Annotated in this window: 72 protein-coding genes; 40 read left to right on the forward strand and 32 right to left on the reverse strand. The window is 65.4% G+C overall.

Annotation, left to right across the window (positions count from 1 at the left end; all coding sequences use genetic code 11):
- Window positions 1-73: 73 nt before the first annotated feature.
- Entirely contained in the window at window positions 74-967 is an 894-nt protein-coding gene (locus WC815_21505; GenBank protein MFA5911361.1) for a hypothetical protein, read from the reverse strand.
- Between WC815_21505 and WC815_21510 the strand changes: the two genes are divergently transcribed.
- From WC815_21510 to WC815_21550, 9 genes are all read left to right on the forward strand, one after another.
- A complete protein-coding gene (locus tag WC815_21510; protein ID MFA5911362.1) occupies window positions 938-1675 on the forward strand; it encodes a hypothetical protein in 738 nt (245 codons plus the stop codon). The two genes, WC815_21505 and WC815_21510, sit on opposite strands and share 30 nt — an antisense overlap.
- Before the next feature lie 94 nt (window positions 1676-1769).
- Window positions 1770-2489, forward strand: coding sequence for a hypothetical protein (locus WC815_21515; protein ID MFA5911363.1), 720 nt, complete (start codon window positions 1770-1772; stop codon window positions 2487-2489).
- 1350 nt (window positions 2490-3839) lie between these two features.
- Window positions 3840-4040 carry a hypothetical protein gene (locus tag WC815_21520; protein ID MFA5911364.1) on the forward strand — a complete coding sequence of 67 codons (201 nt, stop codon included), beginning with the start codon at window positions 3840-3842 and terminating at the stop codon, window positions 4038-4040.
- A 382-nt stretch (window positions 4041-4422) separates the two neighbouring features.
- Window positions 4423-5925, forward strand: coding sequence for a hypothetical protein (locus tag WC815_21525; GenBank protein ID MFA5911365.1), 1503 nt, complete (start codon window positions 4423-4425; stop codon window positions 5923-5925).
- A gap of 131 nt (window positions 5926-6056) precedes the next feature.
- On the forward strand, window positions 6057-6845 hold the full coding sequence (locus WC815_21530; protein MFA5911366.1) for a PHB depolymerase family esterase: 789 nt from the start codon (window positions 6057-6059) through the stop codon (window positions 6843-6845).
- Window positions 6846-7008: 163 nt separating this feature from the next.
- The gene (locus tag WC815_21535) at window positions 7009-7503 is read left to right on the forward strand and encodes a hypothetical protein (protein ID MFA5911367.1); all 495 of its coding nucleotides are present in this window, start codon (window positions 7009-7011) and stop codon (window positions 7501-7503) included.
- Between the two features lie 128 nt (window positions 7504-7631).
- Window positions 7632-8105, forward strand: a complete 474-nt coding sequence (locus WC815_21540; protein MFA5911368.1) for a hypothetical protein — start codon at window positions 7632-7634, stop codon at window positions 8103-8105.
- Window positions 8106-8316: 211 nt separating this feature from the next.
- On the forward strand, window positions 8317-8943 hold the full coding sequence (locus WC815_21545) for a hypothetical protein (protein ID MFA5911369.1): 627 nt from the start codon (window positions 8317-8319) through the stop codon (window positions 8941-8943).
- Between the two features lie 109 nt (window positions 8944-9052).
- Entirely contained in the window at window positions 9053-10096 is a 1044-nt protein-coding gene (locus WC815_21550; GenBank protein ID MFA5911370.1) for a restriction endonuclease, read from the forward strand.
- A gap of 347 nt (window positions 10097-10443) precedes the next feature.
- Here WC815_21550 and WC815_21555 read toward each other — a convergent pair whose 3' ends face one another.
- Window positions 10444-10662: a hypothetical protein gene (locus WC815_21555; protein MFA5911371.1), complete on the reverse strand. Its 219-nt coding sequence runs from the start codon at window positions 10660-10662 to the stop codon at window positions 10444-10446.
- Between the two features lie 540 nt (window positions 10663-11202).
- Between WC815_21555 and WC815_21560 the strand changes: the two genes are divergently transcribed.
- The 5 genes from WC815_21560 (at window position 11203) to WC815_21580 (ending at window position 15034) form a co-directional block, all read left to right on the forward strand.
- Window positions 11203-12066 (forward strand): alpha/beta hydrolase, encoded by an 864-nt coding sequence (locus WC815_21560; GenBank protein MFA5911372.1) that lies wholly within the window; start codon window positions 11203-11205, stop codon window positions 12064-12066.
- 70 nt (window positions 12067-12136) lie between these two features.
- Complete coding sequence (locus WC815_21565; protein ID MFA5911373.1) at window positions 12137-12454, forward strand: type II toxin-antitoxin system RelE/ParE family toxin; 318 nt, start codon at window positions 12137-12139, stop codon at window positions 12452-12454.
- Window positions 12451-12756 (forward strand): NadS family protein, encoded by a 306-nt coding sequence (gene nadS, locus WC815_21570; GenBank protein MFA5911374.1) that lies wholly within the window; start codon window positions 12451-12453, stop codon window positions 12754-12756. The genes WC815_21565 and nadS overlap by 4 nt, the downstream gene beginning before the upstream one ends.
- Before the next feature lie 802 nt (window positions 12757-13558).
- Window positions 13559-14146 carry a transglutaminase family protein gene (locus WC815_21575; GenBank protein ID MFA5911375.1) on the forward strand — a complete coding sequence of 196 codons (588 nt, stop codon included), beginning with the start codon at window positions 13559-13561 and terminating at the stop codon, window positions 14144-14146.
- Window positions 14147-14296: 150 nt separating this feature from the next.
- Window positions 14297-15034 carry an SDR family oxidoreductase gene (locus tag WC815_21580; GenBank protein ID MFA5911376.1) on the forward strand — a complete coding sequence of 246 codons (738 nt, stop codon included), beginning with the start codon at window positions 14297-14299 and terminating at the stop codon, window positions 15032-15034.
- A 97-nt stretch (window positions 15035-15131) separates the two neighbouring features.
- Here the strand turns inward: WC815_21580 and WC815_21585 are convergent, their stop codons facing one another.
- The 5 genes from WC815_21585 to WC815_21605 are packed head-to-tail and all read right to left on the reverse strand — an operon-like array spanning window position 15132 to window position 19647.
- Window positions 15132-15527 carry a Gmad2 immunoglobulin-like domain-containing protein gene (locus WC815_21585; protein ID MFA5911377.1) on the reverse strand — a complete coding sequence of 132 codons (396 nt, stop codon included), beginning with the start codon at window positions 15525-15527 and terminating at the stop codon, window positions 15132-15134.
- 3 nt (window positions 15528-15530) lie between these two features.
- On the reverse strand, window positions 15531-16364 hold the full coding sequence (locus WC815_21590) for a hypothetical protein (GenBank protein ID MFA5911378.1): 834 nt from the start codon (window positions 16362-16364) through the stop codon (window positions 15531-15533).
- A 24-nt stretch (window positions 16365-16388) separates the two neighbouring features.
- Complete coding sequence (locus WC815_21595) at window positions 16389-17102, reverse strand: HAD family hydrolase (protein MFA5911379.1); 714 nt, start codon at window positions 17100-17102, stop codon at window positions 16389-16391.
- Window positions 17075-18343 (reverse strand): pitrilysin family protein, encoded by a 1269-nt coding sequence (locus WC815_21600; GenBank protein ID MFA5911380.1) that lies wholly within the window; start codon window positions 18341-18343, stop codon window positions 17075-17077. Before WC815_21600 ends, WC815_21595 begins: the two co-directional genes overlap by 28 nt.
- A 17-nt stretch (window positions 18344-18360) precedes the next feature.
- Entirely contained in the window at window positions 18361-19647 is a 1287-nt protein-coding gene (locus WC815_21605; protein MFA5911381.1) for a pitrilysin family protein, read from the reverse strand.
- A gap of 31 nt (window positions 19648-19678) precedes the next feature.
- Here WC815_21605 and ileS point away from each other — a divergent pair, with 31 nt between their 5' ends.
- The 5 genes from ileS to WC815_21630 all read left to right on the forward strand — a co-directional run bounded on the left by ileS (window position 19679) and on the right by WC815_21630 (window position 26763).
- Complete coding sequence (gene ileS / locus WC815_21610; GenBank protein MFA5911382.1) at window positions 19679-22450, forward strand: isoleucine--tRNA ligase; 2772 nt, start codon at window positions 19679-19681, stop codon at window positions 22448-22450.
- Between the two features lie 73 nt (window positions 22451-22523).
- Window positions 22524-23018, forward strand: coding sequence for a signal peptidase II (gene lspA / locus WC815_21615; GenBank protein ID MFA5911383.1), 495 nt, complete (start codon window positions 22524-22526; stop codon window positions 23016-23018).
- Window positions 22999-23829, forward strand: coding sequence for a prolipoprotein diacylglyceryl transferase (gene lgt, locus WC815_21620; protein MFA5911384.1), 831 nt, complete (start codon window positions 22999-23001; stop codon window positions 23827-23829). The genes lspA and lgt overlap by 20 nt, the downstream gene beginning before the upstream one ends.
- A complete protein-coding gene (locus WC815_21625; protein ID MFA5911385.1) occupies window positions 23826-24947 on the forward strand; it encodes an RluA family pseudouridine synthase in 1122 nt (373 codons plus the stop codon). The genes lgt and WC815_21625 overlap by 4 nt, the downstream gene beginning before the upstream one ends.
- A 34-nt stretch (window positions 24948-24981) precedes the next feature.
- Window positions 24982-26763, forward strand: coding sequence for an OmpA family protein (locus WC815_21630; GenBank protein MFA5911386.1), 1782 nt, complete (start codon window positions 24982-24984; stop codon window positions 26761-26763).
- 3 nt (window positions 26764-26766) lie between these two features.
- Here WC815_21630 and WC815_21635 read toward each other — a convergent pair whose 3' ends face one another.
- Both WC815_21635 and WC815_21640 read right to left on the reverse strand, forming a co-directional pair.
- On the reverse strand, window positions 26767-27771 hold the full coding sequence (locus tag WC815_21635) for a hypothetical protein (protein ID MFA5911387.1): 1005 nt from the start codon (window positions 27769-27771) through the stop codon (window positions 26767-26769).
- Window positions 27771-28427 (reverse strand): hypothetical protein, encoded by a 657-nt coding sequence (locus tag WC815_21640; protein MFA5911388.1) that lies wholly within the window; start codon window positions 28425-28427, stop codon window positions 27771-27773. Before WC815_21640 ends, WC815_21635 begins: the two co-directional genes overlap by 1 nt.
- Window positions 28428-28494: 67 nt before the next feature.
- Here WC815_21640 and WC815_21645 point away from each other — a divergent pair, with 67 nt between their 5' ends.
- The 5 genes from WC815_21645 (at window position 28495) to WC815_21665 (ending at window position 33957) form a co-directional block, all read left to right on the forward strand.
- A complete protein-coding gene (locus WC815_21645) occupies window positions 28495-29217 on the forward strand; it encodes a hypothetical protein (GenBank protein ID MFA5911389.1) in 723 nt (240 codons plus the stop codon).
- 8 nt (window positions 29218-29225) lie between these two features.
- The gene (locus tag WC815_21650) at window positions 29226-29759 is read left to right on the forward strand and encodes an NUDIX hydrolase (GenBank protein ID MFA5911390.1); all 534 of its coding nucleotides are present in this window, start codon (window positions 29226-29228) and stop codon (window positions 29757-29759) included.
- Window positions 29760-30052: 293 nt separating this feature from the next.
- Window positions 30053-30505, forward strand: a complete 453-nt coding sequence (locus WC815_21655) for a hypothetical protein (GenBank protein MFA5911391.1) — start codon at window positions 30053-30055, stop codon at window positions 30503-30505.
- 305 nt (window positions 30506-30810) lie between these two features.
- Window positions 30811-31935 (forward strand): hypothetical protein, encoded by a 1125-nt coding sequence (locus WC815_21660; protein MFA5911392.1) that lies wholly within the window; start codon window positions 30811-30813, stop codon window positions 31933-31935.
- A 9-nt stretch (window positions 31936-31944) separates the two neighbouring features.
- A complete protein-coding gene (locus tag WC815_21665) occupies window positions 31945-33957 on the forward strand; it encodes a PQQ-dependent dehydrogenase, methanol/ethanol family (protein ID MFA5911393.1) in 2013 nt (670 codons plus the stop codon).
- A 64-nt stretch (window positions 33958-34021) separates the two neighbouring features.
- Here WC815_21665 and WC815_21670 read toward each other — a convergent pair whose 3' ends face one another.
- The 7 genes from WC815_21670 to WC815_21700 form a co-directional block, all read right to left on the reverse strand.
- Window positions 34022-35440 carry an ATP-binding protein gene (locus WC815_21670; protein MFA5911394.1) on the reverse strand — a complete coding sequence of 473 codons (1419 nt, stop codon included), beginning with the start codon at window positions 35438-35440 and terminating at the stop codon, window positions 34022-34024.
- Window positions 35437-36132, reverse strand: a complete 696-nt coding sequence (locus WC815_21675) for a response regulator transcription factor (protein ID MFA5911395.1) — start codon at window positions 36130-36132, stop codon at window positions 35437-35439. Before WC815_21675 ends, WC815_21670 begins: the two co-directional genes overlap by 4 nt.
- A 15-nt stretch (window positions 36133-36147) precedes the next feature.
- On the reverse strand, window positions 36148-39252 hold the full coding sequence (locus WC815_21680) for a CusA/CzcA family heavy metal efflux RND transporter (protein MFA5911396.1): 3105 nt from the start codon (window positions 39250-39252) through the stop codon (window positions 36148-36150).
- A gap of 1 nt (window position 39253) precedes the next feature.
- Entirely contained in the window at window positions 39254-40489 is a 1236-nt protein-coding gene (locus WC815_21685) for an efflux RND transporter periplasmic adaptor subunit (GenBank protein MFA5911397.1), read from the reverse strand.
- Complete coding sequence (locus WC815_21690; GenBank protein ID MFA5911398.1) at window positions 40486-41706, reverse strand: TolC family protein; 1221 nt, start codon at window positions 41704-41706, stop codon at window positions 40486-40488. Before WC815_21690 ends, WC815_21685 begins: the two co-directional genes overlap by 4 nt.
- 65 nt (window positions 41707-41771) lie before the next feature.
- A complete protein-coding gene (lon, locus tag WC815_21695) occupies window positions 41772-44234 on the reverse strand; it encodes an endopeptidase La (protein MFA5911399.1) in 2463 nt (820 codons plus the stop codon).
- Between the two features lie 97 nt (window positions 44235-44331).
- A complete protein-coding gene (locus WC815_21700; GenBank protein ID MFA5911400.1) occupies window positions 44332-44796 on the reverse strand; it encodes a TraR/DksA family transcriptional regulator in 465 nt (154 codons plus the stop codon).
- A 680-nt stretch (window positions 44797-45476) separates the two neighbouring features.
- Between WC815_21700 and WC815_21705 the strand changes: the two genes are divergently transcribed.
- From WC815_21705 to WC815_21715, 3 genes are all read left to right on the forward strand, one after another.
- Window positions 45477-45950, forward strand: a complete 474-nt coding sequence (locus tag WC815_21705) for a hypothetical protein (protein ID MFA5911401.1) — start codon at window positions 45477-45479, stop codon at window positions 45948-45950.
- Window positions 45951-46052: 102 nt separating this feature from the next.
- Entirely contained in the window at window positions 46053-46268 is a 216-nt protein-coding gene (rpmB, locus tag WC815_21710) for a 50S ribosomal protein L28 (GenBank protein MFA5911402.1), read from the forward strand.
- A 12-nt stretch (window positions 46269-46280) separates the two neighbouring features.
- Complete coding sequence (locus WC815_21715; GenBank protein ID MFA5911403.1) at window positions 46281-46649, forward strand: Rid family detoxifying hydrolase; 369 nt, start codon at window positions 46281-46283, stop codon at window positions 46647-46649.
- On the opposite strand, the gene WC815_21720 is transcribed toward WC815_21715, so the two are convergent.
- Window positions 46630-48804 (reverse strand): bifunctional (p)ppGpp synthetase/guanosine-3',5'-bis(diphosphate) 3'-pyrophosphohydrolase, encoded by a 2175-nt coding sequence (locus WC815_21720; GenBank protein MFA5911404.1) that lies wholly within the window; start codon window positions 48802-48804, stop codon window positions 46630-46632. The genes WC815_21715 and WC815_21720 overlap by 20 nt on opposite strands.
- Window positions 48805-49072: 268 nt before the next feature.
- Here WC815_21720 and WC815_21725 point away from each other — a divergent pair, with 268 nt between their 5' ends.
- The 3 genes from WC815_21725 to WC815_21735 all read left to right on the forward strand — a co-directional run bounded on the left by WC815_21725 (window position 49073) and on the right by WC815_21735 (window position 55238).
- Complete coding sequence (locus tag WC815_21725; GenBank protein MFA5911405.1) at window positions 49073-50017, forward strand: tetratricopeptide repeat protein; 945 nt, start codon at window positions 49073-49075, stop codon at window positions 50015-50017.
- A 124-nt stretch (window positions 50018-50141) separates the two neighbouring features.
- Window positions 50142-53408, forward strand: a complete 3267-nt coding sequence (locus WC815_21730) for a carboxypeptidase regulatory-like domain-containing protein (protein ID MFA5911406.1) — start codon at window positions 50142-50144, stop codon at window positions 53406-53408.
- Between the two features lie 171 nt (window positions 53409-53579).
- Complete coding sequence (locus WC815_21735; protein ID MFA5911407.1) at window positions 53580-55238, forward strand: hypothetical protein; 1659 nt, start codon at window positions 53580-53582, stop codon at window positions 55236-55238.
- A gap of 84 nt (window positions 55239-55322) precedes the next feature.
- On the opposite strand, the gene WC815_21740 is transcribed toward WC815_21735, so the two are convergent.
- The 11 genes from WC815_21740 to tgt all read right to left on the reverse strand — a co-directional run bounded on the left by WC815_21740 (window position 55323) and on the right by tgt (window position 66208).
- The gene (locus WC815_21740) at window positions 55323-55799 is read right to left on the reverse strand and encodes a biopolymer transporter ExbD (GenBank protein ID MFA5911408.1); all 477 of its coding nucleotides are present in this window, start codon (window positions 55797-55799) and stop codon (window positions 55323-55325) included.
- 1 nt (window position 55800) lies between these two features.
- On the reverse strand, window positions 55801-56241 hold the full coding sequence (locus WC815_21745) for a biopolymer transporter ExbD (GenBank protein MFA5911409.1): 441 nt from the start codon (window positions 56239-56241) through the stop codon (window positions 55801-55803).
- 142 nt (window positions 56242-56383) lie between these two features.
- Window positions 56384-57097 carry a MotA/TolQ/ExbB proton channel family protein gene (locus tag WC815_21750; protein MFA5911410.1) on the reverse strand — a complete coding sequence of 238 codons (714 nt, stop codon included), beginning with the start codon at window positions 57095-57097 and terminating at the stop codon, window positions 56384-56386.
- Window positions 57098-57230: 133 nt separating this feature from the next.
- On the reverse strand, window positions 57231-57944 hold the full coding sequence (locus WC815_21755) for an energy transducer TonB (GenBank protein ID MFA5911411.1): 714 nt from the start codon (window positions 57942-57944) through the stop codon (window positions 57231-57233).
- A gap of 334 nt (window positions 57945-58278) precedes the next feature.
- Window positions 58279-60762 carry a sodium-translocating pyrophosphatase gene (locus tag WC815_21760; protein ID MFA5911412.1) on the reverse strand — a complete coding sequence of 828 codons (2484 nt, stop codon included), beginning with the start codon at window positions 60760-60762 and terminating at the stop codon, window positions 58279-58281.
- Complete coding sequence (locus WC815_21765; protein MFA5911413.1) at window positions 60746-61366, reverse strand: DUF502 domain-containing protein; 621 nt, start codon at window positions 61364-61366, stop codon at window positions 60746-60748. The genes WC815_21760 and WC815_21765 overlap by 17 nt, the downstream gene beginning before the upstream one ends.
- Window positions 61367-61369: 3 nt before the next feature.
- A complete protein-coding gene (locus WC815_21770) occupies window positions 61370-62185 on the reverse strand; it encodes an undecaprenyl-diphosphate phosphatase (protein MFA5911414.1) in 816 nt (271 codons plus the stop codon).
- Window positions 62186-62194: 9 nt separating this feature from the next.
- Window positions 62195-63130, reverse strand: coding sequence for a protein translocase subunit SecF (secF, locus tag WC815_21775; protein ID MFA5911415.1), 936 nt, complete (start codon window positions 63128-63130; stop codon window positions 62195-62197).
- 4 nt (window positions 63131-63134) lie between these two features.
- Window positions 63135-64691 (reverse strand): protein translocase subunit SecD, encoded by a 1557-nt coding sequence (gene secD, locus WC815_21780; GenBank protein MFA5911416.1) that lies wholly within the window; start codon window positions 64689-64691, stop codon window positions 63135-63137.
- Between the two features lie 3 nt (window positions 64692-64694).
- Window positions 64695-64982 (reverse strand): preprotein translocase subunit YajC, encoded by a 288-nt coding sequence (yajC, locus tag WC815_21785; GenBank protein ID MFA5911417.1) that lies wholly within the window; start codon window positions 64980-64982, stop codon window positions 64695-64697.
- Window positions 64983-65041: 59 nt separating this feature from the next.
- On the reverse strand, window positions 65042-66208 hold the full coding sequence (tgt, locus tag WC815_21790; protein ID MFA5911418.1) for a tRNA guanosine(34) transglycosylase Tgt: 1167 nt from the start codon (window positions 66206-66208) through the stop codon (window positions 65042-65044).
- A gap of 70 nt (window positions 66209-66278) precedes the next feature.
- On the opposite strand from tgt, the gene WC815_21795 reads away from it, so the two are divergent.
- Window positions 66279-67448 carry a D-alanine--D-alanine ligase family protein gene (locus WC815_21795; GenBank protein MFA5911419.1) on the forward strand — a complete coding sequence of 390 codons (1170 nt, stop codon included), beginning with the start codon at window positions 66279-66281 and terminating at the stop codon, window positions 67446-67448.
- Between the two features lie 62 nt (window positions 67449-67510).
- Window positions 67511-68518: a hypothetical protein gene (locus WC815_21800; protein MFA5911420.1), complete on the forward strand. Its 1008-nt coding sequence runs from the start codon at window positions 67511-67513 to the stop codon at window positions 68516-68518.
- A 577-nt stretch (window positions 68519-69095) separates the two neighbouring features.
- Here WC815_21800 and WC815_21805 read toward each other — a convergent pair.
- Both WC815_21805 and menC read right to left on the reverse strand, forming a co-directional pair.
- The gene (locus WC815_21805; protein MFA5911421.1) at window positions 69096-71180 is read right to left on the reverse strand and encodes a HEAT repeat domain-containing protein; all 2085 of its coding nucleotides are present in this window, start codon (window positions 71178-71180) and stop codon (window positions 69096-69098) included.
- Complete coding sequence (gene menC / locus WC815_21810) at window positions 71177-72280, reverse strand: o-succinylbenzoate synthase (GenBank protein ID MFA5911422.1); 1104 nt, start codon at window positions 72278-72280, stop codon at window positions 71177-71179. The genes WC815_21805 and menC overlap by 4 nt, the downstream gene beginning before the upstream one ends.
- Before the next feature lie 26 nt (window positions 72281-72306).
- Between menC and WC815_21815 the strand changes: the two genes are divergently transcribed.
- From WC815_21815 to WC815_21845, 7 genes are read left to right on the forward strand one after another with little or no spacing between them, the layout of a single operon-like run.
- Window positions 72307-72945 (forward strand): deoxynucleoside kinase, encoded by a 639-nt coding sequence (locus tag WC815_21815; protein ID MFA5911423.1) that lies wholly within the window; start codon window positions 72307-72309, stop codon window positions 72943-72945.
- A 45-nt stretch (window positions 72946-72990) separates the two neighbouring features.
- Window positions 72991-73872: an acetyl-CoA carboxylase, carboxyltransferase subunit beta gene (gene accD, locus WC815_21820; protein MFA5911424.1), complete on the forward strand. Its 882-nt coding sequence runs from the start codon at window positions 72991-72993 to the stop codon at window positions 73870-73872.
- Window positions 73869-75131 (forward strand): cyanophycin synthetase, encoded by a 1263-nt coding sequence (locus WC815_21825; protein MFA5911425.1) that lies wholly within the window; start codon window positions 73869-73871, stop codon window positions 75129-75131. Before accD ends, WC815_21825 begins: the two co-directional genes overlap by 4 nt.
- A 45-nt stretch (window positions 75132-75176) precedes the next feature.
- Window positions 75177-77462 (forward strand): putative LPS assembly protein LptD, encoded by a 2286-nt coding sequence (locus tag WC815_21830; GenBank protein ID MFA5911426.1) that lies wholly within the window; start codon window positions 75177-75179, stop codon window positions 77460-77462.
- A 14-nt stretch (window positions 77463-77476) separates the two neighbouring features.
- Complete coding sequence (gene rfbB, locus WC815_21835; GenBank protein MFA5911427.1) at window positions 77477-78490, forward strand: dTDP-glucose 4,6-dehydratase; 1014 nt, start codon at window positions 77477-77479, stop codon at window positions 78488-78490.
- Complete coding sequence (locus WC815_21840) at window positions 78490-79437, forward strand: GDP-mannose 4,6-dehydratase (protein ID MFA5911428.1); 948 nt, start codon at window positions 78490-78492, stop codon at window positions 79435-79437. The genes rfbB and WC815_21840 overlap by 1 nt, the downstream gene beginning before the upstream one ends.
- Before the next feature lie 20 nt (window positions 79438-79457).
- Entirely contained in the window at window positions 79458-80441 is a 984-nt protein-coding gene (locus WC815_21845) for a radical SAM protein (GenBank protein ID MFA5911429.1), read from the forward strand.
- A 29-nt stretch (window positions 80442-80470) separates the two neighbouring features.
- Here WC815_21845 and WC815_21850 read toward each other — a convergent pair whose 3' ends face one another.
- Complete coding sequence (locus WC815_21850; GenBank protein MFA5911430.1) at window positions 80471-81607, reverse strand: M20 family metallopeptidase; 1137 nt, start codon at window positions 81605-81607, stop codon at window positions 80471-80473.
- A gap of 30 nt (window positions 81608-81637) precedes the next feature.
- On the opposite strand from WC815_21850, the gene WC815_21855 reads away from it, so the two are divergent.
- The gene (locus WC815_21855; protein ID MFA5911431.1) at window positions 81638-82204 is read left to right on the forward strand and encodes a hypothetical protein; all 567 of its coding nucleotides are present in this window, start codon (window positions 81638-81640) and stop codon (window positions 82202-82204) included.
- A 15-nt stretch (window positions 82205-82219) separates the two neighbouring features.
- Here the strand turns inward: WC815_21855 and thiC are convergent.
- The coding region (gene thiC, locus WC815_21860) for a phosphomethylpyrimidine synthase ThiC (GenBank protein MFA5911432.1) at window positions 82220-83858 on the reverse strand (1639 nt) is incomplete at its 5' end.

Here is an 83858-nt window from a genome sequence, read left to right on the forward strand (position 1 = left end):
AGCCGACGAGCGGCCGATGGCTTAGACTCCTTCGCATGACCGCGACCGCCGCTCGCGGCTGAGCGGCAGGTCGTTAGACGGCCGACATCATTCGATGACAAGACCCCACCGCATTGAAGAACTGGCGAAGGCGATCGCCAGCATTCGCCTGGCTCACCCGACCAGAGTCGGAATCGATGGTGTGGACGGCGTGGGTAAAACCACTCTGGCTGGAGAGCTTGCTGAGCAACTCGAGAATGCTGGGCGGCAGATTATTCTTGCATCCGTCGACGGCTTTCACCGACCACGGGCGCTCCGGCACGCGCGCGGCCAGGATTCGGCAGAGGGGTATTTTCTCGATTCCTTCGACTATCCAGTATTGCGAACTAGGCTTCTTGATCCGCTTGGTCCAGGAGGGACGCGGCAATTCTGCCAAGCGGTGTTCGACTATCGGACTGACCGGCCCGTAAATGCAGCTGACCAAACTGCGACGGGCGATGCCATTCTCCTTTTTGACGGTGTGTTCCTTCAGCGGTCCGAGCTTGCCGGCGTGTGGGACGTTTGTCTTTGGGTTGAGGCTCCGTTCGGTGTGACCGTTGCCAGAGCGGTAGACCGCGACGCTGCCGGGACAGATAAGGGGGCGACGATTCAGGCGAAATACGAGCGGCGGTATGTGCCTGGTCAGCGAAGGTACTTGGATCTGTGTCGCCCCAGAGAGCGGGCACACATCATCGTGAACAATGCAGACCTCAATAATCCACAATTGCTTTATCGACAGCCCGGCCAGGCCGTCTAACAGCCGCTGCAGCCGACGAGCGGCGGATGGTTTAGACTCCTTCGAATGAACGCGACCGCCGCTCGCGGCTGAGCGGCAGTCGTTAGGCATCTTGGGAAGCACATGTCGACAAACCTCGATCGTTACAAAAAGGATCTTGATCGCCTTTCTGCGCTCGGTCGAATGATGCAGATTGGCCTCGAGGCGCGGCATCGGATCGCCTCGGGCCGACTCGCCTCTGAGGAGAAGACGAAGCTAGCGGAGGTGCAGGATGTCTTCGAGCGTGACTACCAATCGTGGTACACAGAATCCTGTGCCCTCATTCGGCAGCTGATCCCGGAACGTTTGGCGGAGTTCCAGGAGCTTTACAAGGGGGACGGAAAGAGGAAGGGGATCACTTCTCAGACCTACCACATTCAGGATTGGCTGAACGGGATCAGGTCCGGCACCGACTATGCGGGCGCAAAGCACTATGACGACTTTGCAATCGTCACCATGCGGTTCCAGACTCAGACGTCTATTGTCGGAGCGGTCCGATCACGATTTGAAAGCAGTCTCCACGACATTCGCCAGCTTGTCCAGGCGGACCTGTTTGACTCGGAACTCGAGGCGGCGCGCGAGTTACTCAAGAATGGATTCGCCAGGGCAGCCGGGGCGGTCGCCGGCGTTGTGCTTGAGAAGCACCTCGGCCAAGTCGCCGCCAACCACGGTGTGTCGACGAAGAAGCAGCATCCCACCGTCGGCGATTTTAACGACCTCCTAAAGTCCGCCGACGTACTCGATATTCCCCGGTGGCGGAATGTGCAGCGCCTCGGGGATCTTCGAAACCTGTGCGACCACAACAAGCACCGGGAGCCGACGCGCGATGATGTCCTCGAGCTCATTGACGGGGTCGACAGATTGGCGAAGACGCTGTTCTAGTTGTAGAGATGCCTAACAGGCGGTTGCAGCCGACGGCGCGCGGTGGCATGCTGAGCGCGCCGCGGCTGAACCGCGGACGTTAGGCCGAAGATGAATGGACACATCCGAACGAACCGTCGAGCAGTACCTCACTAGCCTTGCAATCGGCAAAGTCGAATACGAGCCAGACGGTAACGTCCCTCCCGACTTCCTGGTCGACGGCCGAATTGCTGTTGAGGTTCGACGACTGAACCAGAACGAAGAGCTTGAAGGCGGTTATCGCGGCCTCGAGGTCACTGCGAAGCCACTTGATGCAATCGTGACGAAGATCCTCGCAGAATCAGGCCCGCCTCCTGGTCCGAATAGTTGGTTTGTCCTCTACACGGCATGGCGTCCGCTGCCGCCTTGGAAGGCAATCGAAGCAATGCTTCGGAATGCCGTGCATGAATTCCGCGAGCAACTAGACAATCCACCGGTTGAAATGCGGCTTGCTCGAGGACTCCGCCTGCGGTTCTTTCGCGCGAGTAAACGACATGAGACCTTGCTTGTCCTCGGCGGGTCGACTGACCATGACTCGGGGGGATTTGTCGTAGCTGAATTGATTCGAAACCTCCGGCTCTGCATTCCCGAAAAGAACGAGAAGATCGCCAAGTATCGGCACAAGTATCCTGAATGGTGGCTCGCGTTTGAGGACCGAATCGGCTATGGAGCCTTGGACGAAGGCGATGTCTCAGTGTTGCGCGACGAACTTGCCGTCGTCCACCAGTTTGACAGGGTCCTTCTGGTGAACCCATTGGCCGCGAACCGTGCCATTGAGGTCCACGGCTCGGCCTAACCGGCCGCTGCAGCCGACGAGCGGCAGATGGTTTAGACTCCTTCGCAAGAACGTGACCGCCGCTCGCGGCTGAGCGGCAGGTCGTTAGCCCGGCCCAGGACACGAGACACACCATCCTGCCATTGCGAGATTGAGTCGATGATGGACAGACACTCTGCGGCGCTCTCGTGGCAGGCGGGTCTTGCGCTCTACATGCAGATGGTGTCGTGGGTCCCGCTGGGGGGTTGGAACTATCAACCGTGTTGCCCGACTGGGCTGGACCAATTTCGTCGCGGCACGCTGGACGCTAGCGAGACCCTCGGGTTGGTCGCTGTTCTCGTTCCAGGCCTCGTGTTTTGGTGGGGCGCCCGTCGGAGTCGTCGCTGGGCGATGTGGCTCGCTCTCGTTTCCTATGTCGTGTGGCTGGGACTACAGTTGTGGACTTGGTGGCCGCCGTACATCGTCGGTGCGTCGGAACACTGGTCACAGGTCTACGAGCGAGCGTTCGCCCGGTCGACGATGATCCTGCCCCGGTGGGGCAATCACCTACCTCCAGACGCGATGCACCTGGTATTACAGATGTTGTTGCTGGGCGTGGTGGCGAGCGGCGGCTTGACGCTACTCCGGAAGACCGAGGCAAAGGCGGTCTAACCCGCGCGTGGAGCCGACGGCGTTGAAGTTCTGTGGCAGAATTCGCGCATCCGGCCGCCGCGGCTCACGCGCCGGTCGTTAGACAGGCGACAACGGAAGAACATCTTTCTCTCATTCTCGTTGCTGCGCGCGAACATCGCTTCGGAATCGTGGCCCCTGGCCTCAGTGAAGAGCGCGAGCGGACAGAATCCCAGGCCATCGTGCCGGTGACCATCATCTCGCCGGCGTCAACGGCACGGCGCGCGACTTGGGGGTTGGTCTCGCGTGCGCGACGTTCGCGGCGCGCGACGGCGACCACGCCATCGTCGGCCTCGTGGCGCGCGCGCCGCGCACCGCCTACCGCGCTGCACCAGACGATCCGCGCCTTCGGGGCAGCCTTCCACGAACGGGCCTGGCGCCAGTTCCATCGACCGCGGCGTCAACACTTGTGGCAGAATCTCGCTCGAGCATCGGTGGGCGCGGCTCGCTGGTGAGCGCGAAACGTTAGCCGGACTGCGTAAGGTCGAACACTGTTCTCAACATCACGATCTGGGAATTCAGCATGGGAAGCCGACTCGACTCCATCGACGCGCCGATTCTTGTGCTCATCATGGTTGTGGCACTCATCGTGAGCTATGGAGGCTGGGGACGAGGCTGGAAGCCGCCGCGCGGCCCCTTTCTCTGATGGACCGGCCGACCCTCGCCGTTGCCAACGTCCCTTCACCGGAGTAGCCTGTTGTCATGACCACCGTGGCCGAAATCACCGGAGCCGTGAAGCGCCTCCCGAAGAAGGACCTGGCGCGTTTTCGGAAGTGGTTCGCCGAGTACGACGCGGCGGTCTGGGACCGTCAGTTCAGGGCCGACGCCACGGCTGGCAGACTTGACGCATTGGTCCGCGAGGCACAGCGCGACCACCGGGCCGGCCGCACGCAAGCACTGTGAAGCACCACGCCAACCCCCGGTTTTGGCGCAGCTACCAGGGGTTGCCGAAAGCGGTTCGCGATCTCGCGGATCGCAACTACGCCCTCCTCAAGTCCGATCCGGCCCACGGTTCGCTCCACTTCAAGAAGGTCGGATCACTTTGGTCCGTCCGGGTCGGTCTACACTATCGAGCGTTGGCCACTGAGGTCGGGGACGATCTCGTATGGTTCTGGATCGGCTCACACGCGGAATACGACACGCTCGTGGGTCGAAAGCCGGCTAACAAGGCGCTGCAGCCGACGAGCCGCGCTCGAACGAAGGCCAAGTCGAAGCGGCGCTCCCGCGCGTCTCGCGGCTGAGCGCCATCGCGTTAGCCCGCTGAACTGGCACCGAGGTCGAAAGCATGGCAACGTTTCATTACAATCGCTTCTCTGGCGAAAGCGCAAACTCGCAATGGAGTCGATACCTCCAGACACAGTCCTACATCAGCGAGATCGGCGAAATCGTTTCTCAAAACAGGAAGGATCTTCAGGCAACGCTCAATGCGGCCTCAGCCGAACAAAAGCAGGCATTCCAGCAAGTTTGCGGAACGCTGAACGACGGTTTCCGGGAAGTCAGCCAACACCTCCAGGACATCAATTGCAATATCTCCGAACTTCGCGGCGAAATAAGCGACATGGCCGCTATGCTCGACTGGAAGCTGTCTCTGATGATTGAGGAGCAGCGGTTGACGAACCAGTTGCTCGGGCATGTGGTGCGACTACTCCGCATTCCTGACAGTCAGAAGCAGCGCGCATACCACATCGAGCAGGGTCTCAAATACCTGAAGAATGCGATACGCGAGGGCATCAACAGCACATTCTACGCAGATGCCTTGGAGGGGTTCAGGGAGGCCGAGCGAATCGAGCGCAAGGACTACATCACGCTCAACAGAATCGGCCAGATTCATCTCTATTCGCGGCAGCACATGGATATTCCCCTCGCGGAGGAATACTTTTTGAAATCCGCCAGGGAAGCGTTCGCGGAAGAGAATGCAGGCGGCACGCCGACTGCGACTCACCTCGTCCCGAAGGGGGATCAGCCGCTGATCTATTCCGATAGCCCGTTCAAAGCCGCAACCGCCGAGGCGTATGTCTATGCCGCCAGAGCCTGTTACTTGCAGCAAAAGCTGCCGCAGGCGGCCACACATGCTGGTAACGCATACCGCCTGGTGCCTGAGTTCCTGGAGGCCGGTTTTGAACAGGCCAAGTATTTGGCCGCGAATGGCCAGGACGACGAGGCCGTAGCCGTTCTGCGGGCCGTGATCGGCAAGGACCGGTATTTTGCCGTCAAGACATTGACCGACGCCGATCTCGCAGGCAGGAAGCCCGTGCTTGAGCTTCTCGGCGATTTCCACGCAAAGGCCATTTCGCAGGCCACACGGGAATTCCGCGGCTGCGCGGACATCATCACCAATGGTAGCGAAGGACGCCCGGTGTTCATGGAGGCGGAGCACCATCTCTCGCAAAACAGCTTTCTATCCGCGATGAAGGCTCTGGACGTGTTGACGACTCGGCGTCAGCTTCCTTACAAGCAGTACCGGTTGGATTCCGGGGTCATATACGGCAAGACGCTCACGCCGTCTCAGACCCTTATGGAATTCATCAGGGCGGAAAACCAAGGCGCCAACCAATTGGAAGAGCTGATACCGAAGGCCAAGAGCGAAATCCTCAGGAATAGCCTCATGGGCTTTCCTTTCGGCGGTGCAGCGATTGGCTTTGTTATCGGCTTCTTCAGGGGCTGCAGCCCAAGTCAGTTCTCAGTAGACGGAGGCACGTGGTTGGCGACGATCCTGTTTTGCGCCGTGCTCGGGGCCGCAATCGGAGGTTTTGTCGGCTACGTCACTGAACCGTCAGTCCAGGGTTGAAGTGACTGCGACTGCGGGCCTTCATGCGGAATCGCAGACGCAGGCTAACCAACAAATGGAGCCGGCGCGGAACCGCGACGGCGCGCGGCTCATTTGCAACGTTGGGCCGACGAAACTCTTGGGGGCGCTCTGTGAGATTTGCTCAGTTCCTTTTATTGGTGGCATTGACTGTGCGTCCTGCCCTGGCCGACACCGGCTTCCTCGATCGGTCCCTAGCAGTTCGTGGAGGGACCTTTCGATATCAAGTGTATGTCCCTGCGGAATTCACTTCACGAAAGAGCTGGCCGATCATCGTCTGGTTGCACGCAAACGGCTCCCAAGGGGACGACGCACTCCTCCCGACTGTCGGCGCGCTTGCCGACCAAATCCGGCGCCATCGTTCAAGCTTTCCGGCCATCGTCCTGTTCCCGCAAGCGAAAACTGGGACTCGTTGGGCCTATCCAGAGATGGAAGACCTTGTCATGAGCGCGCTCGATCGTACCGTGAAGGAATTCCGCGGCGATCCGGCGAAAGTGTATCTCGCAGGCCACTCGATGGGTGGAAATGGTGCCTATCGAATCGCGTTCAGATGGCCGGAGCGCTTTGCGGCACTGTTGGTCGTGTCCGGAAGCGTGACCGGTGCGGGATCTTGGACGTCCGAGGATGTCGCAGTCGATCGCCAGACGCACGCCTTCATGACGGCGCCGGATCCGTTTGCGGCGCTTGTCGCGAGAATCGGGCGTCTGCCTATCTGGATGTTCCACGGCGACGCCGACGAGACCGTGCCTGTTGATCAGTCGCGCCGCATGGTGGCTGCTCTGCGACTCGCTGGAAGTAACGTGCGGTACACCGAGTTCCCGGGCGGAGACCACAATGGAGCGCCCGGGCAGGCCTTCGACGGTCTTGAAACACTCCCTTGGCTCCTGTCGCAACGGCGCTAACGCCAGCATGCGGCCCAACATCAGCTTGCAGCCGACGGCGGCGGTGAGATGCTGAGCCGCCGCGGCTGAAGCTGCGCGTTAGACAGCCGAACGGAAGATCACCTTGAGTGCAGATCTATTTTGGTCGTCGTTTTGGCCCAACCTCGCTTCTACGATCATCGGTGTGGTCGTCGGCCTGCCGGTTGCCCTTTGGCTGAACAGGTTGTCGCAAAGGTCCGCTGACGCATCCCGTCACGACCAAGAACAGGAACAGCTGCGCCACGGTCTCATCTCAGTAATGGACGCATTGGCTCACAATCAGAAGCAGCTTGAAAGACTGGTGTCGACGCTTGAGAGCAACCAGGCCATGTTCGACGTTGGTCTCGACGTTGCGGCGTGGGAGGCCGCGAGAGATCAAATCGTACCAGTTCTAAGAAACCCTGAGCTGCAGCGGCGCATCGCGTTCCATTTCAGCCGGCTTGGTACGCTCACTCGGCTATGTTCTATGTATCTCGACTTGGTTGCAGGTATCGGGGCCACGGTCAGCGGTGTCGAGAAGACCCGGGAGGCCCTCAAGAATCATCTGGTGGCAATCTCGAATAAGCTGCTTTCCGAGGCTGAGACGATGCATGGCGAAGTCAAGAATCTTGCACCTGGTAATGCGAGACCGGCTGTCTAACCCCGCGCTGGAGCGAACGGATGAGAGTGAGTTCGCGCTGCGGCTCAGCGCGAAACGTTAGCTGGATCCACTTCGGCAATCACCATCGGTTTTACCGCGGCACACCCTGGTGTCCGCAAGGAGTCAGCATGATCAGGATCAGGATTGCGGTAGTCGTTTTTCTTAGTGCCGTGTTCTTCACCCACGAAGCGGCAGCTCAGCCGGCCCAGGCGAAGGGCGTCTGGGCACGGTTCGGCGCCCCGTGTGAGAGCGCTCCCAACGAGATTGCGGTCTACGGCAGGGAGGGGGCCGCCGGGAACGTCGTCCATGTTGTAGGCCTAGCTGTTCGCACGAACTGCACGCAGCCGTTCCAGATTATTTTTGAGCTGGTGAGGCCAATCGGCTCGTCAATCGGCGGGAATCAGCCGGCGCCTGAGAGATCTTTCTTCGGGATTCTCGTGCAGCCAGGAGCTCTGGACGTGTTTTTCGACAGAAATGATCTTGCCGATGTCGGACTTGCAGGTTTCGCTGTTAGCGTAGGCATCACCACCGACACAGGCACCTTGTACCCGTACTCGGCAGTACTTGACCCACTGACTGGCAAGTTGACTCCCATATCTTAGGAATGGTGATGATTGTATGACTCACGATCACTCGAAACCAGTAGGCCGTCTAACAAGCCGCTGCAGCCGACGAGCGGCAGATGCATTAGACTCCTTCGCGAAATCGTGACCGCCGCTCGCGGCTGAGCGGCAAGTCGTTAGGCCCACCCGATGTGACTCAATGCCGAAGAAGAGGACAGGCGAGTGCGCTTACTGCGGAACAGTCGGCCAGTTGACGGTCGACCACATTCCACCAGACTGCCTGTTCAGTCAGCGGCCCGTCGACATTGTTGAGGTTCCAAGCTGTTGGCGATGCAACAACGATGCCTCGCGTGATGACGAGTATTTCAAGACGATGATGGTTCTTAAAGACAAGGCTGGTAGCCATCCTGAGGCGGCGGCCATCAGGGACTCAGTCTTTCGCGGACTGAATAACCCTCGCAAGATCGGCTTCGCCCGGGCGGTAGTTCGTAGTATTCGCAAGGTGCCCGTTCGGACGGCCACTGGACTTCACGCCGGTACTGCCGCAGCATTCGACGTTGATCTCGCTAGGCTCGATAGGGTCGTCGAGCGCGTCACCAAGGGGCTATTCTGGCGTCATCGTGGTTATCGTCTTCCCGCGAATTTCGTAGTGAGGTCGTATTCAGAAGAGGGTCTACGCGGGGTCGATTCGGAGACAATGGACTCGATTCGAACCGTCGTTGAGCCCGTGCTTCGGCAGCCAATTAACTCTGTTGGCGACGGCGTCTTGAATTACTGGTTCGCGTACGCGACCGACGAACCGGACGCGTCCGCATGGGTCTTTGAGTTCTATAAAGACGTCCGATTTGCGGCACTCACCGTTCGCGTGGGGGCCTAACACGGCTTGCAGCCGACTGCGGCCGGTGAGATGCTGGACCGCCGCGGCTGAAGCCGGGCGTTAGGCACTCGAAACGTGGCACCCCAATGACGAACGAAACGAGGCACGCATGGCGGTCTGGCTGAATCGCGCGGGCTCGCACGGCGAGTACGAACTGAAGTTCATTCAGGAGAACCGGATCTATGTGACCTGGGACAACCTGAATGTGGACCTCACTACACTTACCGAGCGCGCCGAGTTGACGGACGCGATGACGCAGCGATACCCCAACGCGAAGGTCAAGACCATCGCGAACTGGGTCAGCCAAGTGTGGCCGTTCGCGCAAGAGATCAAGAAAGGCGACTTGGTGGTATTGCCACTGAAGGGTCAGCGCGCCATCCAGATCGGTGAAGTAGTCGGCGACTACCACTTCGAGTCCGACGGGCCGACCCCGTTCTTCCACTGGCGACCGGTGAAGTGGATTGGCGAGGCAATCCCACGCGCGCATTTTGGAAAGGATCTACTCAACACCTTCGGCGCCTTCATGACCATATGTCGCGTGCAGCGCAACAACGCTGAGGCCCGCATCGGGGCCATGCGGGCCAACGGCTGGAAGCCGGAGACGATCGCGTCCGTCACGAAGAGCGCGACACCTGCCGTCGATGAAGCTGCAGAGCCGAGCGAAGACACTGACCTTGAAGAAGCCGCCCGCGACCAGATCGCCCAGCTGATCGCCGCTCGCTTCAAGGGTCACGGATTAACCAGATTAGTCGAGGCCATCCTGAAGGCCCAGGGCTACACCACCTACCGCAGCCCAGAAGGCGCAGATGGCGGTGCCGACATCCTCGCCGGTGCCGGGCCCCTGGGCTTCGGCGTGCCGCGTCTCTGTGTCGAGGTGAAATCGGAAAACACGCCCATTGACCGCCCGACCGTGGACAAGCTGCTCGGTGCTGTCTCCAAGTTCGGCGCGCAAGAGGGCCTCTTCGTGTCTTGGAGCGGATTCAAGACCAACGTCCAGAAGGAACTTGCGGCAAGCTTCTTCCGCGTGCGGTTGTGGACGCAGAAGGAACTGCTGGAAGCCCTGTTCGCCCACTACGACCACCTTGACGACGATCTGAAAGCCGAGTTACCACTCAAGCGTATCTGGACCGTGGCGGCGCAGGACGAAGAGTGACGTCATCATCAACGCAGCGCACGGCGAGGTCGGTGCCTAACACGCGTTGCACCAGACGGCCGCCGGTGCGATCATGAGCGGCCGCTGGTGAACGCTGACGTTATGCAGCAAGGAGAATCGTGAGACTTATCCTCAGTCGAAAGGGCTTCGATTCATCGGCTGCTTCCGGTGGGTGCGCGAGTCCGATTCTTCCGGACGGTCAGCTGATCTCGCTTCCGATACCCCATCCCGAAGCTCGGGTGGCATACAGCGGCCTCCGGCCCCGCGGAATTGACGTCGCCCACCTTGTCGCGGACCTCACCCGAGGACGCGTCCGTCAAGACGCGCCTGTACATCTCGATCCTGATCTAGAAGACACCTCGCGCGAACGACAACCCGGTTGGTCGCCAGCGTTTGGTCAGGACAGCATCGCTCAGCGCCACCTCCATAAGACGGGAGTTGGCGCTGATGATCTCTTCCTCTTCTTTGGCTGGTTCCGCGAGGTCGAGCTCGTCTGCGGCAACTACCGCTTCTGTGCCAACGCACCGCACTTGCATATCCTTTTCGGTTGGCTTCGCGTTGGCCAAGTACTGCGACTCGGCCCCGATCCAATTCCCGGCTGGCTTCGCGACCATCCTCATGCCGTTCGTGACTGCTGGCCCCACAACACCGTTTACGTTGCGAGTGGCTCACAGGACGGCGGCGGCGTTTTCAGCAAGTTCGACACAAGGTTGGTACTAACCGAACCAGGGAAGTCCCGTTCAGTGTGGCGCCTGCCGTCGGATTTCATGCCTCGCTCCCGGCCCGCGCTGACCTACCATCGATCTCCCTCCCGCTGGACCGAGACCGAAGGCGCATGCAGGCTTCAAACCGTCGCCAAGGGTCAAGAATTCGTGCTCGATCTCAACGAATACCCCGGCGTACGTCGTTGGGCCAATGCCACAGTGTTGCTTGCTGCATAACAATCAAATGGAGCCGACGCGCCCGCGGTCTCATACGATCATGTTGGTGCGGCGCGCGGCTCATTTGGAACGTTAGGCCGTCAATCAAACTGGAAATCGGAATTAAACGAGTAGCTGTTCTAACTGCGGGTGCCGGGGGGGCAAATTCGACTCACAAAGGCGGAAATGAAGCGTACTGGCCTCATCGTGACCGCATTGCTTATTCTGTGCGCCTCCCCGCGCCTGCCGGCCCAGTCGGGCGCCGAGCCACGCGAGGATCGTTCACGCCACCGCGAGGGCTTTGTGACTTCGGAGAGGGTACGACTGCACTACCTCGACTGGGGTGGGGTTGGGCCAAACCTCGTGTTCTTGACGGGATTCGGGAGCACAGCTCATGACTTCGACAAACTCGCCGACCATTTCGCATCACGCTTCCGCGTGGTTGCGATCACGCGTCGCGGCCGTTCACCATCAGACGAACCAGCCGGTGGCTACGACCTGGCACACCTCACTGCAGATGTGAAAGCTGTCATGGATGGGCTCTCGGTCGACCGGGTTCACCTCGTGGGCCACTCGATGGCGGGCACCGAGATGATGCAGTTCGCACGGTTGTATCCAGAGCGTGTGTTGTCGATGGTGTTCATCGATGCTGCCGTGGACCCCGCAGCGGCCTGGCGCGTCATGATGAAGGATCCTCAGGGGCCACCGACGTCTCCTGCCGGATCCGTGTCGGAGCAGCTTGATCGGTGGTGGAACACTCACCCGTCAGACTTCTCGGCAGTTCGGGTGCCAGCGCTCGCGCTGTTCGCTGTCCAGAATCGCCATCCCTACCCGCCACCCGGGGCGTCGACTGCGATGCGTGCTCGGCTTGACGAATATTGGCGGACCGAATGGAATGCCCTAGTCGAGCGCACGGCCGCGAAGTTTCAGCGAGAAGTGCCCGGCGGCAGAGTCGTCATGATGAACGGTCCGCACTATCTGTACCGTGAGAACGAAGCCGACGTCATCCGAGAGATCGACGAGTTTTACCGCTCCGTGCTTCCTAAATAAGGGGAAGGCGGGCAGTAGTGGTGGCTCCGCCCCAATGTTGCCTACATACGCCATTGGCGTATAATCGCTCATGCGGTTTGTTGAGACGCCGATCTTTACCAAGGTCATCACGGCGCTTCTCGACGACGAGTCGTATCGAGGCCTGCAGTCGGCGCTCATGCGCCGGCCCGAGCAGGGGCCAACCATCGGCGGCACCCACGGTGCGCGAAAGGTGCGATGGGCACGGGCGGGTGCCGGGAAGCGCGGCGGCATTCGAGTGATCTACTACTGGGCGGTCCGTGAGGCGGCGTTCTACATGCTTTACGCCTACGCCAAGAACGAGCAGGGCGACCTGACACCCAACCAGGCGCGCGTTCTGGCGGCGCTAATTCGGGAGGAGTTTAAGTGAAAGCCGAAGCGTTTCAAGAGTTGGTCGCCAGCGTTCGACAGGCCGGTCGCATTCGTCGGGGCACCCTGCGCGCGTCTCGGGTGACGACGTTCAAGCCGGCCGACATCAAGGCGGTCCGAAAGAAGCTGCGCGCCTCGCAGAGCGAATTCGCGCTCATGATCGGTGTCAATGTGTCGACGTTGCGCAACTGGGAGCAAGGTCGCCGTGTTCCAGACGGGCCGGCGCTGGCGCTTCTCCGGGTCGCGGCAAAGAACCCGATCGCGGTCGCCGAAGCGCTCCATGGTTGGCGCGGTGCGGCCTAACAGCCGCTACAGCCGACGAGCGGCGGAGTGGTTTAGACTCCTTCGAGTGACCGCCGCCGCCGCTCGCGGCTGAGCGGCAAGCCGTTGGGCGGACGGAGTGAACAAGGTTGGTGAACCGCCAAGACCGAGCGTGCTTATGACTGTCTCGGGCGGGGGAAGATATGTGGAGACCACTAACGTTAACTGTCAGCGCCGGCACGGCAGTATTCGTACTCTCGGGTCTTTGGCTTGGAGCCTCCGGCCAGCCACCGATCTCACGGGTGCTAACAGGTCCTCAAGCGGTGGTTCACAACACCTGCCGCGTCACGATCCCGAATGGTTCGACGCCGCCTGGCGAGAGGCCGTCACCAACTCATCACGGTAACGGCGAGCTCTGGACTGCGCTGGGTTGGCCGGACGGAGCAGTGGTGTTTCGACCAGGCGGGTCAGGGTTCGTCCTGAGGGACGGTTCGCTGCAGATGAAGTTCCCGTGGTGGCGGGCCGTTGAGGTGCCATTGGCGATCGAAGGCCAGAGGCTGGACGCAAGTGCGCCACCGCTTCGAGCGCACATTCCACGCGGTTATGGTCCGTCCGGGTTCCAGGCCACCGGTCTGATTTTTCCAACTCCGGGGTGTTGGCAGGTTACCGGACGAGCCGGCGACGCGACCCTCACGTTCATTGTGAACGTCGTGAAAATTGGCGACGGACCCGTGCAAAACGGACTACCGAAATTCTAGTCGTCGCCCAACAGGGCGTTGCACCCGTCGGTCGCCGGTGCGAACGTGAGCGCCCGCGGATGAGCGCCAACGTTAGCCCCCGAAGCATGGACGAGTACCTTCGCGAGAGCAGATACATTGACTTTAATGATCCAGCGGTCAACAAGACGGCGCTGGGTTTAGCGGAAGGCTGTTCGTCGGAGACTGCTTTGGTACGACGTTGCTTTGAGTTTGTACGTGATGAAATTCAGCACAGCTGGGACTTCAAACGTAACCCTGTGACCTGTCGAGCATCTGATGTGCTTGCTCATAGGACTGGCTATTGCTACGCGAAGAGCCACCTTCTTGCCGCGCTGCTGCGCGCCAACGGCGTTCCGACCGGCCTTTGCTATCAACGCCTCTCGGTAGGGGAGTCTGGAGGCCCTTACTGCCTGCATGGTCTCAATGCAGTTTTCCTGCAAGACTTCGGTTGGTATCGCATTGATGCGCGCGGCAACAAGCCCGGAGTTCACGCAGAATTCTCTCCGCCAGTTGAACGGCTGTCTTTCAAAATCAAGGATCCCCAAGAACGCGACTTACCCGAAGTGTGGGCAGAGCCTCTTCCTGTAGTCATCGCAGTGCTGGAAGCATACGATGATGTTGAATTGGTTGCTAGCAACCTCCCCGATGTCGCACTTGAGCAACCGGAAAGATAGGTGCTGGCTAACACCAAAATGGAGCCCGACTGTCCGGTGCCATCATCTCGATGTGCCGCGCGGCTCATTTGGCGCGTTGGGCGGGCCGGGCAGACCGCCGTCTGACGAGGGAGCGGATCGCGCACACCACAGAAACGGATAGCACATTGCATGTCGGGAATTGAAGACAAGGTCGTCGTAATCACGGGCGCAAGCAGCGGAATTGGCGAGGCGACTGCGCTCTTGCTCGCCGAGCGCGGTGCGAAGGTCGTACTTGGCGCGCGACGCCCGGAACTCCTTAAGGCACTTGCTGACCGTATCGCGAGAACGGGTGGCGAGGCAGCCTACGCGCGCACAGACGTCAAACGGCGCAACGACGTGTCCGACCTCGTCAAGTTGGCATGCGAACGGTACGGCAAGATTGACGTGCTCGTCAACAATGCGGGCATTGCACCGATCTCTCCGCTCGACGACCTGCGCGTCGCGGAGTGGGAGGAGATGATCGATATCAACATCAAAGGCGTTTTGTACGGCATCGCGGCAGCGCTGCCGGTATTCCGCAAGCAAGGTTTCGGGCATTTCGTCAACACCGCTTCTACAGCAGGACACAAGACCGTGCCGAACCAATCGGTCTACTCCGGCACGAAGTTCGCCGTGCGCGCCATCTCTGAGGGCTTGCGCCAGGAGGCCGGTGATCGGCTGCGCGTAACGATCATTTCGCCCGGCTTCGTGCGGACAGACCTTGTGGACACTGTGGCGAATCCGGAGCTGAGGGCCCAGCTCACCGAGTCCAGGGACAAGTTTGCGATTCCGCCGGAGGCGATCGCCCGCGCCATTGTGTTCGCGATCGAGCAGCCGGCCGATGTTGACGTGGGCGAGATAATTGTCCGTCCCACTGCGCAGGGTTAACTCCGCCTCACCAACAAAGCCTCGCGTGCGCGGACCGCCCGACAGGGCATGCAGCCGACGAGCGGCAAGTCGTTACTCGGACACGCTCCTGGACAGACTAGGGGCTCAGTACAACAGGAACAATCACCCTGGAGGCCGGCGGACCGCCCGAGGCGCTCGGCTCGATCACTTCGAGATAGGCGAGCGTCGGCCTGGTCACCTTCGCGGTCACCGTGAACGACAGCGGGCCGGGGCCATCCACGCCACCGCCCTTCGCCGTGCCCCTCGCCAGCTCCTTGCCGCCGCGGACGGTCAGCGTCCACACCACGGTGCTCTCGAAGGTCCGCGAGCAGCCCGTGACGGCGAATCCGCCCTTCACCTTCGCGCCCGCGGCCGGCGCGGTCACCATCACGAACGGCTCGTCTTTCGGCACGTCGGCGCACGGCGTCTGCGCGAACGCCGGCGAAGCGTAGATGGCGGAGAGCATGACGACCAGCGTGAGTACTCGTGACATCTGTCAGTCCTTCCTGGCGAGGAGGTAGCGCCCGAAGCCGGCATCCCGCTGCAGCACGAAGTCCACGGCGCGGTAGCCCTTGGCGAAGTAGGCCTGGAACATCTGCCGCACATGCATGCGCCACTGCAGCGCGCGATCCGGGGCCTGCTGCTGCATCTGGGTAAAACCGGTGGGGATCTCGATCCACAGCCGCCGTTGGTCCACCGTGAGGTCGATGCTCTTGACCTCGCGCCAGTCGCCCTCGATGGCCGTGACGTTCACCACCGGCGCCTCCCCTACCTCATGAGACCGGGCCCGCGGGCCGGGGGTTTGCTCCAGCCGCCGCATCACGTGCGGGTCGGCGATGCGCCAGCTGACGATCAGGCGATCAGTGGGCGTGCCGCGGTGGAGCGCGCTGGTCGATTCGCCGTAGAAATTCTCGGCGTACTCCTCGACCACGCCGCCCAGCTTGGCGAAGTTGAGGTGCGCGTTCATGGCCTGCATGGGGTCGAAGGTCCACTCGATCAGCTCGTAGCCCTGCGCCAGCGCGCGGTCGCGCTGCTCCAGCTTCAAGCGGTAGCCCAGGCCGCCCCGGTATTCCGGGAGCACGCCCGTCATGTGGGACCACTGCATCGGCCGGCCGTCCTTCATGCCCACCACCGCGTAGGCGAAGCCAACCATGTGGCCGGATGGATTGAACGCGCCGAGCAGCGTGGCGCCGCGCTTCACGGTGAAGATGAACACCGGGATCGTCACCACGTCGGCGCTGTCGGTGTAGCCCCAGATGGAATGCTCGAGGTCCACCACCTGGCGGAACTCCTCGATTGTCTTGAGGTCGCGAATGCGGATGTCAGTCATTGAAACGAGCCGCGTCTTTCGTGGTTAGAGAACATCGGTCAGTTGCGCGAGCGTTTGGATCATCGGCACGTTCGCCGGCAGGGCCGGCGGCGCCTCTCCGGACCGGCGGAGGAGCACGGCGCGCATGCCCGCCTGGAGCGCGCCCTCGACATCATGCTTCAGGCTGTCGCCCACCATCAGCGATTCGGTGGCGCGCACGCCCGCGCGCTCGAGCGCGGCGTCGAAGATGCTGCGGTGCGGCTTCATGTAGCCGTGTTCCGCCGACGACACCGACACGCGGATCAGGCCGGTCAGCGAGAAGTGCTCGGAAAAGGCGACCAGGCTGCGATGGGAGTTCGAGATCACGCCGACCGTCAGGCCGCTCTCATGCAGGCTCCTCAACGCCGGCGCCGCATCGTCGTACATCTCGAAGTGGTGGTTCACCGCCCACTGATCGTAGATCTGCCGCGCCACTTCCACGACGTTAGCGCCGCGGCCGCCCATGTGCTCGATGATCGACGCGGTGTAGTCGATGAAGAGGTCGTGGTTGTAGATCTGCTCCTCGGCCTCGTCGAGAATGAAAGCCGAGGCTGCGGTCGCGAGGTCGAACCGCGACGGATCGACCTCGACCCCCATGGCCGCGCAGGCGAGGCGGTAGCCCTCGGCCTGGAACATCGGACCGGGGTAGATCAGGGTGAAATCGACGTCGAAGAAAACGGCGCGGAGGGTGGTCACGGGTTCGGCGGAGAGGGCTGCCACGGCCCGGCCACGGCGATGGTGGCGCGAGCGGGATCGAGCAACCGGCGCGCGCTGTCGTTGGCGGCCTCGAGCGTCACCGACTGAATCAGGCCAGGCAAGCGGACATCGTAATCCAGTCCCAGGCCGAAGAACTCGGCGTTCAGCAGGAACGAGGCGATGGCGGCATTGGTTTCGAGCTGCCGCGGCAGCGACCCCACCAGGTAGCCCTTCGACTCGTCGATCTCCTGCGCGGTGAAGCCCGACTGCAGGACGGCGGCCAGCTCCGTGTCGATCGAGGCGATGGCCTTCTCGACGTTGGCGGCCGAGACGCCGGCGCGAATGGTGAACGGCCCGGCGCCCAGGCTGGCGTCGAGCGAGCTGAATACGTAGTAGGCCATGCCTTGCCGCTCGCGAATGCTGTCGCCGAGGCGTCCGCCAATGGCGTATTGGCCGAGGGCGTTGTTCATCACCGAATACGCGGTGTAGTCGGGATTCGAGCGGCGGATGCCGACGAAGCCATACGCGATGTCGGCCTGCGCCTTGTTCATCATCGGCACGGTGACGAGGCGGCGCTCGCTGGGCGCAATCGCGTCGGGAATGGCGGCGGCCGCTTCGGCGACAACTGAAGCCCAGTCACCGAACACCTTGCTGATCGCCGCGACGGCCGCTTCCTCCTCGACGTCGCCGACGACGACGACCGTGATGGCGCCCGGCTGGAAGCCCTTCTGGTAGAACCGCACCAGGTCTTGCCGCTTGATGCCCTCGACCGATGCCACCGTGCCGCGCACCTTGCGCGCGTAGGGGTGCGGGCCGTAGAGCGCGAGGTTGAACGCATCCACCGCCATCGGCGCCGGATTGTCTTCGTCCTGGCGGATCGAGGTGATCAGATCCGCCCGGCGCGTGTTCACCTCGGCCTCCGGAAAGGCCGGGTGGCGAGCGATGTCGGCGGCCAGGGTGAGCACCGATCCGAAATCGTCGGCCAGGCACGTGGCGCTGATCGCCATCTGGTGGCGGCCGGCCACGACCGACAGCGACGCGCCGCGGCCGTCGAGGTCGTCGGCAATCACCTCCGCGGGCCGCGTCACGGTGCCGCGATCGAGCACGCGCGCGCACAGGGCGGCGGTGCCTTCGCGATCGGGGGGATCGGAGTAGGCGCCGGCACGGACGCCGACCAGCAGGCTCACGGCGGGCGTCGTGTGATTCGCTTTGGCAATCACCGTGACGCCGTTGTCGAGGACGCGTTGCGTCGGATTCAGACCCATGACGTGTTCACCAAGCCTCAAGCCCCAAGCCCGGTGATCGGCTCGAACCACCCGATGGTGCGATTCGCGGGCGTCAGGTACTTCACCGCCGCGGCATGCACGGCCTCCGGAGTGACCGCTGCCAGCCGGGCGCGCAGCTCGTGATAGCCGCGCCACGATCCGATGGTTTCGAAGTAGCCCAACTGGTGCGCGATGTCGGTCACGCTGTCGCCGTCGTAGACGAATCGCGCCCGCAACTGGGCGTTGACCTTGGCGAACTCCGCCGGCGTGATGCCGCCCTGCTGCAGGCGCTCCACTTCCTTGAGCACCACGTCTTCCACGGCCGCGAGCGACTTGCCTTCGGCCACGCTCGCGTTGATCGAATACAGGTAGGGATGCTCGGTCGGCATCAGGGCCCCGCCCACGCTGGAGGCGAGGCCGCCATCGACGAGCGCGCGGTAGAGCCGGGCGCTGCGCTGCGGCCGCGACACGCCACCCATCGACCAGATGTTGAGGCCGGCGGCGCCGTTGAGCACGGCGTCGGCCACCAGCAGCGGGAAGAACGCCTCGTCGGCGAACGCCGGGGCGTGAAACACGGCCTTCCAGTACGCCGTGGTGCCTTCCTTGCGCAGCACCACGCGCCGTTCCGCCTGCTGCTCGGGCTCCACCTGGCGGACGCGGGCCGGGCGCGATCCCGGGGCAATGCCGCCAAACTGCGCCTGCACGCGCTTCACCACGTCATCGCCATCGACATCGCCGACCACGACGATGGTGGCGTTGGAGGGGACGTAGTAGCGGCGATAGTGGCCGTAGAGGTCGTCGCGCGTCATGGTCTGCAGATCCGACAGCCAGCCGATGGTCGGGTGGTGGTACGGATGCACCTTGAAGGCGGCGGCGGTAACTTCGGTGTCGAGCAGCTGCTCCGGGTCGTTCTCGCCGCCGTGCAGCTCCGAGATGATCACGGTCCGCTCCGACTCGCAGTCGGCGGGGTCGTAGAGGCACCCGTCCATGCGCTCGGCCTCGATGAACAGCATCCGATCCAGCGCGTCCTTGGAGGCGGTTTCCAGGTAGGTGGTCTGGTCGATCCAGGTGTAGCCGTTCCAGCTCCCCCCGAATTTCTCGATGATGCCCTTCACCTGGTCGCGGGGAATGTTGCGGGTCCCCTTGAAGTTCATGTGCTCGACCCAATGCGAGACGCCGGTGACGCCCGGGGTCTCGTCCTTGGACCCGACGCGATACCAGCACCACACCGACGCCAGCGGGGCGGTGTGGACCTCCTGCACGAGGACCTTCAAACCGTTGTCGAGGACCGTCTCGCGAACCATTTCCCTTCAACAGTACAATAGACAGATAGCCATGTCCGACTGGAAAGAGACCTGCAACCTGCCGCGGACGTCCTTCTCGATGAAGGCGAACCTGCAAACCACCGAGCCGGAAACCATCGCCCGCTGGGACGAGATGGATTTGTACGGGCAGATTCGGGCGGCGCGCAAGGGCGCGAAATCGTTCCTGCTGCACGACGGCCCGCCCTACGCCAACGGCGAGATTCACATCGGCACGGCGCTCAACAAGATTCTCAAGGACCTGGTCGTCAAGTCGCACAACATGCTCGGCTTCGACGCGCCCTACCTGCCGGGCTGGGACTGCCATGGCCTGCCGATCGAACTGAAGGTGGACCGGGAGCTCGGGCCGAAGAAGAAGCAGATGAGCACGGCCGACTTCCGCCGCGCCTGCCGGGCCTACGCCGAGAAGTACCTCGACATCCAGCGGACCGGCTTCAAGCGCCTCGGCGTCATCGGCCTGTGGAACGACCCCTACAAGACGATGACGTTCACCTACCAGGCGTCGATCGTCCGCGCGCTCGGCAAGTTCGTCGAGCAGGACATGGTCTACAAGGGCAAGAAGCCCGTGCACTGGTGCACGCACTGCCGCACCGCGCTGGCCGAGGCCGAGGTCGAGTACGAGCCGCACACCTCGCCGTCGATCTACGTCGAGTTCCCGCTCAGTGACGACAGCCACGCCGAGCTGGCCCGGCGCGTGCCGGCGCTCGCCGGCCGCAAGGTGTCGGTGCTGATCTGGACGACCACGCCGTGGACGATCCCGTCGAACCTGGGCATCGCGTTCCACCCGGACTTCCAGTACGGCGCCTACGACGTGGACGGCAAGGCCGTGATCATCGCCAAGGACCTCGCCGAAGCCGTGGGCAAGAAGACCGGCAAGGCCTTTGACACTCTGCTGGCCTCGTTCGAAGGCAAGGCCATGGAACGGCTGGTGTTCCGTCATCCGCTGTACGCGCGCGACTCGCTGGGCGTGCTCGGCGACTACGTCACGCTCGAAGCCGGCACCGGCGCGGTGCACACCGCGCCCGGCCACGGCGCCGACGACTATCACAGCGGGGTCAAGTACGGCCTCGAGATCTACGCGCCGCTCGACCCCGGCGGGCACTACAACGAGTCGGTCGAGTTGTTTGCCGGACTCAAGGTGTGGGACGCCAACCCCAAGGTGGAGGCCGCGCTCAAGGAGCGGGGCTTGCTGTGGTCGCGTGAGGACTTCGAGCATTCCTACCCGCACTGCTGGCGGTGCCACAGCCCGGTGATCTTCCTCGCCACCGCGCAGTGGTTCATCGCCATGGACGCCCAGCACCTGCGCGAGCGCGCGCTCAAGGCGATCAACGACACCCGCTGGATCCCGTCGTGGGGCCAGGCCCGCATCGAGGGCATGATCGCCAACCGGCCCGACTGGTGCATCTCGCGCCAGCGCGTGTGGGGCGTGCCGATCCCGGCCATGGACTGCGTCAAGTGCGGCCACCCGGTGCTCACCAAGGCGCTCGTCGACAAGGCCGCGGCGGTGTTCGACGTCTACGGCGCCGACGCCTGGTACGAACGGCCGGTCGAGGAATTCGTGCCGGCCGGCATGGCCTGCACCGAGTGCGGCGGCACCGAGTTCGAGCGCGAGGGCAACATCCTCGACGTGTGGTTTGACTCGGGCTCGAGCCACGAGGCCGTGCTGCCCTTCCGCGCCGACCATCACTGGCCGGCCGACATCTACCTCGAAGGCAGCGACCAGCACCGCGGCTGGTTCCACAGCTCGCTGCTGGTCGGCATCGGCACGCGCGGGCGGGCGCCCTTCAACCAGGTGCTCACGCACGGCTTCGTCATGGACGAGCAGGGCCGCAAGATGTCCAAGTCGATCGGCAACACCGTGTCGCCGCAGGACATCATCAAGCAGGGCGGCTCCGAGATCCTGCGGCTGTGGGTGTCGATGGTGGACTACCGCGAAGACATCCGCATCGGCAAGGAGATCCTCGCCCGCACGGTCGAGGCGTATCGCAAGATCCGCAACGTCATCCGCGTGCTGGTGGCGAACCTCTACGACTTCGATCCCAAAGACGACGTCTTGCCGAAGGCGCGCATGCAGGAGATCGACCGCTGGGCGCTGGCGAAGTACGCCGACGCCGCCGAGCGGATCGTCAAGGCCTACGAGGATTACGACTACCCCGGCATCTTCCAGGCCGCCAACCACCTGATCACCGTGGACCTGAGCGCGTTCTACATCGACGTGACCAAGGACCGGATGTACACCTTCGGCGCCAGGTCGGAAGCCCGTCGCTCGGGCCAGACCGCGATGTTCATCATCGTTGACGGCCTCGCCCGCCTGCTCGCGCCCATCCTCTCGGTGACGATGGACGAGTTGTGGCGGATGCTGCCGGGCGATCGTGAAGCCTCGGTGCACATGGCGCTGTTCCCCACCGGCCTCGAGCAGTGGAAGGACGAGACGTTGATCGAACGTTTCCATGCCTTGGCGGCGTATCGGGACACGGTGAATCTCCAACTGGAAGCCAAGCGGAAGGACAAGACGATAACCGCCAACCTGTCTGCGAAAGTCCGGGTAACCGCGGACGGGGAAAACGCCAAGTGGCTCGCGGACTCTGCGGACTTCCTGCCGACCCTTTTTGGCGTGTCCGAAGTGGAACTTGACTCTGGACCTTTTGCTGTCTCTGTCGAGCTCGCCACCGGCATCAAGTGCGAGCGCTGCTGGCGTTACGTTCCCGACGTGAGCCAGCAACCCGATCGCGCCGGCCTGTGCCCGCGCTGCGTCGAAGCCCTGGCCGAGCCGGTGAGTCTCTAATGAACTGCTTCGAACACCAAGATGGCCGCTCCGTTGTCGCGGCCCGATTTCAGGCCGTGACCTTTTGGTAGGCGTGCTGGCTTCACGTCGCCTCGAACTCTACGTCGCGGTGACCGTGGTGATCCTCGATCAGATCACCAAGGCCCTGGTCCGGCCGGCGCTCGCGCTCCACGAGAGCATGGTCGTCATCCCCGGCTACGTGGACCTGACCCGCGTGCACAACACCGGCGCGGCGTTCGGCATGCTCAACTCGGTGGATTTTCCGCTGAAGACGGTGGTGCTGTCGCTGGTCGCCCTCATCGCCCTGGGCGGCGTCGCATGGTACGCTGCTACCGTGCCGCTGGCCGATCGGCTGGCCCGCATCGGCATTGCCGGCGTGCTCGGCGGCGCCGTCGGCAACCTGATCGACCGGGCGACGGCCGGCTACGTGCTGGATTTCGTGGACGCCTATTGGAACGGGTGGCACTTCTGGGCCTTCAACGTGGCCGATGCCGCCATCACGGTGGGCGTGATCTTCATGATTCTCGATATTCTTGGGCTGGGACGCCGTGCATCCAATTCTGTTTAACGCTGGGCCGATCACCATTTACTCCTACGGCGTGCTGCTGGCCGCCGCGTATCTCGCCGGCCTCTGGCTGGCGGTGAAGCGCGCGCGCGCCGCCGGCATCGACGGCAACCGGATCATGGACCTGCTGATCTGGGTGATCATCGCCGCCCTGGTCGGCGCCAAGGCGCTGCTGTTCATCGTTGACTACCAGCACTTCACCAGCAGCTGGGAGGAGTTCACCACGCTGTTGCGATCGGGCGGCGTCTTCTACGGCGGCCTGATCGCCGCCATCGTCGTCTGCATCTACCAGTTGCGGAAGCACCGGCTGGCGCTGTGGCCGTCGGCCGACCTGTTCGCGCCCGGCATCGCCCTCGGCTACATGGTGGGCCGCCTCGGCTGCCTGATGGCCGGCTGCTGCTACGGCAAGCCGACCGAGGTGGCGTGGGCCATCACCTTCACCGACCCCGCCGCCAACTTCAACGTCGGCACGCCGCTCAACGTGGCGCTGCACCCGACGCAGCTCTACGAGTCGGCCGCCGGCCTGGTCATTCTGGTCGCGCTGCTCGCGCTCGAGAAGCGCCCGGGCTCGTTCGCCGGCCGTACGTTCTGGAGCTTCGCCTTCCTCTACTCGGTGCTCCGCTTCATCATCGAGTTCTTCCGCGGCGACGATCGCGGGCTGGTGTTCGACATGCTGTCGACGTCGCAGTTCATCTCGGTCGTGCTGGCCCCGCTGAGCCTGGTCATGCTGTGGTACCTGAGCCGCGCCAATCGTCCGGCCGCACCTGAAACAGCGGATGCCACGCGCGGTCCCCGGAAACCCCGGTTTGCATGAGCCAGGGTAAGGGACCAGGAACGAAGGTCCGGCGCAAGCGCGGTGACGCGGCGGCGCCGGCGCCACCACCGCCCGCCGTGACGCGGCCCGCGCTGCCGTCCGTGCAGTTCACCGCTGACGCCGACAACCAGGGCGACCGGCTCGACCGGTTCCTGGCCGGCGAGATCGCGGATTACTCGCGATCGCAAATCCAGCGGCTGATCGAACAGGGCCACGTCACCCACTCGCGTTACCAGCAGGCCAAGGCCAACTCCGACATCCGCGAAGGCGACGTGATCTCGGTGGCATTGCCTGCGCCGACGGCCACCGCGGCGCAAGCCGAGAACCTCCCCCTCGAGATCCTCTTCGACGACGCCGACATCGTCGTGGTGAACAAGCCGGCCGGCATGGTCGTGCATCCGGCGGCGGGCAATCCGTCGGGCACGCTGGTCAATGCCCTGCTCCACCACGTCAAGGACCTGAGCGGCATCGGCGGAGAGATCCGGCCGGGCATCGTGCATCGGCTCGACAAGGGCACCTCGGGCGTGATGGTGGTGGCGAAGAATGACGACGCGCACCGGGAGCTGACGCGGCAGTTCCACGACCGCGAGGTCGAGAAGGAATACGTGGCGCTGGCCTGGGGGCTGGTGCAGCAGCGCAAGCGCATCAACGCCAGGATTGGCCGCGACCCCAAGAACCGCGTGAAGATGTCGACGCGCGCCAGCCGCTCGCGGGACGCCATCACGCGCGTGACCTGGTCGCGCGACCTGCAGGGCGTGACGCTGCTGCGCGTGGCGATTGCGACGGGACGCACGCACCAGATTCGCGTCCACCTGAGCGCGATCGGCCATCCCATTGTCGGCGACTCGCTCTACGGCGGCGTCCACCGGCGCGTGCCGCATCCGCTCAAGGCGGTGACGAGGCTGACCCGCCCGTTCCTGCACGCCGAGCGGCTGGTCATCACGCATCCGCGGACCGGGGAGCGCATGGAATTCACGGCGCCGATTCCCGCCGACCTCGAAGCGATTGCCTACGAGCTGGCGCCACCGGAGATCCGCGAGACCGTGTTCGCGCGGGTGTCGATCGCCGAAGAAACCCACCACGACGAAGACGGCGAAGACGACGAAGACGACAAGTAGACGACGGCGGGCGGGGCTGTGCCACACTGGGCCCATGCTCAAGCTGGCGACGGCCGTCATCCTGTTCGCAACGCTGTGCGCGCCGGTCTACGCGCAGGGGCCCGCCAAGAAACGGCCGCTCGGCCCCACCGTCAACACCACGACCCATCGCGAATTGCTGCCGGTGATCAGCCCCGACGGGCAGACGCTGTGGTTCATCCGCGAAGGTGTGGACACCGCGATGGGCGATCGCGTCACCAGCGAACTCGAAGCCAACCTCAAGACGCTCGAGGCGCAGCTGGAAAAGCTGCCGCCCGAACAGCGGAAGATGCTGGAGGACGTGATCAGGCAGAACCGCGCCGCCGCGCCGAAACTCGCCACGGCCGGGCCGGTCAAGCAGACGGTGTTCAAGTCCACGCGCCAGCCGGATGGATCCTGGGGACCGGCGCAGCGGCAAGCCGCGCCCCTCAACAACGAGGTGTCGAACTCCGGCGTGGTGACCGCGCTGCCGGACGGCAACACGCTGCTGGTCGGCACCTGGAAGGCCGGCGATCCGTTCGGCGACTTCGCGAAGCAGATCGATCCGAACGTGAACCTGCTGGACGTGCTCAAGGCGGCGGCACCGGGTTCGAAAGCGGCGCCGCCCCCGCTGGTCGCCCCGGATCCGGCGCGCGACGACCAGAACAAGGTCATCGGCTTCAGCCGGCGCCGCGGCGCGGCGTGGAGCGATCCGCAGCTCCTGAAGGTGATCGGCTACGCGCACCAGGCCGGTGTCCGCAGCGACTACTTCCTCGCGCCCAACGGCCGCGCGCTGATCCTCTCGCTCGTCAACAGCGAGAGCCAGAACCGCAGCCGCGACCTGTTCATCTCATTGATCCAGGCCGACGGTCGCTGGTCGAAGCCGGCCAACGTCGCCACCCTCAATTCGCCGCAGGAGGAGATTTCGCCCTGGCTCGCGCCCGACAACCAGACGCTGTATTTCTCCTCCGGCCGCGCCGGCGGGCTCGGCGAGAACGACATCTGGATGTCGCGGCGGCTCGATGACAGCTGGCTCAAGTGGTCGCCGCCGCAGAACCTCGGCGCCGACATCAACACCAAACAGGCGGACATGAACCTGGCCGTGGACGCCACCGGCCGGATGGCATTCATGTCGCTGGGCGAGCGCGGCAAGGAGGATCTCTACGAGTTCGAGTTGCCGGCGGCCATGCGGCCGCTGCCGGTGGCCTTCGTCTACGGAACGGCCACCGACCCGGCCGGCAAGCCGGTGCCGGCGGGCATCCTGTATGAGTTCCTGAAGAACACCCAGCTGGCGGGCCAGGCCGGCGCCAACCCGCAGGACGGCAAGTATCAGATCGCGTTGCCGATTGGCGAAGACTACGGCTTTCGCGCCTCGGCGTCCGGCTACATCGCGATCAGCGATCGCATCGACCTCAGGCAGGCGAAAGACCAACAGCGCTACGAGCGCAACCTGGTCCTCATCCCCATCGCCACGGACGTGCCGATCCGCCTGAACAACATCTTCTTCGACACCGCCAAGACCGAGTTGCTGCCGGAGTCGCGCGCTGAACTCGACCGCCTCGCCACGCTGCTCCGCGACATGCCGGCGATGCGGATCGAAATTCGCGGGCACACCGACACGGTGGATGACGACGCGTTCAACTTGAAGCTGTCGGAGGGCCGCGCCGCCGCGGTGGTGGCCTTCCTGGCCAAGGCCGGCATCGCCGGCGCCCGGCTGCGGTCGCGAGGGTTTGGCGAGTCGCAACCGATTGCGCCGAACGACACCGAGAAGAACCGCTTGCTGAACCGCCGCGTCGAGTTCGTGATCCTGTCGCGGTAGGGATCAGCGGCGGTAGCGGTCTTCAAGGAAGCCGTAGAACATGAAGCCGTAGCGCACCGACCAGTCGGGGTTGTCGAAGAAGCGCGCTTCGCAGGCGCCGATGCTGGCCAGGTCTTCGCGCACGTAGCCGAGCAGCTCGCGGTACTTGGCGTCGTACGAGCCGCCCAGTTGATCGACCGCGCGCTCGATCTTGCGGCGCTCCTGCTGCCACGCCAGCCCGGAGATGGCGTGCACGCTGCTGACGTTGTCGCCGAACGACTTGGCACGCTCCGAATATTCCTTGTTCCAGTTGTAGATGCAGCGCAGCTTCTCGAGGTTGCCGCGGGTGCGGTCGAGGCGGCCGTAGGCCTGCGAATAGCACGACGCGCACTCCGCCGACCCCGCGCACATCGACGGCACGATCGGCATCGCCGCCGGCGAGGTGTTCGACAGGCAGGTGTGATCGCTCGGGTGCAGGATCTGCCAGGCCTCCAGCGCGGTGGTCGCCGCGGCCAGACCGCGATCGAGCGCGCCCTGGAACATCTGCCGGCTGCGCTCCATCGAGTTACGCAGCGCCTCGGACGTGCGCCGGTCGAGGTCGGCGGCGCGCCGGAAGTTCTCCTCGGCCTGCCGCTGGACCTCCGCCGATCGGCGCTGCATCTCCCGCGCCTGCTCGGGTGTCGGGATGTCCCGGCCGGGCTCGAGTTGCTGGACGTTGTCGTTGCGGCGGAACGGATCGATCTCCCGGTTGCGCTGGTCCTGGCGCATGATCTCGAGATCGCGCGGCGTGATTTCCCGCATCTCGCCGGCGCGGTTGCCGCGCTGCTGGTCGATCATCCGGTTCAAGTCGCTCTGGTCGATGCGCCGCATCTCGCCGACGTTGCGGCCCGAGGCGCCAAAGCCCGCCGCGCGGGCCGGCACCTGGCGCATGGCGGGCTCGGTCCGCGCCGTGGCGGGATCGGTGGGCTGGCCCAGTGCCGCCGCCGGCAATGCCACCAGGACGAGCAGAACGAAAATCGCGCGGCGCATTACTGTCCTCCCTGCTTTCGGCGCAGCATCCCGACGCCGACGAACACCAAGCCGAGAGCGGCCACCGCGCCCACGGCGAGGCCTGCCCAGGCGAACACACTCACGCCGGCCGGCGGCGCGGCGGCGGGCGCGGCATCGGTGGCGGCCGCGGTCGTCTTCAACCTGGCCAGCGTCGCGGCGTCGTAGTTCGCCACCGGCGCGAGAAACGACTGCGTTTCGGGCGGCGTGATGTCGCCCGCCCAAACCGCCAGCATGAAGGGCACTGCCGCGCCGCCGGGGGCGCTGACGCCGATGCCGAAGTCGCCGTGCGTGCGGAGCTGGATGGTGGCGGTGCCGTCGCTGCCGGTAGTGGCGTGCTGCTCGGGCTCGTCGAAGTTGTCCTTCACGATCACGACGTTCACCGGCTTCGCGATGTCGCCCGACGACACCACGACGGTGACCGGCTGCGCCACGTCAAGGCCCTCGACCGCGAAGCGCGCGAGCGCCGCCGCCGTGACACCCTGAGCCACGGCAATCCTGCCGGGCCCGAGGTCTTCACCAGATTCGAGAACAAGCTTGAGTGGCGGTGGAGGCGCGGGCTGCTGAGCGGACCCTGCGCTGGCGCCGGCAACCGCCAGCATCATCACCAGCAAGGCTGGACATCGACGGTGCGGCATGCCGATCAGCCTAACATAGCGGTCACGCCGCGCGCCCCGACCTTCGGAGTGTAGTAACGTGCCGCCCATGAATCGACGCGCCTTCATTTCGTTGAGTGCCGCCGGCGCCGTGGGCCTGCTGCACGGCTCGCCGCTCGCCGCGCAGGAGCCGGCACCCGCGGCGGTCCCCTACGGCCAGAGCCGCCTCGGGATCTCGGACGACGACCGCGACGGCACGCTCTACGTGCCCAAGAGCTACCAGCCCGGCGTGCCGATGCCGCTGATGATGATGCTGCACGGCTTTGCCGGCACCGGCGAGGGCGTGCGCGGCATGTTCCCGCTGGCCGAGGAGTTCGGCGTGATCATGATCGCCCCTGAATCGCGCGGGCTCACCTGGGGCCGGTCCATTCCCGGGTTCGACGACGATGTCCGCTACCTCGGGCCGGCGTATCGCCACGTCGCCGGCCTCGTCGACATCGACACCACGCGCGTCGCGCTCGGCGGCGTCTCCGACGGCGCCGGTTACGCGCTCTCCATGGGCCTCGCCTACGGCAACAGCTTCAATCACCTGATCATCTTGATGGGCGGCCAGATGGTCCCCTACCGCAATCAAGGCAAGCCGAAGATCTTCATGGCGCACGGCGTCAACGACACCCAGATGCCGATCGACAAGACGGCCCGGGTCTACGTCCCGAAGCTGAAGGCCGACGGCTACGACGTCACGTATCACGAGTACGACGGCGGCCATCGCGTGCCGCCGGACGAGATCCGGGCGGCCTTCAAGTGGTTGGTCGAATCCAAGCCGCAGTGAGCGAACGCATGGACAGCCAATCCGCCACCCTGCTGTCGCGCACCGTGGTCCACAGCGGACGCATCTTCCGCCTCGAGATCGATCGCGTCACGCTGCCCGGCGGCCATACCATCGACATGGAACTGGTGCGGCATCCCGGCTCGGTCGTGTTGCTGCCGGTGCCGGAACCCGGATCGATCATCCTCATCCGCCAATACCGCTACGCCATCGATCGGTGGATCTGGGAACTGCCGGCGGGGACCCTCAAGCCCGGCGAGGACCTGGTGGCCGCGGCGGCAAGGGAATGCGAGGAAGAGATCGGGCTGGCGCCAGGACGAGTCACGCGGTTGCGAGGCTATTACCCGACGCCGGGATTCTGCGATGAGGAGATGACCTATTGCCTCTGCGAGGAGCTGCGTCCCCCCGCGCCGGACTCGACGGTGCAGAAAGACGAGGACGAGGACATCGAGCCGCGCACGTTCACGGTCGGCGAGGCGCGCGGCCTGGTGGCCTCGGGCGAGATCGTGGACCTCAAGACGCTGGCCGGTTTGACGCTCGTCTAGGAGGCCCTGGTGCCCCGGCGCGTTCCAAGTCCAGACTCTTGGTTCTAATACAGGACACTAATGACTAAGTGGTTTGTTTTCATGTATTTAAACAAGAAATTGCCTCGATATCTGATTTTGTTTGTTCTATATTGATACGACAGTCATTATTGTCATGTCGATTACGGTTTCGTTGATCGAGCTGGACTTGGAGATTAGGGCCAAAAACAGCTGTTTCTGGCCTTCTTCGGCCAAAATTCGCGATCTGTCGGAAGTGGCAGCTCACTTGCTATGTGTGTGGGCAGGTGACCGACATGAACGCCAACAAATTCGCTCGATGGACCTTCAACCTGACACTCGCGTTGGTGCTGCTGGCAGCGGCTTCCACCACCGCACAGGCGCAGTCCCGCGACACCCGGGCTTCCTGGATGGCCGCCTCATCGAACCAAGCCGAGTTGACCGGGAACACCTGGGGACGGCTCACCCTCCTCGATGGCGTGCTGACCTTTCAGTCGTCGAACTACAGCTGGCGCATCGCGCTCACGGAGATCACGCGAATCCAGTCCAGCAAGGAAGCCGCGCGCGCGTTCGTGGTTGAGACCGTGAGTGGCCAGCGCTACTACGTCGGCATCATGGACAGCACGATGACCATGGCCTCGCCCGGCAAGACCATCCAGATGCTCCAGCGCGCGGTGCGTGAAGCCCCGCCGACGATCAGCCGGCCGACCATGGTCGCCGCCGCTGGTGGCAGCAGCGACGACAAGTAGCGCCGCGCGCGGGCGCGTTCGCACGGGCAGATAGTTCCGGAGTGAACGCGCTTCGCGCTCGCGCCGGGTGGCTGGCAGGCACGGGAGTCCTCCTGTTGAGTGCCTGCGGCCACCGCCGGTCTCCGCGCAGGTGGCCGTGGCCGCGGCGTACGAAGTGGCCCTGGATCGGTGGTCCTGCCGATTCGAAAACCCCTCGAGTTTCGACATCGCGGAGCTCGTCCCCTCACGACTGGAGAATCGAGCGCCGGAAGACCCTTGATTCGTTGCTGCCCGACGAGCACAATGCAGGCCACGCGAGGTATCCCATGAGAGTGTGGTCCACTGCGATCGTCTGTGCTGCCGTCGTCTCGGTGTCCTTGGCCGCTCAAGCGCCACGCGGCGCGTCGGGGCCGCCCGAGCACGCCAAGGTCACGCCGATCAACAACCTTCCCAACCCGTACGAAACCGTCCGCAACTGGGGCACGCTCCCCGATGGACGGAAATGGGGCTCGGTCAGCGCGATCAGCGTCGATGCCGACGGCAAGCACATCTGGGCCGGCGATCGCTGCGGCGCCAACTCCTGCGCCGGCTCGAAAGTGGATCCCATCGTCAAGCTGGATCCGGCCGGCAAGGTCGTGCAGAGCCTCGGCGCCGGGCTCATTCTCTGGCCCCACGGCATGGACGTCGACAAGCAGGGCAACGTGTGGGTGGTCGATGCCCGCTCGGCCACGGCCGCGGAGCTGAAGCAGTTTCCGGATGCGGCGGGCAAAGGCCACACGGTCCTGAAGTTCAGCCCGCAGGGAAAGCTGCTGCTGACGATTGGCACGCCGGGTGAAGCCGGCGATCCGCCGGCGAAGCTCACCGAGCCCAACGACGCGATCATCGCGCCCGATGGCAGCATCTTCGTGGCCGAGGCGCACAACGCGCAGTACCTGGACACGGCGGACCAGCCGGGCGCCATCGGCCGCATCTCGAAGTGGTCGGCCGACGGCAAGTTCATCAAGACCTTCGGCACCTTCGGCTTCGGCGCGGCGCAGTTCCGCGGGCCGCACTCGCTGGCGTTCGACTCGAAGGGGCGCCTGTTCGTGGCGGACCGCGGCAACCGCCGCATCCAGATCTTCGACCAGGAGGGCAAGCACCTCGACACGTGGTACCAGTTCAGCCGCATCAGCGGGCTCGTCATCACGCGCGACGACACCCTCTACGCGATCGACTCGGAGTCGGACGACAACTACAACCCGGGCTGGCGCAAGGGTCTGCGCGTCGGCAGCGCGCGCACCGGCGAGGTGTGGTACTTCGTGCCCGAACACGTGTCGAAGCAGGCCTCGGGCATGGGCGGTTACGGGTCGATGGGCGAAGGCGTCGCCGTTGACGGCCAGGGCAACGTCTACGCCGGCGAGGTGGGGCCGATCCAGGGGCTCACCAAGTTCATTCCGCGCTTGAAGCGCTGAGGTTCACCGATGGCTCGCCCGATCACCGCAAGCATCGCCGCTCTCGTCGTCGTGTTCGTCGCGCTCGTCACCGCGCAGCAGGCCCCGGCCCCGGTGGACGATGCGGCGCTGGCGAAGGCGGAGGCGCGGAACCAGGACTGGCTGTCGTACGGGCGCGACTACTACGAGCAGCGCTTCAGCCCGCTCGATCAGATCAACGAGACCAACGCCGCCAAGCTCGGCCTGGCGTGGTCGTTCGAGACCGCGACGGATCGCGGCCTTGAAGCGACACCGCTCGTGATCGACGGCGTGATGTACACGACCGGGTCGTGGAGCGTCACCTATGCCATCGACGCCAGGACCGGCCAGCAGCTCTGGAAGTACGACCCCGAGGTGCACCGGAAGTACGACGCGCTGGCGTGCTGCGATGTCGTGAACCGCGGCGCCGCCTTCTACAAGGGCCGGGTCTACGTCGGCGTGCTCGACGGCCGGCTCGTCGCCATCGATGCCAAGAGCGGCAAGGTCGCGTGGCAAACCGCGACGGTCGATCAGAAGCAGGCCTACACCATCACCGGCGCGCCGCGCATTGCCAAGGGCAAGATCATCATCGGCAACGGCGGCGCCGAGTACGGCGTGCGCGGGTATGTGTCGGCGTACGACGCGGAGACCGGCAAGCTGGCGTGGCGCTTTTACACCGTTCCCGGCGATCCGTCGAAGCCGCAGGAGAACAAGGCCCTCGACAAGGCGCTGCCGACGTGGAAGGGCAACGACTGGTGGAAGTACGGCGGCGGCGGCACGGTCTGGGATTCGATCGTCTACGACCCCGAGATCAACCTGCTCTACGTCGGCACCGGCAACGGCGCGACCTGGAACCGGCACCTGCGCAGCCCGGGCGGCGGCGACAACCTGTACCTGGCGTCGATCCTCGCGATCAATCCCGACAACGGCGAGCTGGTGTGGCACTACCAGACCACGCCGGGGGATACCTGGGACTACACCGCGGTGCAGCCGATGATGCTGGCCGACCTCACGATTGGCGGGCGCCAGCGCAAGGTGATCATGCAGGCGCCCAAGAACGGGTTCTTCTACGTGCTCGATCGCGCGACCGGCGAGCTGCTGTCCGCCGACAAATACGTGGAGGTCAACTGGGCATCCCACGTGGACCTGAAGACCGGACGGCCGATCGAGATCCCCGGCGCCGATTACGCGGAGAAGGGCACCTACATCCGGCCGGGGCCGCTCGGCGGCCACAACTGGCAGGCCATGTCGTTCAGCCCGCGTACGGGTCTCGTCTACCTGCCGGCGCAAGACAACGGCCGCTACTACGAGAAGCAGGAGGGGTTCGAGTACAAGCCGCTCGAATACAACCTCGGCCTCGCGCCGATCGGCCGCAACGCCGAAAAGTATGAGGTGCCCTACAAGGGCCGGCTGATCGCCTGGGACCCGGTCGCGCGCAAGCCGCGATGGACGGCGGAGTATGGCGCGTATTGGAACGGCGGCACACTGGCGACCGCCGGCAACCTGGTCTTCCAGGGCACCGCCGCCGGCGACTTCATCGCCTACGACGCCACCACCGGGAAGCAGTTGTGGTCGTCGTGGGCCACGACCGGCATCGTCGCGCCGCCGATCACCTACGCGATCGACGGGAAGCAGTACGTCTCGGTGATGGCGGGGTGGGGCGGCGCGTTCCCCAAGAAGGCGCGGAGCTTCGGGCGATTGCTGACCTTCGCGATCGGCGGGACGGCGTCGCTGCCGTCGAAGCCGCGGCCACGGCAGGTGACGGCCATCGCCAGCAACGCGCGCCCGGACGAAATTGCGGCGGGCTCGAAGATCTTCGCGACCTACTGCGTGCGCTGCCATGGCGGCGCCACCATCCTGCCGGACCTGCGGAGGTCAACGGCGGCGGTCTATGCGGGCCTCGAGAAGATTCTTGATGGGTCGCTGGTCGAACGCGGCATGCCGCGTTTCGCCGAGCTCGACAAGCCGGCAATTGCGGCGCTGCGCGCCTATCTCCTGGACGAACGGAAGAAACTCGCGCCGTAGCGCGTACAACCGGAGGCAGGTGCGAGCGGCAGGCTGGAGTCGATGGCTTGTCGGTGAGGCCAGGCTAGCGGGTCGCGAGTCCGCCGGGCAGCCCGACCTCGATGGCCGTCCCGGATCCCGCCGAGTCGGCCACCCTGATGGTGCCCTTGAACAGCTGGACGATCTCGCGGGAGATGGCGAGCCCGAGACCGGCGCCGCCGGTCCGGCGCGAGCGGGACGAGTCGATCCGATAGAACCGTTCGAAGACCCGTTCCCGTTCGGCCTCCGGAATGCCGGCGCCGGAGTCGCGCACGACGGTCAGGACCTGATCCGCGACCCATTCGCCGGCGCCGGGGTTGAAGCGGGCGGTCACCGTCACGGTGCCGCCCTCGTGGTTGTACTGGATGCCGTTGCACACCAGGTTGTCGAACACGCGCTCGAGCAGGCCGGCATCGCCGTAGACGACCAGATCCGGTGCGGCGTCCACCGCGACCACGACCCGAGCGGCCGCGGCCGCATCCGCCGTGCGCGCCATGACCCGGTGCAGGAGCTCGGCCACACGCACCTCGCCGACCACAAGCTGCTGGTTCTCCTGTGCCCTGACCAGCAGCATCAGATCTTCGGTCAGCCGGCTCATCACGTGCAGGCGCTCACGAAGCCGGTCGAGCGCGTCGCGATACTCTTCTGGCCCCCGGTCCCGTTTGAGGGTGACGTCGATCTCGCCGAGCATGGCCGTCAGCGGACCGCGCAGCTCGTGTGAGGCATCCGCGGCAAACCGGCGATTGGCCTCGAGCGCGCCGTGAAGCCGCTCCAGCATCTGGTTCAACAGCCGCGTCATCTGCCCGATCTCATCGTCCTGCTGCGGCGGGTCCAGGCGCTTCGCGAATTTTCCCGCTGCGATCGCGGCCGCCTGGTGGGTGATGCGGCGGATCGGGACGAGCGCGCGCGAGGCCAGCGAGAAGCCGATAATCGCCGTCAGCCCAAGGGCGCCAAACCAGATTCCGATCAGGAGATTGCGCAGTTGTCTCAACGTCGCATCGAGCTGACCGGTGAACACGCCAACCGCCACGACGTAGCGTTCCGGGCCCGGGGAGGCCAACCCGATCATCCGGCCGCGCCGCTCACCGACGTTGACGTCGACCAGCGGCGCACCACCGGACAGCGCCCGAATCAGCACCGGCTTGTCGATGAGCGCCTCGGCCTTGCCCAGGCGCGGGGACTGCATCAGGACCCTGCCACCGGCGTCGATCAACTGGACGAACTTGTCCGCATACTCCTGCGGGCTGTGGGCGCCGACGGGGAACTCGTGCAGGTGCAGGCCCAGGCCGGGCTCGTCGACGGCCGACGCGAGTTCGGTGCTGGCCAGGGTCCGCAGTTGCGCGTCGAGGTCCCTCCGCAGGAACGACCGCGCGCCGAAATACACGGCCAAGTTGGCTACGCTCAACACCAGCCCGAAGGCCAGGACCCAGCGCAGGGTCAGGCGCGACCTGAACGACAGCGTCATGGCCGGGCTCCGCCGGCTGGCACCTTCAGCATGTAGCCCATCCCGCGGATGGTGTGGATCAACGGCTCCTCGATGCCCGCGCCGCGCAACTTCCGGCGAAGGTAGCCGATGTAGACGTCGGCCACGTTCGAGAACGGGTCGTAGTCGCCGCCCCACACGTGCTCGGCCAGCTGGTCGCGCGAGACGATGGTCTCGGCATGCCGCAGCAGGTGTTCGAGCAGCCGGTATTCGGTGGCGCTCAGCTCGAGGGAGCGCCCGGCGGCGGTCACCAGGTGCGTGGTGCTGGACAACACGAGGGGGCCGTATGCCAGCGACGCATCCAGCTGGCGGGTGCGGCCCCGGCGCGTCAGCGCCCGAAGCCGCGCCAGCAACTCGTCGAACGCGAACGGCTTCACCAGGTAGTCGTCGGCCCCGGCGTCCAGGCCCTGGATCCGATCGGGCACGGCGTCACGCGCCGTCAGCATCAGCACCGGCGCATCCACCCCGTCGCGACGCAGCCGGCGGCACAGCGAGAGACCGTCCACTCCCGGCAGCAGGATATCCAGGATGATTGCGTCGTACGACTCATCGCCGGCCATCCGTTCGGCCGTGAGGCCGTCCTCGGCAAGGTCGACACGGTAATTCTCCTCCCGCAACCCGCGCACCACGAAGTGGCTGATGGCCGGGTCATCCTCGACGACGAGCACTCGCACATCGGTATTCTAGGTTCAGTCGTCGTCGCCAAGTTGAAGAAGACGCTTCTCGAGCACTTCGTACAAGGTCGGCAGCACCATCAGGGTCAGCAAGGTCGAGGTAATGACGCCGCCAATCACGACGCTGGCCAGCGGCCGCTGGATCTCGGCGCCGGCGCCATGCGACAGGGCCATGGGCACAAATCCCAGCGCGGCCACCAGCGCCGTCATCAGGACCGGCCGCAGCCTCGTCGCCGCGCCCGCGAGCACGGCATCGCGAAGGGCGAGGCCGTCTTCGCGGAGCTTGTTGACGGCGGTCACCAGCACCACGCCGTTCAGCACGGCAACGCCAAAGAGGGCGATGAAGCCGACCGAGGCCGAAAGGTTCAAGGTCAGTCCCCTCAGCCAGAGGGCGGCGACGCCGCCGACCAGCGCGAACGGGACGTTGAGCAACACCAGTCCGGCCTGTCTCAGGCGGCCGAACGTCACGAACAGCAGCAGGAAGATGATGGCGATTGATAACGGCACCACCAGGGCCAGGCGAGCCGTCGCCCGTGCCTGGTTCTCGAACTGTCCACCCCACGCCAGCCGGTACCCGGTTGGCAGCGACAACGCGGCCGCGACGCGCGATTGCGCCTCGGCGACGAAACTGCCGACGTCGCGGCCGCGGACGTTGGTCTGCACCACGAGCCGGCGCTCGGCGTTCTCGTGGTTGATCGCCTCAGGCGCCTGGGTTTCGGAAATGCGGGCCACCCGCGACAGCGGTACCCGTTCCCCTCGACGACCGGTCAGCAGCACCGAGCCAACGGCGTCGGCGTTGGCGCGCATCTCGTCGGGCAGGCGGACCAGCACGGGGAATCGCCGCGGGCCGTCCAGCAATTCGGTGACCACCGACCCGCCCACGACCGTCTCGACCACTTCGCGCACGTCGGCCACATTCAGTCCGTAGCGGGCGATCTGCGCCCTGTCGATGTCGATCTGCAACTGGGCCGCGCCGAACAGCACTTCCGCCTGCAGATCGCTGGCGCCCTGGACCTGTTCGAGGGCCCTCACGACCACGGCCCCCAGCCGCTCGAGCGTGGCCGGGTCCTGGCCGAAGATCTTCACCGCCACATCAGCCTTGACGCCGGAGATCACCTCGTCCAGGCGCATGGCCATCGGCTGGGTGAAGTTGAACGTCACCCCGGGCATCGTCTGAAGGGCGCCGGCAATCGCCTCGATCAACGCCGGCTTGTCGCGGCCGGTCGTCCACGTCTCGATGGGATGCAGCGCCACATACACGTCACCCTGGTAAATCCCCATCGCCTCGGTCGCCAGATCCGGGCGCCCGAGCTTGGTGACGACCTGGCTGACCTCCGGAAACGCCTTGACGATCTTCTCGACGCGCATCGACATGTCGACCGACTCCTGCAGGGAGACGGACGGCAGTTTGCGGGTCTCGATCAGGATCGAGCCCTCGTCGAGCTTGGGCATGAACTCGGTGCCGAGGAACGGGAGCGAGCCCATCGCCAGCGACACCGCGGCCAGCGCCAGCGCCATGGTGCGGCCCGGGTGGTCCATGGCCCACCTGAGATCGTGGAGGTACCTCTCGCGCAACCTCACGAACCAGCGTTCGTCGTGGTGGGTGTGCGCGACCTTCAACAGGTACGACGACATCACCGGGACCACGGTCAGCGACAGCAGCAGCGATCCGAGAATGGCCGAGCAGACGGTGATCGCCATCGGCCTGAACATCTTCCCTTCGAGGCCCTCGAGCGTGAAGATCGGCAGGTAGACCGCGACGATGATCAGCACGCCGAACAGGATCGGCCGCGCCACCTCGGTGGCGGCACCGGAAAAGAGCGCCAGGCGGCTGCCGTGCGGGTCGTGATGCTCCTGGGTGTGGCCGGCTTCCCCGCGCCGGCGGATGAAGTTCTCCATCATCACCACGGCGCCGTCGACGATCAGGCCGAAGTCGATCGCGCCCAGCGACATCAGGTTCGCCGACACCCCGAAGATTCGCATGCCAATGAAGCCGGCGAGCATCGACACGGGAATGACCGCGGCCACGATCAACGACGCCCGCACGTCGCGCAGGAACACGAAGAGAACCACCACGACGAGCAACGACCCTTCGAGCAGGTTGCGGCGCACGGTGGCGGCGGTGCGCTCGATGACCTCGGTCTGGTCATAGAAGGGCGTCAGCCGCAATCCGCCGGGCAGCGTGCCGACGACCTCCGCCATTCGCGCCTTCACCCGGGCGCCCACGTCCTTGCCGTTCTCGCCCTTGAGCATGATCACCATGCCGGCCACCGACTCGCCGGCCCCGTCGTGCGTCACCGCGCCCTGCCGGGGCATGGCGCCAATCCGCACGTCCGCCACGTCGGACACCAGAACGGGGACGCCGTCGACCTCGTTGACGACGATGGCGCGAATGTCGGCTTCGCCGGTGACCAGTCCGGTCCCGCGCACGGAATAGCGTTCCGAGCGATGCTCGATGAATCCCCCGCTGAACGAGGTGTTGTTGACGGCGATGGCGGCGAACACGTCGCGCAGGGAGATCCCGAAGCGCTCCAGCCGCGCCGGATCGACCACCACGTGATACTGGCGCGTCAGCCCGCCCCAGGAGTTGATCTCGCTGACCCCTTTCACCGAGCGCAGCTGCGTTCGCAGGTCCCAGTCGTGAATGGTCTTCCGCTCCATCAGGCTGGCCTCGTCGCTTTCGACCAGGTATTGATAGATCTCGCCGAAAGCGGTGGCCACCGGGCCGAGTGTCGGGGTGAGGCCGGCCGGCAACCGCCCCTTCGCCTCCAGCACGCGCTCGTTGACCAACTGGCGCGCCAGGTAGACCGGAACAGCGTCCTCGAACACCACCGTCACCAGCGACAGTCCCGACTTGGAGACCGACCGCACCTGTTCGGCTCCGGGCACGCCCATGAGCGCCGTCTCGATCGGGTACGACACCCGCTGCTCGACTTCGACGGCCGCCAGGCCGGCGGCTTCGGTCACCACGGTCACCTGGTTATTGGTCAGGTCCGGGAAGGCCTCGACGGGAAGATCCCGATAGGCGACGACCCCGGTGACGATCAGCGCGGCCAGGCAGATCAAGACGAACAGCCGCTGGCGCAGGCTGGTGGCGACGAAACGCTCGATTGCGCCCATCTCAGTTGCCGCCTTCAGCGGCCGGCTTGAGCAACTCCGACTTCAACACGAAGCTGCCGGCAACGACGATGCGCTCGCCGGTTGTGAGCCCGGACTTGACCTCGATCAGATCGTCCGCTTCGGCGGCGAGCTCCACTGCCCGCAACGAGAACCGGCCTCCGGCCCCCGCCACGAACACCGTCGTGCGCCCCTCGATGGTCTGGATCGCTCCCTTCGGCACCACAACCATCTGCCGCGGCTCGCTTTCACCGAGGGCGACTGTGGCAAACATCTCCGGCTTCAGGCGGCCGTCGGCATTCGGCACCGTCGAGCGCACCGTGATGCGGCGGGTCTTCGGATTGACGACGTCGGCGATGAAGGTGATGGTGCCGGCGAAGCGTTCGTTCGGGTAGGCCGCGACCAGCACGTCAACCGGCCGGCCCGTCCGCACCCGCGAGAGCAGGGACTCGTCGATCTCCGCGACCGCCCACAGCGTGGACAACTCGCTGACCACGAACAGGGGCGTTCCGGGCGTGACGGTTGTGCCCTGCGTGACCAGGCGCTCCAGCACGACGCCGCCGATCGGGCTGCGGACGGGAATCTGCTCGTTGGTCTCTTCGGCGGCGGTCTGCGGGTCGTTCTCCGCGGCCTGGGCGACCGAGACGCCGACGTGTTCGAGTTCCTCGATGGAGCGGTTGACCTCCGCCTTTGACATGTCGAGCAACTGCGTCGCCGACACGCGTTCGACCTCGGCGCGTTGCATCTCCTGCAAGGAAATCGCCTTGTCGGCGTAGAGCCGCCGGGCCCGCTCGTGGGCGTCCACCGCATACGCCAGCTCCTTGTCGAGACGGCGGCGGTCGGCAATCGCCTTTCGATACCCCGCCCACGCATCGTGCAACGCATGTCCGTGCATCGTGGCCAGCAACTGCCGGCCGCGCACCCGATCGCCAACCTGCGCAAGGGTCTCGAGGATCAGGCCCTCCTGCAGCGAGCCGATCCGCGCGGTCCTGGATTCGTCCAGGGCCAGCAGCCCCGGCGCCAGCAGGCGGTCGGTCCGCGTCCTGGTCTGCACCGCCTCGACAGCGATCCCGGCGTTCTTGATCGCATCGTCGGTCAGCTTGACGAACTCGGGGCGGCCAGCCGCGGCAGGCGATGCGCCTTCTGGAGGCGGCACCGCGCCGGTGCAGGCGCCGACACCGAGGAGGCAGGCAAGCGCTGCGGCGGGCCGCAGGGCGCGATTGGTGAAGCACGCGGTCATGGCAGGATCTCCAGGCCGACTGCGAGTCGCGCCTCCAATGATGCGGTGAGCGCCTCGAGGCGCAGTTCGATGGCCGTGCGGCGCACGTCACCATGGACGCGTTCGGCGTCAATGAGCTTCAACACGTCGGCCGTGCCTTCCCGAAATGCCGCGCGAGCGGCATTGCGAACGGCGTCGGCCGGCTCGAGCAGATCGCGCCCGGCGCGAGCGGCTCGTTGTGACAGGGCTCGTGCCGTCGAGATGAGCGCGGCGGCCTCCGACGCCAGGCGGCGGGCAACGGCGTCGCGTTCCGCGCGGGCCGCACGTTCCTCGCCGAGCGCCCTGGCCGCGGCGCTGCCATTGCGATCGAACAGCGGCACGGTCAGCGTCACGCCCGCCACGGCGGTGTCGAAACCACTGGTGCGCTTGTAACCTGCGGAAATCACCGGGTCCGGGAAACGCCTGGCCCGCTCGAGGGCCGCCACCTGTTGCGCCCGCTCGAGGCGCATCGCCGCGGAGTGCAACTCCGGATGCCGCGCAATCGCGCCGTCCAGGGATCCTGGCGCGACCTCGGGGGCGGCGACGGACTCGGGCTCAACCAGTTGTTCCGAGGCGATCGGCGCCGCAGCGCCGATCACGAACGTCAGCGCGCCCAGGCTGCGCTCGAGTTCGAGCGAGGCCCTGGCGATGTCGATGTCCATGCGCGCGGATTCGGTCTCGAATTTCAGCAGGTCCGATTCGGCCGCGTACCCTTCGGCGACCCGCCGCCGCATGGTGTCAATGAGTGTGGACAGCCCGTCGCGGTTGGCGGTGAGGGTCTCGAAGAGACCCCGCGACCTGAGCGCCTGCACATAGAGATGAACGGTGCGCACCGTGATTTGCCAATCCACGATCTGCAGGTTGGCGCCGGCCAGATTCCGCTCCGCGGCCGCGATGCCGTGTCTCAGCCCGCGTTTTCCCGCAATCTCCAGGGGTTGGCTGACGACGGCAAAGACGTCGCGTGGAAGTGTCAACCGGCTGGCCGGTCCGAGGTTCTCGATGCGGACGTCGATCAACGGGTTGGGGAGCCGGCCGGTCAGCCGCGCGGCTTCAGCGGATCCGTCAGCCAGGCTTTGGGCGGCCCCGCGCAGTGGCGACGCCTCGCGCGCCTGGGCAACGGCCTGCGCCAACGTCAGGGGTGGTGGGGGTGGCAGGTTCGCCGTCGCCATGGCGGCGGCGAACGTGAGCGCAACAAGCATGCGCCCAATCTAGCGAGGCGAGATAAGACCAGAATGAGAGGCGGGGGCGCGAGTCGGCGAACCTCTTACCGCGACCGGGGCGCATGCCCCGGTCGCGACTTGCGGATGGACGCGGCCGGCCGGTCGGCGTTCTTCTTCTTCGGCCGATCGTTCTCCTGCACCAGCGCCAGCAGCAGCACCTCGTCGATGGTGCTGACCAGGTGAATGGTGAGGCCCTTCAGCAATTCCTCGCCGAGGTCCTCACGCACGTTCTTCTCGTTCTGCCGCGGCAGGATCACTTCCTTGACGCCGGCGCGCTTGGCGGCCAGCACCTTTTCCTTGATGCCGCCGACCGGCAGCACCTTGCCCGACAGGGTGATCTCGCCGGTCATCGACAGGTCGCCGCGCACCGGGCGCCGGGTCAGCTCCGACACCATGGCGGTGACCATGGTGACGCCGGCCGACGGACCGTCTTTGGGGATGGCGCCCGACGGCACGTGCACGTGCAACTCGGAGTGCTTGAAGAACTCCGGATCGATCTGCCACTCGGTGGCGTGCGCCCGCACCCATGACAGGGCGGCGCGCGCCGATTCTTTCATCACGTCGCCGAGCTGTCCGGTCAGCGTGAGTGACCCGTTGCCTGCCATGCGGGTGGCCTCGACGAACAACACGTCGCCGCCGACCGGCGTCCAGGCCATGCCCGTCGCCACGCCCGGCAGCTTGGTGCGGTCCTTCACTTCCTCTTCCATGAAGCGGAACGAGCCCAACAGCTGCTCGACGAACTCCGGCGTGACCCTGACCTTGTCGGTGTCGCCTTCGGCGCGGCGCCGGGCGATCTTGCGGCAGATCGCGCCGATCTCGCGCTCGAGGTTGCGCACGCCCGCTTCACGCGTGTAGCCGCGGATCACCGCGCGCAAGCCGGCGTCGGTGAACACCACCTGCTGCTTGTTCAGGCCGTGGTTCTCGACCTGCTTGGCGACGAGGTGATCGCGCGCGATGGCCAGCTTTTCTTCCTCGGTATACCCGGGGAGCTCGAGCACTTCCATGCGGTCGCGCAGCGCCGGCGGGATCGTGTCCAGCACGTTGGCGGTGGTCACGAACAGCACTTCCGAGAGGTCGAACGGCACGTCGAGGTAGTGATCGCGGAACGTGTTGTTCTGTTCCGGGTCGAGCACCTCGAGCAGCGCGGACGAGGGATCACCCCGGAAGTCGGAGCCGAGCTTGTCGACCTCGTCGAGGATGAACACCGGGTTCTTCGACTCGGCGCGGCGCAGGCCCTGGATGATCTGGCCGGGCAGCGCGCCGATGTAAGTGCGGCGATGGCCGCGGATCTCCGCCTCGTCCCGCACGCCGCCGAGCGAGATGCGCACGAACTTGCGGCCGAGCGACTGCGCGATCGAGCGCGCCAGCGACGTCTTGCCGACGCCGGGCGGGCCGACGAAGCACAGGATGGGCCCCTTCATGCCGGGGTTGAGCTTGCGCACGGCGAGGTATTCGAGAATGCGATCCTTGGCCTTCTCGAGCCCGGAGTGCTCGGCGTCCATGATGCTCTTGGTCTTCTTGAGATCGATGACCTCGTCGGTCCGCTTCGACCACGGCAGCGCCACGATCCAGTCAAGGTAGGTCCGGGCCACCGTGTATTCCGCCGCGGCGGCGGGCATCTTCGAGAGCCGATCCAGCTCGCGCAACGCTTCCTTCTTCACCGGGTCGGGCAGCCCGGCCGCTTCGAGCTTGGTCCGCAGTTCCTCGATCTCGCGGGTCTGGTCGTCGCCTTCGCCGAGTTCCTTCTGGATCGCCTTCAGCTGCTCGCGCAGGAAGTAGTCGCGCTGGTTCTTGCCGACCTCCGACTGCACCTGGCTCTGGATCTTCGAGCCGAGCTCGAGGACCTCGAGTTCCTTGATCAGCAGGCGGTTGAGCACGTCGAGCCGGGCGCGGACGTCCAAGGTCTGCAGCACTTCCTGCTTGGTTTCGGTGCCGATGGTGCCGAGCCCGGAGGCAATGAAGTCGGCGAGGCGGCCCGGGTCGGTGATGTTCGAGGCGAGGGCCTGCAGGTCGTCCGACATCAGCGGCGACAGCGAGACGATCTGCTGGAAGTTAGCCTTGATGTTCCGCTGCAGCGCGTCGATCTCGAGGCGATCTTCGTCCTTCAACACCTCGACCGCTTCGCTGGCGCGGCCCTTCAAGTACGGCCGCGTCGCCGTGACCTCGTCGAGGCGGACGCGGGCGAGGCCCTGCACGATGATGCGCAGGCTGCCATCCGGCAGCTTGAACATCTTGTGGATCTGGCTGGCGGTGCCGATTTCGTGGAGGTCGCTCTGCCCGGGCTCGTCCTCGCCGGCTTCGCGCTGCGCGAACACGGCGATGGTCTGGCCGCTGGCCACCGCTTCGTCAATCAGCTTGACGGAGCTTTCGCGGGCCACGGCGAGCGGCATGAACGCCTGCGGGAACAGCACGGTGTCGCGCAACGGCAACACCGGCATCTCGGGCGGCACGCGAAAGGTCGCGGTATCCGACCCGCTTGGATCCAACGGCTCGAGTTGATTGCTCACGATGCCGCCCCTCCCGGGGCGAGAAAATTAAGGTGAGCCGGAGGCGGGACTCTAACAGGCCCCGCCACCGGCGGAGCCTGTGATAGGACGCCGGGTGTTATCCCCGCATGTCGAAGCCGAGGCTGGACGAACCGCGGCGCGCCTGGATGCGTTCGCGCTGCTGGGCCATCTCGCGGGCCTCTTCGCAGTCTTTGCAGCGGACGGCGAAGGGCAGCGCGCGCAGCCGGGGCTGGGCGATCTCTTCACCGCACTCGAAGCAATGACCGTAAGTGCCTTCTTCGAGGCGCGACAATGCCTCGTTGATCTTGTTCAGCGTCTCCGCCTTCATCTGGATGAGGGCGAATTCGATATCTTCCTGAATGTCGACCTCAGAGGTCTCACCAGGATCGAGGACTTCGTGGTCCTTTTCAGAACCCTCGGCGCGAACATCGCGGATCTTGCCCTGAACTTCGTTCAGGATCTCGCGCTGACGCTCGATGAGCATCCGCTTCAACTCGTCGTACCGTGCCCCGACGGGCACTTCCGCTACTGCGACGTTCCGCTTCTTTGACTTGGCTGCCATGACTTCAGCCGCTCCTTCCGACTTCACCCTTTTGGGGAAGCTATTAAATTGCCCCGCTCTTGCGACCGTCTATAAGCAAGAGCGATGCCTATGAACCTGACCGAACTTGAACTTCCAATAACTGATATGAGCGACGGAAAGGATGACTGGGGATATAAACCGGAGGGCTTGAAAGTGCCTGCCGTCCGCTTGCCCGACGGCGGGCCCCGCCCCGGTCTTCCATGTCTATCGCGTTTATTATCAGAGGCTTAACAGCCCCTGCCGTTCCCGAATATCAGCGGTCCGAACACCGTTTACTGAAGATTAGACGCCGGACCCGCGTTTTGGGTTCTCCCCTGTATGTGTCACTTATCGGGGACACCCACAAACCGGGAAAAGGTAGCATATGGGCATACTGTGTGGCAACAATTACACTCCGCCTACGCGGCCAGGCGTTTAATGGGCCGCTACGGCGAGACCCCGCCGTAGCTCGCCCGAGAATGCCGCGAGCGGAGGCGGGCCGCCTTCAAGAGCGCCCTAAAATGACGTGCCCCCTGTGTCGAAAAAGACCCACCAAGCGGGACTGCCCCGCACTGGGCCGGGGAATTTGTCCCACCTGCTGCGCCACCAAGCGGCTCGTCGAGATCACCTGCCCGGCCGATTGCGGGCACCTGGAGGCCGCCCAACGCCACCCGGCGGCCGTGGTTAAACGCCAAATCGACAGGGACGTGACGGTCTTGATGGCGACCACGGGGCGGCTGTCGGAACAGCAACTCCAGCTGTTCTTCCTTGTGCAGTCGATCATCCTGGGTTACAAGCCCGACGGGCTGGCCCGGGTGCTCGACACCGATGTCGCGCAGGCGACAGGGGCGCTCGCCAACTCCCTGGAAACGTCGAGCCGGGGCGTTATCTTCGAGGAGGCCACCCCGTCCCTGGTGGCGGCGGCCCTGCGCAAGGAAATGCGGACCCTGGTGGACGAGATCACCAAGAACGGCGGCTCCCGGGCCGAGCGCGAGGTGGCGGCGGTGCTGCGCGGGATCGAACGCGGGGCCAGCCACCAGGGCGGCCAGGTAGACGAGGGGCCGACGGGCTACCTGGAACTGGTCCGCCGGGTCCTCCACCAGGGCGCGCCAAGGCGGGGTCAGACCCCGATTCTCGATCCGAGAGGGGTCTGACCCTACCGCGGCCCTGCGAAGGGGCCAGACCCCTCGGGCAGAACCTGCTCGGGGTCAGGCCCCGTACTGATAAGATAGGGGTTTCTTCAAGGAGCCTGTGTAATGGCAATGCGCTGTGAAATCTGTGGCAAGGGTCCGGTGGTGGGCCGCCGTGTCTCTCACGCCCACAACGTCCGTCCCCGCCGCTTCGAGCCGAACCTCCAGACAGTTCGTGCGGTCGTCGATGGCGCCACCAAGCGCGTGAAGGTGTGCACGCGCTGCATCCGTTCGAGCAAGATCGTCAAGGCGGGGTCGAACAAGAACGTCAAGGCCGCCTAAATGCGGGAACTGGTGACGGCAGCCGGCGCGGTCAAGGCCATCGGGCCTTATTCGCCTGCGCTCAAGGTCGGGAACCTGCTGTTCCTGTCGGGATCGATTCCGCTTGATCCCGTCACCGGCCAGATCGTGGCCGGCGACATCACCGCCCAGGCGGCGCGCGTGATGGAAAACATCAAGGCGCTGCTGGCGGCGGCCGGCGCGGACTTCTCGCACGTGGCACGCACCACCGTGTTCATGGTGGACCTCGGCGAGTTCGCCGCCATGAACGACGTCTACGCGAGCTACTTCACGGCGCCGTACCCGGCCCGCTCGACCGTGCAGGTGGTGAAGCTCCCCAGGGACGTGCGCGTCGAAATCGACGTCATCGCCGTTCTGGGATAGGCGCCGTCCGCTCCACGTCCAACACCCCTTTGATCCCGCGGATCGCCTTGATCACCTGCTCGAGGTGTTTCATGTCCTTGATCTCGACGGTGATGTCGATGCGCCCGCGCTGGTCGCCGGTGCGCGCCTCGACGTTGGTGATGTTGGTGTTGATGTCGGAAATCCGCTGGCTGAGCTCGGCGAGCATGCCCTTGCGGTCTTCGACCTCGATCGTCAGCCGCACGGTGTAGGGCGCGATGTCGCCGCCCTTGTCCCACTCGACGTCGATGCGGCGCTCGGGGTCGTACATCAGGTTGATCACATTCGGGCACTTGGCGGCGTGCACCGACACGCCCTTGCCGCGCGTGATGTAGCCGACAATGCTCTCGCCGCGAATCGGGTTGCAGCACTTCGCCCGGAACACCATCAGGTCGTCGGCGCCGCGGACCTTGATGCGATCGGGATCGGAGCCGGTCCGCAGCACGCGCTTCACCGCCGACAGCACCGGGTGTTCCGGCGCCTGCTCCTTCAGCTGGTCCTGCGGAACGATCTTGTCGAGCACCAGGCGCGGCGACACCTTGCCGTAGCCGATCTGCGCGAGCAGGTCCTCCGGCTTGGCGGCGGCGAACTCGGCGAGAATCCTGCCCATCGCCTCGCCTTCGACCAGCTTCGTGCCGTTCAGTCCAAACCGGCGCGCTTCCTTGTCGAACACGCGCTTGCCGAGCTCGACCGCGCGGTCCTTCTCTTCTCCCTGGATCAGGTGCTTGATCTTGTTGCGCGCGCGCGCGGTGACCGCGAAGTTCAGCCAGTCGCGGCTGGGCTTGTGCGAGGCGTTGCGGACAATCTCGACGATGTCGCCGTTCTTGAGACGGGTGCGGAGCGGCACCATGCGCCCGTTGACGCGGGCGCCGACGCACTGGTGGCCGACGTCGGTGTGAATCGCGTAGGCGAAGTCGATCGCGGTGGAGCCCTTCGGCAGCACCTTCACCGTGCCGCGCGGCGTGAAGGTGTAGACCTCTTCGGGGTAGAGATCGATCTTGAGGTTCGACAGGAATTCCTGCGGGTCGCGGACTTCCTGCTGCCATTCGAGCAGCTGCCGCAGCCACTGGAAGTACTGCTCGTCGCGGCCGGCGCCGACGCGGCCTTCCTTGTACTTCCAGTGCGCGGCAATGCCTTCCTCGGCCAGCCGGTGCATTTCCTCGGTGCGGATCTGCACCTCGAAGGGAAAGCCGCGGTCGCTGATCACCGAGGTGTGCAGCGACTGGTAGCCGTTGGGCCGCGGCATGGCGATGAAGTCCTTGATGCGGCCCGGCACCGGCGACCACGTCTGGTGAATGATCCCGAGCGCGGCGTAACAGTCCTTCACCGACGGCGTGACAATGCGGAGGGCGACGAAGTCGTAGACCTGCTCGAGGTCGATCTTCTGGCGCTTGAGTTTGAGCCAGATGCTGTAGAGGCGCTTGACCCGGCCGTCGACGCTGATCACCGGCACTTGCGCCTCGCGCAGCTTGTCGCGGATGTCGGCGGTCAGCTGCTCGATCATCCCCTCGGTGGGCTTGCGCTTGGCCGCCACCTTGGAGCGGAGCGACTCGAAGGCGGCGGGCTCGAGGTAGCGGAACGACAGCTCCTCGAGCTCGTTCTTGATGCGGCTCATGCCCAGCCGGTTGGCGATCGGCGCGTAGATGTCGAGCGTCTCCTGCGCGATGCGGGCGCGCCGGTCGTCGGGCATGTGCTGGAGCGTGCGCATGTTGTGGAGCCGGTCGGCGAGCTTGACCAGGATGACGCGGATGTCGTCCACCATCGCCAGCAGCATCTTGCGGAAGTTTTCCGCCTGGCGCTCCTCGGTGGACGAAAAGGGGATGGCGCCGATCTTGGTGACGCCCTCGACGATGTGGGCGACGTCCTCGCCGAACTTCTCGCGGATCTTCTCGGGGGTGGTCAGCGTGTCTTCGACCACGTCGTGGAGCAGGCCGGCCGCGATACAGACCGCGTCCAGCTTCATTTCGGCCAGGATGTCGGCCACTTCCAGGGGGTGGACCAGGTAGGGTTCGCCCGAATGGCGGATCTGTCCCTTGTGCTCCAGGGCCGAAAATACGTAGGCCCGGCGGAGCAACTCGAGATCGGCGTCCGGGCTGTAGCCGCGGACCTTGTCGAGCAGATCCTCGAAGCGAATCATGAAGTTCGGTGTCTAATGGCTTTATCGGTCGCTGAAGGTCCGGCTAGAGCCGGACATTTGGCGCTGAGGGTCCGGCTAAAGCCGGACGCTACATTTAGAGACAAGCCCGCCGAGCCGGAAGTGCCATGTGGCGTCCGCCTTTAGGCGGACCTTGCCTCCATCATAGGGCATGACCTCACTGGTGGTTGCGGGGGGTCTGGAAACGAAGCTATACTTTCCGGCCTTGCGGCTTGAACGTGTTTTACAGGGACTTACAGGGGGAATTCTGATGAGAAAGCGGTCTTCGGCAGCGTATTTGGCGCTGGTTATGGGACTGGGCGTCGCGCTTGCCGGTTGCGGATACATCGGCGAGGTCCGCGCCATGAAGGCGTTCAAGGACGGCAACAAGGCCTACGGCGCCAGCGATTGGCGGGCGGCGGCCGAGAAGTACGAGGAAGCGGCGGCGCTCGATCCGAACAACGCGGCCATCTTCTTCTACCTGGCCAACTCGTACGACAACATGTACCGGCCGGCCCGTAAGGGTGAGGCGGCCAACGACGAGCTGATGCTCAAGGCCGTCGAAAACTACAAGCTCGCGAGCGAGAAGCTGACGGAAGACACCGTGCCGAAGCGCTCGCTGGCCCTGGAATTCCTGGTCGCGGCCTACGGCCCCGACAAGCTGGCCGACCCGACCCAGGCCGAGCCGGTGGTGAAGCGCATGATCGAACTGGCGCCCAACGAGCCGACCAACTATTTCCAGCTCGCGAAGATTTACGAAGACTCGGGCGAGTACCAGCTGGCCGAAGAAACCTACCTGAAGGGCCGTGACGCCAAGCCCAACGACCCGACCGTGTACCTGACCGTGGCCGGCTACTACAACCGGCAGGGCGACTTCCCCAAGCTGGTGGAGAACCTCAGGAAGCGCGTGGACCTCGAACCGACCAACCCCGAGGCCCACTACACGCTCGCCACCTACCACTGGGACAAGGCATCGCGCGACTTCCGCCTCTCCGACAAGGAAAAGTTGCAGCTCGTGCTCGACGGCCTCACCGCGGTGAACAAGGCCCTCGAGATCAAGCCCGACTACGTCGAGGCCATCACCTACAAGGGCCTGCTGCTCCGCACGCAGGCGCTCGTCGAGAAGGACCCCAAGAAGCAGCAGGCGCTGCTCAAGGAAGCCACGGAGCTGGGCGACAAGGCTAACGCCATGCGCAAGGCCAAGGCCGCCAGCTAAATCGGGCATACGCCCAAAACAATCTAAACGGGCCGCTCCCGCCTTGCGCGGGGCGGCCCGTTTTTCTTTTACCTGCCCGTCATCCGCCAGTGATAATTTCGTTCTGTTCAGGAGCGATGTACACATGAAACTTTTGATTAGGTTTGCCTTCTCCCTCGTCGCCGTTTTTGCACTTGCCACGGTCGTGAGCGCCCAGGGCGTGACCACCGGCGCCCTCGCCGGGAAGGTCGTCGATTCACAGCAGCAGGCCGTCTCCGGCGCCAGCGTGATCGCGATTCACCTACCCTCCGGCACCAGCTACGAAGCCACCACGCGCGCCGACGGCCGGTTCTCCATCCCCGGCATGCGCGTCGGCGGTCCCTACTCGGTGACAGTGGCCTATGCGGGCACCGGCGCCGCGGCGTTCCAGCCCGAGACCCAGGACAACGTCGAGGTCATCCTCGGCGGCGCCACCGACCTCCAGTTCATGCTGAAGAACATCTCCATCACCGAGACGGTCACCGTCACGGCGCAGTCCGACACCGTCTTCAACTCCGAGCGCACCGGCTCGGCCACCTCGGTCAGCCGCGAAACCATCGCCGCGCTGCCCACCATCAGCAACCGCATCGATGCCATCGTCCGCATGGCCCCCGAGGCGCGCGGCCTGTCGGTGGCCGGCCAGGGCTCGGGCATGAACAACATCACGGTTGACGGCTCCTACTTCAACAACTCGTTCGGCCTGGGCTCGGCGCCCGGCGAGCGCACCAACGTCGCGCCGATCTCGATGGAGGCCATCGAGCAGGTGCAGGTGAGCGTGGCGCCCTACGACGTGCGCCAGGGCAACTTCGTCGGCGCCGGCGTCAACAGCGTCACCCGCAGCGGCACTAACAAGTTCTCGGCCGCCGGCTCCTACCAGTTCCGCGACAACAGCATGGTGGGCACCAAGGCGAAGAACGCCACGGTCAACCCCGGCACGTTCGACTTCAAGAACGGCGGCGGCTGGGCGTCCGGCCCCGTGATCGAGAACAAGCTGTTCTTCTTCGGCAGTCTGGAAGGCGAGAAGACGGAGCAGCCCGGCACGACGTTCCGCGCCAACACGGGTGGCGAGGCGGTGGGCGGCAGCGTGACGCGCGTGCTCGCGTCCGACCTTGACTCGCTCAGCTCCTACCTCAAGACGAACTTCAGTTACGACACCGGCAAGTATCAGGACTACCCGTTCGCGACGCCCGGCCGCCGCGTCCTGGCCAAGTTCGACTACAACCTGAACAACCGCAACAAGCTGTCGTTCCGCTACAACCAGCTCGACTCGGACACCGACGTGCTGCTGTCCAACTCCACGTCGCTCGGCTTCGGCAACCGCCGCACGTCGACCTTCGGCCTGAACTTCGAGTCGTCGAACTACACGATTCTCGAAAACAACAAGTACGGCATCGCCGAGTTGAACACGATCATCGGCACGAAGATGGCCAACTCCCTGATCGTCGGTTACGGCCAGTCCGACGAGAGCCGCGGCGACATCGGCAAGCTCTTCCCGCTGGTTGACATCCTGCAGGCCGGCTCGGTCTACACGACGATTGGCTCCGAGCCGTTCACGCCGAACAACGAACTGCGCTACAAGACCTACCAGGTGCAGGACAGCTTGACCAAGTTCGGTGAGAAGCACTCGTTCACCGTCGGCTTCGCCGCCGAGAAGTACAAGTCCGAGAACGTGTTCTTCCCCGGCAAGCAGAGCGCCTACGTCTACAACTCGCTGGCCGATTTCTACACCGACGCCAACGACTACCTGGCCAACCCGAACCGCACCACGTCGCCGGTCACGCTGGCGCGGTTCCAGGTGCGCTACAACAACATTCCCGGGGCGGAAAAGCCCCTCCAGCCGCTCGACGTGCTCTACTGGGGCGCCTACGCCCAGGACGAGTGGTCGGTGGCCGACAACCTCAAGGTGATCGCCGGCGTGCGCGTGGACGTGGCGTCGTTCAAGGACACCGGGTTCGCCAACCCGGTCGCCGACGGGATGACGTTCCGCGATGAGACGGGCGGATCGGTGCAGTACTCGACCGGCAAGCTGCCCGACGCCAACCCGCTCTTCTCGCCGCGCGTGGGCTTCAACTGGGACGTCTTCAAGAACCGCGACACCCAGGTGCGCGGCGGCACGGGCGTGTTCACCGGCAAGCCGTTGTTCGTGTGGATCTCGAACCAGATCGGCAACACCGGCATGCAGACCGGCTTCATCGACTCGGGCACGGGCGGCACACGGGCGTATCCGTTCAACCCCAATCCCGACGCCTACAAGCCGGCGACGGTCACCGGCGCGCCGCCGGTCAGCACCAACCTGGCCATCACCGACAAGGACTTCAAGTTCCCGCAGGTGTGGCGCACCAACCTCGCCATCGACCAGAAGTTGCCCTTTGGCGTGGTCGGCACGGCGGAGTTCCTCTACGGCCGCGACGTCAACGGCATTTACTACATCAACGCCAACCTGCCGGCGGCGCAGACCACCTTCGTCGGCGCCGACCCGCGGCCGCGCTTCACCAGCAACCGCGTCAACGCCACCATCACCGACGCCACCGTGATGAAGAACCAGAACATCGGCCGTAACTGGAACGTGACGGGCAACGTCAAGAAGACGTTCCGCGACGGCTTCCTTCAGGCCGCCTACAACTACGGCGAAGCGAAGAACACCATCGACCCGGGTTCAATTGCCAACGGCTCCTACTTCGGCAACGCCGTGTCGGGCGACCCCAACAACCCCGGCCTGGGCTTCAGCGCCAACTCGCCGGGCCACCGCTTCTTCGTGGCGGCCAACTACCGCCGCGAGTACTTCGGCTTCGGCGCCACCGGCATCTCGATGTTCTGGGAGGCCCGGACGATCGGGAACACCAGCTACATCTACTCGGGCGACCTCAACGGCGACAGCGCCACGGGCAACGACCTGATCTACATCCCGAGCAACACCGGCGAGATGAACTTCACCGCGTTCACGACGGGCGGCGTGACCTACACTGCCGACCAGCAGGCCGCGGCGTGGGAGTCCTACATCGCCCAGGATGAGTACCTGAGCGCGCACCGCGGCGAGTACTCGGTCCGCAACGCCGTGTTCCTGCCATTCATGAAGAGAATGGACCTGAGCATTTCCCAGGACGTCTTCAAGAGCATCGGCGGGACCCGCCAGCGCTTCCAGTTCCGCGCCGACTTCATCAACTTCGGCAACCTGCTGAACAAGAACTGGGGCGTGTCGCAGCGCCTCATCTCGAACTCGCCGCTCACCAACCCCGGCGTTGACGCCAGCGGCCGCGCCACTTACCGGCTTCGGGTGATCAACGGCGCGCTGATGACCAAGTCGCTGCAGCAGACGTCGGACCTGAACGACGTCTACAAGGTGATGCTCAGCTTCCGCTACTTCTTCAACTAGATTCCCGCCTTCGCCCGTGGCATTTCCTGCCTGGGCTTCGGCGCGGCAAGCTCGATCAAGGGGCGGGTCTTCGGACCCGCCCCTTTTCGTTGTCCGCGTGAATCTGCGGCATTCTGCGGCTGTCGTTTTCCACGTCAATCTGCGCTAATCTGCGGCTCAGGAGATCGCCGCATGAACCGCCGGGCTGTCCTCGTCCTGCTTGCCGTCCTCGCCCTCGCCCTCGCCGGCCCCGGCCTGCGTGCCCAGGAACTAGGCCGCATCGACTTCCCCACGTCCGGATCGGCGGCCGCCCAGCCGGCCTTCATCAAGGGCGTGCTGCTGATGCACAGCTTCGAGTACGACGATGCGAAGGAGGCGTTTCTGGAGGCGCAGAAGGCCGACCCGGGCTTCGCCATGGCCTACTGGGGTGAGGCCATGACCTACAACCACCCGGTGTGGCAGCAGACGGCGGCAGAGCTGGCCCAGGCCGCGCTGGCGCGCCTCGCCCCGACCGCGGAAGCCCGCCTCGCGAAGGCGCCCACCGCCAAGGAGAAGGACTGGCTGGCCTCGCTCGACAGCCTGTACGGGGCCGGCGACGCTTCGACTTCGCTCAGCGCAGGCAAGCTGGCGCGCGACCGCGCCTACGCCGAGCACATGCGCCGCATGCACGACCGGTATCCGGCCGACGACGAGGTCACGGCGTTCTATGCGCTGGCGCTGCTCGGCACGAGCCATGGCGGCCGTGACTTCTCGACCTACATGAAGGCGGCGGCGCTGGTCGAGCAGGTCTACGCCAGGAACCCGCAGCACCCGGGCGCTGCCCACTACCTGATTCACGCCTACGACGATCCTGTCCACGCTCCGCTCGGCCTGCGCTTTGCCGATGCCTATTCGAAGATCGCGCCCGCCGCCTCGCACGCGCTGCACATGCCATCGCACATCTACTTCGCGCTCGGCATGTGGGACGAGGCTTCGGCGATCAACGAGCGCTCGATGAAGGCCGCGGATGCGCGCCGGGCCGGGAAGCAGCTCGACGCTGACGCTCGCGGCTTCCACGCCATGCTCTGGCTGGTCTACGGCTACGCGCAGCAGGGCCGCTACGACGAGGCGCGCGGGCTCCTGGTGCAAATGGACGCGGACGCCGCGAAGAGCGGGTCGGTGCGCACGCGCAGTCACCTGGCGCTGGCCCGGGCGGCGTGGCTGATCGAATCACGCAAGTGGGGCGAGGCCAAGGCGCCGGTGTTGGCGAAGGGCCTCGGCGCGGAGGCGGCGATCGCCGACCTGTTCGCGATCGGGTTTGCGGCCATCCGCTCCGGCAACCGGGCGGCCGGCGGCAACGCGCTTCAGCAGATGGCCGCCCTGATGGAAGATGCGCCGGTGAACGGGGCGCCGGTCTCCGGGCAGCCCGCGGCCGGCCTGCCGGCCGCCGGTGGGGCACCTGACACGCGCGCCGCCCAGATCATGGCCCAGCAACTGGAGGCCGTCCTACTGTTCTCGGAGGGCCGCCGCGAAGAGGCGCTGGTGCTGGCCCGCCAGGCCGCGGTGGTGGAAGACGGGCTGTCGTTCGAGTTCGGCCCGCCGGTGCCCGTCAAACCGGCCCAGGAACTGGTCGGCGAGATGCTGATGGACCTCCGGCGCCCCAAGGAGGCGATCCCCTCTTTCGAGGCGTCGCTGAAGCGGAATCCGCGGCGGGCCTTGTCGCTGCTGGGGTTGGGCCGCGCCTCGATGGGGGTCAAGGACACGGCCAGGGCGATGTACGCCTACGGCGAACTGCGGAAGATCTGGAAGAACGCCGACAAGGGCCTGCCGGAGCTCAAGGAGCTCGGGCTGGTGCCGCCACCCTCCTTCTGAGGGCGCCGGGTCGCAGCCGGTACAAACGAAAGGCCGCCGGGATTTCTCCCGGCGGCCCGTGAACTGACTGGCGACGGCTGTTGGTTAGCCGCCGACCTTACCCGCACTGGCGGCAGCGCGGCGCATGCCTTCGGTGATGATGCCCACCTTTTCGACGCCCGCACCCTTGGCGGCGTCGATCACTTCGACGATGTCGCCATAGCGGAGGGTGCCGTCGCCGGCGATGAACAGGGTCTTGTCCTTGCGTTCCTCGTAGATCTTGCGAAGGCGGTCTTCGAGGTCGACGACCGAGACGTCGGACTTGTTGATCGAGATTTTCCTGTCCGCGGTGTACTCGATCACGATCTGCGAGACGTCGACCTGGGTCTGTTCGGCGGTCTTGGTTTCCGCCGGCAGGTTGACGTCGAGGCCCTTCTGCGACAGCGGGAGGGCGGCCATGAAGATGACCAGGAGCACGAGCAACACGTCGATCATCGGCGTGATGTTCATGTCCGAGCTGACTTCGAGCTTCTTGGCGGTAATGACCTTGTCGGCGCCGAGATGGTGGTGTGCGTGGGCCATGTTAGTTCCCTCCACCCTGCAGAAGACCGCGCGTCTTGGGGTCGGTGATCAGCCCCATGTCCTCGATGCCGCTGGCCCGCAGTTCGTCCATGCAATCCATCACGGCGGAGTAGCGCGCGTCTTCATCGGCCTTGATGAGGATGATGCGCTCCTTCTTGTTTTCGAGGATTTCCTCGACCTTCTGCCGCAGCTCTTCCTTGCGCACCGGCAGGCCGTTGACGAAGTACCGATCGGCCTTGTCGATGGCGACGACCGTCTGGTCCTGCGTTTCCGGCTTGTCCGCGGTGTTCGCGGCGAGCGGCAGCTTCACGTCGGCGCCCTTCTGGAGCAGCGGGGCCACGATCATCATGATGATGAGCAGCACCAGCATGACGTCCACGAGCGGCGTGACGTTGATGTCCGATTTGATTCCACCTTTGGAACCGCCGACATCCATTGACATAACGAACTCCTTAAATTTCGGGATCTGGTGATTTGGCGATTTCGCGATTGTCGATCACGAAATCTGAAGATCTGGCGGTCTGGCGATCCCGTGACCCAAATCACGAGAGCGCCAAATCGCCAGATCACCAAATCATCTTCAACTACGCCGTCTTCTTGATGAAGTAGTCGACCATCTCCGACGAGGAGTTGTCCATCTCCACGTTGAAGAACTCGAGCTTGCCGGACAGGTAGTTGTAGAACCACACCGCCGGGATGGCCACGAACAGGCCGAGCGCGGTTTCGACGAGCGCTTCCGCGATGCCGGCGGAGACGGCGCCGATGCCGCCCGAGCCCGACGACGCGATGCCGACGAACGCGTTGATGACGCCGACCACCGTGCCGAGCAGACCGACGAACGGCGCGGTCGCGCCGATGGTCGCCAGGCCGGAGACGCCCTTCTTGAGGTCGTTCGAGGTCAGCGCGGTGGCGCGCTGAATCGAGCGGCGGACGGTGTCGAGCAGGTCTTCACGCGACAGGTTGGCGCCGCTCTCCTGCTGGAACTGGTATTCCTGCAGGCCGGCGAGCACGACCTTGGCGAGGTGGCTGTAGCGGTATTCCTTCGCCGACGACAGGGCGATGGCCTCCTTCAGCCGGCCTTCCTTGAGGTGCTTGGCGACGAGCGGGGCATACATCTTCGACTGCTTGGTCGCCTGGCTGAACGTATAGATACGCTCAATCGCGACGCCCACCGACCAGAACGACATGATGAACAGGATGACGGCGACCGCGAGTGCCGCGGGGCCCATCTGGTTGAACATGTCGACGAGATCGAGGCCACCGCCGCCCTCCGTCTGCGCGAACGCAGGCGTGCTCATCAGGAGCATGGCGAAACCGGCACCAGCGATACGACCAAACTGAATCTTCCGACCTTCCATCGCTATCCTCCAGAAAAAAACGGCTTACTACGTTTGAAGACCTATCTTGTAGGGCACCCTTTCAAAGGGTGCCTTACTGCAGCGTGAACTGAACCGTCACCGTCATGATGACCGGCACCGGCACGCCGTTGAGCAAGGTCGGTGTGAAAACCCACTGCCGCACCGCGTCGAGCGCCGCCTGATCCAGCAGAGGGATCGAGCGCAACACTTTGGCATCCTTCACCGCGCCGTCGGGGCCGATGGTGGCCTCGATGATCACGATGCCCTGCACGCGCGCCGACTGCGCGATCGGCGGATACACGGGGCGCACGTCGCGAGTCTTCTGCGGCGGCTTGATGTTGCCGCCCACGCGCACCGGCGCGGCCGGGGGCGGCGGCGGGGGCGGGGGTTCGGGAATGCCGCCGGTGATGCCACCCGCGACGCCGCCGATAATGCCGCCTTCGACGCCTGACGAGCGCTCGAAGCCGGCTTCCAGCCCGGTCTCAGCCTTGATTTCTTTCGGCGCCTCGAGCGGAGCCGCGTCGGGGCTCACGTCCATGGGCGGTGGCGGCGCCTTCGCCTCGGGTGGAGGCGGGGGCGGCGGCGGGGGCGGCGGCGGCGGCGGTGCCGCCACGAACGCCATCATCGACGGCGGCGTCGGCATCATGCCGGTCGCCATCAACGGTACGATTACCAAGGCCGCGACCACCGTCGCCTGGATCAACATCGTCAGTGGCACCGTGTACCACATCTTGTTGCCCATCTTGATCGACGGATCGACGACATCACCAAACATGTCGCGTGGCACTGTTCCTCCTGCTTTCAGGTGCTGGACACGCCCCGATGGCCTGTCCCGGCACTAACCGCGGCGGTAAAAGACCGCCGATTATCCCAACGCCGAAAACCGCTGTCAACGCCGGGTCCCGTCCGAGTTACGGGCCGCTGTCTTCAATTAGACACCGGTTCCCGCGATCGGCTCCCTGAAAAAACGCCGAGGGGCCAGACCCCTGCGGCACAAAACCAGTAGGGTCTGACCCCTCTCGTAATGCCCGGCGATTCTAGTCGTGCTTGAATCCCCGCGTCAACGGCTGGATCGGTAAAAACCCATGTAATTACCGCATGGTTACCAACTGTTACAAACCTTAGCTTTCGCTTTCGATCCGCATTCCGTAGAACGACCGGTGGACGAAGAACATGCTGACCACGAAAAACACCGCCGACAGGCCGAGCGTCAGCGCCGCGCCAGTGCCGAGGTAAACGCCGAGCTCGACCGCGAGCAGGCCGAACAGCGTCGTGAACTTGATCACCGGGTTCATCGCCACCGACGAGGTGTCCTTGAACGGGTCGCCGACGGTGTCGCCGACGATCGAGGCGTCGTGGAGCGGCGTGCCCTTCATCTTGAGTTCCGTCTCGACGATTTTCTTGGCGTTGTCCCAGGCGCCGCCGGCGTTGGCCATGAAGATCGCCTGATACAGGCCGAACAGCGCGATTGAGATCAGGTAGCCGATGAAGAAGAACGGCTCGACGAACGCAAACGCCAGCGTCGAGAAGAACACGCCGAGGAAGATGTTGAACATGCCCTTCTGCGCGTAGACCGTGCAGATCTCAACCACCTTCTTGCTGTCTTCCACCGACGCCTTGGTCGAGCCCTCGAGCTTAATGTTCTTCTTGATGAACTCCACGGCGCGGTAGGCGCCGGTGGTGACCGCCTGCATCGACGCGCCGGTGAACCAGTAGATCACCGCGCCGCCCGTGATCAGGCCAAGCAGGAAGGGCGGGTGCAGGATCGACAGCTTGCTGATCGCCAGCTGGTCGGTGAGGCCGCCGGTCAGCGCCATGATGATCGCGAAGATCATCGTCGTGGCGCCCACCACGGCCGTGCCGATCAGCACCGGCTTCGCCGTCGCCTTGAACGTGTTGCCCGCACCATCGTTCTCTTCGAGCAGTTCCTTGGCCACCTTGAAGTTGACCTTGAAGCCGTACTGCTTCTGGATCTCCTGCTCGATGCCGGGGATTTCCTCGATCTGCGACAGCTCGTAGACCGACTGCGCGTTGTCGGTGACCGGGCCGTAGGAATCGACCGCGATGGTGACCGGGCCCATGCCCAGGAAGCCGAAGGCGACCAGGCCGAACGCGAAGATCGCCGGCGCCACCATCATCAACTCGCCGTTGATCATGGTCGACGTCAGGTCCAGCGACGACACCAGATAGGCCGCCGTCATCAGGCCCATGATCGTCAGGCCCAGCCAGTAGCCGCTGAAGTTGCCGGCCACCAGGCCCGACAGGATGTTGAGCGACGCGCCACCCTCCCGCGAGGAGGTCACCACTTCCTTGACGTGCGCCGAATGCGTCGAGGTAAACACCTTGACGAACTCGGGAATGATCGCGCCCGCCAGCGTGCCGCAGGTGATCACCGACGACAGCTGCCACCACAGGTCGCCGTTGCCGCCGAGGTTCGGAATCAGCAGGTACGACAACACGTAGGTGAGCACCACCGAGACGATCGAGGTCAGCCACACCAGCGAGGTCAGCGGCGCCTCGAAGTTCATCTTCTCGAGCGAGCTGTACTTGGCCTTGGCCACCGCGTTGTTCACGAGGTAGGAACCCGCCGAGGCGAGCACCATCATCACGCGCATCATGAAGATCCACACCAGCAGCTGGACCTGGACCGACGGATCCTTCACCGCGAGCATGATGAAGGAGATCAGCGCGACGCCGGTCACGCCGTAGGTCTCGAAACCGTCGGCCGTGGGGCCGACCGAGTCGCCGGCGTTGTCGCCGGTGCAGTCGGCAATCACGCCCGGGTTGCGGGCGTCGTCTTCCTTGATCTTGAAGACCACCTTCATCAGGTCGGAGCCGATGTCGGCGATCTTGGTGAAGATGCCGCCGGCGATGCGCAGCGCCGCGGCGCCGAGCGACTCGCCGATGGCAAAGCCCAGGAAGCAGACGCCGGCGTACTCACCGGGGATGAACAGCAGGATGGCGAGCATGAACAGCAGCTCGACCGAAATCAGCATCATGCCGACGCTCATGCCCGAGCGCAGCGGGATGTCGCACACCGGGAACGCCTTGCCCTGCAGGCTCGCAAACGCCGTGCGCGAGTTGGCCAGGGTGTTGATGCGGATGCCGTACCAGGCGACGCCGTAGCTGCCGCCGATGCCGATCAGGCTGAAGATGATCACCATGGCGATGCGCCCGGGCTCGAGGCCGGTGAGCGAGAAGTAGGCCACCATCACCGCGCCAATGAACATCTCCAGGATCAGCAGGAACTTGCCCTGCTGAATCAGGTAGGCCTTGCAGGTCTCGTAGATCAGCGCCGAAACGTCGGCCATCGACTTGTGCACCGGCAGGTTCCTGACCGCGGTGTAGGTCCAGAAGCCGAACAGCAGGCCGAGCACGCAGACGACCAGGCCCGACAGCAGGATCTGGTGGCCGGTCATGCCGAGGAAGTCGCCCTGGTTGAGATCGGGCAACTGGATGTTCACCTCGCCGCCCGGGCGATGATGCGCCGCCTCGGCCGCCGTCTCCGGTTGCGCCGCCAGGAGCACCGGCGCCGTCAGAACCGCCATCCCTGCGACCAACGCGGCCGCACCCAACACCCGGCCGACCCTATCGAGAAGTCTCATCACCATCGTGTCCTGTCCTCGTACTGATCTGCGGGGGCAGCGCCATGCCGCCCGTTAGGAAAATCCGCACGCCATCTTCAACCGACAAATCCGGAAATGACGCCTGGCTGCGGGGGTAGACCACCACGTCACCGAGATACAGGTGATTGGTCGGCACATACACCGCCACCATCGCTTCCGGCCCGTTCCCGCGATCCAGGGTGAACTCCCGCGTCAGGAACCCGAGCACCAGGCCCCGCCGCGAATCGTCCACGATCACCACCTTCTTGAAGCCCGTTTCACTGTCGGGCGAGAAGGCGGCCACCAGCTGCCTCACCGGCGCATACACGGTCTTGAACAGCGGCACGTTCAGCAGCCACTGTTCCCCGCGCCTCAGGATGCGCCGGCCCAACACGTTGGTAGCCAGCGCGCCAGCCAGCAGGATGACGGCGGCCGTGATCAACACGCCCAGCCCCGGCACCTCGCGGCCGATCAGGTTCGTCGACAGCGGCGTCGCCACCCCGTCGATGAAGCGGAACAGCCAGACCAGCGTGACTACCGTGATGAACAACGGCACCGTCACCACCAGGCCGGTCAGGAAGCTCCGGCGCAGCCAGGGCATCATGGCTCAAGCCGCCCGCGACCACAGCCACGCGAACGTGACCGCCGCCAGCGCCAGCCGGTAGTAGGCAAAACCCGCCAGCGAGTGCCCCGCAAGATACCGCAGAAAGTACTTCACCGTGACATAGCCGACGATCGCCGACACCACCAGGCCCACGGCCATCAACGTGTACGGCGCGCCCGCCATGCCGACGTCCGCCAGGGCGATGGTTTCCTTCACCGCCACCGCGAACACCGCCGGCAGGCTCATCAGGAACACGAAACGGGCCGCCGATTCGCGCCGCAGCCCCAGGAACAGGCTGACAATCAGCGTCGAACCCGAGCGCGACAGGCCCGGGGCCAGGGCGGCGGCCTGCGCCACGCCAATCGCCAGGGCCTCACCGAACCCGAGGGACCGCGCATCCCGGTCCTGGCGGCCGATGCGTTCCACCCACAGCAAGCCGATGCTGCCGATCACCAGGTTCACGGCCACTATCAACGGCGTCCGCACGCGCGCTTCGATCACATCACCCAACAGCCCGCCCACAATCACCACCGGTATCGTGCCCACGATGATCAGCCGGCCGAGCCGTTCCCATTCGCCGTCACGGCCGGTCAGCGCTCCCGGCGCGGCGGCGATCAATTGCGCCACGTCAGCCCGGAAGTAGGCCACCACCGCGAGCAGCGTCCCGACGTGACAGGCCGCATCGAACGGAATCCCGAACCGGCCGGGATCCCAGCCGAAAAACGCCCGCGCCAGGATCAGGTGACCCGAACTGGAGACCGGCAGGAACTCGGTGAGTCCCTGGACAACGCCCAGCAGCACGGCGGAAAACAGATCCACGAAGTGGTGCTACGAGGCCTTGCGCGTGCCCTGCGTGCGGCCCTTGGCCTGCTTGCCGCCCAGGATGATCGCAATCGCCGAGGCGATGAAAATGGTTGAATACGTGCCGCTGACGATGCCCACGAGCATGGTGAAGGCGAAGCCTTCGAGCACCTCGCCGCCGAACAGGAACAGGGAGAGCACCGCGAGGAACGTGGTGCCGGCCGTGATCAGCGTGCGGCCCAGGGTCTGGTTGACGCTCAGGTTGACGACGCTCTCGAGCGAATCGCGGCGCTTGCTCTTCAGGTTCTCGCGGACGCGGTCGAAGACGACAATCGTGTCGTTCACCGAATAACCGGTGATCGCCAGGATCGCCGCCACCACGTTGAGCGACAGGTCGTAGTTGAAGTAGAACAGGAACGCCAGCGTCACGAACACGTCGTGCAGCGTCGCCGCAATCGCGCCAATCGCAAACGCGAAGCGGAAGCGGAGCCCGATGTAGATGGTAATGCCGAGGATCGACGCCAGCGTGGCGTAGATGCCCTTGCGCTGCAGGTCGGCGCCGATCACGGGACCGACAATCTCCTGGCTGCGCACCTCGAACTTGCCGAGGTTGGCCTGGGTGATCGCGGCGACCACGGCCTTGGCGTTCTGCTCGAGCGCCGCGCCCTCTTCCGTGGTCAACTGCGGCAGGCGAACCAGGATCTCGTGATTCGCCTCATCGCCGTAACTCTGGATGACGTTCTCACCGGTCATCGTCGCGGCCAGCGCCGTGCGCACTTGATCCACCGACGTCGGCTGCTCGAACTTGACGACGACGATGGTGCCGCCCGAGAAGTCGATGCCGAGCGGCACCCCCTTGGTGACGGCATAGCCGGCTCCGGCCAGGACGACGATCGCCGACAGCGCGAGCGCATGCCAGCGCCACTTGATGAAATCGTAGGTAGCGTTATCGAAGATGGCCATATGACTAAATCGAAAGCTTCGCGACCTGGCGCCGTGACAGGCCCAGCTCGAACAGGGTTCGCGAAACGAAGTATGCCGTGAACACGTTGGAGAGGAGGCCGATGGTCAGCGTCATCGCAAAACCACGGATAGGACCGGTACCGAACTGGAACAGGAACGCCGCCGAAATCAGCGACGCCACGTGCGTGTCAAGAATGGTGAGCAGCACGCGATCGAAGCCCGCCGCCACCGCCTGCTTCACGCCCTTGCCGGCGCGGAGCTCTTCCTTGATGCGCTCGAAGATCAGGACGTTCGAGTCGACGCCCATGCCGATGGTGAGAATGAAGCCGGCAATGCCCGGCAGCGTCATCGTCGCGCCGACATACGCCATCAGGCCCAGCAGCAGGATCAGGTTGATGGCAATCGAGATCAACGCGTTGAAGCCCGCCAGCTTGTAATAGAACAGCATGAACAGCGTGACCAGCAGCAGGCCGCCCAGCGCCGCGGTGACGCCGGCGCGAATCGAATCGGCGCCGAGCGACGGACCGACCGTGCGCTCTTCGAGGTAAGTCAGCGATGCCGGCAGCGCGCCCGAGCGCAACACCAGCGACAGGTCCTGCGATTCCTGGTTCGTGAAGTTGCCGGTAATACGGCCTTCATCGTCGATGCGCGACTGAATCTGCGGCGCCGACACCACGCGGCCGTCCATCACGATGGCCAGCTGCTTGCCGATGTTGGCCTGCGTGAACATGCCGAACTTGCGCGCGCCTTCGTTGTTGAGCGAGAAGCTCACCGCCGGCCGGTTGTTCTCGTCGAGCGTCGGCCGCGCGTTGCGCAGGTCGCGGCCGGTCACCGCTGGCACACGGCGGACCGCGTAGTAGCCGGTGCTGGCCGGCTGGCCGGGAGCGCCCTCGATGGTGCCCGGCAGGACGTGGAGGTCGGGCGGCACGTTGCCCGAGTAGGCCGCGCGCGCGGAGGCCTCATCCGGGAACGGGCCCTGCTCCACCTGCTTGAGTTCCAGCAGGGCCGTGGAGCGGATGATTTCTTTCGCGCGATTCACGTCGGTGACGCCGGGCAGCTGCACCAGGATCTGGTCGGCCGCGCTGTGACGCGCCACGATCGGTTCGGCCACGCCCAACTCGTTGACGCGGCGCTCGATGGTCTGCAGCGCCTGGTTCACCGTGTCTTCGCGCAACTGGACGACGATGTTCGGCTTGAGCGTGAACGTGTAACCACCCGCGCCGGACGCGCGGTCGTAGTTCACTTCCACCTCGGTCAGCGCGGCACGGAACGCGCCGTCCTGCTCGGGCGTCACGCCGGTGACGGTGAACGACGTGGCGCCCGCCACCGCGACGCCGCCGACGGCGATGTTCGCGGTCTTGAGCTGCTCGGCGAGCCGATCCACGGTGGTCTGCGTCTCGAGCTTCAGCGCGTCGTCGGTCTGGACGCGCATCACGAGGTGGACGCCGCCCTTCAGGTCAAGTCCGAGCCTGACCTTCTGATCGAGCGGATAAAACGACCACACGGCCAGCGCCGTGACACCGAGGATGACGATGAGTTTCCAACGAAGGTTCTTCGACATGGCTTATGTATTCGGGGCTTCGACGATGGGGGCCTGGCCCTGGTATCCGACGATGGCGGCCTTGGAAACATCCACACGGACGTTGGGCGCGACCTGGAGTTGCACGACCTGGTCGCTGATCTTCGCGATCGAGCCGTAGAGGCCGCCGGTCGTCACCACCTTGTCGCCCGCTTTCAGGGCGTCCAGGAACTCCTGGACCTTTTTCTGCTTCTTTTTCATGGGAAGCAGGATGACGAAATAGAAGATCGCGAGTACGAGCGCGAAGGGAATGAGCTGAATGAGCGGGCTCACCTGTGAATCAGGCGACGCAGCCAGCGCGAACAGGGGTGCGATAAGGGGATCCGTCGTGGTCATGAAATCAACGCGCGGCGGGTAAAAGTCCGATGGAAACCTTGCCTGAAATCTTCGAACCTGCCGAACGCTATAGCCTCCCTAATCCGCCGCATGGTGTCAAGGTAAAAGCTGAGGTTATGCAACGTGTTAAGGGTGCCTCCGGTCATCTCCCCGGCCATGAAGAGATGCCGCAAATAGGCCCTGGAAAAGTTCCGGCAGGTGTAGCAGCCGCACGCCGGATCGACCGGCCCATCGTCCTCGGCAAACTGGGCATTCTTGATGTTGAGGGGCCCTTCGCTGGTGAAGAGTTGGCCATTCCGGGCATTGCGCGTGGGCATCACGCAGTCGAACATGTCGATGCCGCGGGCCACGGCCTCCACCAGATCGATGGGCGTGCCGACCCCCATTAAATAGCGTGGCTGATCCACCGGCAGGAGCGGCGCGGTGGCCTCCACTATTTGGTACATGGTCTCGTTGGGTTCACCGACACTCACGCCGCCGATGGCGTAGCCTTCAAACCCAATAGATACAGTCAGTTGCGCGCTCTTGGCGCGCAACTCCGGAAACGTCCCGCCCTGGACAATCCCGAACTGCGCCTGGGAAAAGGGGCCGGGGATTTTTTCTGTCGCCGAGGCGGGAAAAACCCTGCCGGCGGCTTTTAGCTCCAGAAACCGGTCACGGCAGCGCCGAGCCCAGCGGGCGGTCAGCTGGAGAGAGCTGTCGATAATTTCCACCGTCGAAGGCAGCGCCGGGCACTCGTCGAGCACCATGGCGATGTCGGAGCCGAGGTTGGCCTGGATCTCGACGGCCTTCTCGGGGGTCAGCAGGTGCGCGCTGCCGTCGTGGTGCGACCGAAAATGCACCCCTTGCTCCTCGACCTTTCGGCGATCCGAAAGGCTGAAGACCTGGTAGCCGCCACTGTCGGTCAGCATGGGGCGCGACCAGCCGATGAACTTATGGAGCCCTCCGCGGCGGGCGATCAGCTCATCCCCAGGGCGCAGGTAGAGGTGATAGGTGTTGCCGAGGATGATCTCGGCGCCCACATCTTCCAAATGCTGAGCCGTGAGGGCTTTGACCGCCCCCTGGGTGCCCACGGGCATGAACGCCGGGGTCTGGATCACGCCGTGCGCGGTGGTGACGTGTCCCCGCCGCGCGGCGCCGTCGGTGTGAGTAAGGGTGAACATCGGGGCTGGCTTTGGCGCGGCGGCCTATTGCAGATTCTGCAAAAGATCCCCGACCCCTTATTATCACTGAGTGAAGAAGTTGCGCGTGGGTGTCATTTATGGCGGCCGTTCCGGCGAGCACGAAGTGTCGGTGACCTCGGCGGCCTCAATTTTCAAGTCGATCGATCGCGCGCGCTACGAGCCCGTCCCGATCCGGATCGAAAAAGACGGACGGTGGACGCTCGCGGATCGGCCGCCGACGGCGCTGTCGGCGGCGGAAGTGATCCATCAGGCCCGCGCGTCGCAGGCGCGGCCGGCGCGAGCGGGCCGCGATTCGTTGTTTGCGCCGTACCCGTCGGCCGACACGCTGATCACCGTGGAGCGCCGCACCACGTCTGACGGCAGCACGCCGGCCGACGTCGAGCGCGCCGTGGTGACGGGCCTGGGCCTCGACGTGGTCTTCCCGGTGCTCCACGGCCCGTACGGGGAAGACGGCACGGTGCAAGGGCTGCTCGAGCTGGCCAACGTGCCCTACGTGGGTCCGGGCGTGCTCGCCTCGGCGGCCGGCATGGACAAGGCGGTCATGAAGGTGTTGTTCGCCGCGGCCGGGTTGCCCGTCGTGGCCTCGCGCGCCTTTGTGCGCGCCGACTGGACGCGCAACCGCGAAGGCGTGCTGGCCGGCATTGCCGCGCTGGGCTTCCCGCTGTTCGTGAAGCCGGCCAACCTCGGCTCGAGCGTTGGCATCTCCAAGGTGAAGACGCCGGCCGAACTGATTCCGGCCATCGAGGCGGCGCTCGAGTTCGATCGCAAGGTGATTGTCGAAGCCGGCGTCGTCAACGCGCGCGAGATCGAATGCGCGGTGCTCGGCAACGACGACCCGGAGACGTCGGTGCCTGGCGAGATTATCCCATCGCGCGAGTTCTACGACTACGAGGCGAAGTACCTGGACGAAGGCTCGAAGAGCCTGATTCCGGCGGACCTGCCGGCCGCGGTGGCCGCCGAGGTGCGGCGCCTGACGGTGGCGGCGTTCAAGGCGATTGACGCGGCGGGGCTGGCGCGCGTGGACTTCCTGCTATCGCGCGACAGCGGCGCCATCTTCGTCAACGAGATCAACACCATGCCGGGCTTCACCAACATCAGCATGTATTCCAAGATGTGGGAGGCCAGCGGCGTCGGTTATGCGGCGCTGGTCGATCGGCTGATCCAGCTGGCGCTGGCGCGCCACGCTGAAAAGCAACAGCTCCGCACGAGCGCGCTATGAGACTAAGGTGCCTGGGGTGCCTCGCGTGCCTGGGGTGCCTATGGGTTGGTGCCCTGTGCCAGGTGCTTGAGGCGGCCGAGCCGCAGCAGGGCATCACCGCCGCGCCCCTCGTCGCCAAGGCCTATGACGCCATTCTCGACGCCGACTTCGATCGGGTGCGGGCGGACCTGCCGGCGACGTGCGGTCCGCCTTCGCCGAAGGGCTTCGGCGGGACAAGCCCGGCGCCGCGGGTCGCCTGCCTCGGCCTCGAGGCCCTGAGCCTGTGGTGGCAGATTCAACTGGATCCCGAGAGCCTCGCGCTCGATCCGGCGTTCAAGGCCAAGGTCGAGGAGGCGATCGCCGATGCCGAGCGGATGACCGAGGCCGAACCCAATCGCGCCGAGGGCTGGTTCTACCTCGGGGCCGCCTACGGCGCGCGGGCGCAGTGGCGCGTGCACCGGGTCGAGCGGCTGGCGGCGGCGCGAGACGGCAAGCGGATCAAGGCGGCGCTCGAGCGGGCGCTGGCGCTGGACCCGGCCATGCACGACGCGGAATTCGGCATCGGCATGTACCGCTACTACGCCGACGTGGCGCCGGCTGTGCTGAAGTTCCTGCGCTGGTTGCTGCAGCTCCCGGGCGGCAACCGGGTCGAGGGGCTGCAGCAGCTCGAGCGCGCCGCCACCCAGGGCCAGCTGGTTCGCGGCGAGGCGCAGTTCCAGATCCACGTCATCTACCTCTGGTACGAAAACAAGTGGCGCGAGGCCATCGGCCTGGTCCGCTCGCTGCAGGAGCGCTACCCGCACAATCCGCTCTTCTACAGAATCGAGGCCGAGATCCTGGACGTGTACTTTCACGACCCAGAGGCGAGCCTTCGCGCCTCGGAGCGGCTGCTCGCGCTGGCCCGCGCCGAATCGGTGAACCGGCCGGGGCTGGCGGAGACGGTGGCGCGCCTGAACATGGCGCGGCAACTGCGCGCGCTCAAGCGGACCAGCGCCGCCATCGATCAACTCGACGCGATCATCGCCGCCGCGCCCAGCGCGCCCGCCGGCGCGCTGGCCCGCGCGCAGCGCATGCGACGCGAGATCCGATAGCGAGCCTACAGATCCGTAGGCGACGATCCGACACGTCCTCTTGAGGGCGCGATCGGCCAGAGCGATCGGCCCGTTTGTTGACAATCACAAACGCTTTGTGCTTGACAAGATGAATTTCTCATCCATAATCTACATCTGGTATGAGGGAGCAAGGCTCAGGCCACTGATTGTGAACACGTAAAAACAATCAGCGGTCGCCATCAGGCAAGAGTCACCCCCCATCAGGAGAGAACAATGGCGAAGAAGGCAAAGAAGGCGGCGAAGAAGAAGGCCAAGAAGCGCTAGGCCGCTTACAGGGGCGGTTCTCACAAGACTGCCCCACCCTTTTCACCAAGACCGCGCGCGTGAATCATCACGTCGCGTAACGAGGCGCGAGAACGCCGGCATGGATGAGCCGAGTGCCAGGCGGCAGAGGCAAGTCGTGCAGCGGCTAGGTTCTTACGCATAACCCAACCTGAAGGGGGGGATTACAAATGGCAAAGAAAGCAGCTAAGAAGAAGGCAGCGAAGAAGGCGAAGAAGCGCTAGTCGCTTCGTCAGCCAGAAGATCGGAAGGGAGGCGCAGTCGCCTCCCTTTTTTATTGGCCGATCCAGTTCACCCCGTCCCAGATTCGAATCCGCTCGATCGTGTCCCACTGCTGCAGGCGATCGACCACATCCATTCCCGATATCACCTGTCCGAACACCGTGTAGCGACCGTCGAGGTGTGGCTGCGGTGAGTGCGTGATGAAGAACTGGCTCCCGCCGGTGTCGGCCCAGTCGAGCGCCATGCCCACGGTCCCCCGCAGGTACGGCCGCTGGTTGATCTCGTCGCGAATCGTGTAGCCGGGGCCGCCCTCGCCGTCGCCGCGCGGGTCGCCGTCCTGGACCACGAAGTCGGGCACGACGCGGTGGAGCTGCACGCCGCGGAAGTAGTTCTTGCGCGCGAGGGCGATGAAGTTGGCCACCGTGCGGGGCGCATCGAGCACGGCCAGCTCGACCTGAATGGTGCCCCTGGAGGTGTCGATGTACGCCGACGGCGAGTACTGGGGAGACACGAACGTGTCCACGGCCGCCAGCTCGGGCACCGTGGGCGGCGGCGCCGGACGCATCGCCGACAGGTCGGCGCCGGCGTCAATCTTCCGCAGGTCTTCCGCCGCCCGCAGCCGCACGGCCCAATCCTTGTCGCCGAGCGCCGCGGTCAGCAGCGGCCGTGCGGCCGCCGGATCGACGGCAGTCAGGGCATCAAGCGCGGCGGTCCTCGCCACATACAGCCCGTCACGCTGCGACAGCGCGAGCGCCTCGGTCAGCGCGGTGGCGGCACCGGGAGCCTTGAGCGTGGCGAGCCCGCGCGCCGCGGCGGCCCGGACCACCGGGTCATCGGCCTTGAGACGGGCGACCATCTCCGCGGCGGCGCCCGCCGACCCGACCTTGGCCAGCGCATCGATCACCGAGGGAAGCACGCGCTGATCGGCGTCTCGCATCATGTTGCTCAACGCCGCCTCGGCGCGTTCCTTCGGCAGCTCCCCGAGCGCCGACGCCATGGCCGCGCGCACCGACCAGTGGACATCGGGGTCGAGCCCCGAAATCGCGGAGATGAAGGTGTCGACGTCGGTGCGGGCCAGGGCGAGCAGGGCGGCCGCGCGCACGGACGGCCACTCCGCCGAGACCAGGTCCACCAACAGGTCCACGGCGTTGGCCTGGCGCAACTGGCCCAGGGCCACGATGGCCTCGAGCTGCAGGTTGTGATCGACCTGGGGCGACGAGATTAGCCGCATCAGGACCGCGGCGCCGCGCGAGTCGCCGAGCAGCGCCAGGCCGCGCACCGCCTGGGTCCGCACCGCCAGCGGCTCGCCGACGTTGCCGGCAATCGCCAGCAGCGGCGCGGCAGCGCGCTGGTCCTTCAACACACTGAGTCCCCGGGCCGCGAAGGCGCGGGTGAGCTGCCCATCGCCCGTGAGCAGCGCCAGCAACGCCGGGGCCGCGCGGGCGTCGTTGATCCGCTGCAGGGCAAACGCGACCGGCCACCAGCGGCTCCGGGGCTGCCCGTCGCGGTCGAGCACGCCGGCGGCCAGCGCGTCGTAGGAACCGAGGCGCACCAGCGCATACACGCCGAGCCGCACGGCCTCGACCGGCGGCGGCTTGGGCGTGCCCATGTCATCCGCGTTCAGCCCATTCAGCACGCCGGCCGTGACCTGCGCCGCGACCATGGCGCCAATCGCCGCCGCCGCCGGCTTGTGCGCGATCAGGCCCAGTGCTTCCGCGGCGCGGCCCTGGATCAGCGGATCCGCATCGGCCAGCGCGGCGGTCAGCGCCGGGGCGGCCGAGGCGTCACCGATCAGCCCCATCGCAAACGCGGCCATCTGCCGGACTTCGGGATCGCTGTCGCCCTGCACCAGCGTGGTCAGGCCGGGCACCGCATCGGCGAGGCGCACGCGGCCGGTGGCCAGCGCCGCGCGCCGGCGCACGCGGGCTTCGGAATCCTGCAGCAGTGCCAGCAGGTCGCCGCCGCCGCCCTTGAGCTGCCGCTCGTCCTCGAGCTGGAGAATCCAGCGCATCTTCTGATCGAACGCCGTGATCGGGGGCGTGGCGCTGACCTGCGGCGCCACCTTTGGAGCGCACCCGCTGGCAACGAGCAACGCGACAAGCGCGACGAGCGCGCGTGATGACGGCGTTCGGGTCATAAGGAAATGTGTCGCAACGTGGCCTGGTCGATCCGCTCGCGGACGATGTTGACGCCAATGCCCGGGCCGGTCGGGACCGCGATGGTGCCGTCGGCGCTGACCTCGATGGCCGGCTCGATCAGGTCCGGCTGGTAGTAGCGCTTGCTCGCGGCGATGTCGCCCGGCAGGCGGAAGTTCGGCAGGCTGGCCAGGTGGATGTTGTGGGCGCGGCCGATGCCGCTTTCCAGCATGCCGCCGTGCCACACCGGAATGTCGTGGGCGGCGCACAAGTCGTGCAGCTCGATCGAGGCGCGATGGCCGCCGACGCGGCCCGGCTTGATGTTGATGATGCGGCAGGCCTTGGCGTCGATGGCGTCGCGGGCAATGCGCACGGTGTGGATCGATTCGTCGAGGCAGACGGGCGTCTTGATCCGCCGCTGCAGCACCGCATGGTCCATCACGTCGTCGTAGTCCAGCGGCTGCTCAATGAGCAGCAGGCCGAACGGATCCAGCCGGGCCAGCAAGTCGGCGTCGTCCAGCGTGTAGGCGGCGTTGGCGTCCACCTGGAGCGGGATGTTGCCGAACCTGGCGCGGACGCGCTCGACCGCCTCGATGTCCCAGCCGGGCTTGATCTTGATCTTGATGCGCTGGTAGCCGGCGGCCAGCTCACGCTCGATCTTTTCGAGCAGCTGCTCGAACGAGTCCTGGATGCCGATGGAGACGCCGGAGGCGATGCGGTCGCGGGTGCCGCCCAGCGCCTTGGCCAGCGGCTGCCCGGCCAGCCGGGCATGGAGATCCCAGGCCGCCATCTCGACCCCGGCCTTGGCCATGTTGTGGCCGCGGATGCGGCGCAGCGCCGGGAAGACGTCACGGGGATGCTCGAAGGTCTGCCCGACCACCAGCGGCGCGATGAACCCCTGGATGATGTGCCACACCGTCTCGGTGGTCTCGCTGCTGTAGTAGGGGTTGGCCTCGGCGACCGACTCGCCCCAGCCCTCCTGACCGTCCCCTTCCACCCGGATGAGCACGAAGGTGCGATCGTAGGACCGGCCGAAGCTCGTTTCGAAGAAATGGACGAGCGGCAGGCGGCACAGGAACAACTCAATCTTTTCGATCTTCACGCCTACAAACTATACTCGCCAGCGGAGTGGCCTTTCACTATCTCGCCATCGAAGGCCCCATCGGGGTTGGCAAGACGCGGTTGGCCGAACGGTTGGCGGCGCGGCTCGACGCAACGACGATTCTCGAAGACACCGAAAACCCGTTCCTGGCGGACTTCTACGCCGACCGGCCGGGCGCCGCGCTCCAGGCGCAGCTCTTCTATTTACTCAACCGCCATCGCCAGCTCACCAGCAAGCGGCAGGCCGACCTGTTCCTGCAGAACACCGTCTGCGACTACGTTTTCGACAAAGACAAGATTTTCGCGTATTTGAACCTGGACGATAACGAGCTGTTCATCTACCAGCGCCTGTTCGACCTGCTTGCCAAGGACGTCCCACCGCCGGACCTTGTCGTCTACCTCCAGGCGCCGACCGAACTGCTGATGAAGCGGCTGAAGCACCGGGAGAAGGATCCGGAGCGCGAGGAGCCGACGCCCGACGAGGACTACCTGCGGGAACTGAACGAGGCCTACCAGCACTTCTTCTTCCATTACTCGGCAACGCCGCTCCTCGTGGTGGAGACCTCGGAATTCGACCCCGAATCCGATGACGCGGCGCTCGACGAGCTGGTTCGCCAGATCAAGGGCATGGGCAAGGGCACGCGTTACTACGTCGCCCGCAAGTAGCGACAAACCGTCCGGGTTGTCGGCTTTTTGGTAAGCTGATCCGATATGGCATGGTTCAAGAAGGCCCGCAAACCCATTGCGACGCCCGAGAAGACCAGCCGCGTTCCCGAAGGCCTGTGGGTGAAGTGTCCGGAATGCGACACCATCATCTACACCAAGGATCTCGTCAAGAACCTCCACGTGTGCGGCAAGTGCGCGCACCATTTCCGGCTGTCGGCCACCGAACGCCTCAAGTCGCTGTTTGACGACGCGCGGTGGGAGGAGCTGGCCCCGGACCTGACCTCGAACGACCCGCTCAAGTTCACCGACACCAAGCCGTACAAGTCGCGCCTGGCGAACACCCAGAAATCCACCGGGCAGAAGGACGCCGTCATCGTCGGTGTCGGCCGCATCAACGGCCTCGAGACGGTGGTCGCGTCGATGGAGTACAGCTTCATCGGCGGCTCGATGGGCGTGGTGGTCGGCGAGAAGATCGTGCGCGGCATCGAGATGGCGCTCGAACGCAAGGCGCCGATGATCATCGTGTCGTGCTCCGGCGGCGCCCGCATGATGGAAGGGGCGCTGTCGCTCATGCAGATGGCCAAGATCTCGGCGGCGCTGGCGCGCCTCGATCGCGCCAGGCTCCCTTACATCTCGCTGCTGACCGACCCCACCACCGGCGGCGTCACCGCCAGCTTCGCCATGCTGGGCGACCTGAACATCGCCGAGCCCAAGGCGCTGATCGGCTTCGCCGGGCCGCGCGTGATCGAACAGACCATCCGGCAGAAGCTGCCCGACGGCTTCCAGCGCAGCGAGTTCCTGCTCGAACGCGGCATGCTGGACCTGGTGGTCGATCGGCGCGAGCTGAAGGCGACCCTGGAAAAGACGCTGCGGTTCATGAGCGCAACCCAGGCCTCAAGCCCCAAGCCCCAAGCCTCAAGCAATTGACCCCCCTCGAACGGCTGTTCGCCCTCGAGCAGTTCGGCATCAAGCTCGGGCTCGACAACATCCGCGCCATCCTGGCCGCGCTCGACCATCCCGAACGGGCGTGGCGGTCGATTCACATTGCCGGCACCAACGGCAAGGGGTCGGTGGCCGCCATGGTGGAGCGGGCGCTGCGGGCCTCGGGACTCAAGACCGGGCGCTACACCTCGCCCCACCTGGACACGATCGAAGAGCGCGTGGCGATCAACGGCGTGGCGGTCGATCGCGCGGCGTTCACCGCCGCCACCGAAACGGTGTTCGCGGTGATTGACGCGGCCACCCGAACCGGAGCCTTGACGGTCGTGCCGACCTTCTTCGAGGTGTCCACGGCGGTGGCGTTCGAGATCTTCCGCCGCGAGAAGGTGGAGGTCGCGGTGGTTGAAGTCGGGCTGGGCGGGCGCTACGACGCCACCAACGTGCTGGCGCCGGAGGTCACGGCCATCACCTCGATTGCCTTCGACCACGAACGCCACCTGGGCCAGACGCTGTCGGAGATTGCGTTCGAGAAGGCCGGCATCGCCAAGCCCGGCACGCCCCTGGTGATCGGGCGGCTGCCCGCCGAAGCGGCGCGGCGAATCGCCGCGGTGGCCGCCGCCGTGAACGCTCCGCTCATCGACGCGCACGCCACCACCACCGATCGCAGCTACCCGCCGCTCAAGCTCGCCCTGCCGGGGCGGCACCAGCTGGAGAACGCCGCCGTGGCCGTGGCGATTCTCGAAACGTGGTCGGCGCGGGTCTCGCTTGTCCCCACCGAGGCAATTGTGACCGGCCTGGCCGACTGCGACTGGCCGGCGCGGCTCGAGTGGCTGCGGTTGCCCGAGGGAGGCGAGCTGCTGATCGACGCGGCCCACAACCCCGCCGGCGCCGCGGCGCTGGCCACCTACCTGCAGGACACCAACCGGGCGCCACTGCCCATCGTGCTGGCGGTGATGGCCGACAAGAACCTCGCCGGCATGGTGGCGGCCCTGCTGCCGGTGGCGTCGGCGTTCGTGGCGACGACCGTGCCGTATGCGCGGGCGCGAACCGCGGAGGGGCTGGCGGCGGCGCTTCGCGACCTCGCGCCCAAGCTCCCGGTCGACGTGGAAGAGGTGCCCGAGGCGGCCGTGAACCGCGCCCTGGCGCGGGCGAACCGCGTCGTCGCGGCGGGATCGATCTACCTGATCGGCCCGCTGCGCGCGCGTCTGCTGGCCAACGGGGCCGCGCGCATGGGTGTGCGCGCCTGAACCTCTGAACCCGTGAACCCGGTTCTGGTATTCTCGATTTCATCCGTGCGGTTCCACTTCACCCTCGTCCTGACGTGCGTCGTCCTGCTGGGCGCTTTCGCGCGGCCGGCGCACGCGCAGATCGTGCCCGGCTGGAACACCAAGCAGTTCGCGCTCGAGCGCATCGACGCCGATCGCGTCCGGCTGATGCGCGAGGTGGAGATTGAAGGCGAAGCGAGCGGCCCCAACGCCGGCCAGAAGTTTTTCGCCGACGACCTCGAGATGAACACGAAGACGGGCGAGCTGACCGCCCGCGGCAACGTCGTGTTCCAGACGCCCACCTCCCGCATTGCCGCCGAGAGCGTTGTCTTCAACACCAAGACCAAGCTGGGGACTTTCACCAGCGCCACCGGCATCGCGCAACTCGGCGAGCGCGGCCTCGAGAACCGCAGCATGTTCGGCACGATGGAGCCGGACGTGTATTTCTACGGCGCGGAGATCGAGAAGGTCGGGCCCGACAAGTATCGAATCAACAAGGGCGGCTTCACCACGTGCGTGCAGCCGACGCCGCGGTGGGAAATCGTCAGCGGCCGCGCCACCGTCAACCTCAACGACTACGTCGTGATGCGCAACGCGGTGGTCCGCGTGAAGGACGTGCCGGTGTTCTACCTGCCGATCATGTATTACCCGATCCAGGACGATGACCGCGCCACCGGGTTCCTGCTGCCCAGCTACGGCGCCTCGACCTACCAGGGGTCGTCGATCAGCAACGCCTTCTTCTGGGCCATCAACCGCAGCCAGGACCTCACGCTGTTCCACGACTGGTACTTCTCGCGCGGCACCGGCATGGGCACCGAGTATCGCTACCTGATGGGGCCGCGGGCCCAAGGCAACCTGCGCGCCTATTGGCTCAACGAGCAGGAGGCCGTCATCAACGGCTCGACGCGGCCGGCGCGAAAGAGCCAGGTCATCACCGGCGGCCTGAGCCAGGGCCTGCCGTTCCGCCTCTCGGCGCGCGCCAACGTTGACTACTCGACCGACGTCACCACCCGGCAGCTGTACAGCAACAATTTCCTCGATGCCACGACCAGCCGGCGCACGGTGAACGGCGGGGTGACGGGCTCGTGGGGCGGCCTCAGTGTGAACTCGGTGTTCGAGCGGACCGAATACTTCTACAACGCCACCGATTCGCAGGTGAACGGCCGGGCGCCCGGGTTCTCGGCGTCGTACAGCGGCCGCAAGCTCCCCTTCCTGCCGGTGTACTTCTCCATCAACACCGACGCCGCGCACGTGCTGTACATCGGCAAGACCGCGACCGCCACGGTGGACAAGAGCCTGACCCAGGTGGACGTGTCACCGTCGTTGCGGGCGCCGCTCAGCACGCTGCCTTTCCTGTCGGTCAACGCCACGCTCGCCTACCGCACGACCTACTACAGCGAGAGCCTGGCCGCCGACCAGCGCACGCAGATCGACGAAGCCGTGACGCGCAGCTACGCCGACATGCGGGCCGACGTGGTCGGGCCGGTGTTCTCCCGCGTCTTCATGCCGAACAACGCCTTTGCCGAACGGATGAAGCACGTGATCGAGCCGACGTTCTCGGTGCAGCGGCGGACGGCCATCGTCTCACAGAGCCGCGTGCCGCAGACGTCGGGCCGCTTCGACACGATCATCGGCGGCTCCACGCAGCTGTCGTACGGCCTCGCCAACCGCTTGCTGGTGCGCAAGAAGGCCGAGGGCGCCGCGCCGGCCGGCGCGCCGCAGGAACTGCTGAACGTCTCAATCCGGCAGAGCTACTACAGCGACGAGCGGGCCAGCCAGTACGACCCGGCGTTCGGCTACAGCCAGGGCCGCCCGGCCAGCCCGTTCTCGCCGATCTCCCTGTCGGCCCGGGCCCTGCCGCTGCAGCCGATGTCGGTGGACTTCCGCATGGAGTACGATCCGCGCACCGAGGCCACCTTCAAGGTGATCGGCTACGGCCTGAACGGCGCCTATCGCACCGACCTGCTCGAGGCGTCGGCCGGATGGAGCCGGCAGAACTACGGCGCCGCGGCGGCGGGCCGCTCGAACAACTACGTGCAGCAGAGCACGCAATTGCGCTTCGGCGGCGGCCGCTACGGCGGCACCGTGTCGTTCAACTACGACATCGCCCGCTCGACGCTGCTGAACCACCGCTACATCGCGTTCTACAACGCCCAGTGCTGCGGCGTGTCGTTCGAGTACCTCGCCTACAACTACGGGTCGGGCACCAACCTGATCGTGCCCCAGAACCGCCGGTTCAACATGTCCTTCACGCTGGCCGGGGTCGGGTCCTTTTCCAATTTCTTCGGGGCATTCGGCGGCGGGACGTATTAACATCGTCTGCTGTCATGGTCAAAGTTCTCGTCACCGGCGGCGCCGGTTTTATCGGCAGCAACTTCGTGCGGTATGCGCTGCAGACGCACCCCGACTGGCACGTCACCAATCTCGACAAGCTGACCTACGCCGGCCGCATGGAGAACCTGCACGACGTCATCGACAACCCGCGCCATACGTTCGTGCACGGCGACATCCTCGACGCCGCGGTGGCGGGTCCGCTGGTCGAAGCCGCCGACTACGTCGTGCACTTCGCCGCCGAGACCCACGTCGATCGCTCGATCATGGCGGCCGGTGACTTCATCAAGACCGACGTCGAAGGTTCGTTCGTGCTGCTCGAAGCGGCGCGGCGCAACCCGACGCTGAAGCGCTTCGTGCAGATTTCCACCGACGAGGTCTACGGCAGCGTGGCCGAGGGCTCGAGCGTCGAGACCGACGAGTTGCGGCCGCGCAACCCGTACGCCGCGAGCAAGGCCGGCGCCGACCGCCTGGCCTACAGCTACTGGGCCACCCACGACGTGCCGGTCATCGTCACCCGCGCCTCGAACAACTACGGGCCGTACCAGTTCCCCGAGAAGATCCTGCCGCTGTTCGTCACCAACCTGATGGACAACGTCCCGGTGCCGCTCTACGGCGACGGCGGCAACATCCGCGACTGGCTGCACGTGCTCGACCACTGCCGCGCGCTCGACCTGCTGATTCACACCGGCACCAACGGCGAGGTTTACAACATCGGCGGCGGCAACGAGGTGAAGAACATCGACCTGACGCACGCCGTCCTGAAGCTGATGGGCAAGGGCACCGACCTGATCAAGCCGGTGGCCGACCGCAAGGGTCACGACCGCCGCTACAGCCTCGGCACCGCGAAGCTCCAGGCCATGGGCTGGAAGCCGCACGTCCCGTTCGAGCAGGGGCTGCACAACACCGTAGCGTGGTACCAGGCCAACGAGTGGTGGTGGCGGCCGATCAAGGAACGCGACCCGGCCTACCAGGCCTACATCGAAGCCCAGTACGGCAAGCGCGGCTGATGTCTGCCCCCGTCCTGGTGACCGGCGCGGCGGGGTTCGTCGGCAGCCACCTGCTCGAGTTGCTGGCCGAAGACACGCCGGAGATCGTGGCGTGGCAGCGGCCCGGCACCAAACCGCTGGTCAGCGGCACCGGCGTGCGCTGGGTCACCGTGGAAATGCACGACCGCAACGCGGTGGACGCGGCCGTCAGGGACGCGCGCCCCTCGGCGGTCTACCACCTGGCCGGCGTGCCTCACGTCGGCGATTCCTGGGGCCACACCCGCGAGACCTTCGCCGGCAACGTGCTCGCCACCCACCACCTGTTTGAAGGGCTGCGTCGCGCCGGCTTGGCGCCGCGGGTGCTCATGACCGGCTCCGCCACCGTCTACGCGCCGTCCGATCATGCATTGCGCGAAGACGACATCGTCTGTCCGAACAATCCCTATGGCACCAGCAAGCTGGCGCAGGAGATGGTCGCCCTGCGCGCGTGGGAAGACGATGGGATACCGGGATTGATTGCGCGGGCATTCAACCACGTCGGCCCGCGGCAGGTGCCGTCGTTCCTGGCGCCGAGCATCGCGAAGCAGATCGCCGGGATCGAAGCGGGACGCCTCGAACCGGTCCTGAAGGTCGGGAACCTCGAGCCGCGGCGCGACATCATGGACGTGCGCGACACCGTGCGCGCCTACCGCGCGATGATGCAGTCGGCAAGGCCCGGAGTGCCCTACAACGTCTGTTCGGGCCGTCCGGTCGCGGTGAAGGACTTGCTACAGCTCTTCATCGCGCACGCGCGCGTGCCGATTCGCGTGGAGCAGGACCCGGCGCGCTTCCGGCCGAATGACACCCCACTCCTGCTGGGCGACCGCGCCCGCCTCGAAGCGGACACCGGTTGGTCGCCGCAAATCCCGCTCGACCAGACGGTCGAGGACCTGATCGGGTATTGGCGATCGACGTTGACTGGCGAATAAAAAGCGAAATAATAGCGGGAATGGCGACCTTCCCGCTGCTTTTCGACCTGGGTCGCTCCCCCACCACGCGCGATGTCGCGAAACTGGTGAAAGACGGCGGCGTGGCGGCCCTGCCCGGTGCCGTCCGACGCGGCGATGCCGCGACCTACCAGGAAATCCGCTGCCGCTCCGCCCTCAACCGCGTCAAGGGCATGCCGTTCTTCAAGTGGACGCTCAACCCGTATCGCGGCTGCACCCACGGGTGCCACTACTGCTTCGCGCGACAGTACCAGACCCAACTCGAGCTCAACGCCGGCGACGATTTCGCGTCGGTGATCTTCGTGAAGACCAACTTCGTGGAGGTCCTGCGGCGCGAGCTGGACAGGCCCTCCTGGATCAAGGAGTCAATCGGGTTCGGCACGGCCACCGATCCCTACCAGCCGATTGAAGGCAAATACAAGCTGTCGCGGGGCGTGCTGGAAGCCTTGCGCGACGCGGCGACGCCGGTGGGCATTGTCACCAAGGGGCCGATGATCGTGCGCGACATCGACGTGTTGAAGGATCTCTCGGCGCGCGCGTCCTGCCGGGTGCACATCAGCGTCCCGACGGTGGATGAAGACGCGTGGGAGAAGCTCGAACCCGGCGTGGCGCACCCGATGCAGCGCCTGCGGGCGGTGCGCCAACTGGTGGATGCCGGCATCGACTGCGGCGTGCTGATGGCGCCGATCGTGCCGGGATTCTCGACGCATCCCTCCAAGATCGAGCGGACCATCAAGGCCATTGCCGACTCCGGCGCGCGGTCGGTGGGAGCCATGGTGATGCACCTGAAGGGCGGCGCGCGCGATCACTTCATGGGCCTGTTGAGCCGCGAATATCCGCACATGGTGGACCGCTACGAGCAGCTCTATGCGGGAAAATACGCGCCGAAGGACTACACCAGGCAGGTGGACGAGGTCGTGTCGCTGATGCGCGCGCGACATCTCGGGGGTCTGACCCCGAGAGGGCTTTCTCGCCGAGGGGTCTGACCCCCACGTAGTGCCGAGGGGTCTGACCCCTACGCAGTCAGGCGAGCCAGCAGGCCGGCAATAACCGCGGCTCTCGGTGCGAGGGCTTCGATCTCGACGTGCTCGTGAATGGCGTGCGCGCCGTCCCCGACCGCGCCGAAGCCGTCGAGGGTCGGCACCCCCAGCGCCGCCGTGAAGTTGCCGTCGGAGCCGCCGCCGGCGCTGCCCTCGTCCAAGGTCAGTCCGAATCCTGCCGCCACTTCCCGGGCCGCCTCGAACAGCTTCACGACGCCTTCGCTTCTCTCCAGCGGCGGCCGGTCGAAGCCGCCCGTCACCGTCAGCTGCGCGCCGGCGATCTGAGGCGACAAGGCCTTCATCGCGCGCTCGACTCGATCGGCATCCGCCCGCGTGACCGCGCGCGCATCGATGGTGGCGTGCGCCTCGGCCGGCACCACGTTCGCGCGAGTCCCCCCGGACACGACGCCGACCGTGACGGTGACACCGCGAGCGGGATCCTGCAGGTCGTCGATGGCGATGATCTGGCGCGCCAGCTCACGGACGGCGCTGATGCCCTTGCCGGGGTCGAGCCCGGCGTGGGCCGACACCCCGCGAACGGTCATCTCGAACTGCCCCACACCCTTGCGGCTGGTCTTGAGGGCACCGCCGGGTAATGACGGCTCGAACACCATCACGGCCTCGCTGCGCCGCGCCTCGTCTTCGATCAGCGCGCGCGAGGTGTCGCTGCCGATTTCCTCATCCGTCGTCCACAGCATCACCACCCGGCAATTGCCGAGGCCGCCGCTCGCCATGACCGCGCGCGTGGCCAGGGTGGCGAGCCCGATGCCGGCCTTCATGTCGAACACGCCCGGGCCGTACAGGCGCCCGTTCTCGCGCTTCATCGGCATGGTCTTCAACTGGCCAATGGGCCACACGGTGTCGAAGTGCCCGAGCATCAGGATCTGCCGCGGCCCCGCGCCAAAGCTGGCGCGCAGGTGATCGCCGGCGGTGGCGGACGAAATGCGGGTGACGGCGCCGCCGATCGACGACAGCCGCGCCGCCAGTTCCGCGCCACACCGGTTCACGGCCTGCGGATCGTCGCTGGGCGATTCGATGGCCACCAGGGCTTCGATGAAGTCCAGCAACCAGTCGCGATTGGCTGAGCAGTAGGCGAACAAGTCTCGTGTCATTGGATGGGAGGCCCGCCCTATAATAATTCCGTGCTTCGCTACTTCCGCCTGCCCCGAGCCGTGTCGAGGGGTGGCGCAATCGTGGGTTTGGCAGTCATCGCCGCCGGTGCGATCGTATCGGCGCAGGTCCCACAGCCGTTCCCGCGCCCGAACACGCCATCGACGCAGAAGCCGGCGACACCGGCCGCGCCCGCGGTGCCGGCTCAACCGGCCAGGCCGGCCACACCGGGATCAGCCGAGGCGCCGACCGAAGCGATGCTCGGCGCGCCGATCTACCCGTCGGCCGTCTACCTCACGTCCTACGACGCCGGCCGGGGCCAGCGGTTCTACATCTTCGGCGTGACCGTCCCGTACGCGGACCTGGTCGGGTATTACAAGACGGTGCTGAAGACCAAAGGGGACGAGCTGTTCGAGGCGCCGCCCACGCACCAGTTCGAGACCGGCCGCTTTCGTGACGAGACCATGGCGTTTGCGCCGAGCGTGACGATCAAGGACTACACCTACGGTGGCTCCGCTGGATTTCCCAATCCGAAGCCGGGCGCGACGCCGGAACGCTTTCCGACGGTGATTCAGATCGTCCCGGCGCCCAGGCCTTAGACCGTGGGGCACCCCTTAAAGGGGTGCCCTACCAACGTAGATTTCCGCGCCGCTCTTGCGGAACTCCTCGGACTTCTCTTCCATACCCTTCGCCGCTTCGGCCCGCACCTGCTGCGTGAGCTCCATGCTGCAGAACTTGGGGCCGCACATCGAGCAGAAGTGCGCGACCTTGGCGCCGTCGGCGGGAAGCGTCTCGTCGTGATACGCGCGCGCGGTCACCGGATCCAGCGACAGGTTGAACTGATCTTCCCAGCGGAACTCGAACCGCGCCTTCGACAGCGCGTCATCCCAGGCGCGGGCGCGGGGGTGCCCCTTCGCCAGGTCTGCCGCGTGCGCGGCGATCTTGTAGGCGATCACGCCGGCCTTCACATCGTCGCGGTTCGGCAGGCCCAGGTGTTCCTTGGGCGTGACGTAGCAGAGCATCGCGGTGCCGTACCAGCCGATCATCGCGGCGCCGATCGCCGAGGTGATGTGATCGTAGCCAGGCGCCACGTCCGTGGTGAGCGGGCCCAGCGTGTAGAACGGCGCTTCGCTGCACCATTCCAGCTGCTTCTCCATGTTCTCGCGAATCAGGTGCATGGGGACGTGGCCGGGGCCCTCGTTCATCACCTGCACGTCGTACTCCCAGGCGATCCTGGTCAGCTCGCCCTGCGTCTTCAACTCGGCGAACTGCGGCTCGTCGTTGGCATCGGCGATCGAGCCGGGACGGAGGCCGTCGCCGAGCGAGAACGACACGTCGTAGGCCTTCATGATCTCGCAGATCTCGCGGAAGTGCGTGTAGGTGAAGTTCTCCTGGTGATGGGCGAGGCACCACTTGGCCAGGATCGATCCGCCGCGAGAGACGATGCCGGTCAGGCGCTTGGCGGTCATCGGGATGTAGCGCAGCAGCACGCCGGCGTGCACGGTGAAGTAGTCGACGCCCTGCTCGGCCTGCTCGATCAGCGTGTCGCGGTAGACCTCCCAGGTGAGATCTTCCGGGCGGCCGCCGACTTTCTCGAGCGCCTGGTAGATCGGCACGGTGCCGATCGGCACCGGCGAGTTGCGCATGATCCACTCGCGGGTGTCGTGGATGTTCTTGCCGGTGGACAGATCCATCACCGTGTCGGCGCCCCACAGCGTCGACCACCGCAGCTTCTCCACTTCCTCGTCGATCGACGAGGAGACGGCGGAGTTGCCGATGTTGGCGTTGATCTTCACCAGGAAGTTGCGGCCGATGATCATCGGCTCGAGCTCGGGATGATTGATGTTGGCCGGGATGATGGCGCGGCCGCGGGCCACTTCGTCGCGCACGAACTCGGCGGGCAGGCCTTCACGCGACGCGATGTAGGCCATCTCGGGCGTGATCTCGCCCCGGCGCGCGTAGTGCAACTGCGTGACAGCTCTTCCTTGCCTCGCATCCGCTCGGCGGGGCGCCACCCACGGCTCGCGCAGCTTCGGCAGGCCTTCGCGCGGGTCGTGCCCCTGCGGTCCGCTGGTGTCGTAGAGGCGTACCGGCTTCTCGCCGCCGCCGAGCGCCACCTCGCGGAACGGCACGCGCAGCGTCGTCTCGCCGGCGGGCGTCTGCACCACCTGCTCGTCGTAGACCTTGGTGGAATTGGGATAGGCCTCTTCGTAGGTCGAGGCAACTGGTACAGGCGTGGACTTCTTCATCTCC

It is taken from the genome of Vicinamibacterales bacterium (assembly GCA_041659285.1).
In the GTDB taxonomy this organism is placed as follows: domain Bacteria; phylum Acidobacteriota; class Vicinamibacteria; order Vicinamibacterales; family UBA2999; genus 12-FULL-67-14b.

Bases quoted from the DNA above. Each gene is read 5' to 3' on its own strand.
- WC815_21510 (MFA5911362.1), top strand. From the start codon at position 938: ATGATGCAGATTGGCCTCGAGGCGCGGCATCGGATCGCCTCGGGCCGA.
- WC815_21505 (MFA5911361.1), bottom strand. From the start codon at position 967: ATGCCGCGCCTCGAGGCCAATCTGCATCATTCGACCGAGCGCAGAAAG.
- WC815_21515 (MFA5911363.1), top strand. From the start codon at position 1,770: ATGGACACATCCGAACGAACCGTCGAGCAGTACCTCACTAGCCTTGCA.
- WC815_21520 (MFA5911364.1), top strand. From the start codon at position 3,840: ATGACCACCGTGGCCGAAATCACCGGAGCCGTGAAGCGCCTCCCGAAG.
- WC815_21525 (MFA5911365.1), top strand. From the start codon at position 4,423: ATGGCAACGTTTCATTACAATCGCTTCTCTGGCGAAAGCGCAAACTCG.
- WC815_21540 (MFA5911368.1), top strand. From the start codon at position 7,632: ATGATCAGGATCAGGATTGCGGTAGTCGTTTTTCTTAGTGCCGTGTTC.
- WC815_21550 (MFA5911370.1), top strand. From the start codon at position 9,053: ATGGCGGTCTGGCTGAATCGCGCGGGCTCGCACGGCGAGTACGAACTG.
- WC815_21560 (MFA5911372.1), top strand. From the start codon at position 11,203: ATGAAGCGTACTGGCCTCATCGTGACCGCATTGCTTATTCTGTGCGCC.
- WC815_21565 (MFA5911373.1), top strand. From the start codon at position 12,137: ATGCGGTTTGTTGAGACGCCGATCTTTACCAAGGTCATCACGGCGCTT.
- WC815_21575 (MFA5911375.1), top strand. From the start codon at position 13,559: ATGGACGAGTACCTTCGCGAGAGCAGATACATTGACTTTAATGATCCA.
- WC815_21580 (MFA5911376.1), top strand. From the start codon at position 14,297: ATGTCGGGAATTGAAGACAAGGTCGTCGTAATCACGGGCGCAAGCAGC.
- WC815_21585 (MFA5911377.1), bottom strand. From the start codon at position 15,527: ATGTCACGAGTACTCACGCTGGTCGTCATGCTCTCCGCCATCTACGCT.
- WC815_21590 (MFA5911378.1), bottom strand. From the start codon at position 16,364: ATGACTGACATCCGCATTCGCGACCTCAAGACAATCGAGGAGTTCCGC.
- WC815_21600 (MFA5911380.1), bottom strand. From the start codon at position 18,343: ATGGGTCTGAATCCGACGCAACGCGTCCTCGACAACGGCGTCACGGTG.
- WC815_21605 (MFA5911381.1), bottom strand. From the start codon at position 19,647: ATGGTTCGCGAGACGGTCCTCGACAACGGTTTGAAGGTCCTCGTGCAG.
- ileS (MFA5911382.1), top strand. From the start codon at position 19,679: ATGTCCGACTGGAAAGAGACCTGCAACCTGCCGCGGACGTCCTTCTCG.
- WC815_21625 (MFA5911385.1), top strand. From the start codon at position 23,826: ATGAGCCAGGGTAAGGGACCAGGAACGAAGGTCCGGCGCAAGCGCGGT.
- WC815_21630 (MFA5911386.1), top strand. From the start codon at position 24,982: ATGCTCAAGCTGGCGACGGCCGTCATCCTGTTCGCAACGCTGTGCGCG.
- WC815_21635 (MFA5911387.1), bottom strand. From the start codon at position 27,771: ATGCGCCGCGCGATTTTCGTTCTGCTCGTCCTGGTGGCATTGCCGGCG.
- WC815_21640 (MFA5911388.1), bottom strand. From the start codon at position 28,427: ATGCCGCACCGTCGATGTCCAGCCTTGCTGGTGATGATGCTGGCGGTT.
- WC815_21645 (MFA5911389.1), top strand. From the start codon at position 28,495: ATGAATCGACGCGCCTTCATTTCGTTGAGTGCCGCCGGCGCCGTGGGC.
- WC815_21650 (MFA5911390.1), top strand. From the start codon at position 29,226: ATGGACAGCCAATCCGCCACCCTGCTGTCGCGCACCGTGGTCCACAGC.
- WC815_21655 (MFA5911391.1), top strand. From the start codon at position 30,053: ATGAACGCCAACAAATTCGCTCGATGGACCTTCAACCTGACACTCGCG.
- WC815_21660 (MFA5911392.1), top strand. From the start codon at position 30,811: ATGAGAGTGTGGTCCACTGCGATCGTCTGTGCTGCCGTCGTCTCGGTG.
- WC815_21665 (MFA5911393.1), top strand. From the start codon at position 31,945: ATGGCTCGCCCGATCACCGCAAGCATCGCCGCTCTCGTCGTCGTGTTC.
- WC815_21670 (MFA5911394.1), bottom strand. From the start codon at position 35,440: ATGACGCTGTCGTTCAGGTCGCGCCTGACCCTGCGCTGGGTCCTGGCC.
- WC815_21680 (MFA5911396.1), bottom strand. From the start codon at position 39,252: ATGGGCGCAATCGAGCGTTTCGTCGCCACCAGCCTGCGCCAGCGGCTG.
- WC815_21685 (MFA5911397.1), bottom strand. From the start codon at position 40,489: ATGACCGCGTGCTTCACCAATCGCGCCCTGCGGCCCGCCGCAGCGCTT.
- WC815_21690 (MFA5911398.1), bottom strand. From the start codon at position 41,706: ATGCTTGTTGCGCTCACGTTCGCCGCCGCCATGGCGACGGCGAACCTG.
- WC815_21700 (MFA5911400.1), bottom strand. From the start codon at position 44,796: ATGGCAGCCAAGTCAAAGAAGCGGAACGTCGCAGTAGCGGAAGTGCCC.
- rpmB (MFA5911402.1), top strand. From the start codon at position 46,053: ATGGCAATGCGCTGTGAAATCTGTGGCAAGGGTCCGGTGGTGGGCCGC.
- WC815_21720 (MFA5911404.1), bottom strand. From the start codon at position 48,804: ATGATTCGCTTCGAGGATCTGCTCGACAAGGTCCGCGGCTACAGCCCG.
- WC815_21725 (MFA5911405.1), top strand. From the start codon at position 49,073: ATGAGAAAGCGGTCTTCGGCAGCGTATTTGGCGCTGGTTATGGGACTG.
- WC815_21730 (MFA5911406.1), top strand. From the start codon at position 50,142: ATGAAACTTTTGATTAGGTTTGCCTTCTCCCTCGTCGCCGTTTTTGCA.
- WC815_21735 (MFA5911407.1), top strand. From the start codon at position 53,580: ATGAACCGCCGGGCTGTCCTCGTCCTGCTTGCCGTCCTCGCCCTCGCC.
- WC815_21740 (MFA5911408.1), bottom strand. From the start codon at position 55,799: ATGGCCCACGCACACCACCATCTCGGCGCCGACAAGGTCATTACCGCC.
- WC815_21745 (MFA5911409.1), bottom strand. From the start codon at position 56,241: ATGTCAATGGATGTCGGCGGTTCCAAAGGTGGAATCAAATCGGACATC.
- WC815_21750 (MFA5911410.1), bottom strand. From the start codon at position 57,097: ATGAGCACGCCTGCGTTCGCGCAGACGGAGGGCGGCGGTGGCCTCGAT.
- WC815_21760 (MFA5911412.1), bottom strand. From the start codon at position 60,762: ATGAGACTTCTCGATAGGGTCGGCCGGGTGTTGGGTGCGGCCGCGTTG.
- WC815_21765 (MFA5911413.1), bottom strand. From the start codon at position 61,366: ATGATGCCCTGGCTGCGCCGGAGCTTCCTGACCGGCCTGGTGGTGACG.
- secF (MFA5911415.1), bottom strand. From the start codon at position 63,130: ATGGCCATCTTCGATAACGCTACCTACGATTTCATCAAGTGGCGCTGG.
- secD (MFA5911416.1), bottom strand. From the start codon at position 64,691: ATGTCGAAGAACCTTCGTTGGAAACTCATCGTCATCCTCGGTGTCACG.
- tgt (MFA5911418.1), bottom strand. From the start codon at position 66,208: ATGTTCACCCTTACTCACACCGACGGCGCCGCGCGGCGGGGACACGTC.
- WC815_21805 (MFA5911421.1), bottom strand. From the start codon at position 71,180: ATGACCCGAACGCCGTCATCACGCGCGCTCGTCGCGCTTGTCGCGTTG.
- accD (MFA5911424.1), top strand. From the start codon at position 72,991: ATGGCATGGTTCAAGAAGGCCCGCAAACCCATTGCGACGCCCGAGAAG.
- rfbB (MFA5911427.1), top strand. From the start codon at position 77,477: ATGGTCAAAGTTCTCGTCACCGGCGGCGCCGGTTTTATCGGCAGCAAC.
- WC815_21840 (MFA5911428.1), top strand. From the start codon at position 78,490: ATGTCTGCCCCCGTCCTGGTGACCGGCGCGGCGGGGTTCGTCGGCAGC.
- WC815_21845 (MFA5911429.1), top strand. From the start codon at position 79,458: ATGGCGACCTTCCCGCTGCTTTTCGACCTGGGTCGCTCCCCCACCACG.
- WC815_21850 (MFA5911430.1), bottom strand. From the start codon at position 81,607: ATGACACGAGACTTGTTCGCCTACTGCTCAGCCAATCGCGACTGGTTG.